The sequence below is a fragment of the Sulfurospirillum sp. genome (assembly GCF_036802865.1).
In the GTDB taxonomy this organism is placed as follows: Bacteria; Campylobacterota; Campylobacteria; order Campylobacterales; family Sulfurospirillaceae; genus Sulfurospirillum.
The window spans coordinates 1-115,343 of record NZ_DAIRVK010000003.1; the positions used below are offsets into that span (position 1 = coordinate 1).

Sequence of the window (115,343 nt, forward strand, 5' to 3'; positions counted from 1 at the left end):
TGCGATAGGATTTCTCTTATCAGAATTATTTTGACACGAAATATTTAACGGTCTCTTTTTATACTTTTGAGTATTTTTTAAAACAATTTTGCCTAATAATTAACTATACGAGCCAGTAACCACGTCATTGCTAAAAGATCAGCACTACCTCCAGGTGAGAGCTTTTTAGACGTCATATCTGTATCAAAATCATTTAAAAGGTCATTTATTTTTTCTATTTCACTTTTTATATGTAACAGATCATGTGCTTTTATTTTAGCGTAGTTTAGTCCTTCCACGCCACCTCTCGACCACAGTGTGCTATCATCTATAAGTGATATGAGTAACAGTAATGTTTTTTTAAGGGCTATATCTTCGCCCTCATTTTGCTTGAGAGCTTCAAAAAATGGCAAACTTTTTTCAAAAATGATCGCAAAGCCACTCTGTGCCACAGCTCGTATACCCGCACTTCCAGTCTCGTGAAAAAAGCGTGCCCCTGCACTGTTAGGCTTTGCATGCAAAAGATCATCTTCGACAAGATTGTGGCAAAGCGCTTGCATTTGCACTTGCAATGCTTTACAGGTAAAGGCTTCATTGTTTGCGTTCAATCGACCTATAGCGCCACATAATACCGCTAAACAAAAGATCATCCCTTTATGCGTATTAACGCCCCTTGTGGCTTTAAACATTGCTTTTTCACAAGCTATGCCAATTTCGCGAAGTCTTTTAAAGCTCTTTTTTGCCTCTTCATGGGCATACATATGTGCCGTTTGAATAAAGCGAATCGTAAAAGGCTGAATAGCATCAATGCTCACATAAAACGTATGAATGTCCATATCGTCATGTGCGCCACTGTTGGCACAATCTACTAAACCCGGTTTTGGGGTGAGTTCGACTTCGGTTTTCATGGCACGTTTGCACCAAAGAGCCATACTCTCAGCAAAAGCATGTTGTTTAACCAGTGATTTAATGTGCGAAGTTAACGCTGCATAGGTGTGTTTTTGCGCTCTTGCACAGGTATGCGCTTCATCATTACACATAAAACATTGACGTTTAGGAAGCCCCAGTTCACTCCGTGAAAGAATCTTGCCCGTCGTATCCAATACATCGATGTCCATCAAACGCCCGAGTGGATGGTTGTTTTCAATTTTGCAGGCAATGACTTTAAGCACCTTGGCTTTTGCTGTACAGGTAAAAAGAGACTCAGCTCCTGTGAGAGCGACTTTCGATTCATGAAAGAGAAGTTCAATGCCCTCATTTTCCAGCATCGTCAAAACTGTTTTATGTGCACACTCATGTACCACAACCGCTTCATGGGAGAGTTTGATAGGACCAGGGATATTCAATGAAAGGGAAATGAGAGAAGCTTCAGGGAAGCGGTTTAAAAGCTCTTTTTGCTTAAAAACTCGCTCCTCTTTAGCCCTCAAAATTGCTTCAAGCGTGATAGAAATGCCAATCATTTAGGCGAGTTGTCTTACCACATCAATGACAGAACCATCACGGTAACGAATAACCGCAACGACTTTGTCTGTATATTTGATTTCGGCTGGTACTCCGCATAGTGCAATTGCTCTGTCATACAGCTCTTGCATTTCAACAATTTGAAGTCCTGCTTTTTTAAGGCGCTCTTTGAGCTCTACGTTTTTAGGATTGACCGCGATGCCTTGATCGGTGACAACAACATCAACGGATGAGCCTGGTGTTACGATGGTATTGACTCTTTTTGTTATAGTAGGAATACGTCCACGAGTGAGTGGCGCTACGATAATGGAAAGTTTTGCATCTGCTGCTGTGTCACTGTGACCACCCGAAGCACCACGCAATAAGCCTTTTGAACCTGTGATGACGTTAACGTTGAAATCAACATCCACCTCAAGTGCACTGAGGACAACGATGTCAAGCTGCCTTGTCGCGGCACCTTTTGAGCTTGGATTAGCATATTCGTTCGCACTGATCTCGATGTGATTTTTATTTTCACCCAGAGATTTTGCAGCAAATTCATCAAAACTTTGAACATCTAAAAGCGTTTTAATCAGACCGCGTTTGAGCATATAGACCATTGTCCCCGTAATACCACCGAGTCCAAAGCTTGCATGGATACCCTTCTCTTCCATTTTTTCACTTAAAAAGACAGTCGTTGCCAAAGAGGCACCACCCGTTCCCGTTTGAATACTAAAACCCTCTTTGAAAAAACCTGAATGTTCAATGAGCTTTGCAGTATGACTGGCAAGTAAAAGCTCTTTAGGATTGGTTGTCATACGGGTTTCACCTGCGCCAATTTTAGAAGGATCGCCCACTTCGTCCACTAAAACAACCGCGTCCACTTGGTCTTGGTGAAGGCTTGCTGGGACATTAGGATACTCTTCTAACGATTCGGTCAAAACAACCACGTAGTCTGCATACTGTGCATCTATCATTGCGTAACCTAAAGAGCCGCATTTTGAGCGACCTGAGTAGCCATTGGCATTACCAAATGCATCACACACGGGCACACCTAGAAATGCCACATCGATTTTGAGTTCGCCTGTTTGAAGCAGATGAACACGACCACCGTGTGAGTGAATTTGCACGGGTTTTTCCATAAGCCCTTTGGAAATCGCCTCGCCCAGTTTACTTCTAAGTCCTGAAGTGTATATCTCTGTTACGACACCACTTTTGATATGATCGATAATAGGGTCGTGTACAGAAGCGAGTGAGCTCGATGCCAATGTTAGGTTTTTAAAGCCCATTTTCGCGATGATATTCATCACGTTATTGATCAAAAGATCACCCCCACGAAACGAATGGTGAAACGAGATAGTCATGCCATCTTTTAGACCTGATCGTTTGATAGCTTCTTCGATACTTTCACAAAGCTTAGCTCTACGATCTTCTCCTTTGATTTTTTCTTTACATGCAAAAAAAGGTGCATTCACAGAAGTGAGTTCTTTTGTGTTAAATTTTTTCTCCAAATCTTTCATTGATCTTCTCCTAAAACACCTGAGGCTTTGGCTAAATCTATAATCCACTCTGCTCGCAGAATGACGGGGGCATCAACCATTTTTCCATCCAATGAAATAACCCCAAGACCTCTTGCTTTCGCATCTTTGGCCGCTTCAATTACCTCTATTGCCCAATTAATATTCTTCTGACTTGGCGCAAAAGCACTGTGAAGCCATGGGATTTGATTGGGGTTGATGAGTGACTTGCCATCAAAGCCAAGCCCTTTAATTAAATCAACTTCGTGCATAAACCCTTCTTTGTCTTTCACATCGGAAAAGACGGAGTCAAATGCGCCGATTTTAGCCGCACGTGCCGCCAAAAGGATTTGATTGCGCGCTGCCATCAGCTCATGACCCTCTTTTGTGCGTTGGGTACGAAGGTCACGTACAAAATCTTCAGCACCCAACGCAATGCCCATTAAACGCTTTGAACATCTGGCAATATCCACCGCATTGACCACGCCAAGTGCGCTTTCAATAGCAGCCAAAAGCATCGTCTTTTTCCCTTTGCCTATACGATTTTCAATGGCAGAGATCTCTTGTTCCATCTCTAAAACATCATCTACCGTGTCTGTTTTTGGAAGACGAATAATATCGACACCCGCCCTTATAGCCGCTTCTAAATCCAATAGACCAAAAGGAGAATTAAGAGGATTGACACGAACAGCGGTTTCAATGTCTTTGTACGTAAAATGTTGCAAAGCATGAAACACCATCATACGTGCGGAGTCTTTTTCGCTCAGCGCCACAGAATCTTCAAGGTCAAACATAACGGTGTCTGGTTTGTAAATGAAAGCGTTACACACCATGCCTGTGTTAGAACCAGGGACAAACAGCATACTTCTTCGTAATTTTTGCTTCATAATAACACACTCCAATCAGGCTCAGGTTCACCCAAAGCTCTTAGAATAGCCGTTTGAACACGCGCTTTAATGACATAATCCAGCGCACCTTTGTCTTGAACAATGAGTTTAACGCCATCCACTTTCATAGCAGTTGCCGCCTCTAAAATAAGTGATCGAATTGCATCTCCGTAAATCTCTTCAACACTACTCTCTAACTCTATCACGATTCCTTTTTCATCAATAGGAATCACACGAACAAATGCATCACTTGATTCCAGTGTTCCAGCATGTGCAGTTTCTAGTTTTTGGCTCATTTTACTTCCTCTTTAGACATCATTTTTGCAATCAACGCATACGTTGTTGGAGGTACTAAAGGGAGTATCTCTTCCAAACGATGTTCATGCATCAATTTTCTGACTCTCGAAGCCGAAATTGGCTCACCACCGTACTCGATGCGTCCTAACTCCACCACATCAATGGGAGGAAACTCACTAGGTCGAACGAGTAGTTTTTTCATCTGTTGATTATACTCATTTGTCACGGTACATAAAGGCTCATTTCCCACATAACGGTGCGTAATGCCCAGTTGTGGGGCTAGATGATTTCTAAAGATGTTCAAATCCAACTCAGTATAGAGCGAATCAATCTGACGTTTGTCCTTAATAAAATAAGTCGGAAACGTCGCTTTAGAAATAATATAGTCCGAACCCTCATGTATCGTGAGGTTTTGTAAATCTTCCAAGCCTTCGCAAATCAAGCGATAACGATCTTTAAATGTAAAAAAGGAAGCATCTTCCTTCACCACAAACAGATGTACCCACTCAGAGCTCTCGCACGCTTGCTCCACCAAATAGCGATGCCCTAAGGTAAAAGGGTTCGCATTCATTACAATACTACCGACCACATCGCCTGTATGTTTATACTTACGTAATCTTTTTTTATACAGATCGATATTATAGCTGTTCTCCATTAAAATGACGTGATCATTCGCTTGTTCAATGTACTTAAAACCACACGACTCAAACACTTCTTGATACTCTGGTTTTGTAAATAAAAACAGATCATGCCTGCCTTCTCTAAATGCCACATTAAGAAGCTCACTCATAAGACTTAGCGCTAAGCCCTCACCTCTGATTGACTCATCCAGCGCAATGTTTTTAAGCACTTTACCACAGAGCCCTCCACAGGCGACAATGCGATCATCTTCTTTAGCGATCACAAATATCTCAACATCTTCGGACATTTCCAAATCAACACTATCCAAGAAATCCTTCACCTTTTGCCTTCGCACGGTGCTGGTGTGAGGAATCTCAGAAAAGATAAAACTCATTTAGGGTCTTTTTTACGCAGCACTCTCACAAAAACAGGTGCAACGCTCATAACCAACAACATCCTTACAATATGATGGAGTGCAACATAGGGCAAATTTGCGCCCACAATAATCGCGATTAAATTCATCTCCGATTGCCCACCCGGAGAAAAAGCAAGTAAAATGGAAAGAAGAGGAAACTCAGTCATCCACGATACAAGTAAAACAAAAGAGAGCGAAACAATCATCAAAATAACAAAATACCCCAATGTTTGCCCTAAAACTTTGAGAATTTCTTTAAAGCTAACGCCTACAAATACAAAACCAACAGTGGCACCAAGAATAAGCTGAATGAGTTTGAGAATTTCATTGGGTGGTCTAGAGTGCACAAGCCCAGAGCCATACACGATAGCCCCCAAGATCATAGGACCGATCATCGTTCCGCCTGGAATTTTAAGCTTCAAAGCTCCCCACCAGCCCACAACAGCGCACACAGCGAGGATTATCATATCGTGGGGGTCACTGCTCAAAAAAGGCTGTGTAACGCTCGCTCGCCCATCAAGGGGCACATGCGAGATAGCTTGAATGACAAAAGGAAGTGAAAAAACAATAAATAAAAGCCGAGAGGATTGTGCAAGAGTGACTTTATAGACGTTGGCTCCCATCGCTTCTGCGAGCATGACCATTTCTAAAAGTCCTCCCGGCATGGAGCTAAAATAGGCTGTCATTTTATCAAATCCAAGCCACTTCCAGTAGTAAAGCATCCCGCACAACGTAATAATAATGACAAATGGAAGGATCAATACAATACTCGAGATAAAATCTGTTAAATAGTGCAAGATAGTAGGATTAAAAGCACTCCCAATCGTGATGCCAAGCACAGCACGCGCTGGTGCAGAGAACATTTTAGGAGAACGAAGCGAAATTTTAGGAAAACGACTGGCAATAGCAATAGCTACAATAGAACCCAAAAGCCAAGGTAAAGGTGCTTTGATCAAAGAAAAAAGTATGGCTCCTAGAACTCCGACACCAAGCGATGTTACGACAGGTAAAAAGCTTTTAAGCCATTGCATTGAAATTCCATTCATAGGGTTTCATAAGTAGTAAAAATGGTATCTTCTTTTTCATTAAGAAGAGATAAGATAAAACGTTCTAAAAATGGCTTATATGGATGATTTGAGAGCATACTTTTTCCCCTAAATTTGCATGATATTGTTATACGAATCCCTCTAATTTTTATAACAGAATACGTCAAAGAATCAAGGTATATTTAAATGATATTAAAGAAGATATCGTTATACTAAATTCTTAATACAACGCTAAGGTTTAACCGATGATGCGAAGATGGGTCTTTTTTATAACGCTTTTTTCTCTACTCTTTTTACCAACCATAAGCTCAGCCACCCCTACTAAAGAGACAACACCACGTAAGCAAACACTGGTTTACAGCCAAAGTGATTGGAAACCTTTGGTTTCACTTAACAAACAAAATATTGGTGGCATAATCTCAAATTATTTACTTCTACTAGAGCCCAAAACAGGGATACGATTTGACTATACCTATTATGAGAGTTGGAATGAAGTTATCAATGCATACGAAAATAAGGATATTGATATTTTACCAGGCATCATTTCGGCAGATGTCCCTTCTACGGTAAACATTACGAAACCTTTTTTCACCTTTAATCTCGTATTGGCAGGTCTAAAATCAAACAACCTTATCACAGACCTTTTGGAAGTTCAAACACAAAATCTTCTTGTCGCGGTACGTGCCGGGTCGTCAGTACAACACTATTTAGAACGCAACTACCCTAATATTCAAATGCATATTGTCCAAACAACGCAAGAAGGTTTGCTTGCAGTTGAACATAAAAAAGCAGATCTTTTTTTGGAAATGGCACCCATAGTAGCGTATGCACTACAAAATAGCGGACTCTCAAATGTACAAGTTGTAGGTATTTTAAAAGATACATTTGAACTTGTGATTGCCGTGCAAGATGCTTCACTCTTAAAACGACTCAATCAAGGGATTGATGCCATTAGTGAAGAAGAAAAAGACAAACTTTACAAACGATATATCAAGATTGAGATCAAAGAAAAAGTAGATTATTCTTTGAGTATCAAAATTTTTATCATTGGTTTATTCATTTCGATTGGTTTTGGGATATGGCTTGCCATCCTAAAGCGAGAAATTCGCAAACGAAAACTGGCAGAAACCAAAGTTGGGTTTACAAACAAACGTTTACAACGCGCTGCAGAAGAACTTAAAATTGCTATGGAAAAAACAGCCTATGCGCATCAAGCTAAAAGTCAATTTTTAGCAAACATGAGCCATGAGATTCGCACGCCCATGAATACCATCATTGGTATCACTGAACTTATTTTACGCAAAGAATTACCAGACAAAGAGCGTCATTACCTCACGAAAGTTGCGGAGGCAGGACACCATCTTTTGGACATCATCAACGATATTTTAGATTTTTCTAAAATCGAAGCCAATAAAATTCAACTCGAAACTATCCCTTTTCAGCTGGAAGAACTTATCGTGTCTGCAACAGATATTGTCAGTATGAAAGCGCAACAAAAAGGCTTAGAACTTCTTATCGATATGGGCAATATCACCGCACATCGCTATCGTGGTGATCCATTACGTCTCAAGCAAGTCTTACTTAACCTTCTGTCAAATGCCGTAAAATTTACAGCTAAAGGCGAGGTTATTATTCGTCTTCGCGCTTTTGAAGAAAATCATGGTATTCAAAAAATACGCTTTGAGATTAAAGATACGGGCATAGGCATTACGCCTGAACAAAAAGAGTATCTCTTCAACGCTTTTTCACAAGCAGACATGTCCACCACGCGCAATTATGGAGGCACAGGGCTTGGCCTTACCATCGCACAAGGGCTTGTACTGATGATGGGGGGAGAAATTCAGTGTGAGAGTATTTTTGGAGAAGGGAGTACGTTTTGGTTTGAAATTCCTCTGCACATTGACGCATCCTTTATAGCACCCTTACAACCGGTGATGACCCAAGCACTGAATGTCTTAATCGTAGATGACAATGAAACTGCTCTCGAAATTTTCTCTGAAATTTTATTCCATTTTGGTATTGGCTGCATTACATGTAAAAGTGCCAAAGAAGCTTTAGAACTCTTAAATAACGGTCTTCGCGCTGACGTAGCTATTATTGACTGGAAAATGGAAGGAATGGATGGCGTCACACTCTTTCAACTGATTGAACAGCGTTATGATCATCAAATTGCTTCCATTATGATGGTGACAGCGTACGATAAAGGAGAGCTTGTAGCACAATTAGGGGTTGATCAGCCTTATGCTATCCTCGTAAAACCTATCACTGCTTCGACACTCTTTGACACACTTATTGGTATGTATGGGCATAAACGACTCATTGAGCCATTGCATCAAGCCCATGAAACGCAGATTCTCCAGTCTCTTGATGGCATAAAGGTCTTGCTTGTTGAAGACAATGAAAGCAATCAAGAAGTGGCACAAGAACTTCTCAATGAAGTCGGAATTATCGTTTATATCGTGAGCAATGGTCAAGAAGCGATTGAATGGCTCATTGAAAATCCACTACCTGATCTTATTTTAATGGATTGCCAAATGCCAGTTTTGGATGGTTTTGAAGCCACGCATAAAATCAGACATGAACTTAACCTCACACTTCCTATTGTCGCGATGACAGCCAATGTTATGAAAGGCGATGAAGATCGTTGTTACGCAGCTGGCATGAATGGATACGTTCCAAAACCTGTTGATGCACAAAAACTTTTTCAAGAGATCGCACGCTTTTGTCATAAAACAGCCCCCCAACCTCCGCAGAGCACTTCTGAAACATTCGCGTTGGAGGGTATTAACAGTATTCAAGCCATTACACGCCTCGGAGGCAATGCCAAACTGTACCGTCAACTTCTTAAAAGTTTTGCGAAAGACCAAGTGCATTTCGTTCAAACATATCGTAACTATGTTTTTGACAATGATCTTGATGGTGCTAAAAGGTTGTGTCACACGCTCAAAGGTATCGCTGGAACATTGGGGATGGAAGACCTCAGCTCTTTAGCAGGAGAAGCCGAGCGCTTTGTTCATCCTATAAAAAATGATGAACCTTTGCTGAACTCAATCGACATGAAAATCCGTTCTTTAAGTGCCATTATTCAAGCACTTGCCACACAAGTGGAACCCTTTAGCACAATCACGTCAATTGAAAAAGAGACACTGAAAAAGTTAGTTGAAAAGCTCAAAAGCTCCGATGCAACTGCGCTGGATGACGCTATGATCCTGACGCAATCAGTCAATGAAAAACTTCTTGAAGCTTTTGAGCAAATTAAAGCTTTTGAATTTGAAAATGCTATAGCTCTGATTGAGCCATTACTCCATGAAACTACACCCGAAAAGGCAGACTAAATCCTATGGAAACTATTCTTATCGTTGATGATACCGCTGAAAACTTGATTATTCTAAGTGAAATTCTTAAACCTTTTTACAAAGTGAAAGTGGCGAACAGTGGCACCAAAGCACTCAATCTTATCGCTTCAGGTGATATTCCAGATCTCATCTTGCTGGATATCCTGATGCCTGAAATGAGTGGTTACGATGTGTGCAAAAAGCTCAAAAATGACCCCCTCACACGCAATATTCCTATTATTTTTGTCACAGCCTTGAATGATTGTGAAGATGAAGCAGAAGGGTTGGGACTAGGAGCAATTGATTATATTACCAAACCTGTCCATGCTTCCATTGTCTTGGCGCGTATTAACACACAGATGACCCTGTTACAGTACCAACGTAATTTAGAGCAAAAACTTGAAGAACGCACTGAAGAGATAGTCCTTACTCGAATGGAAGTCATCCGCCAATTGGGGCGTGCTGCTGAGTATAAAGACAATGAAACGGGAACACACATCTTGCGTATGAGTGCGTATACCAAAATCATCGCACACAAAATAGGTTTGGACAATGTCAGAGCCGAGCTTATTTTTCTCTCCGCACCGATGCACGACATTGGCAAAATTGGCACACCCGATCATATTCTTAAAAAAGATGAAGCCCTGAGTCCTGAAGAGTGGGAAATTGTTAAGCAACATCCACTTCAAGGTGCAGAAATCATTGGCAACCACCAATCCGCCCTCCTTCAAACCGCACGGGTTGTGGCACTGACACACCATGAACGCTTTGATGGAACAGGTTATCCTTATGGTATTAAAGGTTTTGATATTCCTTTAGCAGGTCGCATTGTTGCTGTTGCAGATGTTTTTGACGCACTGACATCCAAACGTCCTTACAAAGAACCGTGGAGTTTGGAGCGCGCAGTGGAGTACCTTGTTTCCCAAAAAGGAAAGCATTTTGACCCCGAGCTGGTTGATGCCTTTTTTGCGTGTATGGATGAGATCAAAGAGGTCATGGCAAAGTTTCACGATGAGGAAGATACACTCAACTAACTTTTTAAAGATAGATGATTTAAGAATGCAGGGATTGTTGTAATTTAAGAGCAAAGAAAAGAGTTGCGATTACGGAAAATGAGAGTAACCCTAAAAAGACATGCCAGCCTAAATAGTGGTAAAAAACACCAGGAGCAAACGTTCCAATCGTTCCACCTGCATAGTAAAAAGAGAGGTAAAGCCCATTAGAAATAGCACGTTTTTCATGGGCAAGTTTACTGATAAGTCCAGAGGCTACCGAATGGATAATAAAAAAGCCTGCGCAAAAGACAAACATTCCACCAAACATCACCGTATAATCGTTAATATGAAAAATCTGCAAACCCACAAAATAGGTTAAGATGCCAAACACAATGGTCTTTGTTTCACTTCCAAAAAGGCGAATCATCCACAAAATACGAATCGAAATAATAAACCCAATAATATAACCCGCATACATCATGCCAACTTTTCCATACCCCATGGAAGAACTAAGATTTTTAAGTTGAAATGGTAAAAAATTAAGCAGTGCTTGAAAGACAAAAAAGATAAAAAACATCATGGCATAGATGTTAAAAAAAGTTTTATTTTTAAGTACATCCAACACTTGGGAGAGTTTAGGCTTTACAAAATCTACCTTAACCTCTTCGCTTAAAAAACTTAAAGCGCCAAACATTACAATGAGGGCAATACCCAAAAGCACAAAAAAGAGTCTCCATCCAAAAAAATCACTGAGTATTCCTGAAAACAACCGACCAATAAAACCGCCTAAGATGGTCGCCCCAATATAATAACCAATGGCCTGTTGTACCTTATCTTTCGGTGTGATAAAACTGATATAGCTCATCAAAGAGGTCAAAACGGCAGGAATTAAAATACCCTGCAACGCCCTTATCGCTAAAAGAACAGGATACGTATCGCTCCATGCAAAACAAAGCTCTAAAATACCTAGCATTAACACAGCATTTCTCAAAAAGAGTTTAGACGAAAATGTCTCTAAAATATAGCCATAAAAGATCGGGGCAAATCCTAAAGGAAGCATAATGACCGTTGTAAAGATGACCGCTTCAAAGCGGCTAAGGCTAAACTCTTTTTCAAAAAGCGGTTGGATGGGTTGTACCGCGTAGAGGGTACAAAGTGTCAAGATAGTGCAGGTATAAATAATAAGAAGTTGGTGGGTCGATAAAAAATGAGAAAGGGAGCTCATGCCCCCTTGTCTATTTGTTGGAATCAATCTGAAAATCCCAGAAAAACTCGATCCACTCAGTGGCTTCTCGAGGTGCAAAATCTGGGCGAAGCAATGCTTTTTCTTTATAGAAAATTGCCGCTATTTTAAAATCAATCTCAGGATATTTGGCAGTCAGCACTCGTTGAATCTCAATCATTGTCTCACCACTATCGATGATGTCATCGACGATGACCACACGTTTTGCTTTGCTCAAATCTGGGATATTAAAAATGTTGATGGTATCAAGTTTATGTGTCTCTTCATAGTGAATCGAATTGATCGAATAAAGAGCACGCATTTCTAATGCTTCTGCTAAAAAATGACCTAAAGTCATACCACCGCGGGCAACTGCTAAAATAACATCTGGGGCATAAGGTTTGATTTCTTTTGCCAAATGATTGACGTCAACTTTAAATTCTTCATAACTGTAATAACGCAAATTAATGTCCTTCCTGTACGATAAATACGATTAAACTGACAAACGTCAGAAACAAAATACCAAAATTAATATCTTTGAACTCTTTTTTAATGAGTTTGATCAACACATAAGAGATCAAACCAAACGCCAAACCATTCGTAATAGAAAAAGTCAAAGGCATCATAATAACGATCAAAAAGGTTGAAACCGCAATGGCTGTATCTTTAAAATTGATATGCGAAAGTTCGCCAAACATCAAAACACCCACCATCACCAAAACAGGATAGATCGCGTTTTCGGGGATCGCTTTAAACAAAGGCATCATAAACAGAGTAAGAATGAAACAAAGACCTGTCACAACTGCGGTTAAGCCTGTTCTTCCACCCTCTTCTACACCGGCTGCACTTTCGATAAATGCCGTCGTTGTCGAAACACCCACAACTGCACAAACAGTACTTGCAAGCGCATCAATCTCCAATGTTTTTTGAAGTTCTTTTCCATCGTCTTTAAACAATCCTGCTCGGAAACCCACCCCTGCAAGTGTACCTAATGAGTCGAACAAATCGGTAATCAAAAAGGTAATAATGACAGGAAAAAGAGAGAACGTCAGTGCACTTTTAATATCCAATTCAAAGGCGATGGGGCTTACCGAAGCGGGCATCGAGAAAAACTCCGTTGGATACGGAGCAATGCCTGCAACCCATGCAACAACCGCTGTTGTTACAACGGCTAAAATAAACGCACCTTTAAGTTTCCAAGAGTAAAAAGCAAACACTAAAACAAGTCCTAAAACACCCAGTAAAACCGTTGGATTTTTAAAGTTACCCACACCCACTAACACGGCAGGATTGGCAATAACCATACCCATACTTTTGAGACCAATAAATGCGATGAAAGAGCCAATACCCGCACTAATGGCACGTCTAAGATCGTGTGGCACACTCTTCATAATCCACACACGAAGTGGTGTTAACGAGAGCACAAGAAACAAAATACCGGAGAGAAAAACAACGCCAAGAGCCGTTTGCCAAGGCACTTTCATACCAAGTACCAAACCAAACGTAAAGTAGGCATTTAGTCCCATACCCACACTCATGGCAATCGGCGTGTTTGCCCAAAGGCCATTAAGAATGGACGAAAAAATCGTAATCAAAGCGGTTGCTGTGATAAGCGCCTCCATAGGCATACCTGTTTTGCTCATAATAATGGCATTCACAGGAACGATGTACATCATGGTCAAGAAAGTTGTAAAACCAGCCGTAAACTCGGTTTTAACCGTCGTCCCATTTTTTTCAAGTTTGAAAAAATCCAAGATTTATCCTTTGTAAAAAATTAAAGCACCAAGGGTGCGTGGGCCTTCTGCCGAAGAAAACCCAGTGTTAACGTAGAGTTTTTAAAGCTTTGCTTTGAAAGCGTATCAAGATGCATCAATATATTCTAAGTTCGTTGTATAAACTATCGCGTTCAACGGCATTAAAGCCACTGGTTTCGATCAGTTCTAAAATACTCTGCAACCCAAGCCCTTTAGCACTCTTTGCACCCGCTGCTGATTGGATGGCTTCGGCTTCAATGGTGCCATCAAGGTCATCCGCACCATACTCCATTGCCACAAGCGCAAGATTGATCGTGGACGTTGCCCAGTAGGCTTTGATGTGATTGATATTATCAAGCATCAAACGGCTGATCGCAAAGGTTTTCAAAATCTCTGTTGAGCTTAAAAAATCTTCTACTTTCAAATAGTTATTGTCACGTTGATAAACAAGAGGAATAAATGCATTAAAACCGTTCGTTCGGTCTTGGAGATCGCGAAGTCTGAGCATATGATCAATGCGGTGTTCACGATTTTCCACATGACCAAAAAGCATCGTTGCATTAGACTCACGACCACGTTTGTGCCACAGTTCATGGATATGCAACCATTCCTCTGAACTTACCTTACCTTTACAGACATATTCACGCACTTTTTCATCAAAGATTTCAGCTCCACCACCCGGCATTGAATCGACACCGTATTCGATCATTTTGTCAATGACCTCATCGAAACTTAGATTATATTCCGTTGCCAAAAAGTTAATTTCCGCCGCCGTTAAAGCTTTGACATGCAAATGAGGGAAACGCTCTTTGATTTTTGAAAAAATCTCCAAATACCAGTCAAGCCCTGTTGCAGGGTTGTGTGCAGAGACCACATGCACTTCGGTAATATGATTGTTATTCACCGAGTTATCTAAAATGGCTAAAATCTCTTCGTGGGTCATCGTGTAAGGATTGGGGTTTTTACGATTGGCAGAAAATGCACAAAATTTGCAGATATCTTTGCAGATATTGGTCGGATTAATATGTCGGTTGACATTGAAAAAGACTTTGTTGCCATGAAGATTTCTTCGTCTTTGATTAGCGTATTTGCCTAACGTAAAGAGATCAAGATCGTAGAGGGCGATGCCATCTTCAAGGCTCAGTCGTTCATTGTTTTCAAGTTTTTCTATAAGAGTCATGAATTACTTTCAGAAAGAAATAAGAGCAGATTTTAGCAACTTTTTTTATAAAGAGAGGTTAAAAGATTAAAAGTGCCATGAAAGGGAAGAAAAGTACAAACATAAATCCTTTTCTTCCCAATTTTATATTTAGAGATAATCCTCAGGCTTATAATTTGCCACGACAAAATCAATATCTTTATCACCTCGTCCGCTTAAGTTCACCAAAATAGACTCATACGGTTTTTCTTTCGCTAATTTCATTGCAAATGCCACAGCATGGGCACTCTCAAGGGCTGGAATGATGCCTTCATAATGGCTCAAATCGTAAAACGCTTGAATCGTTTCTGCATCATTAGCGATGCCAACTTTTGTGCGTGAAATAGAATTTAAATAGGCGTGTTCTGGACCAACGGATGGGTAATCCAATCCACTGGCTACTGAATGGACTGCCGCTGGCTCACCTTTATCATTTTTAAGCATAATGGAATTAAAACCATGAAGTATCCCTTCACTTCCATACGTTAGACTTGCAGCATGTTCGCCAAGTTTCGTACCCTTTCCACCCGGTTCAACCCCGTACATCTCACACGGGTCATTAATGAACGCCGAAAAAAGTCCCATAGCATTGCTTCCACCGCCAACACAAGCGACTAAATTATCAGGAAGATTTCCTGTCATCTCAAAAAACTGTTCGCGCGCTTCGATGCCTACAACACTTTGAAAGTCACGCACCATCATCGGAAAAGGGTGTGGTCCCACAACAGAGCCAATGCAGTAGATGCTATTTTCAGGGTCTTTCAGATACGCCTCAAAAGCAGAATCAACGGCCTCTTTCAGTGTTCGAGCTCCAAACCCAACAGGAACAACTTTGGCACCAAGGACACGCATACGCACAACATTGGGATGCTCTTTGGCGATGTCTACCTCTCCCATGTGAATCTCACACTCTAAGCCAAAGTATGCTGCCGCCGTAGCAAGTGCTACGCCATGTTGCCCTGCTCCCGTTTCGGCGATCAATTTTTTCTTACCCAAATATTTGGCTAACAGTGCTTCACCCATGCAGTGATTTAGTTTATGGGCACCCGTATGGTTCAAGTCTTCACGTTTAAGATAAATTCTTGCCCCTCCTACAAACTCGCTCAATCGTTTTGCATAATAAACAGGTGTCGGACGACCTTGGTAATGTTTGCGAATATCGCGCAATTCTCGGATAAAATTGTGCGAATTGCCGATGGTCAAGTACGCCTCTTCGATCTTCTTAAACTGCTCTACAAGTTCAGGTGGTAAAAACGCTCCACCAAATTTTCCAAAATAACCATTCGCGTCAGGGAAAGCTTTCAAATACGGTTTTTGTATCATTTTTTTCCTTTACATGTAAAGATTTTAGTCACACGGGTGTGTCTTTTCGGAAAGTATTATAGCTTAGATTTGTTAAGGCTTGAAAAGGAAAAAAAGAAGAAATTATGGTGGTCCGTGTAGGGTTCGAACCTACGACCCCATCATTAAGAGTGATATGCTCTACCAACTGAGCTAACGGACCAAATATCATTGTAAGATCGAAATCTTACTCCCATCTTGTTAAAACGAATGTTAACCCTTAAATTCCTTCATTATCAAACATTTGTCACAATTTTATTACATATTTTGGTAGATCCAAGCTCTTTTTTAGTATTATAAGATACAGCGATATGAAATTAGGAAGAACAATGGAAATCGAAGAAATTATTGAAGACCTTATTGACAAAAATGCCGATGATTTTGAAATATCAAAGCTGATTAAAGAGCATATAAAGAGCTATCTAGGCTCACTCAATGAAATATTTGTCGAAAATCAAGGCAAAGATTTTCTCGTTAAACATGCTAAAAAAATTGACCAATTTATTATCCTCATCTACAAATACACCTTGCGTAAATACTTTGGTAATTACATGCCTTTTGTCAACTCCATTCCCGTCGTTCTTGTGGGTATGGGAAGCTACGGCAGAGAAGAGTTGTGTGTTTACTCAGACATCGACCTCATGGTCGTTTACAAAGCCGTTCCTGGGTATAACATCGAGCCCATGATCCAGTCTATGCTCTATCTTGCGTGGGATGCGGGCATAAAACTGGGGCATCGTACGCATAAACTTGATGAGCTTGTAGGTGCAAGCAATCAAGACCTGACCATCAAGACAGCGATGCTAGAATCTCGCTTTTTATGCGGTTCCAAACTGTTGTGGATGGAGACAGAGAGAGAGCTTCTTAAAATCCAAAAATGGCAAAAAAAAGAGGTAATCGCTCAAATCGTGACCGCCAATGAAGAACGTCGAGCAAAACATCCTTTGAACATGGAACCCAACATCAAGGAAGGTGTGGGAGGACTAAGGGATGCCAATGCGCTTTCATGGATTTGTAAAATTCTCTTTGGAAGTATTCGTATTCGTGACCGTGTACCTGAGATTATCAATGAAGAAGAGTATAGAGAATTCAGAAGTTCTTTGGAGTTTTTATTTCGTGTTCGATCAGCGCTTCATCTGAGTGCTAAGAAAAAACAAGATGTGCTAAACCTTGAGTTTATCCCCGATGTGGCGCAAAAACTAGGCTTTCAAAATAAAATTCTTAAAAATGCACAGATGCAACTGGCTTCTCGCACTATGGCGTCCATGCATACAATTGATGTGACCTCTAAAATTTTTATGCGTAAACTCACCTCTTCTATTTTGAGCCAGCCAACACGTTTGAGTGCACTCAAACAAGGGCGTATTGAACGAGGGTTGTATGTTGTTGAGGACTGTGTCTTTGCCTCCCTGAAAAAGTCAAGCCCAAGCCTTAGTGTTGTGCTAGCACAGCTCCAACAATTTGACGACCCAAAACTCAGTTTTGACATCAGTTATGTAAGCTATATCAAAAATTGTCACTATACCTCGCATAATTCAAAGAAAATTTACAAACAATTTCGTGCCCTACTTTTCCAGCCAAATGTATACACACTTTTTAGCCTCTTGTACGAAGCATCACTCTTACAACAGCTTATCAAACCATTTCGTCAGATTTTGAACCTAGCGCAGTTCGATGGCTACCACAAACTTCCAGTCGATATTCACTCTTTACATACGCTCTATCACTTGGAAAATATTAAAGAGCCTTTCATCAAATCTCTTTTCGATGACCTCTGTCCTGAGGGAAGAGCACTGATGAAATTGGTTGCCTTTATCCATGATATCGGTAAAGGACGTAAGGGTGACCACAGCGAGCTTGGAGCAAAAATATTTAGAGCATATGCCCTAAAATTGGACTTTTCTGAACAAGCTATTGAAACAGGTATCGTGTTGATCAAATACCATACACTGATGAGCAACACAGCCAATCGTGAAGATATTTACGATGAAAAAGTGATTTTGGCATTTATTTCAAAACTTCAAAGCGCACAGATTTTAAAAATGCTCTACATCCTCACGTATGCTGATACCAACGCGGTGAATGACAACATCTACACAGGTTTTATTGCCAAACTTCTTCGCGAGTTTTACAACTATAGCCTTGAGATGTTTGATAAAGAAGAGCTTATCGATGAGACAACCAAACGTCTGCGTAAAGAAAATAGCCTTAAAAAAAGCCCTGAGTTTTTAGAGCTTTCAAAAACTCTTCAGAAAAAAACGCTCTCGGTGCAGTCCAACTTCTTCTTCCTTAAACTTAAACCAAATGCGATTGTTCAGATTGTCAAAGAGGCGGATGAAACAAGGGAAGATCACTACAGTTACAAAATCTGTAACGATTCGCATCTAAGCATCACTGTGATTCGTGGCAAAAACTTTAACATCGGCTATCTTTTGGGTAAACTCTCTTATCTTGATCTCGTTCAGATGGATATTTACAAACTTTTTGATGGTAAAAAATATTTTCAAATTGACTTTAATGAAAAAGTAACCGAAAATGATATTGAAATTATTCGTGAACTTATTGATAACTCATTTGATATGAGCAAGAAAGTAACCCTTAAAAAACCGACCATCCTAAAAGGGGAACTTGACATCAACTGCGAACACTCAAAGTCTTATGCACTCATGCATGTCAATACCAAGAACCAACATGGTCTTATGGCATACTTAATGAGCGTCTTTGATGAACATGGCATTGACATTGCGATGGCGAAGATTCAGACCATTAAGAATCGAACGAGAAACCTACTTTTAATCGAAAAGACAGTAGGTTTATGCGACAATGGAGAGAATATTTTAGATTATTTTTACTAAGAAGGTAACGTATATGTGTGGAATTGTTGGCTATATTGGAACCAAAGAAAAACGCAATTTTTTAATCAGTGGACTCAAAGAACTTGAATACAGAGGGTATGATTCAGCAGGTATTGCCGTACTCAAAGATGGCGATATTACCTCATTTAAAGCGACAGGAAAACTCTCCAATCTAGACCATAAAGTGGAAAACTTTAACTCGTCTGGCTTTGGTGTGGGCATCGGACATACCAGATGGGCAACGCACGGTAAACCCACTGAAGCCAATGCACACCCTCATTGGGGCGAATTTTCGTACATTATCCACAATGGTATTATCGAAAATTATAAAGAGATCAAAGATGAGCTTTTAAAAGATGGCGTGAAGTTTTTGAGCCAAACCGATACCGAAGTTGCCGTTCACCTTTTTGAAAAAAATGTAAAAGAATTGGGCGATTGCTTTAAAGCATTTGAAAAGACCATTGCTTCATTGCATGGGGCTTATGCCATTTTACTTATCACGAAAAAAGAGCCTGATGTCATCTTCTTTGCCAAAAATGCTGTACCACTTCTCCTTGGGAAAAGCAGTGAGGGTGAAGTCTTCTTTAGCTCTTCTGATGCACCATTGATTGGCATTGTCAAAGAAGTAGTTTACCTCGAAGATGGAGAGTACGGCTGGGCAAAAAACAAAGAGATTACACTGCTTAAAAACCATCTTCCACAGCATCTTGATTTTAAAACACTCACGTCCGACAAACTCTCTGCACAAAAAGATGGCTTCCGCTACTTTATGGAAAAAGAGATTTACGAGCAATCCCTCGTTGTCGGGGAAACACTGATGGGGCGCATCAAAGACAATTCTGTTGTGTTAGATGAACTTTCGACATTAGATTTAACACAGATTGATGCTATCAAAATTTGTGCATGTGGTACAAGTTACCATGCCGCTTTAAGTGCATGCTATATGTTTGAACGTTTGGCAAAAATTCGCACAGATGTGGTCATCGCCAGTGAGTTTCGCTACAAAGAGCCTTTATTAGATGCGAGAACACTGTTCATAGTCATCTCTCAAAGCGGTGAAACAGCTGACACACTAGAAGCCCTAAAAATGGCAAAACGAGGCGGTATGCAAACCCTTGCTATCTGTAATGTGGATAACTCTTCCATCGTGAGAACAGCAGATATGAGCATCCTAACACGAGCTGGCATTGAAAAAGGTGTGGCGAGTACCAAAGCTTTTGCAACCCAAGTCATCACGCTCTGGCTTTTAACACTGTTTATAGGTGAGCAAAAAGGAAGTATGGACGCCAAAACACTGCAAAGTGAAATTACCGCACTTTTGCATATTCCGCTTGTGCTAAAAGTCAATGAAACAACACATGAAAAAATCCGCCGTCTCTCCAAACGCTATTTACATGGACATGGATTCTTCTTCATCGGTCGCGATCTTTTCTATCCACTCGCCCTTGAAGGTGCTTTAAAACTTAAAGAAATCAGTTATCTTCATGCAGAAGGCTACCCAGCAGGAGAGATGAAACATGGACCAATCGCTCTAGCAGACAGTGAACTGTTCACCATTGCACTCATGCCAAAAAATCTTTTGTATGATAAGATGAAAAGTAACGTTGAAGAGCTAGGTGCTAGGGATTCTACTCTGCTCATCATCAGCCCTGAGCCATTTGAATTAGCCGATGATTTCATCAAAACAACCCCACATGAGCACATGATGAGTGAGTTTTTCGAGATGATGCTCATCACACAACTGTTGGCTTTAGAAATCTCAATACGCCTTGGAAATGATGTCGATATGCCACGAAATCTAGCAAAAAGTGTCACCGTAGAATAATTACATGTAAGGACATGCGATGCAAAAAAAACTCTCTTGGGTCATTGTAGGAACAATTTTTATCTCTTTTATGCTTCTTATGGTGATTTTAGCATTTTCCATTCGAGGTCTTGGAATCAAAAATGCCGAAGAGAAGGCACAAATCATTGCTGACTTGGTACAAGATGGACTAAGCGCTCATATGCTCAGCGGTACAATGGACCAAAGAGAGTTTTTTCTCAAAAAAATTAGCACCGCCAAAGGTGTCGAAGCCCTTTGGGTTGTTCGTAGCGAATCGGTTATCAAACAGTTTGGCAAAGGCTTCAACAATGAAATCGCTCGCGATAAGATTGATGAAGTAACCCTTAATACAGGTGTTGTGCACAAACAAAATGAAGAAAGCTCCCATAGTGCAAAACTGCGGATTACCACGCCTTATGTTGCGAAAGAACACGGCTCGCCCAATTGTATGCAGTGTCACCATGCCAAAGAAGGCGAAGTTTTAGGCGCTATCAGTATTGTTTTTGATATAGGAGAAGTCCGAACCAATGGTATTTTAACCTCTTTGGGCATTTTGCTTCTCTCTATCTTTATCATGCTTTTTGTTTTTATCATCATTAACCGCTCAATGCAGCCGTTAATGGAGCTTTTTAACTCCATTACTTTCGTAATGAATAAGGCTCAAGAGGGAGATTACAGTAGGCGTGTACGTTTCAGCGGGCATGATAAAGAGTGCCATAATGTTATGTTTTGGATCAATTCACTTCTTGATAAACTTGAAAACACACTCAATGACATCGAAGTCACCGTTAAAAAATTCTTAGCACTCTCACCCAACCATCAACCTGATCTTCTGTTGGATGCGCAAGCCATCGTGCATGAACTCTCCGATATCTATCAATTCAAACGCACCATCGAATTTGATGAAGACAAGGAGCAGGTGTACAGACGTATTGGGTCTATCTTACAACACGACTTAGGGCTTAAAGACTTTGTATTAATCGAATCAGGAAAAGAGGCAATCAATCCTACCATTGTCTTTGATGCAGCAACACACAAGCGCACCGTCGACCCAACGTGCAGAGCCCTTCGCACCAAGCAAGCAGTCTATTCGGATCAGTTTAAAAATATCTGTGAATCATGTGATTCGTGTGCGCATCATCTCTGTATTCCATATCTAATCAGCAGTGATTTTGAGCTATTACTGAGCATTTGGACACAAACGCCTGAAGAGCTTGAACACACCAAAGAGCAACTCCCTAAAATTCAAAATTACATCGATGCAGCACGTCCAGAGTTAGTGAGTAAAAATTTGACGGAAATTCTCAAAGTTTCATCGACTACCGATGCACTCACAGGGCTTTACAACCGCAAATACTTGGATGAGTACATTGAAAAAGCACTTTCACAAGCGAAACGTAATGGTATAAAGTATGGTATTTTAATGATTGATATTGATTTTTTCAAAATGGTCAATGACACTTACGGGCATGATGTAGGTGATAAAGCGATCAAAGTCCTTGCACGCATTCTGAAAGACAATATCCGAGAAGCCGATACCGCTTTTCGTTTTGGTGGAGAAGAATTTTTAGTGCTTTTATACGAATGCGAAGAAGAGATGGTGACGCATATTGCTGAAAAAATACGCCTAGCCTTTGAAAAAGCAGCAATACAATCAAACAATGGCGCGACTTTTTACAAAACACTCAGCGTTGGTGCATCTATTTTCCCTATAGATTCTGATTCGCTCTGGAAGTGTATTAAATTTGCAGATATTGCACTTTATAATGCAAAAGACAATGGTCGTAATTGTGTTAAACGCTTTGATGGATCGATGGTTGAGTCCCAAGAACTCAAGAACGACTTTTAAAGGCAATGATGAAATTTTACCGCGTGTATGTCGAGCTTACAAACATTTGTGGGCTCGAATGCAGTTTTTGTCCACCCAAGATGCTTGCAAACAAAAGCATGTCACTTCCTTTTTTTGAACATGTCTTAGACGAGCTACGTCCCTATACTAAAGAAGTTGCGTACCATATGGGGGGAGATCCTTTAACGCTTTCAAACCTTCAAGCCTATTTAGATATCACAGCCAAAAAACACTTTAAAGTTATGCTCACTACCAGTGGCTATTACTTAGCAAAACACAACCTTCAAACACTGTTGCACCCTGCCATCAAACAGGTTAATATTTCGCTTAACAGCTACAATAAAAACAGTATGCCAATCTCTTTTGAAGCCTATATGGAGCCTATCATTAAGCTCTGTAACCTAAAACTTACGCAAAATAGAGAGTTGTTTATTAACCTCAGGTTATGGAATATGGATGAAGCTCAGAGTGAAAAAATCTTCAATGAACAACTTTTTGATTACCTAAAAAAAGCATTTAACACCCCCTTAGATGTCAAAACAATTTATGAAGAAAAACCTCGTTCCATCAGGCTAGCAGAAAAAGTACTCCTGCATTTTGACAGTTACTTTGAATGGCCTTCCCTAACCTCTTCACATCACAGTGAAGGAAAATGTTTGGGGCTTTCTTCTCATTTTGGAATTCTTTCCAATGGATTTGTTGTTCCTTGTTGTTTGGATAAAGATGGTGTCATAGAGCTTGGAAATTTACAGGTAAGTTCTCTGAAAAGCATTTTGGATGCGCCAAGAACACTCGGCATAATCGAAGGATTTAAACACCACAAAGCCATCGAAACGCTCTGCCAAAAATGTACGTATAAATCCCGTTTTAAGGAAGAATAATGTCAGAAAAACTCTATGAAAATGAGTACTTTTATATCGAAAAAGAAAATGCTATCATCCCTTGGGTTAAGATATTTACACAACACCCCTACAAAGAGCTCAGTGATTGTGATGCACTTACCCAATCGTCCATCTTAAAAGCGATGCTGGTTGTTGAAGAAACAATGCGTTTGTATTACAATCCAAAAAAGATCAATATTGCGATGTTTGGTAACTATGTTCCGCATGTACACATCCATATCATGGCACGATTTGAGGAAGATTCACACTTTCCTGAGTCCATGTGGGGTGTCAAACAACGTGATGCAGACCTTCATCTTCCAAATTTTGAGAATTTTGTTACCATTCTACAAGGCAAATTAGCCATAGTATGACGTTTTTGGGCGAATTTTAATCTCCCTTTTGCTAAGCTTTTTTGAAAAATTTAAAAAAATAACAATTAAAGATAATGAATGAAAAAAGTGTTTTTGGGTCTTGGTCTTTTACTTTCAACGTATGCGTTTAGCGCTAATTTACACTATTCCCTTATCAAAAAAGAGAGTGGTAAAGAGGGTAGTACTCTTTTAATTGTCGGAGGAATTCATGGCGATGAGCCTGGAGGCTATTTTGCACCGATGCTTTTGGCACGCTATTATAAAATCGAAAGTGGTAATTTATGGGTTGTTCCAAACCTAAACTTTGACAGTATTGTTAAAAATTCCCGTGGCGTCAACGGTGACATGAACCGAAAATTTGCAAAAATAGAGACAAAAGACAAAGATTTTGATACGGTAGCTGAAGTTAAAAAGCTCATTTTAAATCCAAAAGTTGACTTAACACTCAATCTTCACGATGGTCAAGGTTTTTATCGAGACAAACAAATCGATAAAAATTTCAACCCAAGAGCATGGGGGCAAGCGACGATCATCGACCAACAACAAATCCCCAATGCAAAGTATGGAAATTTAGGTGAAATTGCCACCAAAGTCAATCAAGAAACCAATGTTGGACTCATTGAAGATGTGCATGAGTTTAATGTTAAAAATACCAATACAAAATCACAAGATAAGGCAATGCAACAAAGTCTTACCTATTTTTCGATTACCAATAACAAACCAGCTTTTGCCATTGAAACCAGTAAAAATATTACAGATCTTTCCCAAAAAGTTTTTTACCAACTTAAAACCATTGAAAAATTCATGAATGTCATGAACATCAAATATTCACGCTCATTTGAGCTTTCGCAAGAAAATATCAAAAAATTACTGACAGATGATGGGATGTTAGAGATTCCTCCTACAAAAATCACCATGGATCTTTCAACGCTTAAAACGCATATAAAGTTCTTTCCAATGAGCAAAGATAAATTGGTCTATAGCAGCAATAATCCCTTAGTAGCCGTCATCAAAGATAAAGATGACTATAAAATCATGAATGGGAACACCGTGGTTTCCACATTGAAGCCCGATTATATTGAGTTTGAACACTCTCTTAATGATGTTAGCTTCATCATCGATGGGAAGAAAACAACCGCTAAAATTGGCTCGTTAATGAGTGCTAAAAATAGTTTCCAAGTGGATCCAATCAATGGATACCGTATTAACATCATCGGTTTTTCAAAACCAGGTGTTGTGAGTGAAGGCGGCATTAGGGTTGAACCAAAAGATTTCATTAAAAGCTATGCCATTGATAAAGATGAGACCACCTATATGGTACACTTTTACAAAGATAAAAAGTTTTGTGGTATGGTCAATATTAAATTTGAAGATGAAAAAAAGAGTAAAAAATAGCCCAAAATATGTTTAAGAATCGTGTTCATTTAACTACATGTCATTGATGAAATGACCCAATGAAAACAAAGGAGCGCCTTGTGAGTACCTATGTGGGTAGACAACCAATTTTCGACAAAGACGGTGCATGTTTTGGCTATGAGCTCCTTTACCGTTCATGCGACGTTAACAACAATGCAACATTTCAAGATAATGCGAAAGCAACTGCACGTGTCATTGTCAATCTCATCCATAATATTGGTCTTGAATCCATCATTGGGCAGAAGATGGGCTATATCAATGTCGATGAAACAATGATTTTTAGCGACGTTATTTTATTGTTACCTAAAGAGAATTTTGGCTTCGAAATTTTAGAGCATACCAAAGTTTCATTGGCACTGTATGAGCGTATAAAACACTTACATTCTTTAGGCTATCGTTTTACTTTAGACGATTTTGACTGCAGTGATCTTATGATTCAACATTATGAACCACTCTTTCCTTATGTTGAGATTATTAAAGTCGATATTCAAGCCATTGGGCTCGCCAATCTTCAAGCATCCATTGCCAAACTTAAAAAATATGCCATTCCTCTTTTAGCTGAAAAAATCGAAACTATGGAAGAATACGAAGTGTGTTCACACCTTGATTTTCTCTTTTTTCAAGGTTACTTTTTTGAAAAACCTATTATTTTAAGTGGTAAAAAAGTTGAACCTAACACCATCCATGCACTCCAACTCATTCACTGCATACATAAAAATAATGATGTGACCCATATCTCCCATAAATTTGCAACGTGCCCTGATCTTGTCTATAATCTTTTGCGCCATGTGAACTCAGGTGCCTATCATTTTCGGCAAAAAATCACCTCTATCAAACAAATGGTAGCGCTTTTAGGTCCTCAAAAAATTATTTCATGGCTTGGACTTTTTCTTTACGGTACACCCGAAAATAGGCCTTTTGGTACAGAAATTTTCAACAATGCGAAATTTCGTGCTAAGGTGATGGAGGAGTTAGCCATTGCCTGTAATAAACAAGACCTTGCAAATAAAGCCTTTCTCACAGGTAGCCTCTCCTTAATTGATGTCTATCTTGGAATTCCTATGCTTGAATTTTTAAACAATGCACAACTGGATGACGAGATTAAAACAGCATTACTCTTCCATGAAGGCTTTTTGGGAAACCTCCTTAATATTGCAACAGAGATGAATCACTCTGCTGATATAGATGCAACCATAAAAGCACTGGAAGATTCGCCTTGCTTTAGCACAGAACAGCTCTTTGATGCGTGTACAAAAGCAACTATTTTTGTAGAAGAAACCGAACACCATTCTAAATCTTAAAAAGGAATTTTAATGAACGTTGATATTTATTATTGTACACGTTGAGGATATATGCCACGAGCTTTCCGTGTGAAAGATGAGATTTTAATTGCATATCCAAATGCAAAAGTAGCACTCAATCCAAAAACAGGTGGATTTTTTGATGTTGTTGTTGAAGAAGTAACTCTTTTTTCTAAAACAGAAAAAATTGGTACAGACATTGAACGTTTTCCTGAAGCAGGTGAAATCGTCGCACTGCTACAAAAAGCAGGTTATTAGTCTTTATAAATAAAGGCTTTCATACTTTTTTAAAAGGTTTCCAGTGGGCTACATTACAACCCTTTTTGTTCGATTTGCCTATTTTTTAGATGCTTCACCCTCCTACCATCGTGCCAAAGAATTTTGCAGAACACTCTTAGAACATCAGCACTCAAGGCTTAAATTTTACTTCGATATTTTCATGGTTATTCTTGTTGTCATCAGTGTCTTATTTTTACTGTATGAAGTTAAAAATCCTGATGGGCACCCTTACTTAGATACTTTTGTGCAAATTTCTTTGATTATTTTTGTGATTGAATACCTTTTACGATTTTGGATCTACTCCGATAGCCATAAAATTTTTTTAGAACGTTATGACTATGCGATCAATAATAATCTCCCATTTTCATTGGGACGTACACTCCTTGCTATTGTCAAGAAAAAAATAGAATATGTTATATCTCCACTCGCTATTATCGATCTTTTAGCAATTTTACCAAGCTACCGACCACTTCGTTTCTTACGTATTTTCTTACTTTTTAGGATTTTTAAGCTTTTTCGTTATGCCAGAAGTATGAAAACATTTACGGCAATCATCACAGAGAAAAAATTCGAGCTCTTCACCTTAGCTATTTTTGCTAGTTTTGTTATTTTTACAGGAAGCTCTGCCATTTATATCTTTGAAACAAACCAAAATCCAAAGATCAATACTCTTTTTGATGCTGTTTATTGGGCTATCGTTACGATGGGAACGGTTGGTTATGGCGACATCGTACCTGTAACAACTGAGGGCATGGTCGTTTCCATGATTCTCATCATTTTAGGCGTTGCAACCCTTTCATTCTTAACCTCTATCATCGTCTCTTCTTTTCAAAATAAACTGATCGAACTTAAAGAGAGTCGTCTCTTTGCAGAAGTAGATAAACTCGAAGATTTTATTGTCATTTGTGGCTATGGACGTGTCGGAGAAGTGGTTGCCAAGATGCTACATGAAGATGGTTATAAATTGGTTATCATTGATAATGACGCACAAAAGATCAAGCTAGCACAACAGCGTGGACTCATTGGCATTGTTGCGGATGCCTCAAAAAGCCGTATTTTAGGCGAACTAGGTGTTGACAAACGCGCATCACAAATTATTTGTGCAACAAACAGCGATGAACTGAATGTTTTTATTACATTAACAGCGCGAAGTCTCAGTAAACAAATTATCATCATTGCACGTGTCATTAAAAATACGCACAAAAAGAAATATTTTTTAGCAGGTGCAAACTATGCGTTTAGTGCTGATGAGACAATAGGACTTATGGGCGCTCAGTACATTACGCAACCTATCTCTTATGCCGCACTCGATGAAATGCTAACGGAGAATACCGGTGTCATTTTTGATATTCTCCCCATTCATGAACACTCTTGCTTTGTCAATCAAACCGTTTCAGCGCTTGACTTAAAAGAGAAGCGATTGCTTCTTTTTGGTATTTTACGCAAAGATGAGTTGTTGCCATTTCATTTCAATCCAACGCCAAATTTTGAACTTAAAAGTTATGATATGCTCATTATCATGGGACGAAAACACCACATCAATGTACTGCGCAAAATTAACGACAAAGGAAGCTCTCGATGAGAGAAAGCAAAATTCTCCTTTTCGGCTTTAGCCGATCTGCCATTGAAATTGGAACAAGACTTCAAGCGCAAGGATTTGATTTTACCTGTATTGATAATGATGCCAGTTTATTACCTAAAGCAAAGAAACTTGGATTTAATTTGATTATCACGGATTACAGCGATGATGAAACACTGATAGGTCTTGGTATTGGTGAAGATATTAAATTTGTCTTTACACTCTTTGACGAAGATGTACACAATGTTTTTTTAACCCTCTCCATAAGGGCACTTGATCCCAAAGTACAAATTGTCTCAACAACGCATACCAAAGATGCCATTCATAAGCTCGAAATTGCAGGAGCAAGTACTATTTTAGACCCGTATCAAATTTGCGGTAAAAGAATCTATAAGCTCATCACCCAACCAGAGATTATGCAGGTGATCGATGCAACAATTTTTGGCGAAGAAGATATTAATATGGAACAAATCACCATTACTGCGCACTCGCCACTCAATGGCTTACTGTTAAATGAGTGTTACCCTACGGATCATTACAATATGCTTTTGATTGGATTGCACGATAAGGAGCTCAAAAAAGAGTTTATCTTTATTACCGAAGGACACAACCATCAACTAGACTATGGCGACATTTTAGTTGTTATTGGGAAAAGTGCTGAGATTGACCGTTTTAAAATGGATTATAGTCTATAAAAGCGGAACGATTAAAAAAAGTGTTCCAACACACGCCAAGGTTTCAAGCGTTGTAATCGATGCCATCAATGAAACATCCCCTCCCAGTTCTCGTGCCAATATATGCGATGAAGTTGCTGTTGGCATTGAAGCAAATATAATAGCAATGCTTAAACTCATTCCTGCAAGTCCAAATACATGCGACAACCCATAAGCAACCAGAGGAAATAAAACAAGTTTAGCAACTGTTGAGACAACCAACTCTTTTTTCGCATCTCGTAAGTATTTAAGTTCCAAGCCTACGCCTACAGATAAAAGCCCCATAGGAAGGGCTGCATGGCTTAGAATAGAGACACTTTTTAGAATAAATATAGGCATATCAATACCACTGTAGTTTATCAATCCACCAATAGCACATGCACCAATCAAGGGATTTTTAATGATTGTTATAAAAAATGAACGTAAGGAAAATTTACCATCGCGCGTGTAAATCGCAAAAATAGCGATACATAAAATGTTAATAAAAGGAATGGCAAACGCAATAACAATAGCAGCTAAAACCAAGCCTTTATCGCCATAAACAGCATTGACAAGGGCTAAGAGAACATAGGTATTAAAACGAATACCCCCTTGAACGATGGACGTAAATGCCTTATTTTCAAAATGAAGAATCATGTTGAGTAAAATTAAAATCACTAAAATAATAAAAATACCACCAAGAGATGTCAGTACCAAATTGACCGTATAGGTCAAATCAATTTTAGCAACCGCTAACTCATAGACTAAAAGAGACGGCATCAAAACATAATACGTAAACTTGTCCATTTTTGGCCAGAAGTCAGTAGAGGGAAACTTAGCGTGTTTAAATGCATAACCTGCAAAGATAATCAAACAAATAGGCAAAAGTGCATTCAATACATAATTCATTCTTATCCCTTAAATCGAAATTCCTCAGCCATTAAAATCGTTTTGAGTTTTTCACGACATTCGCCTTGAAACTCCATCCACTCATCTTTACAAGTACCACCACTGCCTAGCTTCTTTTTCACCAAAGAGCAGAGTTTAGTCAATGCCTCTTTTTCAAGATAAAAAGGACCTACGATAGAAACCGGTTTGCCTTGGCGTTTTTCCATCTTTAAAACCAAAAAATGCTTGGAGGGAAGTTTTATTTCAGAAGGCTTGGAGGAAGATAGTTCTTCCTCTAACTGCCATCCCTTGCCACCATCAAGAGCAGACCCAAGTATAAATGGGGCTTTATTAACGGCCATACGTCTCTCTAAAGGCTTCATAATCCCCTTTAAAATCAATCACAGTACCATCAGGGTGCAACTCAATAATACGGGTTGCAAACGCGTCAATAAGCTCTCTATCGTGTGTTACACAGATGACATTACCAGGGAATTTAAAGAGCCCTTCTCCAAGTGCAATAATCGCTTCAAGGTCAAGGTGGTTATCTGGCTCATCAAGCACCAAAAAGTTACCGCGTTGGAGCATCATCTTAGAAAGCATCATACGATGTTTTTCACCACCACTGAGTTGAGAAACACTTTTCTTTTGCTCTTCACCTGAGAAAAGCATACGACCTAAACACTTTCTAATTTCGTCCAAATCTTTTTTCTCATCGTATTGCTGTAACCACTCAAAGAGTTGAGAATCACCCGTAATCATGTCGGTTGCATTTTGAGGAAAATAACTTGGAATGATCGTAGCACCCCATCTAATGACACCTGTATCGGAAGCAAGCTGTTCCATGAGTATGTTACACAGCGTTGTTTTACCTACACCATTGTGTCCAATAAGAGCGATTTTTTCACCTTTTTCAATTTTAAAGCTGATGTTATGAAGCACTTTCTGATCACCATAACTTTTTTCAATACCTTCAACTTCTAAAACTTCATTACCGATATCGCGTCCCATGCGAAAGACAATACTTGGATCACGACGTGAAGAGGTTTGAATATCAGCAATATCAAGTTTCTCTAGCTTTTTTTGACGAGAAGTTGCTTGTTTTGCTTTGGACGCATTCGCAGAAAAGCGACGCACAAAGGCTTCAAGTTCTTCTTTCTCTTTAAGCTTTTTATCTCTGTCCACTTCTTGTTGTTTCGCAATTAAGTTCGCAGCCATGTACCACTCATCGTAGTTACCTGTAAATTCACGAATTTTCTTAAAATCAACGTCCAAAATGTTTGTTACAACAGAGTTAAGAAAGTGTCTATCGTGCGAGATGACGACCATGGTTCCCTCATGGCGAATAAGCTGCTCTTCAAGCCAAGAGATCGCTTCAAGATCTAGGTTGTTGGTAGGCTCATCGAGGAAGAGAACGTCTGGTTTAGGATAAAGAACTTGGGCTAATAGAATCTTAAATTTATCGCCACCGGTTAATTCACTCATTAAGGTCTCTTGTTCAGAGACAGCAAACCCAAGAGAAGCCAAAATTTTCTCAATATTAACTTCAACTTCATACGTCGGGTCTTCTTCCGCACAAATAATTTCAAGCTCTGCTAAACGGTCATTGACTTTCTCATCCGAAAAATCGCCCGTAACATACAACTCTTCTTTCTCTTTAATGGCATCATAAAGTCTTTTATTGCCGTACATTACAGCATCTTTAAGCGTAAAATCTTCAAAAGCGTATTGATTTTGATTTAAAACACCGACACGCAAACCATTTTCAATCGAAATATTGCCGCTGGTTGCCTCAATTTGTTTTGACAAAATTTTCAAGAATGTTGTCTTACCCGCACCATTGGCACCGATAAGTCCGTAACGCTTACCTTTATCAAGTTTAAGATTGATATTTTCAAATAAAAGTTGATGCGCAAAACGCATCGTTAGATTGTTGACTTCGACCATTATGTTCTCTTTCCATGTTTTTCGCGAATTATACCATTATGTATCTTGTTTCAAAATTTACCCTCAACGCTATGGCATCTCACCTTGTAAAGGAAACTTGCTATTTTTTGTTCAAAAAATGTTACAATTGAAGCGCACAGAACATTTCTCAAAGGATATGGAGTGACAATCTTAAAGAAAAACATTTGGCTTATTTTCTATGTTTTATCTTTATGTGCTACCGTTTTGTTTCTTACTGCTTCGTATCTCAAGTGGCAAAGTACCTATCTCAAATACCAAACATCTCAAGAGAACATTGTTGAATTGATGGCGAATGCTACCCACTCTTTATTTGATACACAAGAGAGATTAATGGACATATTAGGCGTTGGCATTCTTGAGGATAATCACTATCTGAACAATCCACAAAACATTGAAAAACATTCCCATACCTTAATGCAAAATCCTGATGTCATAGCCTTTGGGGTGACAACTCCCAAAGGTGATTTTATCTATGGAAGTTCCCATAAAGATCCAACAAAAATACCAAGCCTTATGAAACAGCCCGAAAGCCATGACTCTTTTATGGAAGCCCTTTCCAATCAAGGAATGGTATTTGGACGTACTTATTTTTCACAGCCCCTTCAAAAGTGGGCAATGCCTATTCGTAAGACCATACGCAATGAACAAGGCGAACCTCTTTTTGTCATAACAACATTGTTAAAACTCACCAGCACTTTCGATATCCTGATGAATACGATCCATCACCGTCACAATCTGGTTGTCTCTGTCATTCGCGATACCGACTTATACCAACAATACAATTCGCAAGGTAAAGATCATTATGAAACAACCTATCAAAAGCCCTTTCCCAAAGAGATCTTTGAACGCGTTTACACGATTATTTTTGACAGGTACGCACTGACACCACAAGAGTTGAAACGCGATGAACCTTTGGTCTCTTTTGTCTATCAACACAACGATGGCGTACGTTACCTAGCGTCTCTTAAGTACAATAAAACGTATAAACTTTGGATTATTGTCCATACGTATCTTGATACTGTCATTCAAGATTTTCTACAAACCCTGATGATCTATTTTGCTGCTTTTATTGGATCAGGAGGACTTTTTTTCTTTCTTTTCCGTTTAATTGCCACAGCAGAAGAAAAACGTCGCAATGATCTCATCGTCCAAGCAACCCACGATCAGCTGACAGGACTGCCAAATCGTAGTTATTTGCATCAAAATATTTTCAACTGGGCTTATAAAAATGCCCCTTCTTTTAGCCTTTTTTATATTGATATGGACCATTTTAAAAATATTAACGATAGTTTTGGTCATCAATTTGGTGATTATGTTTTAAAAGAAATTACCCAAAGATTGCACGTCATGTCACCACCTGATTCACTTATTATTCGCTATGGAGGTGATGAGTTTGTTATCATTACACGCTTTTGTGAACGTAAAGAACTCCTCTCCTTTGCCTCACGACTGATCGATGCACTCTCTCGTCCTTATAATGTTCAAGAGTTGCACTTTAATATTGGTGCTAGTATTGGCATTGCGCTTTATCCTGAACATGGAGAAAGCCTAGATATGTTGCTTCGCGCTTCCGATATTGCTCTTTATGAGTCCAAAAAAATAAAAAATAGCGCATCTATCTTTGTCAATACGATGCAAGAAGGATTTCTAAAAAATGTCAAAATAGAACAAGAGCTTCGCAAAGCCATCAATCAACATGAACTCTCAATGGCGTATCAGCCCCAAATTGACAATCATGGCTGTATGTATGGTGTTGAAGCATTGGTAAGATGGAACAGCTCTACCTTAGGCTATGTTCCGCCCAACCACTTCATTCCTTTAGCGGAAGCTTCTGGGCTGATGCCTAAAATTGGGCGTTTCATCATTGAAACCACATGTAAAGAGATGAAAGAACTTCATACAAAGCTCAATCACGCTTTTCAAATTTCTATTAATATCTCTGTTCGTCAATTTATGGACCCTGGTTTTTTGGAGCATCTGCTTGAAAATCTTGAAAAAACACAAATGCACCGTCTTGCGATAACACTTGAAGTCACAGAAAACCTTTTTATTGAAGATATACACTACATTTTACCGCTCTTGCAACAGATTAGAGAGATGGGCATCCAAATTTCAATGGATGATTTTGGAACAGGCTATTCTTCGTTAAGTATGCTCCGTAAACTTCCTATTGATGAGCTCAAAATTGATAAAAGTTTTGTTGACGAAATTTTTGAAGATGAAGCTTCTGCGAAAATGGTACAAAATATTATTGCGATTGGTAAAAATTTTGGTATGCATATTTTGGCAGAAGGTGTTGAAACCAAAGAGCAAAAAGAGATATTAACAACCTTTGGATGCGATCGTTTTCAGGGCTATTACTTCGCCAAACCACTCGCAAAAGAAGAACTTTTTGCTTTTCTAAAGAAACAAACATTTACATGTAAAATGTAGTGCTTCATTTTTTTAAACAAAGTTGTTGTAAAATCGTTAAACTTTTTAGCTGAGTATTTGGATTGCAAAAGCAGCTTTAAAGAAGTTTATCAATTTTTTTCGGAGCATACGGTTGAAATACTTCAAATATATTCTACTTTCCCTCGTTATTACCTCCCTTGTACAAATATTTATATGGACAAGATCAGGTGATCAAATCGTCTTATCACCACAAATTGGTGAAAAACTAGAGTCTCTCTCTTATACGCCATTTAAAGGCTTTGAAAAAGCTCAAAAAAGCGATCAAGAGATTGCTGAAGACATGAAAACCGTTGAACTTATTGCACGAAAAGTCAGAACTTATGCTATTTCTGATGCAAAACATGTTTTGGAAAATGTCAAAGATACAAAGCTCAAAGTCGATGTAGGTCTTTGGCTCTCAACGGATAAGAATGCGAATGAACTCGAAATCGAAACACTCTTTGAACTTCTAAAACTCTACTCTCCTCGAATTTCTTCAATTATCGTAGGAAACGAGGTCCTTCTACGTGCTGATATGACGCCTGATGAGTTGTTTGAGTATATTGATCGTGTTTCAAAACGTACACGTATCCCCGTAACAACAGCAGAAGTTCAACACGTTTGGCTAACCAATACAGAACTAGCACGCCATGTTGATTTTATTTGTGTGCATATCTTGCCTTATTGGGAGAAAGTGCCTATTGAGCGAACCCTTGCATTTGCTAAAGAGAAGTATGATGCTATTGCTGCAATGTATCCTAAAAAACCGATTACCATCGGCGAGTTTGGCTGGCCAAGTAGCGGTTATAACAACGAAAAAGCTGAGGCAACACTGACCAATCAAATTGCCGCTATTACAGGCTTTTTGGAGATGGCAAAAGATCAAAAATGGACGTATAACATTGTTGAAGCCTTTGATCAACCGTGGAAAGGTGTTCACGAGGGAAGCGTTGGACCATACTGGGGACTTTTTGACATCAACAAACAACCAAAATTTCACTTTATCAAACAAACGATTATTAACCCACTTTGGCGCTACCAAATGGCAGCATCTGTCTTTTTTGGCGTTCTGCTTACCTTCTTTGGTCTGAGAAACCAACGTGTGAACTTTGCCCATGCGTTAACGTTTGCAGCAGCAGCCCAAGCAATGGGCTTTGGTATTGCTATGGCAGCTACATATCCATTTATTTACTACATGAACTTTGGTATGTGGGTTATGTGGATTATGGGTATTATCTTGATGATTCCTTTAGTCATCATCACACTTGCTAAGATTAACGAACTCTTTAAATGTACTCTAGGTATTGCTCCTGAGCGCTTAGCGCCACTTAATCTCAAGTCTGATCATGTACCATTTGTCTCTATTCATGTGCCTGCATACAAAGAACAACCGCATGTTCTCATTGAAACACTCGACTCATTAGCAAAATTAAAATACACCAATTACGAAGTATTGGTTGTCATCAACAACACAAGTGAAGAGTTTTATTGGAAACCAATTGAAGAGCATTGTCAAAAATTAGGCGAAAAATTTGTCTTTTTAAACATTGTGTGTAAAGGTTTTAAAGCGGGAGCTTTAAATGAAGCGCTGAAATACACCAATGAGAAAGCAGAAATCCTAGCCGTCATAGATGCCGATTATGTGGTCGGTGAAAACTGGCTTGTCGATCTCGTCCCTCTGTTTGATGACCCTAAAGTTGCGTTGGTTCAAGCACCTCAAGACCACCGCGATGGTAAAGACTCACTCATCAAACAAGCGATGAATGCCGAATATGCGGGCTTCTTTGACATTGGTATGGTTGAGCGAAACGAAGAAAATGCCATCGTTGCGCATGGAACCATGTTGATGGCTAGGCTGTCAGCGATGCATGAAGTAGGAGACTGGACAACCTATACCATCGTAGAAGATTCTGAACTTGGACTTCGTCTTTTTGAAGCTGGTTATACAGCACACTATACCAACAGACGTTATGGTTGGGGACTATTACCAGACACTGTCGAAGCGTTTCGTACACAACGCCATAGGTGGGCGTATGGTGCGATTCAGATTTTGAAAAAGCACTGGCGTCATTTTATGCCATCATCCAAGACATTAACACCGTACCAAAAATACCACTTTGTCGCAGGTTGGTTCTTCTGGCTTTCTGATGCCTTTGGTGCATTGACTGCCTTCTTAAATATTTTCTGGGTACCATTTATCATCTTTGTGGGCGTTACCATTCCAACGTTACCATTAACGCTCCCTATTTTAGTGGCATTCTTGGTCAATATTTTACACGCATTTATTTTGTACCATACGCGTGTTAAAATGGGTATTAAAGAAACTATCCTAAGCGCTATTGCTTCAATGAGTCTTCAACTGGTTATCTTTAAAGCCGTATACGATGGTTTTGTCAAAGATGGTCTTCCTTTTAAACGTACTGAAAAAGGTGGCAATACCAAAAAAGTGAACAAGAGTCCTATTCGTCACGAGATGATTTTAGCAACCTTGCTTACCATCTCTTTCTTTGCACTCTACTTTACAAACTATACACGTATTACAGAAATTTACGTTTTTGCCTTCACACTTTTAATCCAAAGTATTCCTTATTACTCTGCGATTATCCTTCGTATCATCGAACTTCAATCTCTTAAACCAAATAAGTAGTGGCGTAATGCCACTGCTTATTTAAGCAAATGTGTAAAAAAAGATATGCCAAAAAAGCATGTTTTTGTTTTAATATTATTCGTTGACTTTGCTATTTTCATGCTATACACTTCTTATATCATGGTTTCATAACCATACTATAAGGAGTCATCATGTCAGATCTAATTTACCGTATCAACATGTCAAATCTTAGTTTTAAAATAGAAGAAGTTCCTAGTCATTGGATGGGACTAGGCGGTCGTGGGCTTACTTCAACCATCGTAGCTGAAGAGGTCGATCCAGAATGTCATCCTCTTGGACCAAACAATAAACTCGTCTTTGCACCAGGTCTTCTCTCAGGTACAAGTGCTTCTAACAGTGGCCGTAATTCCTGTGGCGCGAAAAGTCCTTTAACAGGTGGCATCAAAGAGTCCAACGTTGGTGGTACCAGTGCAGGTATATTTTCAAAACTAGGGATCAAAGCGCTTATCATCGAAGGAATTCCTGCCGATGTAAATTCAACATTTTATCAATTACATATCACCAAAAATACGGTTGAATTTATTCCCGTCCCCGAACTTGTTGGCAAAGACAATTACGCTGTTTTAGATGCCATGATGGAAAAATATGACAAAAAAGTCGCTGTTATGAGTATTGGGCGTATTGGAGAGATGCGTATGAATATTGCCAATATTTCGGTAAAAGACCCTAGCGGAAAACTCAGAAGTCACGGACGTGGAGGGCTTGGTGCTGTTATGGGCTCTAAAAAAATCAAATGTATCACGGTTGATGCAGAGAGTTACAAAGAAGTGACCATCGCTGATCCTGAAAAGTTTAAAGAAGCAAGTAAAATCTTTACCAAAGCGCTTCAAGAAAACCCTATTAGTGGTCAAGGTTTACCAGCATTTGGAACAAATGTTTTGGTTAATATTCTCAATGAAGCAGGTGGTCTTCCAACCCGTAACTTTAGAGAAGGTTCTTGGGAACATGCTGAAAATATCTGCGGTGAAACGATGGCAGAAAACATTAAAGCCAGAGGTGGGAAAACCACACATGGTTGTCATGCGGGCTGTGTTATCCAATGTTCACAAGTCTATAATGACAAAGAAGGCAAGTACCTTACCTCAGGCTTTGAATACGAAACCATTTGGGCACTTGGAGCACACTTAGGTATTCAGGACTTAGATTTGATCGCTAAGATGGATGGTCTCATGGACGACTTGGGTGTTGATTCTATCGAAACATCTGTTGTGCTTGGTCTTGCAGTCGATGCAGGCATTCTTGCATACGGCGATGGTAAAAAAGCGTATGAATTGCTTTCCCATGATATACCGAATGGAACGCCGATGGGAAGAATTCTTGGATCTGGAACACATATCTTAGGTAAAACATTCGGCTTAGTGCGTGTTCCTACCGTGAAAGGGCAAGGTATACCTGCGTATGAACCAAGAGCAGTTAAAGGACAAGGTATTACGTATGCGACAACACCTATGGGTGCAGATCATACAGCAGGCTACGCGGTTGCTACCAACATTCTTAACAGCGGTGGACATGTCGATCCACTCAAAAAAGAAGGACAAGTCGAACTCGCACGTAACTTACAAATTGCTACTGCAGCAGTTGATAGTACCGGTATGTGTATCTTTGTTGCGTTCGCAGCGCTGGATGATGCAAAATGTTTACCTTCCCTGATTGATATGATCAATGCACGTTTTGGTTGTGCACTTACAATCGATGACGTGTTGAACCTTGGAAAAACTATTCTAAGAACAGAACATGAATTTAACATCAAAGCAGGACTTGGTAAAGCAGATGATCGTCTTCCCGAGTTTATGAAGTACGAAATGCTTCCTCCTCACAATGTCACTTGGGATTTTACAGGTGAAGAAATTGATGAGTTCTGGAATTTTTAATGATCAAGATAACCGTTAAACTCTTTGCCCAATACCGTGAAGGTCGTTTTAAAGTAGAACAACGAGAGTACCAAGATGGTATAAGTGCGCAAGAGATCATCGATGAATTAGGGGTAGCGCAAGCTTTACCCTTAGGTGTTTTAATGGTTAATTCACGGCATGAAAAAGAAACGTATATCTTAAAAGAGGGTGATATTATCGCCCTCTTTCCTAAAGTTGGCGGAGGTTAATGCTTACGTAGACATTTAGTCTTGAAATAATTATCGTCTAAAAAGTGATCTCTTCAAAGAGATTACTTCTACTTTCAATGCAAAAACCCCTTTTAATCGTCTATTCCGCTGTCTCAATTCAAAGTCTAAACATGGTAAAATTCTTTTTAGGAAAAACTCATCTCAAACAGCCTATGATGGGCAATTAATGGGAGTATGAGTTAATTTTGCTATAATCGCAAAAAACAGGGATGCTAATGCAACACATCAAGGACGCTCTTTCTACTTTTCATGCACTTTGCTTAGGCATGATCCTCTTTGCTCTTGTAACCGTTGTATTTAAACTTATCCCTACATATGCTTACTATTTCATAGTGCAAAGTACTTTTATTTCGTTTGTGATTGCGATTTTTCTTAGTATCTATTTCAATAAAAGTAAATTGTTTGTTTTACTTCTTTTCCCACTTTTTTTTACACTTTGTTTAGCTTTTCCCAACACACTTTTTACAAAATTGAGCGTTCCTGCGTTCTGGCACATTGCACCGCTTATTACAGCACTCGGCTATTTGTTGGTCTATGCACTGCAAGAGAGAGGACTTTTTAGCTCTTTTGGCATCTTTCGTACCAGCATTGGTCTGGTTATACTCGGCATTGGCTATGCAGGGCTCAAATATTTTTCACCCGCTCTTCAAAAAGCTCTTGATACCCCTATTTTACATGTAACACTTCAAGGACTCTCTAAGGCGAGTGATTTTATTCTGATTATTAGCATTATTGCCTTAGGCTTTATCTTTTTGATTTCAATGCTCTTTGAAGCACAAAGTCAAAAGGCACCTTTTTGGATGCTTTTAGCACAAATAATTCCACTGCTTTTTTTACAAGAGAGTAACCATTTTATACTGTTTTCCTTCGTCGCATCCATCATTGCAATTAGTGCACTTGTGCATGATGCCTATCGTATGGCCTATGCAGATACGCTCACAGGAATTCCTTCACGTAGAGCACTCGAAGAACGCTTTTTACACTTAGGTTCTCACTATATGATCGCTATGGTTGACATTGATTTTTTTAAAAAATTCAATGATAAATTCGGTCATGATATTGGTGATGATGTTTTAAAACTTGTTGCAAAAGAACTTACCTATGTTAAAAATGGCGGCAAAGCATACCGTTACGGTGGTGAAGAATTTACCATTCTTTTTAGTGGCAAGAAAAAAGAAGATTGTATTATGGCTTTAGAAGAGGTTCGAGAGCATATTTTTAGACGTGGCTTCATTATACGTGATAAAAATCGTCCCGAAAAAGCCCCTAAAGAGATGCAAAAATCAACCGATGTAAAAAAAGAGAGACTCTCTGTTAGCATTGGGGTAGCGATGTCTGCTAAAGGAAAGACACCTCAAGAGATTATAAAACTTGCAGATGATGCGTTGTACAAAGCCAAGGAGAGTGGACGTAACTGTCTTATTTGCTTATAATTAACATATAATTACTTTTTTTAATATGATAGAATGGATCCAACTTAATCCTAAGGAAATCCACTATGAGTAGCACGCCACTTAAATGCTCACTTGCAGAGTGCAAAGCAAGACTCAAAGCCGTCGAAGAGATGAGTTTACTAGAACTTGAAGAGTATGCAACACGTTGTTCAACATGTGGTAATTGGGTCTTAAAAGATGATCCTATCGCCAATGAAACATATATGAAAATCTCTACTAAATGGGCAGAATCATTTAATCAATCTCTGTTACAGAATCCTTAAATATTAATCGACTTCTTTCAAGCGTTAGGAAAGAAGTTTATTATTTAATATTTTAAAATTAATCGTTTTTTCACTTTTTTATACTCTTTTTAACTACAATCGCCTTCGTTATTGCCTTTTATAATATCTTCTATTTTCTCATCATTAATATTTTTATACGCTCACAATAAGGAATCGTATGCCATATATGCAGTGAAAAAGTATGTAAAAATATGAAATCATGGTGTTTTCAAAAAAAATCTTACCGCGAGAAATACCTATCGAATACTCTCTATTTTATGGGCTGAGGGATACAATCAAAAGATAGGAAAATTTGGATAATCCCAAATTTTCCTTCTTTTAAAAAAATTAATGAAGTTCGCTGTTAAGCTTTATCTCGCGTTTACTACGTGTTGCTACGATCATACCATTGACACTATTTTGTCGGAAATGAATACCATCAAGCCCAGCTAACTCTAAGCCTTTAAAGAACACGATCTCTTCTTTGCCTGCTTTTTTGAGTTTTGCTTTTGGATTAGCTTCAATAATCTTAGCAAGCTCTACGCCACTAACTCCAATTTTTGTGCCTTCTAAAATTGCAATGCCCGCATCAACAATACACCCATTACCAACAGGAATACCTGTAACGGAGTTAGCCCCAAGCAATGTGTTTTCACCAATGCTTACAGGATTGCCGTTCGTTCCACTCAGAACGCCTAAGATACTGGCACCCCCTCCTACATCACTGCCTTTGCCAACAACAACTGAAGAACTTATACGTCCTTCGACCATAACAGCGCCTGTGGTACCTGCATTAAAGTTTACATAGCTTGCACCTGGCATAATGGTTGTTCCAGCATGAAGCTGTGCGCCCATTCTAACTTTACTGCTATCTAAAATACGTGTGTTGTTTGCAGGAATAATGTGAGCTAGGAAACGTGGGAATTTATCAACCGATTCGATAAGTGGATACTCACCCAAAAGTTTCATCTCTACTTCATGCATTCTTAGCCAATCAAGCTCAATCGGTTGACCTAGTGACCATGCTACGTTTTCGAGAACACCAAACGCGCCTGAAAGATTCAAAGAACGAATGGGAGCTTTACCCGTAGAAAGCGCATAAAGCTTCAAATAAACCGCTTCGGGGCTAAGAGGTGCATCATCTTCAAATAAAAACACAATACGATAATCTTTTTTGAGTTTTTCCGTTTGAGCGATCCAGTCAAGTGTTTTAATCACTTGGACATTTTTATGCGCTTCACCAATGGCTTGGTTAAGGTATGGCGTATAAGCATTCATTGCATTTTTAACAAATTTCTTTTTAACATCATAGACAAATTCACTGCTTGAAAAATCTACATCAACACCACTTTCTTGCAATGCTGCAATCATAATAGCAGCACTCCCAAAGTTCTCATTCCAGTTTATGACAGGAAACGTTGCTTGTAAAATCTTTTCAGGGCTGAGTTGACCACGATCTACTCTTGCGATACCAAAACCAATTGGCTTTTTATACCCCTCTTGTGATTCAATCTCTTTGACTAATGCTTTAAAATCTGCCTCATCAATCGTGACACGTAACGCCATATCTTCTCCTTTAATTCTTACTTTTTAGCACTTGAACACGCACTTGGTGCACCGTTAACACCCATTGTTGGTTGGATGGCTTCGTTACTCACCCCACCCTCTTCGTTTACTTTTTCAATAGCTTCCCAAAGTTTACGCGCAGATTCTTGGTAACGTTTAGCGGTTTCACTGGTTGGATGGAAGAAGGTTACTGGTTTTCCAGCATCGCCACCTTCTCTTACAGCAGGCTCAATAGGAATCTCGCCAATTACGATGGTTTCAAATTTTTCTGCCAACGGTTTGGTCGTTCCTTTTCCAAAGATATCATACTCTTTATTTGTCTCAGGGCAGATAAAACCACTCATGTTTTCCATAATTCCAGCAATAGGAATGTGGAGTTTTTGGAACATATCAAGACTTCGCTCGGTATCATCAAGGGCAACTTGTTGAGGCGTTGTGACACAGATACCTGCGGTTACTGGAACACTTTGAGCCAGTGTTAATTGCGCATCACCTGTTCCTGGAGGCATGTCAATGAAAAGAACATCCAAATCACTCCATAAAATATCACGTAAGAGTTGCTCAATGGCTTTCATAACCATGGCACCTCTCCAAATGAGCGATTGACCATTTTCCATTAAAGAACCCATGCTCATCATCTCAACACCATACGCTACAATTGGTTTTACTTTTTGTCCAACAATTTCAGGGTGCGTATCGACCACGCCCATCATACGAGGCACATTTGGACCATAAATGTCCGCATCGAGTAACCCTACTTTTTTGCCTTGACTAGCAAGAGCAATAGCTAAGTTAACGGTTGTCGTTGTTTTACCAACACCGCCTTTTCCTGAGCTTACCATGACAAAATTTTTGATGTGTGGAGCCATATTTTTGCCAGATTGTGAGTTACTTTTCTCTGCTGGAGCCTTCGGTTGCTTTACAACAACATCTACACGACCTGCACCAATAGCTTTAATAGCTTTTTCAATAGAACCTTTTAATTCGTCAGCGACCTCTTTACTTGAAGAGACGATTTCTGCTTCTATATAAACATTATTATCTGAAATATCGATATTTTTGACAAAACCAAATGTCACAATATCTTTCTCAAAACCTGGGTATTTTACGCCACCTAATGCGCTTAAAACTGCGTCTTTATTTAACATTTTTTCGACCTTTATGCTTAAGTGATGGCGGAATTTAACACAAAAAAGATAAAAAAAAGCTTTCAAAATGTATAATATTGTAACACTTCAGAAAAAAGGACAAAGTTTGCCCGATTTAGCACTTGTGATGTTAGGCGCAGGTAGTTCTTCAAGGTTTAACCAACGTGTTAAAAAGCAGTGGTTGCGTATTGATGAGACTCCCTTATGGCTTTTGGCTACCCAAAATCTTCAACAGCTTTTTCCTTTTAAGCAAATCATTGTGACGACAACACCTGATGAACATTTTTATGCGAGCAAGTTTAGCGATACAATAACCTTTGTAGAAGGCGGTTCGACCAGACAAGAGTCTTTAGCCAATGCGCTTATGCATGTAAAGACACCTTACGTCTTAGTCAGTGACATCGCACGTCCTTGTATCGATCAAGCAATGCTTGTGCGCATCGTCTCTGAGATGGAAAATGCGGATATTGTTGTGCCCTATCTACCAGTCGTGGACACCGTTGTTTATGAAGAAAACACCATCAACCGTGATCATGTCAAATTGATTCAAACACCACAACTTTCATGTACCGAAATGTTAAGAGGCGCACTGCAAACCCAAACGCTTTATACGGACGATAGCAGTGCCATTAAAGCCATGGGTGGAAAAGTCGCTTACGTGCTTGGAAACCCAGAGGCTAAAAAGCTTACCTGTAAAGAAGATATTGCAACTATTCCATGCCTTAAAGCACCTTCTTCTACCACATTTGTAGGGCAAGGCTTTGACGTACATGCATTCGAAGAGGGTAAAGTCATGATGCTAGGAGGTGTGGAAGTTCACCCCACAACAGGCTTTAAAGCCCACTCCGATGGCGATGTGGCGATTCACGCTCTCATCGACGCTCTTTTAGGCGCTTCTGGAGCGGGAGACATTGGAGAACTTTTCCCTGACAATGACATGCGTTATAAAAATATTGATTCAAAACAACTGCTCAAGGAGGTATGTTCTTTTTTAGCGAAGGTAGGATTTGAGATCGTTCATTGCGATCTTACAGTTATGGCAGAGTTTCCGCGCCTAAGCGCATTTAAGGACAAGATGAGATTCGCCCTTGCCGATATTATGGCACTTTCTCCGATCCATGTGAATGTAAAAGCAACCACAACGGAAAAACTGGGATTTGTTGGGCGAAGCGAAGGTGTTGCAGTCAGTGCAACGGCCACATTAAAATATTATGATTGGACGAATGTATGAAGATTTTAATCGTTGAAAACGAGATTTATCTCGCTCAAAGTATCGCCTCTAAGTTAATGGAAATTGGACATTTATGTGAGATTGCTACCAGTATTAAAGATGCACTTAAAGATGAAAAATACGATGCCATCTTGCTCTCAACCAATATCTCAGGACAAAATTTCTACCCCGTCATCGAAAAACACCGCTCTTCAATCATTATTTTAATGATCTCATATATTAGTAACGATACCGTCACCAACCCAATTAAAGCAGGAGCAAGTGATTATATTCAAAAACCCTTCATGATTGAAGAATTGATACGTAAACTTCAACATTTAAGCGACTTTAGAAACCTTAAAAAAGAGAATGAAACCTATAAAGAGTATGTTAAAAATCTTTTTAGTAGTGCAAACTTAGAACCCCTTGATAAAAAAATAAAATTTCCTATTGTCATTAAAACCAATTTTCAAAAACATGCTGATGCACTTGTTTTTAACTATGCTAGCTCACTCAATGAAACATTTACCTTTATCTCCCTCACCCAAACCAATGCCTTTGAAAAAATTGCACGTGCAGGAAGTGAGGAATTACTCTACATTATTGACCTTCAAAACCTTAAAAAAAGCGAAAAACTTAAAGTCTACAACATCATAGAAGGCAAACGTGCTATTATTTGTAGCACTGACCCTAATGAAGAGAGTGACTTTACAAAAATAGAAATTAACACCGACAGTAAGATTTTAGACCAAGGTGATATTTTGTGTATTGATGATTATGTTAAATATGTCATCTTCAATTTTCAAAATAAATTCCCAGATACAGAACTCTCAAAAAAATTAGGCATATCGCGCAAAAGTCTATGGGAAAAAAGGAAGAAATATGGAATCAACAAGAAAAAATAACCGTCAACTTTTTTTAGATAAAGAATTCTTAGCAACACTTGGACTTGCCAAAGAGGGCATTTTGTATCCTGTCGACAAGCTGATGACCCGAGCTGAGGCTAAAGAGGTTGAAGAGAGTGGCTACTACAAAGGTAAACCTTTTCCATTCCCTTTCATTATTGCTCCAGCAGGCGAAAAGAACAAAGAAGTCTTGACGACTGCTTATCAAGGTGAACCTCTTGATTTTGTCGTTGATAGTAAAATACGAGGAACCATCATCGTTGATGAAGTCTTTGAAGTGGATAAGAAAAAGCGTATTGAACAAATTTTTGGAACGTATGATATCTCCAATCCTGAAACACAGACATTTCTTAAACGGCTTGGTGATATCGCAGTATGTGGTGAATATGAACTCCATTTTGATGACATCAAAAATGTGAAAAACAAAATTGCTGATGCCAAAATACAACTGGGTGCCAAAAATGTCGCTGCTATGATGATGAATGCAAAACCTTTTCACAGAGCGCATGAAAGAGTCATTCGTATTACACTTGAAAAGTGCGATATGCTCGTTATCTTCTTACTGAAGCCTTACAAACAAGACTTGCTTTCGTATGAGCTTCGTTTAAAAGCTTTGCAGTATTTTGTCGATAACTACCTCCCTAAAAACCGTGTCGTTATTGTTCCTTTTGAAAATACCTATCTTTTTTCCAGCTACAAAAACGCTATCCTTGATGCCATTTGTGCGTCTAACTTTGGATGCAATAAGCTTGTTTTAGGACAGCATCACAGTGGTATCGGTGCATACTACGATCAAAATGAGATGAAATCTATTTTGGATCATTATGAAGATTTGGACATCGATATTGAGATTATTACGGAATTTGTCTACTGCAACGAATGTAAAACGCTTGTGAGTACCAATACCTGCCCACATGGTGGGCATCATCATATCAAGTACCACGCAGAATCATTGCTGGAAATTTTAAAAGCAGGTATGTTGCCACCTGCTATCTTTATGCGTAAAGATATTTCAGCACTGCTTTTAAGTGAGCTTTTTAAACATCGATTTGACAATATCGGGAAAATTTATGACGCGATGTTCCCCAACAGTGGCTTGTTAGAAAGTCACGATGAACGCGATTTTTACCTTGAACTGATGCGTTTACATCAGACAACTTCACTTACTTAGGATATTTATGCCAAATGCTTTTTTAACTTTTTTATATTCAGGACTCGCACCAAAAGCTCCAGGAACAGCAGGTTCACTGCTTGCTGTTATCCTTGGTGCTTTGATTATTCAATACATTTCTATGGAAACATTGGTACTTTTAACCATTCTGTTTACATTGATGGGCGTTAAACAGATCAACGCATATGAAGCAAGCAGTGGTAACCATGATGACAGCCGTATTGTCATTGACGAAGTAGTTGGTGTGTGGATTGCGCTTATTTTAAGCTCAGGAACACTGCAACAGATTTTCTTTAGTTTTGTATTTTTCCGTATTTTTGACATATGGAAACCTTCATTGATTGGAAAAATTGACCGAAATGTTAAGGGCGGTTGGGGTGTGATGGGTGATGATATGCTAGCAGGACTCCTTGCAGGCATCTGCAGCGCAGGAACTTTTCAGCTTTTTGAATACGTCAAAAGTACTCTCTTAAACTAAAATATTACTTTTCCGTAATACCATAGCCATAAGCGTGATGCAACTATACTTTGAACAGATTTTCTAGGATAAGGATAAACTATGCAACACCTCTTCAAACTGCTTATGGCTATGACTCTTCTTTTCTCCTTTGCAGAAGCAAAAGAGTTTGTTATCGACAACACGCACTCCAATGTAGGCTTTTCTGTCAAACACATGATGATTTCTAATGTTAAAGGTAATTTTAATGCCTATAATGCAGAGATTGATTATGATGCGGCGAAAAAAACATTCAATAAATTGAGTGCAAAAATTGAAGCATCTTCCGTAGATACGGGTATTGCTAAGCGTGATGAGCATTTACGTAGCGGTGATTTTTTTGATGTGGAAAAATTCAAAACCATTGACTTTGTTATGACTTCGATGAAAGATGATAAAGTGTATGGCAAACTAACCATTCATGGCATTACCAAAGATGTTATTTTGGAAAGTACCATTCATGGTGTTGTTAAAGATTTTCAAGGACATCAACGTGTAGGCTTTACCCTAGAAGGTAAACTAAACCGTAAAGATTTTGGACTAACATGGAATAAAATCTTAGAAGGTGGCGGACTAACGGTAGGCGATACCATCAACATTGCGATCGAAGTCGAAGCAATCGAATTATAAGTTATAAGCGTTTAAATCCGTCGCGTTCAAAAGGCTGGGAGAAGAGTAGAAAATGCTCTTTTTCCCCTTCACTCACCTCTATCATCCACATCACTCCATCACTTTCAAATTCTCTTTTGACCACCGTTACCACATGTGTTGTTGTGTAATGCTCAAAACGTGGTACGAGAGAATATTCTGTTTTAAATGTAAGCATTTCTTTAAAGACAAAAGGGATGAGTTTTGCATGGGCAATAACCTCTTTGGCACTGCTACCATACGCCCGAACCAGTCCACCCGTCCCTAATTTAATACCTCCAAAATACCGTACGATGAGAAGTCCTGTATTTACCAGTTCCACACCCCGCATGACATTAAGCACGGGCGGACCAGAAGTACCTTTTGGCTCACCATCGTCGCTGTTGTTTTCTACCACTTGACGGTATTCGTTAAAAAAACGTTTTGCCCAAACAATATGCGCCGCTTTAGGATGTTCATTTTTGAGTTTTATATGTAACGATTCAAAATCACTTATCGGGCAAAGGTACGCCAAAAATGTCGATTTTTTTTCTTCAACCTCTGCGGTATAAATCTGCTCAATCGTCTGCATTAAACGCGTTCTATGACCACACGAATATCAGAAGGTTTTGCATGGTATGGCGAAGATGTGACAATAAAATCGACCCCTGTTTTAGCATACGCAACGATGTTATGCTCCCCAATGCCTCCTGTTGCGGAAAGAAGCAAATGAGGAAACTCCTCTTTAAGTGCCACACAACGCTCTAGTGTTTCAAAGTTCATTTTTTCACATTGCAGTATTTGTGTGCCAAGTCTTGCAAAATAATGTGCCTCTTTAAAACTATCCACTTCTACAACAATCTTTTTTTCCAAATACTTCTGTTTCATTTTGGCAAATTGTACTTCAAATGCCGCGTCACTCTCAAAAAATACACGGTGTTGTTTAAAGACTAAAACAGAGTCATAAAGCCCTAAACGATGATGTGCGCCTCCCCCTGCATAAACTGCTTTAAGCGCTAGCTCTTTGGTTCGAGGAAAAATTTTACGTGTGGTTAAAAGCTCTATTTTAGGATTAATCTCGCGTGCAAGGGTTAGCATCGTATTCGTTTTGGTAGCAATACCACTTAAAAATTCAAGAATATTTTGGCTTACTTTCCATGCTTTATGGGCTGCGTCAGCTCTACCATAAGCCTCTAAGATAAGCTCACCTGCTTCAAGTCGATCGCCACACTCTTTATAAGCATGTGTTTCAAGTCCTAGCTTTTGACACATCTCTTTGACAAACTCTACACCGCAAAGAACAATAGGCTCTTTGGTAGCAAATGAAATCTTGGCTTTTTTAGACCCAATATCCAATCCCACCGTGGTCATGTCGATTAAACCGACATCCTCACGTATCATATCCATCATATGAACACCTTTTTATTTTAAAATATTGTAACAAAAATAAACTAAAGTAAATTTTTCTCTTTTTGAAAAAAATGCAATGCCATAAAAACAGCCAAAGAGATGACAATCAAAATAGCACATAAAAGTAGAGCCAAACGGTACTCGCCATCAAAAACGGCATTGTAGATGGCAAGAGAAATGGTATCTGTTTTACCAACAATATTTCCGCCCAGCATCAGGCTAATGCCCACTTCACCTAAAGCTCGTGCTGATGCAATGAGTAAAGCAGCAACCACACTTTTTTTAATACAAGGCAAAACAATAAATAGAAATGTATAAAACCTACTTCTGCCACTCATATACGCCGCCTCTTTAATGGCTTTTGGGAAAAGCTCAATGGCAGACTGTAAAGGCTTTACCATCAAAGGAAGAGCGGCTACAAAACCCGCTAGCACAAGCCCTTTAAAATCAAAGATAAACCGTATGCCCATCGCATTAAAATAACTCCCAATCCAACCATGTTTGCCTAACAGAAGCAAAAGTAAAAAACCAATGGCAATAGGAGGGAAAATAAGAGGTAGTGTCACCAGCGTTTCCAAAAGCCACTTAAAACGAAGTTTTTCGAAGGAGAGAAGGTACGCCAAGGGGATGCCCAATAAGACTAAAAGCAGTGCTACCACACTTATGGTTTTCAGGCTTAGCACCAGCGGATGCCAAACCTGAACCATCTCAAAGCCCATATTTGACAAATATTTCCTTAGCTTTGGGGGTATTCAAAAAAGTAATAAATTCTTGACATGCTTTGTCTGCTTCACATGTTGCTAAACTTCCCGCTACAATCTCGATTTTAGTATAGTATTCTTGTGGAATTTCAATGTATCCACCTATCTTTTCACCGCTATCGAGTGCTGAAGTGAGATTCATAATGCCAACATCAACCTCATGCGTGCTCACATAAGAATTTACTTGGGGTACCGTAGCGACGAACATCAATTTTTCTTTGACACTGTCGTAAAGCTTAGCATTGTGTAAAAATTCTATGCCCGCATCGCCGTATATGGCTTTTTTAGCTTCAGGCATTGCAATGGATTTAATTGTGTCATTTTTTAAATCTTCCACGCTATGCAAAGTCACACCTTTAGCATAGGCAATCACAGCTTTTCCAAGCCCTAGTGTCTGATAATGACGAAAGGAAAGCTCATTTTGCTTTTCTAAGAATTTTTGATCGGCAATCACTAAAGAAATTTCCATTTGCTTAGCATGCGCAAAAATTTGCGCCATATTGCCATACATTGCATCCACATTGGCATGATTTTCGGCATACGCTTTGAGTACCTCTTGCATGGGTTTTTTATACCCTGCGCCTACAGCAATTTTAAGATCGTCTGCAAAAGTGTTGCTTAAAAGAACAAAAATAACGAACAAAAATACGTTTTTCACCTTCTCTCCTTACGTTAGCCTTTGAATCATAGGTGCAAAAGCTTTTGTTCCTATACTCACCACATCGCCTACCTGCAAATCTTTTGCTTCGCTCTCATCCAGAACTACTTCTACAATTTGTTGTCCAATAGCGACAATAGCAATAAAAATAACATCCACTTTAACAATGTCTAAAAGTTCACCCTCAAAAGAAAATTTTTGGCTTCCTTGTGTGCGAAGAAGCACACTTTTGGCATCACCATCTTGCAGCACTTTTCCTTGGGAAAGCACTACTACACGGGAACTGAGACGGTAAATTTCACTGGGATCATGACTCACCATCATTGTTGTCGTGCCAAATTTTTTGTGCAAAGTTAATATTTCATGTTGCAGTTTATTGCGCATAAGCGGATCAAGCGCAGAGAGTGGTTCATCCATCAAAAGAAGTTTGGGGCGATTCATCATTGCTCGGCACAAACTCACTCTTTGTTTTTGACCACCCGACAACGTAGCAGGTTTACGACTTGATAACTCAAGAAGTTCCGTCAAATCCAAAAGTTGCTTGGCAAGCTCTTTGTCTTTGCGGACAAACAGTAGATTATCTAAAACACTCATGTTAGGGAAAAGTGCGTAGTCTTGAAAAACAAAGCCGATGCCTCGTTGTTGCGGTGCAAGAGAATGCGTTTCATCTAACCACACCTCATCATCAACTTTTATCGCTCCTTTGGCACTCTCAAGTCCTGCAAGAATGCGAAGCAGTGTCGTTTTACCACTGCCGCTTTGCCCCGAAAGTGCCACAAAGCTTTGAGAACTTATGTCAAGATTAATGGACAAATCCATTTTGCCCAGTGACCCTAAAAGCTCTTTAGAGACGTCGATTTTTATCATGAAAGTCCTCCCAAATGGTGATTCTGTTTACGATTAAAAATATACACCAAAAGAAGAACCAAAAAACTAATCAAAACCATAATGCCACTGTAAATATGAGCGCTGGTATAATCCATAATTTCAACCAATTCATACACAGCAATAGAAGCGGTTTTCGTTTGACTCGGAATACTTCCACCCACCATCAAAACAACACCAAATTCGCCCACTGTATGAGCAAATGTAATCACAATTGCGGTCATTAAAGAAGGCTTTATATTTGGAAGCGCTACGCACAAAAGTGTTTTAAGCTTACTTTTACCCGCAATATAAGAAGCCTCCAGCATATTCTTAGGCAATGCCTCAAAACCACCTTGCAAGGGCTGAACCATAAAAGGAAGGGAATAAAAACAACTCGCTATAACAAGACCTGTGAAGTTAAAAACCAATTTTATCCCAAAAACATCTTGAAAAAAACGTCCGAGGGGAGAGTGAAATGAGAGGGAATAAAGAATGTAAAAACCTAAAACAGAAGGAGGCAAAACAATCGGCAGTGCTGTAATGGCTTCAAAAATAGGTTTAAACCGAGACTTACTTTGCGATAAATTCCATGCTAAAAATAAAGAAACAATGAAGAGAATCGCGGTGGTAATGGATGCCAATTTAAACGAGATCAAAAAAGGAGTGAATTCCAATGCCATCAACTTTTCAAGCATCATTGACCTCCAAGACAAAAAGCTCACTTGCTTTCATCAGTAAGGTCACATCATCACCGCTTTGTAGATTCATCCGTTCGCAAGAAGAGCGTGTAATAAAGCTTTGCATCTCATTTTCGTTGACGTGTAAGAGAATACTGCTGAGTAATTTTCCGTTTTCAATACTTTTAATAGTCGCTTGAAGCTGATTAGAATAGCTCAATTCTCCGCTCATATTTTTTGCAATTGCTACATGGGAAGGCTTGATGCCAAGAGTTACATGAGCGTTTATATGTAACCCTTTGGGTAAATCAAGTCCCATCATTTTAAGCTTACTTCCTGCACACTCAAAAGAGATGATGTGCAGGTTCTGCTCGCCTTCAATCTGTGTCACAATGGCACTGAGTCTATTCATTGACTAAATATCCATAGTTTTTAAAGACCGCTTTGGCTTTAGCACTTAAGACAAAATCATAAAACGCTTTGGCTTCAGCATTGTTCTCTGCTTGTTTTAAAAGAACGATACCTTGAGCAATGGGTGTATACAATTTTGGATCAACATCTACCCATTGAACACCTTTTTTATACTCTTTCATTTTGTCACTGTAAAAAGCAGATGCATTTACAAAACCAACATCAGCCGCCGTAAGAGAAAACTGTAACGCTTGACCAATACTGTCACCTTGAACCAATTTTGGCTCCACTTTTTCAAAGAGTTTTGCATTTTTAAATGCCTCAATACTCGCAGTTCCATACGGCGCTGTTTTAGGATTTGCGATCGCTACTTTTTCTACTTTTGGATCATCCAGTACCGCAATACCTTTGCTTAAATCAAGACCTTTAACACTGACCATTGCTAAAGCGCCACTTGCGTATACAACGGGTTTTGTTATTGCAATTTTTTCAGCATAAAGATTCTCAGGAAAGCCCATATCAGCACTTAAAAAAAGATCGAAGGGTGCGCCACTTTTGATTTGTGTCGTAAATTTACCACTGGCACCTAAAACGGTGTTGACTTTAGTATTAGGGTTTGTTTTGGCAAACTCAGTTTTAAAGACTTCGATGACATCGCTAAGATTTGCGGCAACCGCAACACTGATCTCTCCTGCAACTAAAGATACTGATAACACCGCACTCACTAATAATAATTTTAACATAACGACTCCTTTAGATTATTTTCCGATTAAGATACTACTGGATTTAATGATGGCACAAACACGCGAACCAATTCCAAGCCCTAAAGCTCTTACCGATTCAGCGGTAATAGTAGAAACCACAACGTCATTTTGTCCGATATCAACACTGACCTGAGCATTGACTTCGCCAAGTTTAATGTCCGTTACCATGCCTACGAGTTTATTGCGTGCACTGGTTGCAATACTGAGCTCATTTGAGATAAGAACAGAAGACGCTTTGATGATACCCACCACTTCATCGCCAATTTCAAGACCCAATTCTTCAACCGCACTGTTCGTGATCGTAGAGACTAAAATAACACCACTTTTAAGCACAATATGCACTTCTGCATTGACTTTTGCCTGTTTGATCTCGCCGACTTTTCCCATCAGCTGATTACGTGCACTGATTTGCATAGCAATCCTTTGTATGTGTTTTAAACTGTTCATTTCAAAATCACCCATTGTCGAAAGACGATTTAAAAACCTCTCATACTCTTTTTTTAAAACGCTATAGTTGGCAACAACTTCACATCCAAGAAGCGTAAGCGTTGTCCCCCCTCCTCCACTACCACCTGTAACACGCACAACCAGAGGGTTATGGGAGAGATTATTCATCGTGTCAACCGCTTCCCATGCCGCTTTGTAACTAAGGCCTACGCGCTTAGCCGCACTGCTAATTGAGCCTGTTTCAGCAATCGCTTCGAGAAGTCTAATGCGCTTTTCCAAAAGAGCGGGCTTGTCAAAACTCATTACCCCAGAGGCAATCCCTTCCATATAAGTTCCTTATGTATAAAAAGTATATAACGGTAGACCTGCATTAAATATTTTGAGCATTATAACGTTATTACCTTAACTGTTATAACGCTTTATGTTTAATTTTTCATCTTTTGAACCAAAGTGGCTATTTTAGCCATTTTCAAAGGGAGTTTTTAAGAAACTTTTACTAAAATGAAAAAAACAAATTCTTAAAAAAGAGCAGCATGACACAAAAAATTTTATCGCTTATCTGCGGCGCATGTATTATTTCAACTTCACTTAGCGCAGCTTATCTTGACAAAGAGACTGCGGATCGTATTAAACGTAACACCGATTCTATCATTGCAAAAGACTTAACAACCAAACAACTGATATTTGCCAAAGATGAGCAAAAAATCAACCAACCTGCAAGTTTAACAAAGATTATGACAGCAATGTTGGCGATTGAGAGTGGCCGAATGAATGAGGTAGTAACGATTACCCGTGAAATGATCCAAGTCGAACCTACCAAAGCGGGTCTTAGAGTAGGTGAAAAATTTTACTTACGTGATCTTGTCAAAGCAGCGATGGTCATGTCAGCGAACGATGCGGCTATGAGTATAGGTGTATTTTTGGGTGATGGCGATGTCGATAAATTTGTAGGAATGATGAACAGAAAAGCAAAAGCAATTGGGATGAGAAATACAAACTTTACCAATCCGTGTGGCTTTGACAGTAGCAATTTTGGCAATCATTACTCTACAGCACTTGATCTTTTAAACCTCAGTGAATATGCTATCAAAAACAGTGCTTTCAACGATATGGCAAAACTAAAACGTCATGATTTTAAAGCTATCAATACCAAAAGAGGCTATGCCGCTTACACACACAATAAACTTCTTAACAACTATAAATACGCAGTAGGAATTAAAACAGGTTACACGCAAAAAGCGGGTCCATGTCTGATTGCGAGAGCCAAAAAAGACGATAAAGATATCCTTGTAGTAATGCTCAACTCTGAACACAGATGGAACGACATTAAAACCATTTTTGAAGATGTTTTGCCGGATATAACAGAAACAAGAACGGCTAAAAAAGTCATTGCCCCTTCTAAAAACAGCAAGAAAACAGCCTCTACCAAGAAAAAAGCACATAAAATAGCTTAAGGCTTGTCTTTTGACAAGCCTTTTAGTCTTCTTCTATTTTGAAAAACCCTTTGCCCTCTCATACGATGCTTCCATCGCTTTGATGAAACTGTCTCGCACGCCACCTTCTTCAAGTTTTGCATAGCCTGCAGCAGTTGTGCCAGCAGGAGACATCACTTTGTCTTTTAAAATAGCAGGATGCTCACTTTTAAGCACTTCACCAACCCCTTCAAACAGTGTCGCTATGTATTGATAGGTGATGTCACGTTTCATACCAAGATTGACGGCACCATCACTGAGGGCTTCAGCCACAAGCGCTATCCACGCAGGAGCAGAGCCTGAAAGTCCTGTTGCTATGTCAAGTTCTTTTTCACTCTCTAACCAAAAACAACGTCCTATTGAGCTTAATATATCTATTGCTTCATCTTTAAGCGCAACATCTCCGCACAATGAAGTTGCAGATTTGCGTACAAGCGCTGCCATATTCGGCATGGAGCGAATGTAATGTTTTGCCATGATACCCGATTTTAGTTTTTCTAAATTGACACCTGCCATGATGGAAATAACACCCTCTGCAATACCTTTGGTGTGAAGGGTTCCAAAGGATTGAGGTTTAATCGCAAGGATAACAATATACCCTTCCAACGAAGGAATCTCCCCCACAATATTAATGCTTGGATAGAGATCTTGTAACTCTTTTGCTCTTGGAGGATACGCTTCGACAACCGTAATATCTTTTTCATGTAAACCTTGAAGCATCGCTCCACCCATATTGCCAGCACCAATTAAAAGTAATTTCATTGATATTCCTATGCTAATTTTGAAGAATTATAGCGCATTATTTAGACGCTACTGATAGCGCAGTGCTTCAATAGGCTCTAAATTTGCCGCTTTTCGTGCTGGGTAAAACCCAAAGAAGACACCCACCCCTGTTGCGACCAAGAAAGAGATGATGATGGAATTTTGCGTAATGACCACATTAATAGGAAAGAAATGCGCTACCACATAAGCTCCTCCAACACCTACACACACACCAATAAAACAGCCAATGATGGAAATCATCAATGCTTCAAGTAGAAATTGCAACAAAATGTTATTTTGTTTCGCCCCTATGGCAATGCGAATACCAATCTCACGTGTACGCTCTGTGACTGAAACCAGCATTATGTTCATAATACCAATACCTCCAACCAACAAAGAGATAGAAGCAATGGCGGCAAGCATGAGCGACATCGCTTTGGTTGTCTCTTCGGCTGTATTGGCAAGGGCTGTAAGGTTACGAATCGTAAAGTCATCTTCGACACTATCGCGTAGTTTATGGCGCTGTCTTAAAAGTTGTGTCATCTCTTTTTCTGCTTTATCCATGGTTGATTCAGAGACACCTTGCACCATAATGAAACGTACAGAGCCTTTAAATTGGCTTCCAAAAAGTTTTGTTTGTGCCGTGGTAATCGGAACCATTGCCGTGTCATCCTGATCTCTACCATCTAAACTTTGCCCTTTTTTAACAAGAACACCCACGACGATGTAAGGACTGTTTTTAATCCGAATGGTCTTACCCACGGGGTCTTCATCACCAAAAAGGTTTTGAGCAACCGTTTTACCCAACACAACGACGCGGGTTGCACCTCTCACATCTGAGTCCATAAAAGGGTAACCACTCTCAAGGTTCCAATCACGTACCTGAAAAAAAGAAGGTGTCGTACCAGTCACTTGTGTGTTCCAGTTGGCAGACTGATAGACCATTTGAGCAGTGCCAGAAGAGACAGGCGCTGTGGCGGCAATGCTATCGATCTCTTCCATAGCATTCGCATCACCAATCGTCAACGTCTGCACTGCACCACTACCAATACGCACACCACCCGATGTCATTGAACCTGCTAAAACAATGAAAAGGTTACTCCCCATCGAGGCAATCGACTCTTTGACTTTGGCTTGTGTACCTGCGCCAATAGAGGACATCAAGATAACAGCGCCAACACCAATCACCATGCCAAGCATCGTTAAAAACGTACGAAGCCTATTAGCTCCCATCGCACTCCACGCTTCCGCAAGCATTATAAATGTCATTGTACCCTCTCCATCATACGCTCTGTGGGTCCATCGTGTTGAATTTTGCCATCCACAAAATTTACCAACCGCTTTGCATACGCTGCAATGTCAGGCTCATGCGTAACCAAAACAATCGTAATACCCTCTTTTTCATTGAGTTCACTGAACAGCTGCATGATCTCTTGACTTGTTTTGGTATCAAGATTACCCGTTGGTTCATCGGCTAAAATAAGCTTAGGCTTATTGACAAGAGCTCTTGCAATTGCAACACGTTGTTGTTGACCTCCCGAAATATGAGTAGGAAGATACGTTCCAAACGCTTCAAGTCCAACACTTTTAAGAATTTGTTTTGCTCTTTCTTTGCGCTCATGTGAATCCACACCTGCATACACCAAAGGCAACGCAACATTATCTATCAAGCTTTTACGTGGTAATAAATTGAAGCCTTGAAACACAAAACCAATAATGTTATTACGAAGTGTTGCGAGATCATTTTTACTTAAAGCCGTTGTATTGTTGCTGTTGAGAAGATACTCTCCCGAAGTCGCTTTATCCAAACAGCCAAGAATATTCATAAAGGTCGATTTTCCTGAGCCAGAGGGTCCCATAATTGCGACAAACTCACCACTTGTAATCGTAATATCAACACCTTTAAGCACACACACTTCACCTGCAGCGGTGTAATAATTTTTTGTTAAGTGTGAGATTTTAATGACTTCGTTCATTAAAATGGTCTTCCCATTGGTGCTCCTGCACTGGCTTTTGCACTGGCTTTCGTCTCTTCAAGAATGACTTTATCGCCAGCTTTGAGTGTATCGCTTGTAATCTCCGTTAAACGGTTATCGGTAATGCCTGTCGTAACTTTAATCGCTTTGGGAATTCCATTTTCAAACACATAGACTACACCTGAGTTAGGATCTTTTTTCTCTTTTCGAGCTTTCATGCCCCCTTGCTTTTGAACATCTACGGCTTCTTTGGGAGTGGTGTCAGTTGGTTTATAACGCAGTGCCGCATTGGGGACAACCAAAATATTTTTCTTCTCAGCAATAATCACATTGACATACGCTGTCATTCCTGGTGCTAAAATTTCATCGGGGTTTTGAAGGGTAACAACGACATCGTAAGTAACGACATTAGAAACGGTGGTCGCATTGAGTCTGACTTGCTTCACAACGCCCGTAAATGTAACGCTAGGAAATGCATCAACCGCAAACGTGACATTTTGCCCTACTTTGATGCGACCGATATCTGCTTCTGCAAAGTTTGAGTCAATTTGCATTTCACGAAGGTCTTGTGCAATTTTAAAAAGAATAGGTGCTTGTAAACTCGCCGCTACTGTTTGACCTACATCGATTTGTCTATCGACCACAACACCCGATACGGGGGAACGAATAATGGTATAGCCCTGATTGGTGCGATCTTTTTGAGACTGTGCACGCGCAAGATCTAATGCTGCACGAGCAGATTTGAGCGCTTGTACTGTTGCATCTAAGTCTTGTTTGGAAATGTACTCTTTTGAAAAAAGCTCACGCGATCTTTTTTCATTTGCAATAGCAAGCTCCAAAGAAGCCTCAGCACTCTTGACACTCGCGGCACTTTGCGCGGCTTGTGCATCTAAAAGAGCGGGGTCAAGTTCGGCTAGTATTTGCCCTTCTTTGACTCTATCGTTAAAATCAACATAAAGCTTGATAACCTTACCCGAAACTTGTGTACCCACCGTGACTAAGACCAAAGGGTTGAGTGTACCATTGGCAGCGACACTTTGAGTGATATCACCATTTTCAAGTGTGTGAAATTTGTATTTTGCTTCAAGCGGTGGTTTAGTGTAGAGTTCCCATGCTTTGTATCCACCAAAACCTACGGCTATGAGAATGAGAAGAATTGTAAATTTATGAAGCAGTATGTTTTTTAAAAAGCTCATGGTTGTCCTTTTATCGTTGAAAAATCAAGCGTTCCCATTGCTTTTGCAAGGCTCGCTTTGGTTATGTACCAAGTATAGAGTGACTGAATGTGTTGTTGTTTTGCACTGGCAAGCGCACTTTGAGCACTTAAAAGATCAAGTATGGTTCCCACACCTGCTTTATACCTGCCAAGGGAGAGATCGTACGAAGCTTGTGCACTTGCAACCAAATCTGCGCTGGCTCGTGTCGCTTGTGTTTCGCTTATCAAAGATTGATAGGTTTTATAAACTTCTAAACTTGCATCTTGAGAGAGTTTTTCATACTCTGCTTCATTGATTTTGAGCTGTTGCTCTGCGGCTTGAACTTTGTACTTGGTATTGAACCCTGTAAAAATCGGTATGCTTACATAAAGCCCAATACTGGATGTTCGCTGTGCAGTGTTATAAACCGTCTCAGTATGTCCAGACGTTGCGGAGAGCGAAAATGTAGGCATGTTATCTGCCTTAGCTGCCTTCACACCTGCTTCAGCTGCTTTGATCTTCGCACTTGCCGCCATCAAATCAGGTCGAAGCCTTTGTGCCTCTTCCATCAGTGCTCTTATGTTTTTTTCAAATATATCGCTGGGGATCTCTAGGTGTGGTGTTTGTAACTGCATCGTTGTATCAGGAATGAGCCCAAGGACATTGGCAAGTTCACCTTGCGCACTTTTAACACTACCTTCTGCTTGAATACGGTTGAGCATCGCTTGCGAGTACGCCGTTTGGGCTTGCAACGTGTCCGCAGGTGTCGCCGTTCCAACAGAGTAGCGTGTCTTAGCCGCATTGAGGCTTGCTAGTGCTGAGCGTTCTGCTTCCCTGCTTGCTTCCAGCGAAGCATTTGAGCCAAAAAGTGTGTAGTAGGCTTGAATAGCAGAGAGAAAAACACTTTGAATCGTCCCATTTTCAGAAAAAAGAGCGACATCCAAAAGTGCCTTTGCATTGTCATATGTTGCATCACGTTTACCAAAATCATACAGCAAATAGGAGAGTGTTACCCCGATATTTTCTTGATTTCCTGTTTTGATTTCGCTGCTTTCACTTTTGAGAACTGAACCTGTTGCGCTAAGCGTTGGAAGGTATGCCGACTGGCTCACCCCTACTTGTGCAGCTTGATAAAGCGATGTTTGCCATGCTATTTTGGTTTGGGGGTTATTACAAAGTGCCGCCATTACGACATCGGAAAGCCCCAATGCCTTAGTAATATCCGTTTTTGTGCATGTTACAAATGTCGCTTGCTGTTTTGGCAAAAGTGACTTTGTACCCAAAGGATCAAAATCTTCTGCCAAAAGCATACTTGCCATGCTAAAGAGCATATAACTTATAAGCCTCAAATGCATTGGAATCCTTACTCAGTAGTCTGATTGTTCTATTATTCTGCGTTAATATTAGCATTAATTTGTTAACACTTCTTTACATGTAACGTTTTGGTTTTCATTTGAGTGTATACTTATAATTGTAAAAAGAATTTTGCACAAGGAGTTCTTATGTCTTCTTTATTTTCTTTAGTTTCCATTTCGCTTCCCACCCCTTTTGTGAAACATGAAATAGAAACACTGCTGGATTGTTCACTCAAAAAAGGAATCGAGAAAGCATTTTATTACCAGTATCGCGATACATTTCTTGTCTATACCCAATTCAATGTCCTCACTTTCATCAATTGGGAAAAAGAAGCCATGCACCAAGCACTCATCAAACTGGGCATAAAAGATGCTTCGTTTTTAGAGCAGCGCTACATTTTTCAAGACTATCCCATTCTTATTGACCCACAGTTAGAGATTACGTGTAAAGTTAGCAATGAGCAGATTATTCTCAAAGAGCCTTTGCCACTTTATCTTATTATCATCGCTCTTGTCATTTCGCAAAGTGTTGGGTTAGAGAAATACGAGCAAGACTTGGATGTGCATTTTGAAAAAAGCCAACAACTGCTTGATTTGACGCAGAGTTACGCGCTACTCAAACGCTCCAAACTCATTGAATTTGCACGTAATTTAACGGCCATTCAACATGGCATGGTAAGTGATCTTTTTTTGTTAGATAAGCCAAATATTTTGTGGGACAATGAAGAAGCTGAGAAGCTTTACAATCACCTCTCTTCCATACTTGAACTCAAAGATCGCTTCGAGATTGTCGAGCATAAACTCACCAATCTCAAAGATGACATCAGCATGGCGCTGGATATGTTCAACCACAAACACAGCGAATTTTTAGAGTGGATCATCATAGGACTCATTGGATTTGAGATCGTGATGGGACTCATGAAGTTTTTTCAAAATTAAGATGAAGAAACTAACTTTTTAACAAGCTTTCGCACAAGAGGAGCGACAAATAAAATAGCAGGAAATGCAATGATGTACGCTCTCCAAAATGCTTGAAACCAACGGTGGAAAAACCCGTCTATCAATCCAACATTAATAAACGTAATAACAAAGGACATCAACATTGTCATAAACAATGACATAAAAAAGGCAAATACTATCAATTCATATTTCTTGGGAATCAAATTTTTTCTCCTAAAATTCTTATTTCACGTTGCGGGTATGGAATACTAATATTATTGACATGAAAAGCCGTGTAAAGGGCTAGATTAATCTCATACTGTGTCTTAAAAAAACTCTTTGTTGGAACCCAGTAGCGAAGTCCGATCTCAATAGAACTGTCACCAAACTTTGCAATGCCAACAACGGGTTTGTGCGTTTTTGAGACATCCTTACAACCAGACAATACCTCTTTAATCAGTGCGATTGCTTTAGCAGGTTCTTCCTCATACGCCACCCCAATACTAGACTCCACGACACGTACATCAAAAGAGTTGACTAAAACATCGCCAATCATCTTTTTATTGGGAATGGTGATAAGCTCTTCATCTTCATTGCGAAGCACCGTGTAGGAGAGTTTTATCTCTTCTACCACGCCGTAAAAACCGCTAATGGAAAGCGTATCACCGACTTTAAACGGACGAGAGATGATGAGAAGAACACCTGCGGCATAGTTGGAAACACTGCCTTGAAGCGCCAAACCAGCCGTCAAGGAAACCGCACCGATGGCGGCGACAAACGGAGCAATGGAAATGCCCACTTTACCAAGCGCTATCACAATCATAGCGGTAAACACAAGCATTTTTACGACACTTGCAACAAATTTAGAAAGTGTAATGTCAAAATGGTTGCGTTCAAATATACGCATTAATAGCGCATACGCATACTTTGCGGCAAACCACCCGATAATAACGATAATAAGCGCACCCAAAAGCTGAAAACTATAGTGGGTTAAAAACTCAATGGCAATGTTGTAAAACTTCTGAAGCGTTTGCAATTCTTTGTCCATCTTACACTCCTCATCTTATGAGAGTTCTTACAAAACTCTTTGATCACATTTTTTAGGCAAAGCCTAAAAACCTACGCTATGCCGCTGTGGCGCTAAAGCTTGCCTCTAACGAGGCAGAAATCTATAGGTATCATTATAACAAAGCTTCCGAATAAACACGCATTGATACTTATCATGTTTTTTTCAGCCCTACTTTACTACAATCTCATCTTGGGCTTTTTTGACGATTTAATGCGTTCAGATTCCACGCCCTAGGTATCTTATTCCCCAGGATTTTTATGCAATACAGAATGATTGTTGACACAAACCAGTGTGTCGGCTGCCACGCCTGTGAGGTGTCGTGCAAACAAGAATTTGGTGCCCCACTCGGGCTTTTTAGAACGATGACACTCTACTTAGATACAGGGTCATTTCCTAAGGTAAAAAGAGAATTTCTCCCTATTATGTGTACACAATGCGAAGATGCTAGCTGTCAAAAAGTCTGCATTCAGGGTGCAATTTATGAAGAAAATGGCATCGTTAAAATTGACGAAAAAAAATGCAATGGTTGTGGTGACTGTGTCAAAGCTTGTTCTCTTGGTGCTATCTACGTTAACCCCCTTTCAAAACTTGCAGAAAAGTGCAATCTCTGCGCTCACCGTTTAGAACTAGGTCAAAAAGCTGCGTGTGAAGCAACCTGTGTGAGCGAAGCCATTCGCATCATTGACCTCTCCAAAGAGTCACTCCCTGCTAACGGTGTTGGCTTTACCATGCGCTCAAGTGACAAACCTCGCACCCTGCATATCGGGGCAAACCCTCTTATGCGTGAAAAGTTGACAACAGGAAACCCCTTTTCACCCTACAACTATGAGATTTCAAACTGGGCAAGGAGAGGTTCATGAAACGTCGCGAATTTATTAAAAGTGGTGCCATCTCGCTCGCTGCACTCGAAATGGGTGGCATCATCTCTTTAAATCCCAATACACTCAATGCAGGTTCCTACGAACTGCGTGAGCCTAAAACCAACATCGCACTGAGCATTAAAAACATTACCAAAATACCGAGTGTATGCCTTAACTGCTCAACGGTTTGTGGTATGACGGTTCTTGTCAAAGATGGTAAAGTTTTAGGTGTTGAAGGCAATCCACTTGACCCAAATTCCAGAGGAAAACTCTGTGCTAAAGCGCATGGTGGTGTCTGCGCGATTGACTACTCTGAGCGTCTTGTTTATCCGATGAAACGTATGGGCAAGCGTGGTGAAGGGTTGTGGCAACGCATCAGCATGGATGAAGCGTATGCGATGATCGCTTCACGCATTCAAAAAAATATCGATGCAGGTCATCCTGAAAGGGTTGTCTTTCATGCTGGTCGTAACCGCATCGATGATATAACCAATCGCTTTATGGACGCCATCGGCTCACCGGTTGTGCTCAACCACCGTGCCCTTTGCTCTTCCAACAAACGTGCTGCCAACTACGCAAGTATCGGCGATACCGACTGGGAAACCGTCGATGCGGAACACTGTAAGTACTTCCTCAATTTTGGCGCAAACTTCTTTGAAGCCCATCAAGGCGGGTTCCCCATGCTCACACGCTATGCCCAAGCAAAGCGCAATGGTGCAAAACTCGTCACCTTTGATGTAAGACTCTCCAATACAGCTGGTCGCAGCGATGAATGGTTAGCACCGTTTCCTTCCTCAGAAGGGGCTATTGCCCTTGCGATGGCACATGTCATTGTTGCACACAACCTTCATGATAAAGCGTTTATCCAAACATGGACAAACCTCAGCCTTGAAGCACTAGAGACTTTCTTAAAGCCATATACGCCCGAATTTGCCGCCAAAGAGAGCGGACTTGAGGCTTCTGACATCACCCGACTTGCGTTAGAATTTGCCAAAGCAGCTCCTCATTGTGCTGCTTTTACCAACCGTGGTTCGCAAGCGCATCAAAATGGTTTCAATAACGATCGCGCTGTAATCTTGCTAAACGCCGTTGTTGGCAGTGTCGGTAAAAAAGGTGGCTATGCCTTTGGTGGCTCCAAAAATCTAGGAGAAGCCTCTTTCCCTATGCCAAAACCACTGCCGCCAAAAGTGAAATTTAGCACTGACTTAGAAGACCCAAAAGAGTACCCACTTGCCAATCGCTGGCAAAAGATGAAAGTCAGCCAACTGGTCTTTGAGAAGATTAAAAACAAAACACAGCCTGTGGATGTGTACCTCTCTTACACCATTTCAGCGCCTCAAACATGGCCAGAGGGTCCAAAAGTAACCGTTGAAGCACTCAAAGATGAGAGCGTTATACCGTTTCACGCGTGTTCGGATGTCGTTTACTCTGAGATGGCACACTATGCCGACCTTCTCTTGCCCGATGCAACTTACTTTGAACGCTACACCATCGAAGGGCGTAATGCTAATGAGTTAATTCCGTACTTTGTCTTCCGTCAACCTGCAGCGCGTCCTCCGTATGCATGCGAAAACTTTGCAGACACACTCATCAAAATAGCACAACGTCTCCATGAGCCCGTTGCTAAATATTTTGCGTTTGAAAGTTACGAAGCGTTTATGAAACTTCGTCTCTCAGAATTGCCTGAAAAAGAGGGATTAAACGGTTTTGAGTACATGAAAAAATACGGTGCATGGGTTGATGATAAACCTAAAGCCTATGAGAGTTATGCTAAAAAATTGAATGCCAAAGAGTTAGAAAATAGCTTTGTGGAAGATGGCATTGTCTATCAAAAGAAAGGGGAGAAAAAAGAGGCGATTGGTCTTATGCAAAACGATGTCGCCGTGAAAGGGTTTAAAACACCATCACGTAAATTTGAGATTTACTCCTCCATCGTTCAAGAAGCAGCTAAAAAAATCAACCTTGTCGATGATGGCTTGCCTCACTACATCATGCCTGCTTCGCTTAAAGAAATTGGTGAACATCAATTAGTACTGACTACATTCAAATGGAATGTTCACACCCAAGCCCGAACTGCGCCACAGCAGTACCTTACCGAAATCGTCCACGATAACCCGATGTGGATTAACACTCAAACCGCGAAAAAGCTGGGCATTAAAAATGGCGATATGGTCGAACTCACGACCTTTAGACCGCGTTCTGGCTTTAAAGCCTCTCTTAGCGGTGAGAAAGTAGCGAGTATGAAAGTGAAAGCTTTTGTAACCGAGGGGGTTCATCCACGTGTTGTATGTTTGAGTACGTCACTCGGTATGAATTTTGGAGGGCGCATTCCTCAAGCCAAAAATGGCAAACGGGAAAAAAATCCTTCTTACCGACCTGTTGATGACCAAGCCCGTCATGGCATCATTTGGTGGGACAAAAAAGCAGGAGGAACAGGGAATGGATTTAATCCAAACCACGTCATCCCGATCAACCCTGCACCAATTGTGGGTATGCAGGCATGGAATGACACGATCTGTGTCGTTAAAAAAGCATAACACGCAAAGAGCCAAGATTTCTTGGCTCTTACTTCTTCACAGAATAAACACTCTCTTTTGTACCCGCATAAAAGACAACAATCTCCACAGGCTCATCACCCTCATTCACACCATAATGCCACTTATCCACCACTTCGATAAGCGCCTCACCTGCTTTCAGGTGTAATGTTTTGTTCTCATCGGTAACCACTTTAAGTGAGCCTTTCACCATATACCCCGCATTGATGATGGGATGCTTGTGAAGCGGAAGCTCTGTATGAGCGGGAATGGTAATCTTCAAAACCGAAATTTCAGGTGCTTCTTTAGGATAAGCGGGCATTGCTGAGCCATCCCAACTTTGAGAAGACTTTGCAAGGGTTACGGATTCTACGTTTCCAGCCGCAAAACCGTAAGATATAAAAAGTACTAAAAAAAACACGAGCTTTTGCATAATCAACCTTTTGTTAAAATTATTTCATGTTACGTATAAAATCCTGAAAAGATGAAAAACTCTTTTTAAACCATTATCTCTTTTTCTTTTAAGACAGTGTTTTCATCTTCATTCGAATAAGCTTTTTCTGATTTGTTTTGTATTTGTAACTGATCTAACGTATCAGAAATAGTTTTATCTTTTTGGAGAGCAAACGTTAAGAAGTCTGAAGTACTTATTTGTAATGCATCTAAAGAGACTGATGGAAGCGGAGGAATTTGTTTTACTTCATCTTCAGAAAGGATTTTAGAAAGCCCATAATCATGATTTTGTAGTTGAGTACTATCATTGAAAGTAGGATTCATATTAAGGAATTTTTGGTGCGATTCGTCCATCTCTGAAATAACTTTTTGCTGGTAATCTTTTCCAAATTCATCGCTTAATCCCTCTTTTAAAGTAACCGTCCCATTCATATCTACATCCGTTTGAATGGTGTGGTCAAGCTCTTTTTCAACACTATTTTCAAACTGGATATAGTTAGCATTTGTAGCTGAACGTTTAACTTGAAAATCTAATTTTGCTTCTTTACCTTTAAAAAGGTCAGGAGCAGCACGACCAAGTTCTTTATAATTGGCGCCTGTATCAAGGTTTATTTTCACCACTTTTTTACCAATATAATCATAGTTATTATGGCGTTCAAACCCAATAGTCAATGTTTTTGCTTCATCTCCCTCAATAAAGCCATTTCCATCGGCATCTGATTTGGTGTAGCTGCGGTCTGTTGTTATATTTTGCAACCATCCTGCAACAAAGGCTTCTGCTTCACCATTGAGGCGCAAGGTACCATCACCGCGTTCAAAAAAGTCATTAACTCCACCGAATTTTTGTTTGAGCTGATCAATACTTGCTTTTGAAAGTTGCATCGTCACATATTTGTTATTTGCAGGATCACGTACGGTAACAATACGATCTGGCTCATTTTTTGGACCATCAGTATGGCTAACATACGTATATTTAGATTTATCGACATCAATCTTTTCGTATTTGAGTTCTTCCAGTGTGAGTTCTTTAAAATGAACTGCAGTAGAGGTATAAATATCACCCTTTGTTATGACCTTGGTTGGCTCTTTTTTAAGCCTAGCAAACTCTTCCGCATCTGGTTGTTTGACTCTTGGGGTTATGGCATTTGATGATGAAGGAATACTGGAAATATTCATAACGACCCTCTTGAAGTATAATGACTACAATATCGACTTTATCGCAAAATAATAAAATAGGTTAACAAACGGTTTAGGGAAGCGATTTATAATGGTGTTATATAGATTTCTAATATTTTAGTTATCAAGGATTGAACGATGTTCAACATACTTCCATCAAAAACATCTTTAGCACTTGCTACTCTTTTTGTACTTTCATCTTCACTGTTTGCTGCTGGGTATATTTTGCCAAACGGTACGATTGTGTATGATGATTCTTCGGATCGTTCTATGTACAGAGTAGATCATATCACCCCCGTACAAGCCCCAACGCCTACGCAAACCTACACTCCGATACAAACGACCCGCGTTATTATAGAAGATCGGGTTGTAACGTATGATCGTCCTGTGATTGTACGAGAGCGTATTATAGACAGAGGACCCGTGTATGATATTGTCGATGCAACGGGAACTGTCATCGTTTACGGACTTTTGTACGATTCATTTTTACATGGATTCTATCCTTACCGTACACATGGAGGCCCTCGTTATCACTACGATCATTACAGACGATAGTTAAATCACTCAATGACATTTTGAGTGTGTATTTTAGGACTATTGTAAGTTAGAAAAAAGCTCTTAAAAGCATTAAAATATTTCCATGGAAAATTTTTTCCTAATTCTTTGCTACAATAATTGAAAACTTGGAAAAGGGAGCCTCATGCAAAAGTTTATGCTACTTTGCCTTTCAGCTTTTTATCTCTATGGAGCATCTTCGGGTGAAACACTTTTTAACGGTAACTGTGTTTCATGCCATACGACGGGCGATGCAACAGCGGCTCCCACTTCAATCGAAGTGCAAAAAAACTATAAAAAAGTTTACGCTTCCAAAGAAAAATTTGTAGAGTTTATGGCGACATGGGTTGGCAAACCCGATGCCAAAACAGCGCTTATGCCTGAAGCCATCGCTAAGTACGGTTTGATGCCAGAGCTTGGTTATGATGCAAGTGCGCTTAAAGACATTGCTTCGTATCTGTACGATGCGCCCCTAAAATGAGGCACTATACCCTCTTCTACAGCTGTAACATCGACGCTTCAGTAGAAGAGGTGTATGATTTTCACACTGACACACATAACCTTCCGCTGATTACGCCACCTTCGATTAAAGTGAAAATTGTGAGCATGGAGCAAAACATCGTTGTTCTTGACATCAAAAAATTTGGAGTAACCACGCGTTGGGAAATAGAGATTGAAAAACAGTACCCTCAAAGCATTGTTGATGTAATGCGCAAAGGTCCTTTTTCTTACTTTCGGCATGAGCGAAACTTCATCTCCGAGGGCAAACATCGCACACGCATGGAAGAGACAATTACCCTAGCACTCCCCATACCTTTGATTGGAAACCTCTTTTTTTGGTTCGTAAAAAAAGATATGGACGCGATGTTTGCATACCGCCACAAGATGACAAAAGCACATTTTAGGTTTGAAAAAGAAGCCAAAAAACTTTAATTACAAAGCCTTACTTCGTTTGACATGTAAAGATTTTTCAACCTCAATCACGACGTAAACGATAAGGCTAGAACCTAATGTGATCGCCCACTCCACTACCCCTAAAGGTGCGCTTTTAAAGAGCTGATTCATCAATGGTGCATAGACGAAAAGAAGTTGCAAAGCACTGATCAGTGCAACACCGCCAAGCAGTAAAGGATTGCTAAAAAAGCCTATTTGAAACATCGAGTAGTGTAAAGAACGGCAGTTAAAAAGATAAAACATCTCACCAAAAACAAAGATGTTAACCACCACTGTCCGTGCTACCTCTTCGCTCATCCCTAAGAATTGAACATAGAAGAATGCGCTAAAGGCACTCAGTGCCAACAAAATGCCAACCAGTGCCACTTTAAATAAAAGTCGCCCCGTTAAGATAGGCTCTGCGGAGTTTCGAGGAGCGCGATCCATGATATTTTTCTCTTTAGGCTCGTAAGCAAGCATAATGCCTAGGACACTGTCAGTCGCCATGTTGATCCAAAGTATCTGTAGTGGAAGTATCGGCAGTGTAATGCCTGCAAGAATGGCGAAGATAACCACAAGACCTTCACCCATATTGGAAGGAAGTATCCACGTGATGAACTTGATGATGTTGTCATACACCACACGCCCTTTTTCAATGGCATCTTCAAGCGTGATAAAGTTATCATCGGTAAGAATCATATCGGCGGACTCTTTGGCAACTTCGGTTCCGGCAATGCCCATCGCTATGCCAATGTTAGCCTGACGAAGCGCTGGCGCATCATTGACCCCATCGCCCGTCATGGCAACAACATGAGAGAGCGACTGAAGCGCTTTAACAAGACGTAGTTTTTGTTCAGGCGCAATGCGCGCAAAAACACTCACGCGCTCTATCAACGAGGTAAGCTCGTCATCGCTCAGTGCTTCAAGCTCCTTACCTGTCAAAACAGCGGTTTTTTCATCTGTTTTTAGCCCAATAGAATGCGCGATGAAGAGTGCCGTCATGCGGTGATCCCCCGTAATCATCTTAACCGCAATACCCGCATGGTAACAGCTTTTAATCGCCTTGATAACACCGATTCGTGGAGGGTCTATCATTCCTTGTAAGCCTAAAAAGATCAGCCCCTTTTGAAAATGATGATGCCCTAATGGGTCTATTTTTTCTTGGAGATACACTTTGGCAAAGGCTAAAACACGGAGTCCTTGGCTTGCCATTTTTTCGGCATACGCTTCTATTTTAGCTCTATCTATGGGCAATAAAGAACCTTGTTCATCTATAAAAAGGTCGCATCGCTCAACAATTCTTTCCACCGAACCTTTAAGATAAACGAGGTACGATTCAATCCCAACTACACGGTAGCCTGACGCCATATACTGATGTTCTGACTCAAAAGAAAGGGTATCAACATGTGTAAACTCTTGAAGCAAAAGCTTTTCTCTAATGCCCGCTTTCTTAGCCGAAACGATGAGTGCGCCTTCCGTTGGGTCGCCTTCAATAGCATAAACACCCTCCACTTTGACATGGCGCGAGGTATTACACAACACACCAGCAACCAAAGTCTCATAAAGCGCACTTCCTTTTGTGGGAGCCATAGGCACTTTTGCCTCAAATATCTCCCCTTTAGGATCATACCCAGTGCCACTGAGTAGGTACGTTTTACCTGCTGCCATCATTTCGGTAACGGTCATAGCATTTTGCGTGAGTGTACCTGTTTTGTCGGTACAGATGACGGTGGTACTTCCTAGTGTTTCAACCGCAGGGAGCTTTCGGATGATGGCATTTTTGCTCGCCATTTTCACAACGCCAATCGCTAAGATAATGGTCATTGCCGCAGGTAATCCCTCGGGAATGACACCTACCGCCATAGCGACCGAAGCCATAAAGGTTATGACAAGCTCTTCGCCACGCATCACACCGATGATAAACGTCACTCCAGCCATGCCTAAAATGCCGTATAAAAGGCGTTTTGAGAAAAAAGCCAATTTTTGCGTTAACGGCGTTTGAAGCACATCGGCATTGGAGATCATCGTATTGATTTTGCCAAGCTCACTCTCATCGCCCACGCTTACCACCACACCAATCCCTTGTCCGTAGGTCACAAGTGTGGAAGAAAAAAGCATATTGGTCTGATCTGCCAAAGCGGTATCTGCACTCTGCACTCCCACAAGCTTCTCCACTGAAATGGACTCACCTGTGAGCAAAGACTCATCAATTTTAAGCTCTTTGGCGTGTAAAAGTTTTATGTCAGCGGGGATTTTATCGCCCGAGTAAAGCAGTACGATGTCCCCAACAACGATGTGTGAAGACTCAAGCAGAAGCTTCTCTCCGCCTCGCAGTACCATCACACTACTGTGACTCAGTTTTGAAAGTGCTTCGATGGCTTTGATGGCTTTATTTTCTTGCCAAAAACCGATGATGGCGTTGACGATGACGACGGCTAAGATAACACCCGTATCCATCCACTCTTCCATAAGCGCCATAATGAGACAGGCTAAAAGAAGGATGTAAACAAGGGGTTGATGAAACTGAAGTAAGAAGAGTTTTAAGAGCGATTCTTCATCTTTTTGACTTAGAGTATTCGCGCCATATTGTGTACGTCTAGTGCCTATTTCATGGGCATTTAAGCCTTTATGTTCGTTTACATGTAAAGCATCTAAAACCTCTTGCGATGTTTTAGTATGCCAGTTTACATGTTCATGACGCATCTATTTTGGCTTATTCGATGTAGTAACTGTTTTTGATGAGTTCGTAGTTTTTACATCCTACCTCTTCACCAAGCTCACATGCTTTCTTAAAGAGTTTGACGGCTCGCTCTTCTCTTTGTGCAACACCTTGCCCCGTGTAATACATGCTTCCTAAACGCACGCAGTCCTGCGCACCGCCTGCATCACAACTGTTTTGGTAGTACACGACCGCATATTCATAATTGCCATCGAGTTCATACAAAAGACCCAAATGCGAACAACTACTTGAAAGTCCCCCACTACAGGCACGGTCATAATAATCAACGGCTTTTTGCATATTTTCACTGCCACCTTTGCCATTTTCATAAAAGGTTGCTAAACTCTCACAACTCGCGGCATCACCGTTAACGCAAGCTCGCTCATACAACTCAGCCGCTTTGGCATAGTTCGTTCCTGCATGTCCATTTTCGTACATATACCCAAGACTGGAACAGCCCTTCGCAACGCCCAATGTACAGGCTTGGTTGTAAAGCTCTTTGGCTTTGCTAAAACTTTGTTTCACACCATCGCCCACATGATACATAGCACCTAATTGTAAGCATGCTACACCGTTATTGTGATCGCACTCATTTTGAAGCTCACTCTCGCGTGCAAAATCTAAGGCAAACAGCGCTGAAGTTGCAAATAGTAATACGATTAAAAAGAGTTTTTTCATCCTCTTCTCCTTGCTATCATTTGAATTATTATATTACAATACTGATATGAACGAGACAAAAACAACGATGACAGGTTATAGGGAAGTACCTTTTTTACAGATACGCCGAACTTTGCAGAGTGAACGAGCCTATGAGTCGCATGCACACCCTACCCTTTCCATCGGCTTTATGATGGAGGGGAAGACCTGTTTTCAAACGCCTCATGGTTCATTTTTATTAGAACAAGGTGCTCTTGCCATCATCCCACCACACACGCAACATTCGTGCAATCCTATCAAAGAGAGTAAACGCAGTTACGTTATGGTTTACCTTGATGCTGAGTTTTGCGCACGCATTCAAGCACGACACTTTAAAGAAGCGAGTACGCTTTTACCACTCACATCACCTCTCATTTTCCACAAAGCGTTATTTGAAGAGTTTACACGGATTATTAAAGCACTGATTGAGGGGTATTCACCTTTACATGTAAAAGCATTGGAAGCGTTGTTGGAGACATTTTTTTGGCTTTATACAAAACGTTGTGTCATCCAAGAAACAGAAAAAACACTTCACGATGTGGTGCGCTTTTTGGAGAGTCGTATCGATGAACCACTCAGCCTGAACGATCTTGCCAAACGCTTTGGTCTCAACCCTTTTGTACTTACACGCCATTTCAAACAAGCGTATGGTTGCACACCCAAACACTATTCGCTGGATGTGCGCATCGACCATGCAAAGAAATTGCTTCAAGGAGGTACCCCGCTTGCGCTGTGTGCTCAATACTGCGGTTTCGTAGACCAAAGCCACTTCCACCACTTTTTTAAGCGCCACACCGCTCTCACACCCAAAGAGTACCAAGTCAATTTTATACAATAATTTTTTTTGCGTCTGCTCTATACTTTCACGCAAAAAAGGAACGACATGTTTGAGCCCCAGTTTTTTACCCTCACCTCCATCTACTTTCTAGCCCTTCTCAGCCCGGGTCAAGACTTTTTTCTTATCATCAAGCATGCCTTAACGCATGGGTATCAAAAAGCGTGGTGGAGTTGTGTGGGCATTGCCAGTGGAAACGCACTTTACATCGTTTTAGCATATGTAGGACATGCGTTTTTAAGCCGTTATGCTCTGCTTGTTTCACTCATCGAAATAGGTGGTGCACTTTTTTTACTTTACCTTGGTTTTTTACTGCTTTTGGCACCCAAACCTAGCCTTGAAAATGCTTTACATGTAAAAAGCAAAATGGCGTTTAAACTCTTTGTTCAAGGGCTTTTGTCGGCTCTGCTCAATCCTAAAAATATTCTCTTTTATTTCTCACTTCTTTTTACGATCATCAAGCCAGAAACCGTTTTACATGTAAAGATTTTTTATGCCCTATGGATGATAGGAATGCTGCTAGCATGGGATATGTTTGTGGCACTTATTTTTGGTAACAAAAAAGCGTTAAAGCTTTTTCCTTACCTTTTTGTTGTGCAAAAAGTTGTCGGAGTTGGGCTTATTGGATTTAGCCTCAAACTTGCCCTAGACTGGTTTTATTAACGCCAAATAAGTTTTGAAGTGTCAAAGCCAAGTTGCGTCGCATAAGCCAAGATATGTTCAAGATCAGTTGCAGTCATTTCAGGCGTACGAGAAAGGATCCAAAAATACTCTTGACTCGGCTCACTCACAACAGCATAACGATAATCTTCTGCCAAATCCACAATCCAATAGTTACCATAAAAAGGCCAAAAGAAGGTTACTTTGAGTTTGGCATTGCTCTTTTCATCAACAATGTATGCTCGACCATTTGCCTCTTTTATGCGATTTTCAGTTGTGAGATAACAGCTGTTTTTTACACCAATCATCCCATCTTCGCGCACAGTATAAAATGCTTCCACCGCACCGCATCCACGCTCAAAACGGTGGTCAAAGCGTGCTATCTCATACCAGCGCCCCAGATAACGCTCTACATCTACTGATGCAACCGTAGGAAGCTCATTCGCATACCCAAAAAGTACCATCATACAAAACCCAAGCCATTTTTTCATGCTATTCCTCACATCTGCTTTTTACGCTCATTGTAATCAAAAAGAGTTAAAAAACTTACAAGAGAAGAGATTAGGCTTTACTTTTTAGAAACATCGCCAACTGTGAATCGATGTTTCGAATATGGATGTCAAAACGCTCACCAACACCATTTTTAATGTAATTTTTGGCAAACAGCGTATTACCTTGCATCGCCATAGCCAAAAACTGGCTCATCTCTCCCAGAATTTTTTGATGCTCTTCAAAATGCTCCATAAACCCTTGAAAATTCAGCTCTTTCATGATACGTTCTTCATTGGCAAAATGCTCTTTGGTGTGGTGGATGAGTGCGCTAAAGGAGTCTGTGAAATGAGTGTAGTCAAAAGAGTTGAGTAGCTCGTCACACTCGGTATGGTATGCGTCAAGTTCGGGGCAGTTAAGGCTCAACATTTTCACTCCTTTTTAAAACAGTATAACCTGTTTGATGCAAAAGGAGTGAAGCTTTGATGCTTATTTTTTGGGCTTTTCACCTTTTCCAAAAGGTTTGAAAAAAACAACCAAAAAAGGTGAAAAGAGAAGATCAGAAGCAATCGCAGTAATAAGAACTATCACCGTTAAAAGTCCAAAAATCAACGTTGGTATAAAGTTAGATGTCACCATAACCAAGAAGCCAATGATCGTTGCAAGGGAGTAGTAAAACATCCCAAAGGCTATGGTGCCATGCGCTCTGTGCATCGAAGCAATGTAGTCACCATCAACTTTGAGCTCTTCACGAAAACGGTAATAATAATGGATCGTGTTGTCCACCGTAATACCAAGAGCAATGGAAGCAATGGTAATGCTCATCATATCGAGTGGAATGTTCGCAAAACCCATAATTCCAAAAATTACACTGATAGGAACCATATTCACGGTCATCGCAAGTATGGCAATTTTCAAAGAGCGGAACAGAAATAAGAACATCGCACCTAAAGAGAGTACGGCAAGCCCTAATGTCGATATTTGCGATGAAAAAAGTGACTGTAACATGTTGTTGTAAAGTACCATCATGCCCACAAGACTATAATTTTTTGGATCAAGTCCAACCTCTTTTTCTAAGCCTTGCTGAATCGTTTGAAGCAGTTCATTACGCCTAAGATCTTTGTGGGAATCAACCACACGAATGACAAAACGTGCCTCATCGTGTTCAATATTTACATAAGGTGAAATAAGAATTTTTTTATACTCAGGGGAAAGTTCTTTGTACATGAGTGCCAATTCAAAATTGTCAAAATCCTGCCCCTCCTTAATAATACGCCCAACTTTTGAGAGTGTGCCTAAAGAAGAGACATTGCCAATTTCAGGTAAAGAGAGAAGATAATCGTGTACTTTCAGAATGGTTTCCATCTTCTGCGCCGTAAACCAGTACTTTGCATCATTACGCATAGCATCAAATTCATTTTCAAAACTATCGGTAGTGGTATTGGTATCTGCTTTTGGACTCACTTCAGCTTTGGGAAATTTTACAACGATCTCAAATGGTGTTGTACCCCCTAAATAGTTATCGATCTTTTCCATGCCTTTATAGATCTCAGTATTTTGTTTAAAATAGTTGATAAAACTGTTCTCAACCACCAAACGTGATGCCCCTACAATACTAAATACTGCAAGAAACAAAACCACACCAACAATAATTTTACTATGGTGTTCTACGGTTTGAGCAAAGCTTTCATTGAGTGTAAAAGCTTTATCAAAGGCCATAATAGGGGGTTCTTTTTTGAATAGCATCATCATCGCAGGGAAAAGAGTATAGGTAACAAGTAATGAGAGGGTTACACCTATGTTCATCATATTACCAAGGTCGATAATCGGTAAAATATCGCATGTCATCAACGAGCTAAATCCAGCGACAGAAGTTAAAATAATAAACACAGAAGGAACACTCATGCGCTCAAAGACAACACCCAAAAGCTCTTTTTGCGACAAATCTGGATACATCAAATACTCTTCGCGGTAATTCACAATAAGATGAATCACCAACGAAAGAGTGGTAATCAGTTGCATCGCTACATAATTAGAGGAGATGACAGTTATCTCTAAACCAATGAGAGCATTAACCCCCGTTGTCATCACAAGCGCACTGATGGAAACAACAATAGGAATCACCACAAAACGTATTTGTCGAAAAATGATCCATAAAATTACAACCATAATCACCAAAATAGCACACCCGTAGATAATGATGTCATTTTTAACAAAGCTGATCATATCATCTGCGATCATCATCACTCCACCTAAAAAGAGGTCACCTTCACTTTTGTATGGTTGTAAAACGGCTCTGACATTTTCAATGAGTTGATGTGTTTCATCTCTTGTGGCATCACGATAAGATTTGAACGCCTCTTTGGCTGCTTCAAATTGAAGTTTTTCTTCCTTACTTAAGGCTCGCTCTTGTTCCAAAAGTATAAATTTATTGCGTTTGGTTAAAAGTTCTGTGTATTTAAAATCATCTTTAAGATTGACCATAATTGCTGTGGTTTTAAAATCCAAACTGACAAGATTTTGGGCATATAAAGGGCTGGTTGTCAGCTCTTTTTTTACTAAAGATTTATCAACATTGGGTGATTCCAGTGTTTGTATATTGCCAATGACTTCTTGAATCGGTTTAGCAGGACTCTCCAATAAAGGGACATCCAAAATAGATGTAATGCTTTCAACGCCATCTACTTTAAGTAACGATGCTTGAAGGTTTCTAATCGTCGAAAGTGTTTTCTCTGAAAGAAGATCCTCTTTGGGACTAAAAGAGATGACTAAATAATCAGGACTAACGTAACGACCATGCACTTCACGCGTCATCTTTAAGGCTTGGTCACTTTCAAGTAAAAGCGTTTCAGCAGAAGCATCAATACTTAAATATTTCGTGTAATACCCAAAAACTGCCGAAATAATAGCGACAACCAACAAAACGGCTTTAAAATGAGTGGTAATAAAATGCGTATAGAGTTTTAACATAATGACTCAACTTTCCATTTTAAAATTTAGTGTACTGTTAAGAACAACTCATTTTATAATAATTTGGAGAAATCAGGTGAACGGTTAAGCGAGCGTAGGTTACACAACACACATTAATTGATACTTTTTTTCCACATCTATTTCAAAAGTATTCTCGTAATGCTGATCTTTGTCCTAAGTTATTTTTGTTCTTTTTTAGCATTTTGGAAAGCTTTATCTGCTGATTTTTGCATATCTAAGATTTCTTGTGTTACTTTACTTGTTCCATCTGAAACAGCTTTTGTAATTGTTGAGAGGGTATCAGGTGTCGTGTTGGTTTGATTTAAAGAAGAGAGCTCTTTTACCAAATAAATAAACAGACAAAGCATAACGATATACCAAAGAAAATTAGGAATCCCCAGCGTAGAGTTTTTTTCTTTAGTATTGCCGTTCATCATAAAGAGTCCTAAATCGCTATAGACATTGTTCTCTTTATCGTTTTGATTGTTTTTAGATTGGCTACTGTTTTGAGTAAATTGCGCAAGCAAATCGAGAGTATGATTTTCTTTATGAAACATGGGGAACACTTTTATTTTGAAACGCTCTATTGTTGTGACAGACTACATTATAATTCATATTTTGTTATTTCATGATAGATTTGGCTTACATTTAAAACCATATGCGAATTATAGCACTTTAGCCATAATCTTCTTGCATGAAAATCAACATTTATGAAGAACATCATCGTAATGCGAAAAGTTTAAAAGGATTTATATTTTTTGAAAGAAGAGTGAGATAAACCATAGTGGCGGACAGAGAGAGATTTGAACTCTCGGTCAGGTTACCCCGACGCATCCTTAGCAGGGATGTGGTTTCAGCCGCTCACCCATCTGTCCATTAAAAAGTAGAGTGCAAGTATAGCAAAAGTATCTAATAAATGGCTTAAGAGAAAGCTCTTAAGCCATTTATTGATTAAATATAAGCGGAATCTTGCGATTTTAAAAGTCTATCAAGCAGTTTTTGAAGCTTTTGCACGCTTGCTTGATCTGTTTTTTTCGCCTCTTCAATCTTATCTTTAAGCATTACGACGAGCTTAACACCTTCTATAAAATGCATTGGGTACTCCTTTAGATCAGATTATGATCTAAAAAAGCAAAACTTATTCCCCAGAAGGAGGTATTTCACTCACAGGATCAAACTGCGGATGTTTAATGACACCTTCATAAAAAACTGTGCAATTTTCATCACTCTTTTTTAGAATATTTTGTACGATTTTTGGTTTAGTTGAAAAAGAGAGCACAACGTTACTCAAAGCCGTAATGGTGGAATCGTCCACTTTAAGTGAAGGTTTTGCTAATGTCCCGTTAAATTTTTGCTCAACGAGAGCACATCCTTTTGAATCCAAAAGAGCGGTTTTAAAATCAATCAGCTTTTCATCCACAATATTCACAGTGCCTTTCATTGCGGCTCTATTATGTGTTGTACTCAGTGCAACATCCGTAAAATGGACTTCAGAATAGCCTATGTCAATTTTTGTGTTCGCTTCTTTAATCGAAGTCATACCACCCTTAAAAGCATTGAAACCTGACATCAAACTACCAAAATTAAAAGCATGCGCATTTTGTTGTCTAGGATCAAGCAAGGAAGCAATTTTATCGAGGTCATACCCTTTCAGTATTATCTCTTCACCAAAAAGCTGTACAAACCCGTGGAGTGTGCTTTTCAGGGTATAAGAATCTCCTACAAAAAAGGAGAGTTTAAACTCACCATTTGCAGTACCTTCAAGAAGATCTTTATTCCAAAGCTCTTTTGAAAGACTCGCTAATTTTAAGCCAACAAGTTTGCTTTTGAGCGATATTTTGGGCTGTTTGCCACTCAGATCAAACTTACCGCTTCCCGTAATAGGCGTATCAAAAAGAGTGTATTGGAGATTCTCACTGATGGCAATACCATCTTTCATTTCAAAAGGCATTGAAATGTTTCGAAGCGTGTACTCGCCATAGGCGATCTTATCAATATGAACATCTGCACTAAAAGAGAGACTTTGAAGTTTCTGTTTTATAGGATCACGGTTGATTTTATACGTATCAAGGTTAATCGCATCAAAAACTATTTTAGTTGTATTGTTGTTTTCGCTATACGTTACATTCGCATTGCTAAATTTGACTTTTTTAATATCGCCAAAGACCGTTGTATTACAGTCTCCTTTTTCAAGTGTGACATTGTTTTCTTTGTTCTTTTTATCTGTTGTTTTGGGGGCTAGAGGTGTTAATTCATAATTGTATTTGCCCTCTTTTGATTTTTCAATCATCAATGTAAGGCTATCAATTGCCACATCTTTGACTTTAATCTCTTTTTTGAGCAGTGATGAAACATCAAGTGCTACATCAAAGCTTCCAATTTTAGCAAAAGGAGTTTCAGTGCGATACGCTGGATTCATAATTTCAACATCAGAAATGCTCACGCCGACAGGGGACAGAGTAAGTGTTATATCACCACGAATGATAATTTCATAACCTATACTCTCTTTAAGTGCTTTATGAATGCGTGGTTTGTATTCATTAAAATCAATGACTTTGATAAGAAAGAAAAATGCAGCGATGATAAAAGCAAAAAACAACACTATACTGAGCACTATCTTCTGAAACATTTTTCCCTCTTAGTAACTAAATATTTTCAATAATTTTTTTAACGACGCCCAAAGGATCGCTACTGTGATAAATCGGTCTTCCCACAACAATAAAATCAGATTTTTCTGCTTGTGCTGTGGCTAAATCCGCTACTCTTTCTTGATCATTACTGCTCTCTCCAAAAGGACGAATCCCTGGCGTGAGGGTTAAAAATGAAGTAGCAGTATGTTCTTTTATGCTCAAGCTTTCATACACCGAACAAACCACACCATGAAGCCCACTCACATGCGCATCTTTAGCAAAATCAACTGCTTTTTGTGCGATGGGAGCATGATAGACTGCTTCAAAAGAGGCGTTATCAAAACTGGTAAGTGCTGTTACTGCTAAGACTATCGGCGGATTAGCAAATGCATTGACCCGATCCATAACCATTTTCATGGCTTTTATGCCACTTGAAGCGTGAACATTAAACATATCCACCCCCAAGCCTACCATCGATTCTGCGGCATCAGCCATTGTGTTAGGAATGTCATAGATCTTAAGATCCAAAAATATTTTGAAATTGGGGTTAATCGCTTTCATCTCTCTAAGCAACGCTTCACCATCTCGGATATAAGAGCGAAGCCCAACTTTAAGCCAGACATCTTCACTTTTAAGTTTTCGAATCAGTGCTAGATTTTCTTCTTTACTCGGTAAATCAAGCGCAACGCAAAGCTTCATTATTTACCCTCTGTATCTTTACAAATAGCGTCAAGAACACCATTGATAAATTTAGGGCTTGTCTCGTTGCACAATTTTTTTGCAAGCTCAATTGCTTCATTGATAACAACAGCATTATCAAGCTCGGAATATAAAATCTCATAACCACCCAGTCTTAATATCGCACGCTCTAACATACCAATTTCACTGAGGTTCCACTCTTTAAGATGAAGATTGATCGCTTCATCAATAACACTCAAATGCTCTTTTACACCACGGTATAACTCAAGTGCAAACTCTTTTTGTTGATTACGAATTTTTTTCTCTTCAAAAAGCTCGTCAATAAATTTTTCAATACCTGCATTTCCAATATCTTCTGCGTATAGAAGGGTAATAATACTCTCTCGTACTTGATGTCGTGTTGCCAAAACAGTTCCTTATAGGTTTTTATAAAGGCTAATCAGTTCGATAAGTCCAGTCATTGCTTCAAAGCCTTTATTGCCTGCTTTACTTCCTGCACGCTCAATCGCTTGCTCAATGTTATCGGTCGTTAAAACACCGTACGTTACTGGTTTTTGGTATTTAAGTGCTGTGCTTGCAACCCCTTTGGTTGCTTCGGCTGCTACATAGTCAAAATGAGGTGTACTACCACGAATAACTGCGCCAACACAACATACAGCATCATACTTTCCAGCACTTAAAATTTTGTCTAAGGCTAAAGGGATTTCATACGCGCCTGGAACTAAAATAAGATCTAAATTTTTCTCATCGCCACCATGACGAATAAATGCATCTTTTGCACCTTCTACCAAACGATCTGTAATAATGTGGTTAAAACGACTGTTAATAATCGCTACTTTTTCTTTACCAGTAAGGGAGAGTTTTCCTTCAATAATATTCATAATTTTCCTTTTTACTTTTTCTTATAATACACTATTTTTCGTTACAGTTTAATTAGAGGAGTTATGTTGGCTACTTAAAGATACCTAGAGGCTTGCCAATTGGTAAAAATAGCTTTCCAAAATGTTTATTAAGAAGCATGGCTCCTGAGCCGTAAAAAGAGAGAAATGCAATGCCAAGTTCCGCATATGCAGCGAGCGTATGCGCACTATGAAACCAACCAAAAACATCCCCAATAAGTCCAAAGAAAAGAAGATCAATCAATAAAAAGATAATAAGTAAAACTTTGTTCGTTTCAACGGCACCAAGCGTCATAAAAAGGCTAAAAATCAGATAACCAACAAATGCAAATCCTAGTTGCTTTGTATCGGCTTGTGACGAAAGAACTTCACCAAAAATCCCCATTTTTATCAGCCAAGACAATGCTATGCCAAACCAAAAAAAAGCATAAGCCCCAAAAGCAGTTGCCCCAAAAGTATTATTGTGTTTAAAGTCAAAGAAGCAAGCAATAAGCTGAACAAAGGCTCCCAAAAAAATAGCCCAAGGCAAAACAAGCGATAAACCTGATGTTATCCCTAATTTTTGCGATGAAGCGACAAGTGTTACCATCGCCAACCCAAACAGCCCTAGTGGCGTTGGGTCAGCAACAATAGTTTTAATCTGTTGAATTTCTTGGCTCACAATACACTCTCCCTTATTTAAAAATAAAGAAAGAATTGTAATCTAACCTTCTAATAATCGTGTGACAATTTACTTTTTCTTCCACACACTGACATGTAAAGATTTAACAACTTCTTTTCGCGCACTTTCATGGATATTTAAATGCATTTCCACAGGTGCGCTATGTAAATCAAAGAAAGCCGATAAATGGTCATTTAACGCATCAAATGTGCTGTACTTTTCACCATTTTTCTTAAAACCTCCGAGCCATTTTGTACGCGGCGTTTTAACTTCATCCCAGTCATAGCTACTTGCGATGATTAAAAAACCATTTTGATTTAACCGCTCTTTAATATTTTTCAAAAAAAGTGCAGGATCGTACAACGTATCAAGGACATCATTGGCTAAAATGAGGTCATATCCATTAAAATAAGGCTTCATATTGTGCGGATCGGCTTGCCAAAATTCGACTTTTTGACGCGTTGGGTCAATGCCAAAATCACTTAGATTTTTTTCATTAAAGGAAGCAAGTTCCCCCTCTTCTTTAAGAGCATATTTGAGCTTGCCACTCTCTTTAAAGTTTGTTGCAAGTCTAACCACACGCGCTGTAAATTCGATGCCATGAACCATTGCAAACTCTTTGGCAAGGACATACGTTCCTCGTCCCGCACCACAACCTATTTCAAGGGCTCTGCTTTTTGAACCACCCAGTTCAAGACAAAAATCCGCCATTGCTTCATAGTAATTATTCTCTTTTTCGCCAAAGTGCGCATCACAGATTTTGGAGAGTGCAAAGTCAGTCTCGTAAAAAACCGAGTGTGTCTCCACTGGCTCAGTAGATTCGACGTAGCGAAAACCTGCATGTTGGTAAAAATGACGACGAAACGCATAGCGAGACGCTCTGATTATCTCATTGCCTGTGCTAATCCACGAACCGCCTTTTAAAATGTTATGTCTATCATCAAACGTGGGCACTGAAAAATCATCGTAAAGCGGATGAACAGCAAAGCCATCAAAACCATTCATTGGCGTTTCAGTCCACTGCCATACATTGCCGATGATATCGTAAAAATCGCCAAAGGCAAACGTGTCAACAGGCACAGAAGACGCAAAATACTCTAGATTAACATTGGCAGGTGCTTTGTCCCAAAAGGGCTCTTCAACCTCTACATGCCTATCTCGTAAAACATACCACTCTTCTTCACTTGGTAGGCGAATGGATTTGCCAGTTTTTGCACTTTTCCAATTACAAAATGCCTTCGCTTCGAGGTAGTTAATCTCTACAGGCCAACTTAGAGGCATTGAAATTTCTTCTGCTACTAAACGAAGTGCGTAACCTTCATTAGTCTTACGCCAAAAAAGAGGCATGGTAGCATTTTTATAGCTTTTCCACTTCCACCCTTCTTCATTCCAAAAGGTTTCATTTTCATAACCTCCATCTTCGATAAAGCCCAAGAATTCGGCATTACTCACAAGGTATTTGGAAGCTTTGAAGTCTTTGACATCTTTGACATGTAAACCATATTCGTTATCCCAACCGTAAAGTGCATCGTCTTTTTTCTTCTCTAAACGAAGGATTGAACCTTTGACACTTAGCAATGAATTTTCCACAACGGGTGTGTCGAATGGGCAAACTTTCCAAAAATCGCTGGACTTTACTTTTTCTAAGGGAAGCTGGCGAATCAGTACAGAAGAGGTTTCAAGATGAATACGCTCATGCTCAATTCCCATCATAATAGCCCAAAATGGGCTTTCCCATGAAATAGGCATCACCAGAGGCAAGGTATCAATCAGCTCTAAAATTTTCGTTTTGACCTGCTCTCGATAAGTCTTAATCTCAGAGATTTGAGGCCATTTGTAGTTTGATTGGTTCAGATCATCCCAACTCATTTCATCCACACCAATCGCAAATATCGACTCGAATGTCGGGTTGATACGCTTGTCAATTAACTTAGCAAGAACGAGTTTATTGATAAAAAACGTCGCTGTATGTCCAAAATAAAAAACAAGCGGATGACGTAGAGGATCGGCCGTGAGGTAGTAACTCTCCTCATCCTTCATCAGCTCAAAGAGCTTCTCATACACCGTATAGGTTTTGAGAAAATACTCTTTGATCTCCGCTCTTTTTTGCTCTGCTGTTCCCACATTGAGAAGAATGTTACGCGTTGGGATAAGTTGCATGTTATGCCTTTAAGCTGTCTTGAATCGCTTTAATATCTTTAAGTGCCAAAGCTAAATCATCAAGATCAAGCATATTCGGACCATCACAGAGTGCCTCACATGGATTGAAGTGTGTTTCAAAGAAGAAACCATCCACACCAACAGCGGCAGCTGAACGTGAAAGTGGGCGCACAAACTCACGTTTTCCACCGCTTTTTCCACCTTCCGTTCCTGGCATTTGTACGGAGTGAGTCGCATCAAAAACAACAGGAGCAAACTCACGCATAATGACAAAACTTCTGGCATCAACAACTAAATTACCATAACCAAAGGTACTACCACGCTCCGTGAGCCACACACCTGCTTTCTTAGCCGCCTCATACCCCTCTTCTTTTACACCTCTGGTATCCAAAACTTTTTTAACCGAATAGCGCATATCCGCAGGGTTTAAAAATTGCCCTTTTTTGATGTTCACCACACATTTTGTTTGTGCTGCTGCAACCAAAAGGTCGGTCTGACGACATAAAAATGCTGGGATTTGAAGCACATCAACGACTTCCCCTACAGGCTTTGCTTGGGTGTAGTCATGAATATCGGTTAAAAGTTTGTAGCCAAACTGAGATCTTACCTCATCCAAAAGTTTCAAGCCTGCATCCATTCCAGGGCCACGAAAGCTGTCGATACTGGTACGGTTTGCTTTATCAAAACTCGATTTAAAATAAAAATCTATACTGGGGTCTTCGTGATAACTCATTAATTTTTCTGCAACCCTAAAAAGGTTGTCTCTGCTTTCAATGACACAAGGTCCTGCGATTAAAATCACTCTTTCTCCTTTGCTACGATAATTCCGCTTAAAACGACTAAGAGTATACCAAATAGTCCAATAATATCTGGTAAACCATCTCCTAATATCACTCCGATAATGAGTGAGAAAAAGATAATCGAATACCCAGCCGCCCCAACAACGCCTGCACGAGTGGTTGCAAATGCTTTGGTCATATAGACTTGCCCAATTGCGCCAGAAATCCCCATAAGCAAGATATAAAGCCACTGCATACCAACAGGAGCGATAAAATGCCCAAGCATAAAATCAAACATAGGCGTATGAAAAAATTCACTCAAAAGCATAAAAAGTGCGGGAAAAATGGTACCAGTAGAGACAAACGCTAAAACGATAACCCGCGTATCATACACTCGGTTAAGCTCTCGCACGCTGGTATAGGCAAGTGCCGCACCAAGGCCACTAAACAGACCAAAAAGATCGGTCTTTGAAAGCATCAAACCGTTGGGTTTCATCACAAGAACAATGCCTAAAAAACCTATAAAAACAGCCAACCACGCTTTCCAGCCCATGCGCTCTTTCAAAAAGAAAAAAGCAAGAATAGCCGTAAAAATGGGTGCTGTTCGAGAAAATGTAATGGCATCAGCCAGAGGAATATGTGCTATATTGTAGAAAAACACCAACATGGAAGCAAAGCCAATGAGCGCACGGAAAAGAAGAAGCCAAGGCTTTCCACCCACTTGTTTAATCGGAAGTTTAAAAATACTAAGTGCGACAATAGTCATCGTAATACCATTACGAAAAAAGACCACTTCTACCGAATCCATATTTTGACTCAGAACCTTAGCAAATGCCCCATCGAACGCAAAACTAAACGAGGAGATCAGCATAAACAAGACTCCCTTGTTAATACTGCCTATAAACTGTCTCAAAATGACTCCGATCAACACTATATTGTACGGCATCTTAATCAATTCCGTGTTAAAATCCGTTGATATTTCCATCGTAAACACGAGTAAAAAGTACGGATCTTCAACATCTTTTAAAATATCACCTTTTAGAGATGCACGATTACGTTTAATGTCATCGCAATAAATACTCTTCTAGCAAATTTTTTACTTAAAATCTTATGGAATATAAATTGTGGTTCACTGTTTGCTTTCCCATCCCAAACGCTCTATGCAGAGGGTTTACCAAAATAACAGCAAACACAGAGTATAATCAACCTAATTATGCAATAAAGGTTACTATGAAAAAAATAGCAATTATCGGGCTACCCAATGTGGGTAAAAGCTCCCTTTTTAATCGTATCGCTAAACAGCGCATTGCGATTACTTCTGATTTCAGCGGAACAACTCGTGACATTAAAAGCCATCAAGTTTATATCACTGAAAAACCATGTCTTCTTTTAGACACTGGAGGACTTGACAAATCAACAGAACTTTTTGAAAATGTTCACAACATGTCGATGGAAGCTGCCAAAATAGCAGACATCATCGTTATGGTGGTTGATGGGAAAATGCTTCCAAGTGATGAAGAGAAAAAAATATTTTATGCACTTCAAGCACGTAAAAAGCCTATCGCTTTGGTTATCAACAAGATTGATAACGACAAAGAAATGGAACGCGCTTGGGAATTTGATGAATTTGGCGCAGACAATGTTTTTCCTATCTCCGTGTCACACAACCGTGGCGTAAGTGCTCTTTTAGAATGGATTGGCGATTTACTCCCTGCTGTTGAAGGTGCCACTCCTCCGCCAAGTGAAGAAGAATCTGAAGAAAATGACGCATTTGAAGATGATTGGGAAGATGATGATGAATTTGCAGAAGAAGACGAAGAGATCATCCCTGACGTTATAGAGCAAGTCGAAACCAATCAGATCAATGTTGCCATCATAGGACGTGTTAATGTGGGTAAAAGCTCTCTTTTAAACGCTCTGGTGGGGAAACAACGTGCCGTCGTCAGTAGTGTGGCTGGAACAACCATCGACCCTGTGGATGAATCAATCGAATATCAAGATAAAGTCATTAACTTTGTTGACACTGCGGGACTTCGTCGTCGTGGTAAAATTGAAGGCATTGAGAAGTTTGCACTGATGCGAACCAAAGAGATGTTGGAGCGTGCCAACATCGCCTTACTTGTTTTAGATACCAGCGAGCCTTTTTTGGAACTCGATGAGCGTATTGCAGGGCTTGTGGAAGAAAACCACCTTGCGTGTATTATTGTTCTGAACAAATGGGACAATCCACTTGCCGATTTTGAAAAAATCACCGCAGAAGTACGAGACCGATTTAAATTTCTCTCTTATGCACCACTCATTACCGTCTCAGCAAAGAGTAAACAACGCGTCTTTAAAATCAAAGATATGATTTTAGATGTCTATGCAAACTATTCGCAGCATCTTCCGACCCGTCAACTGAATGAAATTATTAAGCAAGCGACAATCAGGCATCAGATTCCAAGTGATCACTCTAAAATTGTCAAAATTTATTTTGCAACGCAGTACCTCACAAAGCCACCACGTATTGCGCTTGTTATGAATAAACCTCGATCACTACACTTTAGTTACAAACGCTACCTTGCCAATAAATTGCGTGAAAACTTTAACTTAGAAGGCTCACCAATTCTTCTTTATCCACGTGCAAAAGGCGAGAGAGATAACGAACAGGAAGACAACGGTGCTGAATCTTAAAAACAAGAATATCGTTTTTATCGGTTTTATGGGCGTTGGTAAAGGTACCATCGCTAGGGCACTTATCAAAAGAACCAAGCGCTTCGGTCTTGATACCGATGATCTCATCGAAAGTATGGAAAACCGTAAAATCAAAGCTATTTTTGAAACTGATGGTGAAGCTTACTTTCGCAAGTTAGAGAAAAAAACAGCCAAATGGCTTGAAAAAAATGTAAAAAATGCCATTATCTCAACAGGTGGTGGCTTTTTTAAAGTCGAAAACCTCGATCGAATTGGCACAATTATTTATTTGAAATCAAGCTTTGAAGGTATTTTAAAAAGATTGAAAGAGCATGAAAATGCTGATCTTAAACTTGCTAAACGCCCTCTTCTTACCGATGAAGCTAAAGCAAAAGCTTTATTTGAAGAACGTTCTTCTTTGTATGAAGCCAAGGCAGATATTATCATTGATGTTGAAGAGCGCAGCGTAAACGAAATCGTACAAGATTTAATCACACTGCTTCATTTAAAAGAGAAAAAAGATAAAGAGTAGGACAGATTTATGAGAGTATTAACAGGAATTCAACCCTCTGGTGCGCTTCACATAGGTAACTATTTTGGCGCGATCAAACAGATGATCGACCTTCAAGAAAAGAGCGATTTGTTTATTTTTATCCCCAACTACCATGCACTCACCTCCTTAAAAGACGGCATAGCCCTTAAAAATAACACCCTTGATGCCGCCATTAACTTTTTAAGTCTTGGTATTGACCCTACAAAAGCCACATTGTGGGCACAGTCTGATGTCAAAGAGGTATTAGAACTCTACTGGATACTCTCAGGCTACACACCTATGGGGCTTTTAGAGCGAGCCCACAGTTACAAAGACAAAGTGGCGAAAGGCATTGCAGCGAACCATTCACTTTTTTCTTACCCTGTTTTGATGGCAGCCGATATTTTGCTCTACGATGCTGAAATTATTCCTGTAGGAAAAGATCAAATCCAACATGTTGAAATCACGCGTGACATTGCGATTAAATTTAACAATGATTTTGGCGAAATTTTCAAAGTGCCTGAATTTAAAGTAGATGAAAACGTCGCTACTGTTCCAGGCCTTGATGGCGCGAAGATGAGCAAAAGCTATGGCAACACCATTGATATTTTCTGCACCGAAAAAGAGCTCAAGAAAGCAACGTCGCGCATCGTGACTGACTCAACCCCTATGGAAGAGCCAAAAGACTATGCTACCTGCAATGTTTACGCTCTGGCTAAACTCTTTTTAGAAAATGACGAAGTAGTTGCATTGCAAGCGCGCTATCTTAAAGGTGGCGAAGGCTATGGTCACTTTAAAGCTTATCTCAATGACCTTATTTGGGGTTATTTTGCATCTGCTCGGGAGAAAAGAGCGTATTATTTAGACCATAAAGAAGAAGTATTGGCTATTTTGGATGAAGGTGCGAGTAAAGCTCGTAAAATTGCCACTGAAAAGATGCGCGTCATTCGTGATCTTGTTGGAATTTATCGCTAAGGGATAGTATGTTAGATATTAAATTAATTCAGAATGATTTTGAAAACGTAGCACAAAGCCTACGAAAGAAAAAAGTGGATGAAACGCTTCTTGAAGAGCTTCGCACCATTTCATTGGAACTTAAAAGTGCTCGCCTTGTACTAGAGCCACTTCAAGCAGAACAAAATGCTAAAAGTAAACTCTTTGGCGCTTATGCAAAAGAAGGCAAAGATGTTAATGCTCTCAAAGCCGAACTTTCTCTAAACAAAGAAAAAATAGCAGAAGCTACTGAAATTGTAAGAGCCTTAGAAGAAAAATTAGAATCTCTTGCAACAATCATCCCCAATATGCCCTCTCCTCTTGTACCTGATGGCGAAGATGAAAATGACAATGTGGAACTCAAACGTGTCCTTGAACCTCGCACATTCTCATTTACACCCAAAGAGCACTGGGATATCGATATTAAACAAAATTGGATCGACTTTGAGCGTGGTGTAAAACTTGCTAAAAGCCGTTTTAGTGTTTTGAAAAACGAAGCTGCAAAACTAGAGCGTGCACTTATAAATTACATGCTTGATTTTAATACCAAACGAGGATTTCAAGAGGTTGCAGTTCCTTACATCGTTAACCGCGAAACCCTTATGGGCACAGGTCAGCTTCCTAAATTTGAAGATGATCTTTTCAAAATCGATGGCGAAGATCTCTTCTTAATTCCTACTGCTGAAGTGCCTGTTACCAATCTTTTCAGAGATGAAATTTTAAGCGTTGAAGAGCTGCCTTTAAAAATGACTGCGTATTCTGCATGTTTCAGAAAAGAGGCAGGCAGTGCGGGTAGAGATACCAGAGGCATGATTCGCCAACATCAATTTGACAAAGTCGAACTTGTCTGTATCACCACACCAGAGCAAAGTGAAGCCGTCTTTGAAGAGATGCTCTCTTGTGCATCAGACCTTTTAACTTCACTGGGACTTCCACACCGCCACTTGATGCTTTGTGGAGGCGATCTTGGATTTAGTGCGGCAAAGACGGTTGACCTTGAAGTATGGCTCCCTGGGCAAAATCGCTACCGTGAAATTAGCTCTGTTTCCAATACATTTGATTTTCAAGCACGTCGTGCCAAAATTCGTTTCAAAGAAGATGGTAAAAACCGCTTAGTACACACACTTAATGGCTCTTCTTTGGCGGTGGGTCGAACACTCATTGCTATTATGGAGAATTATCAACAAGAAGATGGCAGCATTGCTATCCCTGAAGTTTTGAAAAAGTATATGTAAGATGGCAGAAGAAGCAGTAGTCATACTTGAAGCTGATCCTTCATCCGCGATTACGGTCGTAGCAGAAGAAGGGTTCGCCCCGATAGAGGAAGAAAATGCGGCAGAAACAGCAGCCGCTGATTCTGCCGCTCAAACCGAAGAAGATGAACAAAAAAGTAAATCTAAAAAGAAATTGCTTATTTTGATTATTCTTGGAGCGGTACTGCTTCTTGGTATTATTATCTCGCTTATAGTCATTATTAAAAATAAAAATAAAGCTCCCGCACCTGTCGTTGTTGAAAAAGTTGTCGAAAAACCTTTTATTAAAGAACAATTTTCACCTTCTAAGATTGACGGTATGATTAAAAAAGCACATCTTTTGTATGAACAAGGCAATAAAGATGATGCCCTAAAAATCTATGAAAGAATTGCTACATTTAATGAAGCAATTTCATACTATAACATTGGTGTAGCAAAACTCAAAGAACAAAATTTCCCCGATGCCCTTGAATCTTTTAAAAAAGCAATCCAAAACAAAGAACATCGCACAATCAGTGCTATTAATGCAGCGGTATGCGCACTTGAAATGAAAGATGATAAACTCTTTACCTACTATATTGACTTAGCTTTTGCCTACCTACCCGAAGAGACTAATGCGCCTTTATACTCTTACTATGTAGGCTTGGTGCATTACTATAAAGACTTTTATCAAGAAGCACTTAGCGCTATATCGCATCCTGTTACTGACTACTATAAAGAAGATCAAGAGTATCTCTCTTCAAAAATATTGGCATCATTAAATTATAACTCTTATGCACTCTCGACACTTGAGAAAATCGAAAAAGAGAGCGATCATTTTACGGTTGGACTGCTCCATGCCAAATTGGGAGAATTTCAAAAAGCTAAAGCGTCACTGCTTAAAGCACTGCAAAATGACCGTGAAAATGCAAAAATAAAAATGGCACTCGCTATGGTGGAAAATAAACTTGGCAATCTTGGCAACACAGCTTCGCTGATGGGTGAAGTCTATAAAGTGCGAGACACGGATGCAAAGCCTATCTATAAAATGCGTGCTATCTTAAAACCTTCACTGTTCGATGTTGACCAAGCACAAGTCGAATTTGAAAAAGAGCTCTTTTTTGACAATGAAAATATCTACAGTCTTATTTTTTACTATGCCCCATACAAGGTGTTTGATGCCAAACAGACGATTGATTATATTCGTAAAGGCAGTATGAATATTTTTATTGATGAAATAGGTCCTGCACTTTCTTATTTGAAAGCAAGTTCTACCATTTCTAAAGTCAATATTTCTATTAGTAAAGGTATCAAAAAGGCACTTGACTTTCATGTCTACGAGGCCAATGATATCTTTTTAAAAATGGTCGAAGAGTATAAAAACCACTCTATATTGCACTATAATCTTGCTCTAACCTATGCCCAAATGGGCGATTATGCTGCCGCTTATAAGAATTTTTCCAAAAGCTACCATCTTGACAGCAATAACTATCTTGCAGGTGTATTTGCACTCATGACGGGTAATTTGATCGGAAAAGACATCACAAAACTCTCAGAAGATGTCAGAGAAAGTATTAACAAAAATACAACTTTAGAAAAAGACAATCTTTACGCTTCCCTTATTCACCTTACCGATGGAAATCACTTTTCGCTGACACGTTGGATAGAAAAAGATAAAGAAGATAGCCCTCTCAATCTTATGCTGAACATTATTGCCGCACAAAAATTGAATAATGAGCGCCTTTACCGTTTAAATACCCAAAAGCTTCAAGCATTGCTTCCAAAAGATATTATCGCCAATCTTATTGCCTTTAATGTCAAACATCAAAAACAGAACATCAAAGCGTATGCTAAAGCTATTCAAATGGAATTTAATAGACTTGCACTTGATTATGATGCCTTTTATTTTGGACCAAAAATTGTTAAAGAACAATACATTAAACTACTTCAAGTGGGAGGGCTCCTCCACCAAAAACGTGATGGTGTTCGTAAAAAAATGGAAGAAGAGCGTGTCGATATTCCTTCCATTATGCAAACACTCGCTTACATGGAAATCTATACCAACAATTTTGAAGAAGCTTTTACGCTGTACAATAAACTGATCGATGACTACGGTAAAAAAGATACCCACACCATCTTTTTAGCCTCTGTAGCAGCCATCGGTGCTGGGCACAGTGAAAATGCTATTGCACTGTTAGAACTTTCAAAACTCACTGATCCTAGCAATGTTGAAAGTAAATATGCTCTTGGATTGTTGTATCAAGAAATAGGAAATTTTGAAGCGGCAAATGCACAGTATCGAACGATTGGAAACATTGGTTTTGTCTCACAATATTTTAGCTTTGCACTTGTAAAATAAGTTACATGTAAAGGTCATCGAGCCTTTACATGTAAAAGTAAAAAGGGTTAAATGCCCTCTTCTTCGTTTGTTTTAATATTTCTAAGATTTTCTCTCATAGACATATAACTATTAAGCGCCCCAATATAGGCTTTAGCTGTTGCAAGCATGGTATCAACGCTTAAACCATGCCCCATAATCGCAGGTTTGCTCTCATCAAATACAACTTTAACAAGCACTCTAGCCATTGCATCTTTACCTTGAGAAACGGCATCCACTTTATAATCTTTAAGCTCACCACTGACACCACAAACACGGTCAATGACTTTGAAAATAGCATCCATGGTTCCATTACCAATCGCAGCATCGGTAATCTCTTTACCATCATGAAGAATCGTAACAGCGGCACTTGGAACGCCTCCAGGTGCACAATCAGAGAGCTGTAAACGTACAAGGTCAAATATTTGAGGGATCTTTGTAATTTCTTCGGCAACGAGTGCTCGTAAGTCATCATCAAAAATCTCTTTTTTCTGATCTGCCAAGATTTTGAAACGATCAAATGCTTCATTAATCTCTTCATCTTTGAGTTCATACCCTAAAGTGCTCAATTTGTCCTTAAAGGCATGGCGACCTGAGTGTTTACCAAGAACAATGGAGTTTTTATCAAGACCAATATCTTTGGCACTCATAATCTCATAGGTTTCCGTATGTTTTAAAACACCATCTTGGTGAATGCCACTCTCGTGTGAGAAAGCATTTTTACCCACAATTGCTTTGTTTGGCTGAGGCTCAATACCTGTAATGGAAGAGACTAACTTGCTTGTTGGGTAAATTTCTTTAATATTAATATTTGTATCATACCCATTGAAATGATCTTTCCGTGTACGAAGTGCCATGACAATCTCTTCTAAGGCTGCATTACCTGCACGCTCACCCAACCCATTAATGGTACATTCAACTTGGCGCGCACCATTTTCAATACACGCAAGAGAATTAGCAACAGCAAGTCCTAAATCGTTATGGTTGTGTACAGAGATAATAGCACGTTCACCAACAAACTCAGAAAGAGACTTGATGATGGCTCCCATCTCCGTTGGCAAACGATACCCTACTGTATCAGGAATATTCAATGTTGTTGCACCTGCATTAATGACAGCGTCCAAAACCTCTTTCATGAAGCTAACATCACTACGACCAGCATCTTCACAGCTAAATTCAACATCATCACAAAATGTTTTAGCATACTGTACTGCTTCGACTGCTTTTTTGATGACTTGATCAGGTGTCATTTTGAGTTTATACTGCATATGAATAGGACTGGTAGCAATAAATGTATGAATTCTGTTTAATTGTGCTTTGGATACGGCTTCACCTGCGGCTTTAATATCGCGATCAAGTGCACGCGCGAGTGAACAGATTCGGCTTTTTGTGACTGCCTCTGCGATACGAGCGATTGCATCAAAATCTCCAGGGCTTGCCGCTGCAAATCCCGCTTCGATGACATCAACACCTAATTTTTGTAACTGTAATGCAATCTGAATCTTCTCTTCAGTATTCATCGAAGCACCAGGGCTCTGTTCTCCATCACGTAATGTGGTATCAAAAATTATAATTTTATTGCTACTCATAGGTTATTCCTTAGTATGGTTGTTGAAAAATTAAAAATAAAAATTGAAAATAAAAAAAATTAGAGGGAAAGAAGGTTTTGCAGGAGAGCGTTTTTGATCTCTATCTTGGGTAAAATTTTGATTGATTTCATAATGCCAATGTTTACGCTATTCATCGCTACTCCTTTAGTAAAATTAAGAGAGGCAAAGTATATCTTTACCTCGAAGTGCGCGTATTATACTAAATTTTTGTGGAATTTGGCAACGACGAAATTATAAATACCACGAATAAGGCCATACCCTAAATAAGCTGTCACTAAAAATGTACCTGCTTCAACAGGATAGATATACAAGAAAGAAAAAACAATAACTAAGTAAACCAGTATTTTAATCAAATACCCTTTTTTCATATCGATCTTTTTAAAACTCGGATAACGAATATTACTGACCATTAAAAACGAAAGCAAGGCAATACCTACGAGCATAACCCATTCAAAACCTTGAAAAAATGGATGTTCTCGATAAAATAAAATCCACATAGAAACAACCACTGCAGCTGTAGGAATAGGAACACCGATAAAAACTGAAGGCTCTGAGACACCAATCATAATGTTAAAACGAGCTAAACGAATGGCTCCAAAGACAACATACATCGCACATAAAAGAGAACCCAGTTTCCCATACATATGCCCTACGCTAAAGTAGAAAAGCATCGCAGGTGCTACCCCAAAAGCAACAATGTCTGCTAATGAGTCAAATTCTGCACCAAACTTACTTGTGGCATTTGTCATTCTAGCAACCCTGCCATCCAATCCATCAAAAATCAAAGAAAGCAAAATATAAACAGCTGCTTTTTCAAATTGCCCATTAGCCGAAGCTATAATGCTAATTACCCCTAAAAAAGCGCTTGCTGCTGTAAAAAGATTGGGGAAAACATAGATCAATTGAAGTTTATTGCTACCATTATTTAACATCATTATCCTTATATGCAAGATAGCCTAAAATGCTCATGCCTGCTTTGACTTCATCATTTAATGAAACTTTAACACGTGTATCCAAAGGAAGGAGCAATGCAACTTCACCATCGCGTAAAAATCCTAATCGTTCTCCTGATTTAAAAGATCCTAATTTAGAAAAAAGTGTAATCTTTTGACTCCAGAGCCCTGCACTAATCACCATTTTAATGGAAGCAAATGCACTTTTACATGTAAGGGTTTTGCGATCTGATAACTGTGAAAAAAGAGGTGAAGAAGATGCTAAAAAAAGACCAAAACGTTTTTTAATATCTACAACTTCCATTGCAAGAGGTGATCTTAAAACACCTACATCCCAAAATGATTTGCGAATAACAATACGTAACGCTTCACTGCCATCACGTAACCCAATCTTGGAAATATCAGTAATAATCCCATCTATTGGTGCAACGATACAATGCGCATCATCTTCTTCTTGAAGACGCTCAGGGTTACGGTAACTGTAAAGCGTTCCACCAAAAATCAGAAAAAAAATCCATGGTAAAAAAGAAAGCGCATAGGAGAAAAGGAAAACCATAAATACAAAAACGATCTGGTTCCAGCCCTCCTTAGCAATAATCTGTGTCGAAGTATAAGAAGTATTACGCATCACTGTTAGATTCTGCTTCAGTAATTTTTGACTCATGCTTCACAAGAGGCGCTTTGAGTTTTGAAGGAATACTAAACTCCACTTCAAATGATTCAATAACTTCACGCAATTGAACACCATCAATTGTTTCATATTCACTGAGTTTTGTCACAATACGTTCAATACATTCACGATACTCTTCCAAACGCGCTTTGACAATGACATAACGTACTTGCAACGTATCTTTAATGTGCTCATCTAGTTTTTCAGCCATTTTTTCACTGTAATCTTTGGTTGTGCCACCATTTAAGAATGTATTACGTTGTTTTTCAAGCACCATTAAACCTGCAACATCACTCATACCATAAATACTCACCATTGCTTTAATAATATCTGTTGCACGCTCTAAATCATTACCCGCACCAGTTGAAATTTCGCCAAGAAACACTTCTTCTGCAGCACGTCCACCAAGAAGTACATCAACTTCAGCGATAAGCTCATGCTTTTGCATTAAAAACTTATTTTCTTCTGGCGTATTCAGAGTATAACCAAGTGCAGCAAGTCCTCTTGGAATAATAGAAACTTTAGAGACTCTCTTCGCTCCCATTGTTGTCTCAGCAATTAAGGCATGACCACTCTCATGATATGCAACAATACGCTTCTCTTCAGGATTGATACGACGGCTCTTTTTTTCTAAACCTGCGATAGCTCGTTCAACAGCATCTACAAGATCAATTTGCTCTACATACTCTTTATTTTTACGTCCGCCTAAAAGTGCCGCTTCATTAATAATATTCGCAAGATCTGCACCTGCAAGACCAGCAGTTAAACGGGCAATCTCTTCAAGGTCAATATTTTTTCCTAGCTTAATGTCAGCACTATGAACTTTTAAAATGTCTTTTCTTCCTTGGAAGTCTGGTTTATCCACCAATACCTGTCTGTCAAAACGACCAGGACGTAAAAGAGCAGCATCTAAAACTTCGGGTCTATTTGTTGCTGCAAGGACAATAACAGGTGATTTATCAGAGCTAAAGCCATCCATTTCAGCAAGAAGTTGGTTCAGAGTTTGTTCTCTCTCGTCATTACCACCCATCATCCCATTGGCTGCTCTACTTTTACCAATAGCATCAATCTCATCGATAAATACAATGGCAGGAGCTTCTTTTTTAGCATTTTCAAACAAATCTCTTACACGACTTGCCCCCACACCCACAAACATTTCAATAAAGCTTGAACCTGATACTGAGAAGAAAGGAACGCTTGCCTCGCCTGCGACTGCTTTTGCAAGCAATGTTTTACCTGTACCTGGAGGGCCTACTAAAAGAACACCTTTAGGAATTTTAGCGCCTAAGTTCATATAACGATCGGGAAACTTGAGAAAATCAACAATCTCTTTAACTTCTTCTTTTGCCTCTTCAACACCAGCAACATCTTCAAATTTGACATTTGGTTTTTCTGAATTAACAAGCTTTTTACTGCTTCCCATTCCAAGAATACCACCACCCATATTTTTTTGCATTTTGTTTGCCAAGAACATCCAAATACCAAAGAAAACAAAAACAGGGAGTACCCATGAAAAAAGAATTTCAGTTAAGATATTGGATTCATTGTATCCACCATACCCTACTTTTTTCTCATCCATTAAAGGAATTAAAGTACTGTCTTCGCCTACTTTTTTAACAACATAAGATGTTTTTTGTGCGCCTTCAGGAGAAAATGCCTTTATCGTTGTCTGTCCAATTGCAACATAACTAATTTGGTTATTACGAATTAACTCTTTTAGTTCATAATAGCTAATATTTTTAGTTGCACTATTTTGAGAACCAAAGCCAGCACCAACGCCGACATCAGAAACTGATGTGAAATTTTTAAATAATACGATAATAACAATGGAAAAAATAGCAAACATTAAAAGTGGATTTTGATTGAAAAAATTTTTCTTGTCGTTTTTATTATCTTTATCTTGATTATTTTGACTCATTTAATTCCTTTGTAACACGAGTGTAAACCACTCCTCTTTTTGATACTTCTCAACCAACTTCATCGAAGAAAATTTGCTTTCTACTTTATCAACATACTTATCCAAAATACCAGAAAGGATCAATAATCCACCTGATTTAACAGCTTTTTGCAAATCAGTAGCTAACATAATAAGTACATCTGCAATGATATTGGCAACAACAACGTCATATTCCTCTTCACGTTTTTGAACAGATCCCGTCCAAATGCGATTAAAACTTTCATTATTAAGTTTAAAGTTTTCTATCGCACTGTCCGTAGCTTGCTGATCAGTATCGCACAAATCAACAATAGCGCCACATTTGCGCGCAGCAATACTTAATATACCGCTACCACATCCAACATCTAGGAGTTTGGTTCCATCATTAACATATTTTTGCAACAACAATAAACAGCCATACGTTGTTTCATGATGTCCAGAGCCAAAAGCAAGAGCAGGATCTATAATAATATTTTTTTTACCTGCATCACCTTCTACCCAACTTGGGTGAATGTAAAAATTATTGACATATAATGGTTGTACAGAGTTTCGATACTGTGCAATCCAGTCTTCATTCTCTTTTACGAGAAGTTTGGTTTCAAGCGTAATATCATAACCAAGAGCTACCGTAAGCTCTTTGGTAAATGCTTCTACACCAAAAAGAAGCATTTCTAAATCTTCTTCACTACGTAAAATGATGCTGCCATTATTTTCTTCAATAGCCTCATCGCTGAGGCTCATGATAAAATCAAGGAAAAGTGGGTATACGCTACTACTAGGGGTTATATGAAGTTCATTATAGGTTTTTTCCATTCAAATTAACCTAAAACATCCTCGAGTTTTTCTTTGAGAACTTGTGGCGTAAAAGGCTTAACGATATAGTTATTAACACCAGCTTTAAGCGCAGTGATAACCTCTGCCTTACCACCTTCTGTTGTAACCATAATAATAGGCATAGTCTCATATTTCTTTTCGGCACGTACTTTTCTGACTAATTCCAAACCATTCATCTCAGGCATGTTCCAATCGGTAATAAGTACATTAATATCAGGTGTTTTTTCCATAATTTGCCAAGCCTCAACACCATGTTCAGCCTCTAAAATATCATTAAACCCTAATCTCTGTAATGTATTTTTAATAATACGGCGCATTGTCGAGCTATCATCTACTACAAGCAGCTTCAATGTCACTCCTTTTATCGTTTAAGTTATTGCTATTGGTTAAATTCTAACCAAGTTTAGTTTGAACTTAGTTTAAAGCGTTTCTTTAGCAACAAATGCAAACGCCTCGCGTAAATCTAAGCTCCCCTCATAAAATGCTTTTCCCACAATAACGCCAGCAACCTTTTGGCTGTGTGTCAATGCTATAATATCGTCTAAATTCTTTAAACCTCCACTGGCTATCGTGGCAATTCCTGAAGCTTCAGCGATAGAGAGTGTAAAATCAATATTCACGCCACTCAGCATACCATCTCTTCCAACATCGGTACAAATGATTGCTTCTACGCCGGCGTCGGCAAAAGCACAAGCAAGCTCTGTCGCTTTCATAGTTGATTTTTCAGCCCAACCTTCTACAGCAACATACCCATCAATCGCATCAATACCAACTACCACGCGATATTTTTGAGACATCTCTTTTACAAAGGCCGGATTTTTCAAAGCGATGGAACCTAAAATAACACGATCAATCCCTAAATCGACATAACGACGAATCGTCTCTTCATCTCGAATTCCACCACCAAGCTCTAACTTTAAGTGACAATTTTTTCGGATTTTTTCAATTTGCTCAAGATTTTTAGGTTCTCCGGCAAAGGCACCGTTTAAATCAACCAAATGAACCCACGAGGAGCCCATCTCTTCAAAAACTTTTGCTACTTCCCAAGGCTCATTCGAATAAATTTTAGCACTTTCCATAAGCCCCTTGGTAAGACGTACGGCTTTTCCATCTTTTAGATCAATCGCTGGTAAAATTTCCATTATAACTCCACAAAATTCTTTAAAATTGCCAATCCATTAGCATGTGACTTTTCAGGGTGTGGTTGAAAACCAAATACATTATTTTTTTGTACTGCACTGGGGAATTCATATCCATAGAGTGTTTTTCCTATGGTGTATTGATCATCACACTGTGCATGAAAGCTATGCACAAAATAGAGATAAAACGATTTTGGCATACCTTGAAATAACGGTGATTCCTTGACTACAAAAAGCTCATTCCAACCCATATGAGGTACTTTGAGACGGGTTTGAAAACGAGAAGTATCAAACTTCACAATCTCTCCTTCGATAAGCCCAAGTCCTGCGCATTTACCAAATTCAACACTACTATCAAACAAAAGTTGCATACCAAGGCAAATGCCTAAAAGTGGTTTTCCTGAATATGCAAAAGCTTTGACTGCTTCATCCATACCACGCTCTTTAAGACAGTCCATCGCATCTTTATAGGCACCAACACCGGGTAAAATGATTTTATCAAATTTTGACACATCATCAGCATTCTTAACAATTTCAACCGCAACACCAAGCTTTTTAAAAGCATTGGTGACACTTCTGAGATTCCCCATATTGTAGTCAATCAAACCTATCATGAATCTCTCTTTTGAGGTATAGATTTAAGATAAAACGCTAATCCAAAAAGTAACATTGTCACACCGCCAATAAGATAAACTGCGTACAAAATATGTGCGGCATCAATAATGGCAAATTTAAAGACAAGCATCAATGCTTCAATGGCAAGGGCGATGATAATAGACCCCAAAAAACGTACCATCGTTTTATGCATACCACCACTGTCATCTCGTTCATTACGACCTAAAACTTCTTCTTCAAAGATCGTTTTCACCAGATCAAAAATGGCGAGTGAGAGGGTGATTAAAATAGTCGATTCAAACATCGCTTTAATATCTAAAAGATCGAACTGCAACCCATGCGTAAAAAGACTTTTCATTCCATTGAAAAGAAGCAACATAGCAATAGCAAGTAAAGAGAGTGAAAAAATTGAATAAATAATTTGTGAACTTTTCCCAAAAACAGACTGTAAAGATGAGGGATGAGCAATTTTTAAAATATGTTCCAACGAGACATCGATACAGGCAATAAATCTTAATATTCCTTGATCATCATAGATCGGATACGAAGCAGTTACGGTAAGATCATTGGTGAGCGTGGAAGGATAAGGATCACTTAAAACACACCGTTTTTCGCGCACCGCACGGTAATAATAAGACTTCCCACTACGATTTTGACCGAGTCCTCCTTTTTTATGAGGATCATCTGTGATGTTGTTAATAAGCTGTTCACCTTTGTGATCAAGCAGATACAGTGCTTCAAACTCTTCCACTTCATGAACAATTTTATCGAGACTTGCAGTAATGACATCTACATTGGGTTCAGGCATACGGTTAGGTATATTACGCGTAAAAAGATAGCACAAATACGCCCTTGCCCTTGTCCTAACCTCAGCAAACTGCTGAATTTCACGAATAATCATATCGTCCCTTTTCTTTTTTCCGTATTGTAACTAAATTTTGAGCTTATAGACTTTAGCATATGCCTCTAAACTAACCGGCTCAAAAAATCGCTCATCATAATTTTCTAATACAAAAAGCTGAATATAAGTCGAATTAAACATATCTTCATCAAGAATTAGAAATGTATTATACGCTTGCATATAGATGATAGAAAAAAGACCATTTGAATGTAGTGTATTTTGTTCTTTAACCAATTTCAAATCAGGCGTATAGGCTGTTTGAATAAAATACTTCACCGGCACTTCTTGTGTTCCAAGTTTAAGCATGCCTCTTGCTTTATCAAGCACGATGCCACTACTTAAATCCAATGTCGCACCAGTATCTCTAAATTGATTTGACTGAAAGAGAAATGGCTGACGCACTGTTTTCCCTGTCATAATATCGATATTGCTAAACTGTGCAACTGTTGGAAAAATACTGAGCATTCGGTAAGGTAAATAAAAATAAATATCGCGTGTTTTAGCAGGTAACACTAAAGGTGTTTGAAGTGCCTCTAAAAAATCATTGGCATCGCTAAAGCCATAATCTAATGTCATTTGAGCTGTATTATTAATAATTTTTTGCTGTTCAATTTTTGTCTTTGTTTCGTTTTGCTCTGCTTCAATAAATGCTTTTTCAGTATATTCGACATCAAGACGAGCAAAGCGTGCAGCACTTTCTTGATTATTGGTTAACATATAACTTACAGGGAAATTAACATCACCACTGTGTTTACCGCCATCAATCAATGTTTTTACATCAGTATAATAACGAAGAGGATAACCATAATCCCACCATGTAACGATATAATCTTCTCGATCTGTTATCTTTCTAAGAGAATCAAGTTGTATGACTTCGGATTGATTCATAACCGTTGGAACACGATATGCAATGACATGCAAAAGGTTTGGATACAAAATTCCGATACTTGAGAGAATTACAAAACTTGATTTCAGAAAACCACCAAGCCGTGCATTAATAAATAAACCCTCGATATATAAACTCCATCTAAACAGTAAATATGCCATCCCTAAAGCACATACAGGAACCGCATAAATTGTAAAGCGAAGTCCTCCCCAAAGTGCTAAAAAACCAAGCCCTAAAAGAGGTAATCCTAATAACATCGCTGGATAGCGTTGTACCATTAAAACATAGCCAAGAAGAGAAAGTAAAAAAGTAATTGTATGCCCACTAATACGCTCTGCAAAAGTGATAAAATCAATTTGCCCCGCTTCGCGCACAGTTTGCATTACAGAGAAAAAGTGCAATGATAAATTATCAGAACTAACTTCAATTATATCTTTAAAAACATAACCCTTAAGTTGTACCCATATGGGACTCAATCCTCCAGTAGCAACAAACAATATAATAGCTGTCCCTAAAAAATTCCAAACATATTTATTCCACGGTGACTTCTTAAAGCTGAAATAAATACAAACAACAAACAATAAACGTATAATACTTGGTAATCCCATCATAGCAAAAAGCATAATAGTTAAAAGTTTGAAATTAAATAAATTTTTACGATCAAAAATTAAAGCATATGCTAAAATTAATCCGAAATAAGAAAACTCAAGTGAATAACTTTGAGGATACCACCAGCGATAAGCAATAATTTCCAAAGCAGTAATTAAAAGATATTTTTCTTCCTTTGTTCTTAGCGATAAAATCAACGACCAAAGTAATAATGTGGGAAATACAATATTGAGCATATCGGTATCGTAATAGCCTACCATCGTACGATTATAGTAGCTCACGGCAATAGATGCTAAAAGTGCAGCCAAAAAACCAACTTCAAGCATTTGAAAATTATATGCAATTAAAATAATAGGAATAACAATTAAAGATCCAAGCACTGCGGGCATATAAAATATAATTGTTTCAAGTGACACAGGAAACACTTTAGCTACAATGTAAGTAAACCACGAAGCTGCTTCTGAAATAGGAGAAAGATCATGCTGTTTGGTAATACCACGCAAAAGATCCCTAGCCCCTTCTGCCCAATAATAACCATCGTTGGTATTGATCATAAATTGATCTGCAAATTTAAAGCTTTCAAAATCATTAAATTGATAAACCCAAATAAGTCTTATTGCAAAGCTAAATGCGAACGCTACAAAAATATATAAAATACTATTTTTAAAAATATTAGATTTGTTCACTGGATACCTTATGATTTATTGTGTTTAAATTCGGGAACAATCTCTCTCAATTTACTTATTTTATCGTTAGATGCAAAAAGTTCTTCAATATCTTTTTCAAGTTTTTCGATTGCATAGTCTGTTTTATGAGCAACCATAATTGACTCATATGCTGTTTTTTTATCACTGTCATTAATTAGAAGTTCTTCATATAATTTTTCACCTGGCCTCAAACCTGTAAATTCAATTGCAATATCTTTTTTCCCAGAAAGATCAATCATCTTCTGTGCAAGATCAGCAATTTTAACGGGTTCACCCATATCTAAAATAAAAAGTTCTCCACTATGCCCAATAGCTCCTGTTTGCAAAACAAGCTCACATGCTTCAGGAATAAGCATAAAATAACGAGTAATTTCAGGATGTGTGACCGTAATAGGACCACCTTGTTCAATTTGTGCTTTGAATTTTGGTATTACAGAGCCACTGCTGCCAAGAACATTGCCAAATCGCACAGAAACAATCTGTGTCTCTTTTGCGTTCACATTTTGAGCATACAACTCACAAATTCTTTTAGTCGCGCCCATAACATTGGTTGGACGAACAGCCTTATCCGTTGAAATTAAAATAAACTTTTCAACACCATGTTTAATGGCAAAATCAATAGAATTTTTTGTTCCTAAAACATTATTTAAAATGCCTTCTTCCACATTTGATTCTACCAGAGGAACATGTTTGTAAGCAGCAGCATGAACAAAAATCTCTGGTTTATAGGTCTCTAAAGCTTTGTCTAAAAGTGTTTTATTTAACACACTTTGCATGATAGGCACAATCTTATCACTTTTAAGCTCTTCCATTAATTGATATAGATTAAATTCACTATGATCAATTAAAATAATTTTTTTAGCATGATATTTGAGGCATTGTCGAACGATTTCGCTACCAATACTTCCTCCAGCACCTGTAATCATGATTGTTTTATTTTGAATAAACTGCGAAATTTTGACTTTATCAAGATCTTTAGGATATCTTGCTAAAAGATCCTCTACGGTAATTTCTTTGAGCTGATTTGATAAAAAAGTATCCGATAAAATTGTATCTAGAGAAGGTAAAATTTTTATTTCATTAAAATAAGGTCTAAATTCTTCATAAATTGCATTAATATTTTTAGGTAATGCAGAGGGAATAGCAATCAAAAGAAGATCATATCTGTTTTCACTCAGTTTCTCTTTTAACTCATCTTTTGAGATAATGCGAACACTATCAATGCTACGTTTTTGAAGTCTTTTGTCATCGTCCACAAAATAGCGAATTTTATACGCGCTATTACGGTACTCTTCTTCCAATTTTAACCCAGACTTTCCAGCGCCATAAATCACCAACGTTTTATCTTTATGCATGCGACTATGATTGACCCAAAAATAGTAAAGATACATGACAAATGTGATCGAAAAAAGGTATAAAAAAAGTTCTGAGAGCATTAATGCTAAACGTACTTGCGTATAAAAAAGAGGTGCATATACACAAAAAGCAACAATATATACAAGGCTTTTAAGTAAAAAAGTCTTTTGGGTTACTTTGGACCACGAGAGCGAATAATCTTTAAAAAGGAAGATGGATGCAAACACGCGAACACTTATTACAACAGCCATAACATCAAATTGAATCGGATTATGGAATATCCAAAATGTCCATGTAAAAGTCACACTCGTTAAGGTGATAATGACTAAAATATTTAAAATACGTTTATCGAGAGCTAATAACATTATTCAAAGTTCTTTCGTTGATCTACAATTTTAATAGCGCCATAAAGCACTAGAACAGTTATCATAAAATACACTATTGTATAACTTGATTGAATGAACGCACTATACCCTAAAATCAATAAAATGAGATTAATTCCCAGTGAAAAGAATACGACACGATCATGTGAAACACCACTTTGAACTAGTCGTTGATACGCATGTTTTCGATGTGCCTGAGAGAGCTTTTCATGATTTTGGTACCGCCTAAGCAGTGTTAAGGTTGCATCAAACCAAAAGAGCCCAAAAAGAATAATCCAAACAAAGATAGAGACTTCATGGTTCTGATAATAAAGGGAAAAAATAGCAATCGTATACCCTAAAAGCGTACTGCCCACATCACCCATGAAAATTTTAGCGCTATGCCAGTTCCAGACTAAAAACCCAGCAACGGAAGATGCTAATACTAAGAAATGATCACCGCCTAGAATAAGCCATCCCGCAACGGCTAAAAAGATCGCTTCGCTTCCAGCATACCCATCGATTCCATCTAAAAAATTATAAAGGTTGATAAACCACACGATGCCTAAAAACGCCAACGCATTAGTAACCAATGAATTTTCAAGTACCCAAAATCCAAAATCAATTTTGCCCAATCCACCTAAAGCATAAAGCCCCGCTATGCTCACCAACGCTTGAACAAATAACCTTAATTTAGGTGACAATTCATAAAGATCATCGAAATAACTGACAATGGAGAGCAAACTTCCGCACATCAAGGCATAAAATAAAGAAGGCTCAAGTTCTTTACATGTAAAAAGATAAATGAGCCCCAAAAACCATGTCAAGGCGATAGCAATACCACCTCCATGTGGTATTGGCACAGTGTGAGAACTTCGCTCATCGGGTATTGCTAAAAGTGATTTTTTAAGAGCAACTCTACGAATACTAAATGTTGCCAATAAAGATGCTAAAAATAAAAATCCATAAATCATGAAAAATCACCATCACATATTTTTTTTATTTTTTTGTCATAAATTGCTATGATTTTTTTTTCATCAAATTGTTCTTTCATAAAATTACAAGCATTTTGACCCAACTGTTGAAGAGAAAATGGATCTAACGTAATTACCTTTTCCATAGCCTCTGCTAAACTTGCAATATTTTTTACTTCACATAAAAAACCATTGTAACCATTTTTGACAATATCTTTGCAACCAGGGACATTTGTAGCAATTAAAGGTTTTTCCATTGCCCCTGATTCAATCAAAGTCATACCTTTCCCCTCACGATACGAAGGCAGTACGACACATGTAGCCTCAGCAATATATTCTCGCACGTCCTTTGCATAACCTAAATAGTTAATAACACCTTCTTGATGCCATTGTTTAAGTACATCTGCACCAATACCTTGAGGATTACCATCGTCAATGTTTCCTAAAAGCTGAAATTCGACATATGGATATTTTTCTTTAAGTATTTTTGCCGCTTGATAATATTCACCGACGCCTTTGTCCCATAACATTCTTGCTATCAACAAAAATACTTTATTTGTATTGTGATTTTGACGAGGCGAAAAGTAGTGAACATCAACGCCTTCACTTGGTAAAACAAATGTTTTTTCATTTGCAACTAAAGAACGATTTACAAATTCAGTCCTATCATCTTCATTAATAAACCAGACTTCCTTAGGAAAATATAAAGCTATTTTATAGAGGAAATGCGATATTTTAGAAATAAAATTAGTATGAATAAATGTGTATCCTAGCCCTATATTCACAGCTATAGACTTAATGTTAGCCAACCTTGCAGCAAATGAGCCGTAAATAATAGGTTTAATTGAATAATTAAAAATGACATCCGGTCGAATTTCTTTATAAACCTTATAAAGTGTCCACATGAGTTTTATATCTTCGAGAGGATTAACACCTTTTCTACTTAATTCAATATCAATACAATGGCATCCCATCTCTTCCAATTTTTGAACAAACTCGTCATCTGGTGCAACAATATAGATATGATGCCCTTGCTGAATTAAATGCTTTAAAAGGCCATGTCTAAACTTTATCATTGCCCATGTAACATTTGAGGTAAAAAGAATTTTCTGAACCTTCATGACTTTTTGTGTTCTCCAAAACGATAAAAGTATATTTTTTTTCTTAACCATTCCGACAAACAAATATTACGCAATACTTTAACAATGACGCCTGCGACAAAAATTTTAAAATTTATTTTTGAATGAAATGCAACTTGAATAAGATTCCAATCAAAAATTCGCAAAGGGAGTTTATCCACGCTTTTAGAAATAATCTGATTGATAGTTCTGTTAACATTATCTTTAAAAATTAAAAAAGTATAATGATTCATATCTTTTTTGCTTAAAAGCTTTTTATATTGACTATTATTGATATAGCTGTTGAGAACTAAAAACATGTCATTCTCATGCACTCGAACTCTCATGTTATTGTATGAGTAACTTATTTTAGAGAGTCGATACTTCATAAGTGGCTTAGTAAGAAAGCCAAATGGTCCAAAATGTGCGAGCCTTAGCCAGACATCAAGATCAGCAGACGTTTTAAAATCCACTCCATTCCATTTTATTATCTTATTTTTTAAAAGTTCAGTTCTTGCCATAACACTAGGACATGTAATAATATTACCATACATTAATGTCATTTTTAGAAGATCCATCTCATTATTGAAGACATATATAACTTTGTTTTGCATTTCAGGTACCAAAAAACGCTCTCCAGTAATATCAGAGTCTTCATCAACAGTATAAGCATGCACAGCTACAGCACTACTGGAAGAATGTTCTTCTAAAAACTTAACCTGCTCTTCTATCATCGTAGGTAAATAAAGGTCATCTGCATGAAAAACAGCGGTGTACTCTCCTTCTGCATTTTGAAGGCACTGGGTAAAATTAGCCTCACCACCGATATTAACTTCATTTTGAAAAACATGAATATTAGAATATCGCGCTTCATATCGCTTTAAAATCGCAATACTATTATCCGTTGAAGCGTTATCAAATATTTTGATGAGAACATTTTTATATGTCTGATTAAGAAGAGAATCTAAAGTTTCTACAATAGTTTTTTCATTATTGTAGTGCGGAATACAAATGCACACTTGTGCTTGCTTATTCAAATTATGCCCTTCTTTTTAATATACCAAAAATAATATCTTTATCTTTTTCATGTAAAAATCGCCAAGTAACATAAAGATATAAGCCGAATAAGACAAAATATAATATAAATTTTATAAAAAAAACATCAATAGAAATCGTAAAAATCGCTAGTAATAGAGATGGAATAATGAGAAAAATAAAATGTCGTATAAAAAAACTAGATTCAAAATAAACTCTTCCATTAGTAAGTTTTTTAATAGCTTGTGGTAAAAATAAAAATCCTGTGAAAAATGAAGCAAGAGCTGTTGATAACGCGACACCTCCAATACCAAAATATTTTATGAGAATAATTGATAGAACTAAGTTTAAGATAGCTTCGCTCCAAGCAATCCATAAAGTCTTATTTGCATAATTTAAACTTAAAGTAATGGTTGCATACGTATTGACAAACGACAAAATAAATCCATAAAAACCCAATGAAAAAATCAATAAATATCCCCCAAATGCATGTTCATCTCCTGTCCATAGTTCAATGACATCTTTTGCAAAAAAAAGTAGAGAAACCCAAACAAATCCACCAATAACAGATAAAAATTTCAAAATTGAAGAAGCATAAATTCTTATTTTTTCAAAATTATTTTCAGCATAGGCATTTCCGTATATAGGGCTCATCACACCATTGATGATAGCCGAAAAGATGAAAATATACGTAAAGATTTTAAAAGCTATAGTATAAGGCGTTACAAACTCTGGAGATAGAAAATGGTTGATAACTAAATTGTCGGTACTCCAAACTAAGCTTGCAGCAAGTCCAACTTGAAAGAATGCAAAACCACTTTGCAAAATCTCTTTTGTTGAGACAACATTTGAACCATGAATATTAGCATTTAAATATCGAAATTTAAGAATAACATGTATTGCAGCGGCAACGCCTAAAAACCCTTGACAAAATAATGTCAAAATTGAAAATACAAAAAAATCAAGTTTCATATAATAGCTTAAAAATAAAACTAAGAAACAAAGTATCATATTGAGAATTTGATAAACTTCCGATACATAAACAAGGTTCATCCCAACAAAGAACTGTATATACGTATTTAAAGGTATTTTAATCAACGTAATGATGACAAACAATATAAAAACTTTTTTTGTGATTTCTTCATATTCTTCGCTAATATTACCCAATAACGCAATAATCCAAGCATCATTCGTGCTAATTGATAAAAGAAAAATTATAATCAGCAAAGTAACAATACCACTTAAAAGAATAATTGATTTCTGAAGTATCTGGTATTTTTGATCTGATCCTACTGTTTTAGCAACTAAAGTACTCATAGCTGAAGGGATACCAAATGAAACACTATTTAAGTAACCTGCAAGCCCTAAAATAAGCACCCATATGCCAAATAAATTAGCTCCAAAATACTCTAACATTAAAGGAACTGAGATAATACCTGTTACCAAAGTCACTATTTGCCGCAAGTAACTAATTGAGACGCTTTTAAGAAATATAATTTTTGACATAATTTTTAAAATACTTACAAATTTTTAAAATATTAAATCCACCACGGGGTAACCACATTAACTGTCTTGGCATTAATAACAATGGTAATGCAATTAACCAAAAAAAATAATCGTATTTGAACACGTCAAACATATCTCTCATAATCTTTTTATTTAATCTCATCCCAAACTCTTTTGACTGAACTATAGCAATTAATAACGATATTCGGGATTGTCTTGTTTCAAGATATTTAACAATTTTTTTATCATATCCTTTATTTATCATTGATCTAATAACCTTGATATGTAAGAGTAAGAGTAAGACTAAGTAACTATTTGACTTTGTCCACCAACCATTGGCTTCACGATATAAGGTAAAATAGGGCTTTGGTAAAATCAATGTCTTACTTGCTTCATTTAAAGCAATCATACTAAGTATCCTTTCGATATGACACCAACCATCAACTACAAATTGCTCACCTGAGACTTGATTCCATAAATTCTTATTAACAATATTTGAAGAAACTGCTGGTCCATATTTATTGTATAGAAAATTATTTTTCCCTTCTAATATAATATCTTGATTAAAAATATAAATTTTATCATCGGTAATTTTATCTTTGCGTTCATCGTATATATCAAAATCAAGAAGAATATTTGTATATTCTATATCACCTATTAATTTTCCAATTAAGCGTTCTAAAGCATCTTCTTTCACTTGTTCCCCACACCCTAAAAACCAAACATACTTTCCTGCTGCTTTTTTGACAATACTATCAATATTGCCATCATAACCAATGTTTGTCTCATTTTTGAAATACTGTATTTTTATACCACTTTGCATAAAAGAACGAACAATGTCTTGTGTATTATCTGATGACGCATTATCGGAAACTAAAATCTCAATCAATGAATCATGGCAAGAAATTTTTTGTAATGCCTGTATTATACTTTTTATTGTGTTCCCAATACATTTATCACCATTATAAACAGGTAAACCTAGTGTTAAAAGCATTCTTTATCCAATGTTATTCACAATAGTTTTAGCAAAATATTCACTACTAAATACATATGCTTTATCGCTATTTAAGAATAATTTAATACTATTTAAATAGTTTATATAAGTTTTTTTATCCATATTTGATATGTAGAAATATAACTCTTCATAAGTTTCAAAATTTCTTTTATCGATAAAACACTCTTTTGGGATGTGTTCTGTTATATTGTTTGCTCCCCAGTAAATCGGCACGCATCCAGCAAAAAAACAATCAAAAATCTTTTCAGTAATATAACCAGGTATATCTCGTGCATTTTCATAACAAATAGCAAATTTATACTTTTCTAGAACTTCTTTTTTAGACTTTATTTTTCCTTTATAACTTGCATAATGAGGTTTAAATAATTTCAAAATTTTTAATTTTTTGAATAAAAATCTTATATACTTATTTTCATGTGTATAGTCGTCCCAACCTATCCCATAAAAATCAAAATCATCAAGATGATATTTTTCAAACCATTTAATAGCATCTAAGCGTTTAGTATAAAGTTCTAAAGGATGTTTAACTTTTTTATTCCCTGCAACTAAAGTACAAAGTTTTTGTTTTTGACTTAAATCTTTATGAATATTTTGTGAAATTTCTTGAGAAAAATTCATTTTAAAATACTTTTTGTTGTCAATAAAATCATCATGCCATGTAAAAATTTTATTAAAATGTTGATGTTTAGCTAAGTCCCAATTATTTTGTTTTATAAGTTCACTTTCGAAAAGTAATAAATACGATTTTTTATAATTATCCTCTAATGGCAATGTTAATGGCATTTCATTATACAGTACTATTTCAGAATCATCGATAGAATAAATGTCCTGAGTTGTCAAATCATACCCATTTTCCTTAAATTTCTGTTTTAAAAGATAAAATGGATACATGCAATTATCTCGATTGATCATATTGTCTTTTAAATCAAAAAGTTTATTATCTTGATAGGCCGTAGAGACTACTATACATGCTTTCTTCATTGTATTTGATCCAGAACCATGCGGAGTCTATGAATATATCCATGTTCTAAAACAGACCTATTATGAGAAGAATTTTTAATATTTTCTCGCTCCTCATTATTTTCTAAATAATAACGAATTAATAATTCAGCCTCATCAACATCTTTATAACAGACAATCTCTTTCCCAATATCAAAATAATCCTCGATACAAGGGACGTAGTCTGTTAATTGAAATCCATTAAAATAAGGAATTTCAAAATTTCTAGCTTTAATTTGACTTGCGCTTTTTTTACTTCTCATTAATAAAGGAAGCGCTTTCCAATGACTCAATAAATACCGCAAATCAAAACTATTACTGTTAGAAAGGTTTAAATTGATTTTAGAATTAGCAAAAACTCTATTCATGGCTTCCGCGCTTAATGAACCATTTTCCCATCCATTGCCAAATACTTTTACATGTAACCCTCGTTTTTGCAATGTCTCAATAAACCATTTTCGATAAGGATGAAACCCTCCAACAAATGATACATCGTAAAGATAACCAGAAAATTCTGGAATTTGATGGTTATTAATAGCTGCCCATTGGCTATAAATAATATTGTTCTGTCCTAAAGCTTTATATTTAGTTATAGAAAACTTATCAGTTGTAACGCAATATGTAAAATAAGGTGCATAATGCGATGTGAAACTATCGAATCGCCATTGATCATCACCAAACCAGTTTATAGTAGTAAATCTAGACTTTAAATAATTTAATGTTTCGATTTCAAACTGCTCTTGAAATAATGAAAAAAAGATTAAATCTGGCAATAATCTATCTGCTTTATTTTTCAAATCTTCTTGAAGCTTTTTTAAATCGCCAGATAAATAGTCATCGTAATAAAATGTCTCAACGATATGACCTAATATTTGCAGAGAATTTATAAATCCATCTTGTCCTATTATATTACGTCCACGCTCTTTAATGCCATAGTCATATTTTAAATCAACATATAGTATTTTCACAGGGCGATAAATTCTCTAATTTTAGTAATCATATAATGGATAGCCTCATCACCCATACCAGGGTATAATCCAATCCAGAAACTATCATTCATAATCTTATCAGTATGAGGTAACGTTCCAATCACTCTATACTCTTTATCTTTTTCAAGTGCGTCAAACATTGGATGTCTTAGCATATTACCTGCAAAAAGATTGCGTGTTTGTATATTGTTGTTCTCCAAATATTCAACCAATTCATTACGTGAAAATTTCACGCCTTCTTTTAAAGTCATCATAAAACCAAACCAGCTAGGATCACTAAGGGGTTGCAGCTCAACCAAGGTTAATTCTTGAACATCTTTAAGACCCTCATAGAGCTTTTTAAAATTCTCTTTTCGCTTTTCAACAAAACTGGGAAACTTCTCTAGTTGTGCACACCCAACAGCGGCTTGCATATCAGATACTTTGAGATTAAATCCAAAATGGCTATACACGTATTTATGGTCATATCCTGTTGGAAGAGTTCCAAATTGTTGCGTAAAACGGCATCCACAGGTATTATCAACACCACTTTCACACCAACAGTCTCTTCCCCAATCACGCATGGAAAGCATAATCTTTTTGAGAAGTAGATTGTCAGTATACGTCGCGCCACCTTCTCCCATCGTCATATGGTGTGGAGGATAAAAACTGCTTGTTCCTATGTCACCCCATGTACCTGTTGGTTTACCATCATAGGTTGAGCCAAGCGCATCACAGTTATCTTCGATGAGCCATAGATTGTGTTTATCACAAAATGCTTTCACAGCCTTAATATTAAAAGGATTTCCTAAAGTATGCGCTATCATCACTGCTTTTGTTTTTGGACTCAATGCTTGTTCTAACTGACTAACATCAATATTAAAATGTTTAAGTTCCATATCCACAAATACAGGTACTGCGCCGTATTGAACAATGGGTGCAACCGTTGTTGGGAAACCAGCAGCTACGGTGATGACTTCATCACCTCGTTTGACTTGTCGTTCTTTTAAAAGAGGTGATGTTAAAGTATAAAACGCCAATAAATTGGCAGAACTGCCACTATTGACCAAAAATGCCCATCTTACATGTAAAAACTTTGCCAACTCTTTTTCAAATTTTTTAGAGTAATCCCCATACGTTAACCAAAAATCAAGCGAACTATCCACAAGATTGACCATCTCTTTTTCATCAAAGACACGCCCTGCATAATTTACCCGACTTTGCCCTGCAACAAAGGGTTTAGTTTGGTTTTTTTTATGCACTAAGTCATAATACTCTTTGGTTTTTTCTAAAATTTCTTGTTTGAGTTGTTGCTCTTTTGTCATTATTTCCCTTTCCACATTGTATCTATTGCTTTTAGATACGGATCTTCTTTGATTGTTTGTATATCTAATTTATCCAAATTTTCTTGAAAATAAGATCTCATCTTGACTATCGCATTTTCATGAGATGTAAATTGAAAATCTCCGATCTCTTTTAAAAGACGCTCATTGCTAGACGTATACTCATGATTCAGTCCATCGTTGATAATTCTGATCTCCGATTTAAAATCACTGACTTCATTCACTAAATTTGCCAATGAAATAAGATCAATTTTATCTCCAGTCGTAACATTGTAAATCTTCTCTTTTAGATCCTTATGGATAACGAAGTCGATCATTCTAACTAAATCATCGACATAAATATAGTCAAAATAGACATTTTTATTAATGCTGATTGGTAAGCGCAAAAGATTTTTAACAATTGCATTTGAAATGAACTTATAACGATAGTTTTCATATTCACCATATGCACCAAAAATCCGTAATTGCACGATATTTTGAGATCTCTCAATATATCGTGATGCAATAGACT

The 115,343-nt window shown here is 38.6% G+C and carries 106 protein-coding genes and 2 tRNA genes (1 of these 108 running past the window's edge); 37 read left to right on the top strand and 71 right to left on the bottom strand.

Features of this window, described 5'->3' with window-relative positions; translation table 11 throughout:
* Positions 1-92: 92 nt before the first annotated feature.
* From citG to V7Q04_RS07840, 6 genes are read right to left on the bottom strand one after another with little or no spacing between them, the layout of a single operon-like run.
* Complete coding sequence (citG, locus tag V7Q04_RS07815; protein ID WP_333804440.1) at positions 93-1,439, bottom strand: triphosphoribosyl-dephospho-CoA synthase CitG; 1,347 nt, start codon at positions 1,437-1,439, stop codon at positions 93-95.
* On the bottom strand, positions 1,440-2,939 hold the full coding sequence (gene citF / locus V7Q04_RS07820) for a citrate lyase subunit alpha (RefSeq protein WP_333804441.1): 1,500 nt from the start codon (positions 2,937-2,939) through the stop codon (positions 1,440-1,442).
* Positions 2,936-3,823, bottom strand: coding sequence for an aldolase/citrate lyase family protein (locus V7Q04_RS07825; RefSeq protein ID WP_333804442.1), 888 nt, complete (start codon positions 3,821-3,823; stop codon positions 2,936-2,938). Before V7Q04_RS07825 ends, citF begins: the two co-directional genes overlap by 4 nt.
* Entirely contained in the window at positions 3,820-4,119 is a 300-nt protein-coding gene (gene citD, locus V7Q04_RS07830; protein WP_333804443.1) for a citrate lyase acyl carrier protein, read from the bottom strand. Before citD ends, V7Q04_RS07825 begins: the two co-directional genes overlap by 4 nt.
* Entirely contained in the window at positions 4,116-5,135 is a 1,020-nt protein-coding gene (gene citC, locus V7Q04_RS07835) for a [citrate (pro-3S)-lyase] ligase (RefSeq protein WP_333804444.1), read from the bottom strand. Before citC ends, citD begins: the two co-directional genes overlap by 4 nt.
* Positions 5,132-6,187: an AbrB family transcriptional regulator gene (locus V7Q04_RS07840; protein WP_333804445.1), complete on the bottom strand. Its 1,056-nt coding sequence runs from the start codon at positions 6,185-6,187 to the stop codon at positions 5,132-5,134. The genes citC and V7Q04_RS07840 overlap by 4 nt, the downstream gene beginning before the upstream one ends.
* Before the next feature lie 260 nt (positions 6,188-6,447).
* On the opposite strand from V7Q04_RS07840, the gene V7Q04_RS07845 reads away from it, so the two are divergent.
* A complete protein-coding gene (locus V7Q04_RS07845; protein ID WP_333804446.1) occupies positions 6,448-9,537 on the top strand; it encodes a response regulator in 3,090 nt (1,029 codons plus the stop codon).
* Between the two features lie 5 nt (positions 9,538-9,542).
* Positions 9,543-10,571 (top strand): HD domain-containing phosphohydrolase, encoded by a 1,029-nt coding sequence (locus V7Q04_RS07850; protein WP_333804447.1) that lies wholly within the window; start codon positions 9,543-9,545, stop codon positions 10,569-10,571.
* A 19-nt stretch (positions 10,572-10,590) separates the two neighbouring features.
* Here V7Q04_RS07850 and V7Q04_RS07855 read toward each other — a convergent pair whose 3' ends face one another.
* The 6 genes from V7Q04_RS07855 to V7Q04_RS07880 form a co-directional block, all read right to left on the bottom strand.
* Complete coding sequence (locus V7Q04_RS07855; RefSeq protein WP_333804448.1) at positions 10,591-11,757, bottom strand: MFS transporter; 1,167 nt, start codon at positions 11,755-11,757, stop codon at positions 10,591-10,593.
* Positions 11,758-11,767: 10 nt separating this feature from the next.
* On the bottom strand, positions 11,768-12,217 hold the full coding sequence (locus V7Q04_RS07860) for a phosphoribosyltransferase (RefSeq protein ID WP_333804449.1): 450 nt from the start codon (positions 12,215-12,217) through the stop codon (positions 11,768-11,770).
* Between the two features lies 1 nt (position 12,218).
* Positions 12,219-13,508 carry an NCS2 family permease gene (locus V7Q04_RS07865; RefSeq protein WP_333804450.1) on the bottom strand — a complete coding sequence of 430 codons (1,290 nt, stop codon included), beginning with the start codon at positions 13,506-13,508 and terminating at the stop codon, positions 12,219-12,221.
* A gap of 115 nt (positions 13,509-13,623) precedes the next feature.
* Complete coding sequence (mqnE, locus tag V7Q04_RS07870; protein ID WP_333804451.1) at positions 13,624-14,688, bottom strand: aminofutalosine synthase MqnE; 1,065 nt, start codon at positions 14,686-14,688, stop codon at positions 13,624-13,626.
* A gap of 129 nt (positions 14,689-14,817) precedes the next feature.
* Complete coding sequence (trpB, locus tag V7Q04_RS07875) at positions 14,818-16,029, bottom strand: tryptophan synthase subunit beta (RefSeq protein WP_333804452.1); 1,212 nt, start codon at positions 16,027-16,029, stop codon at positions 14,818-14,820.
* 105 nt (positions 16,030-16,134) lie between these two features.
* Positions 16,135-16,210, bottom strand: a tRNA-Lys gene (locus V7Q04_RS07880).
* A 166-nt stretch (positions 16,211-16,376) separates the two neighbouring features.
* On the opposite strand from V7Q04_RS07880, the gene V7Q04_RS07885 reads away from it, so the two are divergent.
* The 10 genes from V7Q04_RS07885 to V7Q04_RS07930 all read left to right on the top strand — a co-directional run bounded on the left by V7Q04_RS07885 (position 16,377) and on the right by V7Q04_RS07930 (position 29,101).
* Positions 16,377-18,902: an HD domain-containing protein gene (locus V7Q04_RS07885; protein ID WP_333804453.1), complete on the top strand. Its 2,526-nt coding sequence runs from the start codon at positions 16,377-16,379 to the stop codon at positions 18,900-18,902.
* 13 nt (positions 18,903-18,915) lie between these two features.
* Entirely contained in the window at positions 18,916-20,727 is a 1,812-nt protein-coding gene (glmS, locus tag V7Q04_RS07890) for a glutamine--fructose-6-phosphate transaminase (isomerizing) (RefSeq protein WP_333804454.1), read from the top strand.
* Positions 20,728-20,746: 19 nt separating this feature from the next.
* Positions 20,747-22,576, top strand: coding sequence for a GGDEF domain-containing protein (locus V7Q04_RS07895; RefSeq protein ID WP_333804455.1), 1,830 nt, complete (start codon positions 20,747-20,749; stop codon positions 22,574-22,576).
* 8 nt (positions 22,577-22,584) lie between these two features.
* Positions 22,585-23,457: a radical SAM/SPASM domain-containing protein gene (locus tag V7Q04_RS07900; RefSeq protein ID WP_333804456.1), complete on the top strand. Its 873-nt coding sequence runs from the start codon at positions 22,585-22,587 to the stop codon at positions 23,455-23,457.
* A complete protein-coding gene (locus V7Q04_RS07905) occupies positions 23,457-23,831 on the top strand; it encodes an HIT family protein (RefSeq protein ID WP_333804457.1) in 375 nt (124 codons plus the stop codon). The genes V7Q04_RS07900 and V7Q04_RS07905 overlap by 1 nt, the downstream gene beginning before the upstream one ends.
* Before the next feature lie 78 nt (positions 23,832-23,909).
* Positions 23,910-25,226, top strand: coding sequence for a M99 family carboxypeptidase catalytic domain-containing protein (locus V7Q04_RS07910; RefSeq protein ID WP_333804458.1), 1,317 nt, complete (start codon positions 23,910-23,912; stop codon positions 25,224-25,226).
* Between the two features lie 80 nt (positions 25,227-25,306).
* Positions 25,307-26,548, top strand: coding sequence for an EAL and HDOD domain-containing protein (locus V7Q04_RS07915; protein WP_333804459.1), 1,242 nt, complete (start codon positions 25,307-25,309; stop codon positions 26,546-26,548).
* Between the two features lie 51 nt (positions 26,549-26,599).
* The gene (locus V7Q04_RS07920) at positions 26,600-26,806 is read left to right on the top strand and encodes an Rdx family protein (RefSeq protein WP_333804460.1); all 207 of its coding nucleotides are present in this window, start codon (positions 26,600-26,602) and stop codon (positions 26,804-26,806) included.
* A gap of 43 nt (positions 26,807-26,849) precedes the next feature.
* The gene (locus tag V7Q04_RS07925; RefSeq protein WP_333804461.1) at positions 26,850-28,409 is read left to right on the top strand and encodes an NAD-binding protein; all 1,560 of its coding nucleotides are present in this window, start codon (positions 26,850-26,852) and stop codon (positions 28,407-28,409) included.
* Entirely contained in the window at positions 28,406-29,101 is a 696-nt protein-coding gene (locus tag V7Q04_RS07930) for a potassium channel family protein (protein WP_333804462.1), read from the top strand. Before V7Q04_RS07925 ends, V7Q04_RS07930 begins: the two co-directional genes overlap by 4 nt.
* Here the strand turns inward: V7Q04_RS07930 and V7Q04_RS07935 are convergent.
* Genes V7Q04_RS07935 through V7Q04_RS07945 form a run of 3 tightly spaced genes read right to left on the bottom strand, consistent with a single transcriptional unit; the run spans position 29,096 to position 31,933 of the window.
* Positions 29,096-30,007 carry an AEC family transporter gene (locus V7Q04_RS07935; RefSeq protein ID WP_333804463.1) on the bottom strand — a complete coding sequence of 304 codons (912 nt, stop codon included), beginning with the start codon at positions 30,005-30,007 and terminating at the stop codon, positions 29,096-29,098. The genes V7Q04_RS07930 and V7Q04_RS07935 overlap by 6 nt on opposite strands.
* 2 nt (positions 30,008-30,009) lie before the next feature.
* Positions 30,010-30,369, bottom strand: a complete 360-nt coding sequence (locus tag V7Q04_RS07940) for a translation initiation factor (RefSeq protein WP_333804464.1) — start codon at positions 30,367-30,369, stop codon at positions 30,010-30,012.
* Complete coding sequence (locus V7Q04_RS07945) at positions 30,338-31,933, bottom strand: ABC-F family ATP-binding cassette domain-containing protein (protein ID WP_333804465.1); 1,596 nt, start codon at positions 31,931-31,933, stop codon at positions 30,338-30,340. The genes V7Q04_RS07940 and V7Q04_RS07945 overlap by 32 nt, the downstream gene beginning before the upstream one ends.
* Before the next feature lie 162 nt (positions 31,934-32,095).
* On the opposite strand from V7Q04_RS07945, the gene V7Q04_RS07950 reads away from it, so the two are divergent.
* The 6 genes from V7Q04_RS07950 (at position 32,096) to V7Q04_RS07975 (ending at position 40,894) form a co-directional block, all read left to right on the top strand.
* Entirely contained in the window at positions 32,096-34,387 is a 2,292-nt protein-coding gene (locus V7Q04_RS07950) for a bifunctional diguanylate cyclase/phosphodiesterase (protein WP_333804466.1), read from the top strand.
* A 112-nt stretch (positions 34,388-34,499) separates the two neighbouring features.
* On the top strand, positions 34,500-37,034 hold the full coding sequence (locus tag V7Q04_RS07955; RefSeq protein WP_333804467.1) for a glycosyltransferase family 2 protein: 2,535 nt from the start codon (positions 34,500-34,502) through the stop codon (positions 37,032-37,034).
* A gap of 152 nt (positions 37,035-37,186) precedes the next feature.
* Positions 37,187-38,926: an aldehyde ferredoxin oxidoreductase family protein gene (locus V7Q04_RS07960; RefSeq protein ID WP_333804468.1), complete on the top strand. Its 1,740-nt coding sequence runs from the start codon at positions 37,187-37,189 to the stop codon at positions 38,924-38,926.
* A complete protein-coding gene (locus tag V7Q04_RS07965; protein ID WP_333804469.1) occupies positions 38,926-39,156 on the top strand; it encodes a MoaD/ThiS family protein in 231 nt (76 codons plus the stop codon). Before V7Q04_RS07960 ends, V7Q04_RS07965 begins: the two co-directional genes overlap by 1 nt.
* Before the next feature lie 236 nt (positions 39,157-39,392).
* Positions 39,393-40,610: a GGDEF domain-containing protein gene (locus tag V7Q04_RS07970; RefSeq protein ID WP_333804470.1), complete on the top strand. Its 1,218-nt coding sequence runs from the start codon at positions 39,393-39,395 to the stop codon at positions 40,608-40,610.
* Positions 40,611-40,675: 65 nt separating this feature from the next.
* The gene (locus tag V7Q04_RS07975) at positions 40,676-40,894 is read left to right on the top strand and encodes a hypothetical protein (protein WP_333804471.1); all 219 of its coding nucleotides are present in this window, start codon (positions 40,676-40,678) and stop codon (positions 40,892-40,894) included.
* 348 nt (positions 40,895-41,242) lie between these two features.
* Here V7Q04_RS07975 and V7Q04_RS07980 read toward each other — a convergent pair whose 3' ends face one another.
* Together V7Q04_RS07980 and V7Q04_RS07985 are read right to left on the bottom strand one after the other, a co-directional pair.
* Complete coding sequence (locus V7Q04_RS07980) at positions 41,243-42,460, bottom strand: 2,3,4,5-tetrahydropyridine-2,6-carboxylate N-succinyltransferase (RefSeq protein WP_333804472.1); 1,218 nt, start codon at positions 42,458-42,460, stop codon at positions 41,243-41,245.
* Between the two features lie 17 nt (positions 42,461-42,477).
* The gene (locus V7Q04_RS07985; protein WP_333804473.1) at positions 42,478-43,608 is read right to left on the bottom strand and encodes an Mrp/NBP35 family ATP-binding protein; all 1,131 of its coding nucleotides are present in this window, start codon (positions 43,606-43,608) and stop codon (positions 42,478-42,480) included.
* Between the two features lie 106 nt (positions 43,609-43,714).
* On the opposite strand from V7Q04_RS07985, the gene V7Q04_RS07990 reads away from it, so the two are divergent.
* From V7Q04_RS07990 to V7Q04_RS08010, 5 genes are all read left to right on the top strand, one after another.
* Positions 43,715-44,839 carry a bifunctional 2-C-methyl-D-erythritol 4-phosphate cytidylyltransferase/2-C-methyl-D-erythritol 2,4-cyclodiphosphate synthase gene (locus tag V7Q04_RS07990; RefSeq protein ID WP_333804474.1) on the top strand — a complete coding sequence of 375 codons (1,125 nt, stop codon included), beginning with the start codon at positions 43,715-43,717 and terminating at the stop codon, positions 44,837-44,839.
* A complete protein-coding gene (locus V7Q04_RS07995; RefSeq protein WP_333804475.1) occupies positions 44,836-45,723 on the top strand; it encodes a response regulator in 888 nt (295 codons plus the stop codon). The genes V7Q04_RS07990 and V7Q04_RS07995 overlap by 4 nt, the downstream gene beginning before the upstream one ends.
* The gene (locus V7Q04_RS08000; protein WP_333804476.1) at positions 45,701-46,894 is read left to right on the top strand and encodes a sulfate adenylyltransferase; all 1,194 of its coding nucleotides are present in this window, start codon (positions 45,701-45,703) and stop codon (positions 46,892-46,894) included. The genes V7Q04_RS07995 and V7Q04_RS08000 overlap by 23 nt, the downstream gene beginning before the upstream one ends.
* A 7-nt stretch (positions 46,895-46,901) precedes the next feature.
* Positions 46,902-47,372, top strand: coding sequence for a phosphatidylglycerophosphatase A family protein (locus tag V7Q04_RS08005; RefSeq protein ID WP_333804477.1), 471 nt, complete (start codon positions 46,902-46,904; stop codon positions 47,370-47,372).
* Between the two features lie 81 nt (positions 47,373-47,453).
* A complete protein-coding gene (locus tag V7Q04_RS08010) occupies positions 47,454-48,020 on the top strand; it encodes a YceI family protein (protein WP_333804478.1) in 567 nt (188 codons plus the stop codon).
* Between the two features lies 1 nt (position 48,021).
* Here V7Q04_RS08010 and V7Q04_RS08015 read toward each other — a convergent pair whose 3' ends face one another.
* The 9 genes from V7Q04_RS08015 to V7Q04_RS08055 are packed head-to-tail and all read right to left on the bottom strand — an operon-like array spanning position 48,022 to position 54,339.
* A complete protein-coding gene (locus V7Q04_RS08015; RefSeq protein WP_333804479.1) occupies positions 48,022-48,609 on the bottom strand; it encodes an IMPACT family protein in 588 nt (195 codons plus the stop codon).
* Positions 48,609-49,427, bottom strand: coding sequence for a ModD protein (gene modD, locus V7Q04_RS08020; protein ID WP_333804480.1), 819 nt, complete (start codon positions 49,425-49,427; stop codon positions 48,609-48,611). The genes V7Q04_RS08015 and modD overlap by 1 nt, the downstream gene beginning before the upstream one ends.
* Positions 49,428-49,468: 41 nt before the next feature.
* Positions 49,469-50,146, bottom strand: a complete 678-nt coding sequence (modB, locus tag V7Q04_RS08025; RefSeq protein WP_333804705.1) for a molybdate ABC transporter permease subunit — start codon at positions 50,144-50,146, stop codon at positions 49,469-49,471.
* Complete coding sequence (gene modA, locus V7Q04_RS08030) at positions 50,136-50,846, bottom strand: molybdate ABC transporter substrate-binding protein (protein WP_333804481.1); 711 nt, start codon at positions 50,844-50,846, stop codon at positions 50,136-50,138. Before modA (V7Q04_RS08030) ends, modB (V7Q04_RS08025) begins: the two co-directional genes overlap by 11 nt.
* A 9-nt stretch (positions 50,847-50,855) precedes the next feature.
* Positions 50,856-51,713 (bottom strand): ABC transporter ATP-binding protein, encoded by an 858-nt coding sequence (locus tag V7Q04_RS08035; RefSeq protein ID WP_333804482.1) that lies wholly within the window; start codon positions 51,711-51,713, stop codon positions 50,856-50,858.
* Entirely contained in the window at positions 51,710-52,408 is a 699-nt protein-coding gene (gene modB, locus V7Q04_RS08040; RefSeq protein WP_333804707.1) for a molybdate ABC transporter permease subunit, read from the bottom strand. The genes V7Q04_RS08035 and modB (V7Q04_RS08040) overlap by 4 nt, the downstream gene beginning before the upstream one ends.
* Positions 52,401-52,802, bottom strand: a complete 402-nt coding sequence (locus V7Q04_RS08045; protein ID WP_333804483.1) for a TOBE domain-containing protein — start codon at positions 52,800-52,802, stop codon at positions 52,401-52,403. Before V7Q04_RS08045 ends, modB (V7Q04_RS08040) begins: the two co-directional genes overlap by 8 nt.
* The gene (modA, locus tag V7Q04_RS08050) at positions 52,795-53,544 is read right to left on the bottom strand and encodes a molybdate ABC transporter substrate-binding protein (protein WP_333804484.1); all 750 of its coding nucleotides are present in this window, start codon (positions 53,542-53,544) and stop codon (positions 52,795-52,797) included. Before modA (V7Q04_RS08050) ends, V7Q04_RS08045 begins: the two co-directional genes overlap by 8 nt.
* A gap of 15 nt (positions 53,545-53,559) precedes the next feature.
* Entirely contained in the window at positions 53,560-54,339 is a 780-nt protein-coding gene (locus V7Q04_RS08055) for a TOBE domain-containing protein (protein ID WP_333804485.1), read from the bottom strand.
* Between the two features lie 206 nt (positions 54,340-54,545).
* Between V7Q04_RS08055 and V7Q04_RS08060 the strand changes: the two genes are divergently transcribed.
* Positions 54,546-55,466, top strand: a complete 921-nt coding sequence (locus V7Q04_RS08060; protein ID WP_333804486.1) for a D-alanyl-D-alanine carboxypeptidase family protein — start codon at positions 54,546-54,548, stop codon at positions 55,464-55,466.
* A 33-nt stretch (positions 55,467-55,499) separates the two neighbouring features.
* On the opposite strand, the gene proC is transcribed toward V7Q04_RS08060, so the two are convergent.
* Genes proC through V7Q04_RS08085 form a run of 5 tightly spaced genes read right to left on the bottom strand, consistent with a single transcriptional unit; the run spans position 55,500 to position 60,773 of the window.
* Complete coding sequence (gene proC, locus V7Q04_RS08065) at positions 55,500-56,246, bottom strand: pyrroline-5-carboxylate reductase (protein ID WP_333804487.1); 747 nt, start codon at positions 56,244-56,246, stop codon at positions 55,500-55,502.
* Positions 56,247-56,294: 48 nt separating this feature from the next.
* A complete protein-coding gene (locus V7Q04_RS08070; protein WP_333804488.1) occupies positions 56,295-57,515 on the bottom strand; it encodes an ABC transporter permease in 1,221 nt (406 codons plus the stop codon).
* A complete protein-coding gene (locus V7Q04_RS08075; protein WP_333804489.1) occupies positions 57,512-58,222 on the bottom strand; it encodes an ABC transporter ATP-binding protein in 711 nt (236 codons plus the stop codon). Before V7Q04_RS08075 ends, V7Q04_RS08070 begins: the two co-directional genes overlap by 4 nt.
* Complete coding sequence (locus V7Q04_RS08080; RefSeq protein ID WP_333804490.1) at positions 58,222-59,418, bottom strand: efflux RND transporter periplasmic adaptor subunit; 1,197 nt, start codon at positions 59,416-59,418, stop codon at positions 58,222-58,224. The genes V7Q04_RS08075 and V7Q04_RS08080 overlap by 1 nt, the downstream gene beginning before the upstream one ends.
* Positions 59,415-60,773: a TolC family protein gene (locus V7Q04_RS08085; protein WP_333804491.1), complete on the bottom strand. Its 1,359-nt coding sequence runs from the start codon at positions 60,771-60,773 to the stop codon at positions 59,415-59,417. The genes V7Q04_RS08080 and V7Q04_RS08085 overlap by 4 nt, the downstream gene beginning before the upstream one ends.
* A gap of 147 nt (positions 60,774-60,920) precedes the next feature.
* On the opposite strand from V7Q04_RS08085, the gene V7Q04_RS08090 reads away from it, so the two are divergent.
* Positions 60,921-61,712: an RMD1 family protein gene (locus tag V7Q04_RS08090; protein ID WP_333804492.1), complete on the top strand. Its 792-nt coding sequence runs from the start codon at positions 60,921-60,923 to the stop codon at positions 61,710-61,712.
* Here V7Q04_RS08090 and V7Q04_RS08095 read toward each other — a convergent pair.
* Together V7Q04_RS08095 and V7Q04_RS08100 are read right to left on the bottom strand one after the other, a co-directional pair.
* On the bottom strand, positions 61,709-61,936 hold the full coding sequence (locus V7Q04_RS08095; protein WP_333804493.1) for a DUF2798 domain-containing protein: 228 nt from the start codon (positions 61,934-61,936) through the stop codon (positions 61,709-61,711). The genes V7Q04_RS08090 and V7Q04_RS08095 overlap by 4 nt on opposite strands.
* Positions 61,933-62,760 carry a mechanosensitive ion channel family protein gene (locus V7Q04_RS08100; RefSeq protein WP_333804494.1) on the bottom strand — a complete coding sequence of 276 codons (828 nt, stop codon included), beginning with the start codon at positions 62,758-62,760 and terminating at the stop codon, positions 61,933-61,935. The genes V7Q04_RS08095 and V7Q04_RS08100 overlap by 4 nt, the downstream gene beginning before the upstream one ends.
* Before the next feature lie 278 nt (positions 62,761-63,038).
* On the opposite strand from V7Q04_RS08100, the gene V7Q04_RS08105 reads away from it, so the two are divergent.
* Both V7Q04_RS08105 and V7Q04_RS08110 read left to right on the top strand, forming a co-directional pair.
* The gene (locus V7Q04_RS08105) at positions 63,039-63,641 is read left to right on the top strand and encodes a 4Fe-4S dicluster domain-containing protein (RefSeq protein WP_333804495.1); all 603 of its coding nucleotides are present in this window, start codon (positions 63,039-63,041) and stop codon (positions 63,639-63,641) included.
* Positions 63,638-66,178 carry a molybdopterin-containing oxidoreductase family protein gene (locus V7Q04_RS08110; protein WP_333804496.1) on the top strand — a complete coding sequence of 847 codons (2,541 nt, stop codon included), beginning with the start codon at positions 63,638-63,640 and terminating at the stop codon, positions 66,176-66,178. Before V7Q04_RS08105 ends, V7Q04_RS08110 begins: the two co-directional genes overlap by 4 nt.
* A gap of 28 nt (positions 66,179-66,206) precedes the next feature.
* Here the strand turns inward: V7Q04_RS08110 and V7Q04_RS08115 are convergent, their stop codons facing one another.
* Both V7Q04_RS08115 and V7Q04_RS08120 read right to left on the bottom strand, forming a co-directional pair.
* Entirely contained in the window at positions 66,207-66,608 is a 402-nt protein-coding gene (locus tag V7Q04_RS08115) for a cupin domain-containing protein (protein WP_333804497.1), read from the bottom strand.
* A gap of 65 nt (positions 66,609-66,673) precedes the next feature.
* Positions 66,674-67,804 (bottom strand): hypothetical protein, encoded by a 1,131-nt coding sequence (locus V7Q04_RS08120; RefSeq protein WP_333804498.1) that lies wholly within the window; start codon positions 67,802-67,804, stop codon positions 66,674-66,676.
* Positions 67,805-67,942: 138 nt separating this feature from the next.
* Between V7Q04_RS08120 and V7Q04_RS08125 the strand changes: the two genes are divergently transcribed.
* The 3 genes from V7Q04_RS08125 (at position 67,943) to V7Q04_RS08135 (ending at position 69,292) form a co-directional block, all read left to right on the top strand.
* Positions 67,943-68,359, top strand: a complete 417-nt coding sequence (locus tag V7Q04_RS08125; protein WP_333804499.1) for a hypothetical protein — start codon at positions 67,943-67,945, stop codon at positions 68,357-68,359.
* Between the two features lie 145 nt (positions 68,360-68,504).
* The gene (locus V7Q04_RS08130) at positions 68,505-68,840 is read left to right on the top strand and encodes a c-type cytochrome (protein ID WP_333804500.1); all 336 of its coding nucleotides are present in this window, start codon (positions 68,505-68,507) and stop codon (positions 68,838-68,840) included.
* Entirely contained in the window at positions 68,837-69,292 is a 456-nt protein-coding gene (locus tag V7Q04_RS08135; RefSeq protein WP_333804501.1) for an SRPBCC family protein, read from the top strand. The genes V7Q04_RS08130 and V7Q04_RS08135 overlap by 4 nt, the downstream gene beginning before the upstream one ends.
* On the opposite strand, the gene V7Q04_RS08140 is transcribed toward V7Q04_RS08135, so the two are convergent.
* Entirely contained in the window at positions 69,293-71,995 is a 2,703-nt protein-coding gene (locus V7Q04_RS08140) for a cation-translocating P-type ATPase (protein WP_333804502.1), read from the bottom strand.
* 10 nt (positions 71,996-72,005) lie between these two features.
* The gene (locus tag V7Q04_RS08145; protein ID WP_333804503.1) at positions 72,006-72,689 is read right to left on the bottom strand and encodes a tetratricopeptide repeat protein; all 684 of its coding nucleotides are present in this window, start codon (positions 72,687-72,689) and stop codon (positions 72,006-72,008) included.
* Positions 72,690-72,735: 46 nt separating this feature from the next.
* Between V7Q04_RS08145 and V7Q04_RS08150 the strand changes: the two genes are divergently transcribed.
* A complete protein-coding gene (locus V7Q04_RS08150) occupies positions 72,736-73,545 on the top strand; it encodes an AraC family transcriptional regulator (protein ID WP_333804504.1) in 810 nt (269 codons plus the stop codon).
* Positions 73,546-73,590: 45 nt separating this feature from the next.
* Entirely contained in the window at positions 73,591-74,205 is a 615-nt protein-coding gene (locus V7Q04_RS08155) for a LysE family translocator (protein ID WP_333804505.1), read from the top strand.
* Here the strand turns inward: V7Q04_RS08155 and V7Q04_RS08160 are convergent.
* The 14 genes from V7Q04_RS08160 to V7Q04_RS08225 form a co-directional block, all read right to left on the bottom strand.
* Positions 74,202-74,693, bottom strand: a complete 492-nt coding sequence (locus V7Q04_RS08160; RefSeq protein WP_333804506.1) for a lipocalin family protein — start codon at positions 74,691-74,693, stop codon at positions 74,202-74,204. The genes V7Q04_RS08155 and V7Q04_RS08160 overlap by 4 nt on opposite strands.
* 70 nt (positions 74,694-74,763) lie before the next feature.
* Positions 74,764-75,120 carry a bacteriohemerythrin gene (locus V7Q04_RS08165; RefSeq protein ID WP_333804507.1) on the bottom strand — a complete coding sequence of 119 codons (357 nt, stop codon included), beginning with the start codon at positions 75,118-75,120 and terminating at the stop codon, positions 74,764-74,766.
* A gap of 60 nt (positions 75,121-75,180) precedes the next feature.
* A complete protein-coding gene (locus V7Q04_RS08170; RefSeq protein ID WP_333804508.1) occupies positions 75,181-77,661 on the bottom strand; it encodes an efflux RND transporter permease subunit in 2,481 nt (826 codons plus the stop codon).
* A 179-nt stretch (positions 77,662-77,840) separates the two neighbouring features.
* Positions 77,841-78,218 carry a hypothetical protein gene (locus tag V7Q04_RS08175; RefSeq protein WP_333804509.1) on the bottom strand — a complete coding sequence of 126 codons (378 nt, stop codon included), beginning with the start codon at positions 78,216-78,218 and terminating at the stop codon, positions 77,841-77,843.
* Positions 78,219-78,446: 228 nt separating this feature from the next.
* A tRNA-Ser gene (locus V7Q04_RS08180) sits at positions 78,447-78,536 on the bottom strand.
* A gap of 76 nt (positions 78,537-78,612) precedes the next feature.
* Positions 78,613-78,756, bottom strand: coding sequence for a hypothetical protein (locus V7Q04_RS08185; RefSeq protein ID WP_333804510.1), 144 nt, complete (start codon positions 78,754-78,756; stop codon positions 78,613-78,615).
* 43 nt (positions 78,757-78,799) lie between these two features.
* A complete protein-coding gene (locus V7Q04_RS08190; RefSeq protein WP_333804511.1) occupies positions 78,800-80,290 on the bottom strand; it encodes an AsmA family protein in 1,491 nt (496 codons plus the stop codon).
* Positions 80,291-80,306: 16 nt separating this feature from the next.
* On the bottom strand, positions 80,307-80,990 hold the full coding sequence (gene pyrF / locus V7Q04_RS08195) for an orotidine-5'-phosphate decarboxylase (protein WP_333804512.1): 684 nt from the start codon (positions 80,988-80,990) through the stop codon (positions 80,307-80,309).
* Positions 80,990-81,397, bottom strand: coding sequence for a transcription antitermination factor NusB (gene nusB / locus V7Q04_RS08200; RefSeq protein WP_333804513.1), 408 nt, complete (start codon positions 81,395-81,397; stop codon positions 80,990-80,992). Before nusB ends, pyrF begins: the two co-directional genes overlap by 1 nt.
* 9 nt (positions 81,398-81,406) lie before the next feature.
* The gene (gene ribH, locus V7Q04_RS08205; RefSeq protein WP_333804514.1) at positions 81,407-81,871 is read right to left on the bottom strand and encodes a 6,7-dimethyl-8-ribityllumazine synthase; all 465 of its coding nucleotides are present in this window, start codon (positions 81,869-81,871) and stop codon (positions 81,407-81,409) included.
* A 70-nt stretch (positions 81,872-81,941) separates the two neighbouring features.
* On the bottom strand, positions 81,942-82,550 hold the full coding sequence (locus V7Q04_RS08210; RefSeq protein ID WP_333804515.1) for an acetate uptake transporter: 609 nt from the start codon (positions 82,548-82,550) through the stop codon (positions 81,942-81,944).
* Positions 82,551-82,619: 69 nt separating this feature from the next.
* Positions 82,620-84,710, bottom strand: a complete 2,091-nt coding sequence (ovoA, locus tag V7Q04_RS08215; protein ID WP_333804516.1) for a 5-histidylcysteine sulfoxide synthase — start codon at positions 84,708-84,710, stop codon at positions 82,620-82,622.
* Between the two features lies 1 nt (position 84,711).
* Positions 84,712-85,512 (bottom strand): 3-deoxy-8-phosphooctulonate synthase, encoded by an 801-nt coding sequence (gene kdsA, locus V7Q04_RS08220; protein WP_333804517.1) that lies wholly within the window; start codon positions 85,510-85,512, stop codon positions 84,712-84,714.
* The gene (locus V7Q04_RS08225; RefSeq protein ID WP_333804518.1) at positions 85,509-86,435 is read right to left on the bottom strand and encodes a DMT family transporter; all 927 of its coding nucleotides are present in this window, start codon (positions 86,433-86,435) and stop codon (positions 85,509-85,511) included. The genes kdsA and V7Q04_RS08225 overlap by 4 nt, the downstream gene beginning before the upstream one ends.
* A 284-nt stretch (positions 86,436-86,719) precedes the next feature.
* Between V7Q04_RS08225 and der the strand changes: the two genes are divergently transcribed.
* The 5 genes from der to V7Q04_RS08250 are packed head-to-tail and all read left to right on the top strand — an operon-like array spanning position 86,720 to position 93,278.
* Positions 86,720-88,162: a ribosome biogenesis GTPase Der gene (gene der / locus V7Q04_RS08230; protein ID WP_333804519.1), complete on the top strand. Its 1,443-nt coding sequence runs from the start codon at positions 86,720-86,722 to the stop codon at positions 88,160-88,162.
* Positions 88,152-88,694: a shikimate kinase gene (locus V7Q04_RS08235; RefSeq protein WP_333804708.1), complete on the top strand. Its 543-nt coding sequence runs from the start codon at positions 88,152-88,154 to the stop codon at positions 88,692-88,694. Before der ends, V7Q04_RS08235 begins: the two co-directional genes overlap by 11 nt.
* Before the next feature lie 9 nt (positions 88,695-88,703).
* Positions 88,704-89,669 (top strand): tryptophan--tRNA ligase, encoded by a 966-nt coding sequence (gene trpS, locus V7Q04_RS08240; protein WP_333804520.1) that lies wholly within the window; start codon positions 88,704-88,706, stop codon positions 89,667-89,669.
* Positions 89,670-89,677: 8 nt separating this feature from the next.
* Positions 89,678-90,922, top strand: a complete 1,245-nt coding sequence (gene serS / locus V7Q04_RS08245) for a serine--tRNA ligase (protein WP_333804521.1) — start codon at positions 89,678-89,680, stop codon at positions 90,920-90,922.
* Between the two features lies 1 nt (position 90,923).
* On the top strand, positions 90,924-93,278 hold the full coding sequence (locus tag V7Q04_RS08250) for a tetratricopeptide repeat protein (protein ID WP_333804522.1): 2,355 nt from the start codon (positions 90,924-90,926) through the stop codon (positions 93,276-93,278).
* Between the two features lie 47 nt (positions 93,279-93,325).
* Here V7Q04_RS08250 and V7Q04_RS08255 read toward each other — a convergent pair whose 3' ends face one another.
* The 20 genes from V7Q04_RS08255 to V7Q04_RS08350 all read right to left on the bottom strand — a co-directional run.
* Complete coding sequence (locus tag V7Q04_RS08255; RefSeq protein WP_333804523.1) at positions 93,326-94,885, bottom strand: 2-isopropylmalate synthase; 1,560 nt, start codon at positions 94,883-94,885, stop codon at positions 93,326-93,328.
* Between the two features lie 215 nt (positions 94,886-95,100).
* Positions 95,101-95,838: a CDP-diacylglycerol--serine O-phosphatidyltransferase gene (gene pssA / locus V7Q04_RS08260; protein WP_333804524.1), complete on the bottom strand. Its 738-nt coding sequence runs from the start codon at positions 95,836-95,838 to the stop codon at positions 95,101-95,103.
* The gene (locus V7Q04_RS08265; RefSeq protein ID WP_333804709.1) at positions 95,828-96,487 is read right to left on the bottom strand and encodes a phosphatidylserine decarboxylase; all 660 of its coding nucleotides are present in this window, start codon (positions 96,485-96,487) and stop codon (positions 95,828-95,830) included. Before V7Q04_RS08265 ends, pssA begins: the two co-directional genes overlap by 11 nt.
* On the bottom strand, positions 96,480-98,447 hold the full coding sequence (ftsH, locus tag V7Q04_RS08270) for an ATP-dependent zinc metalloprotease FtsH (RefSeq protein WP_333804525.1): 1,968 nt from the start codon (positions 98,445-98,447) through the stop codon (positions 96,480-96,482). The genes V7Q04_RS08265 and ftsH overlap by 8 nt, the downstream gene beginning before the upstream one ends.
* Complete coding sequence (locus tag V7Q04_RS08275) at positions 98,448-99,278, bottom strand: 50S ribosomal protein L11 methyltransferase (RefSeq protein ID WP_333804526.1); 831 nt, start codon at positions 99,276-99,278, stop codon at positions 98,448-98,450.
* A 5-nt stretch (positions 99,279-99,283) separates the two neighbouring features.
* Complete coding sequence (locus V7Q04_RS08280) at positions 99,284-99,649, bottom strand: chemotaxis response regulator CheY (protein WP_333804527.1); 366 nt, start codon at positions 99,647-99,649, stop codon at positions 99,284-99,286.
* A 69-nt stretch (positions 99,650-99,718) separates the two neighbouring features.
* Entirely contained in the window at positions 99,719-100,441 is a 723-nt protein-coding gene (gene hisA / locus V7Q04_RS08285) for a 1-(5-phosphoribosyl)-5-[(5-phosphoribosylamino)methylideneamino]imidazole-4-carboxamide isomerase (protein WP_333804528.1), read from the bottom strand.
* On the bottom strand, positions 100,441-101,052 hold the full coding sequence (gene hisH / locus V7Q04_RS08290) for an imidazole glycerol phosphate synthase subunit HisH (RefSeq protein WP_333804529.1): 612 nt from the start codon (positions 101,050-101,052) through the stop codon (positions 100,441-100,443). Before hisH ends, hisA begins: the two co-directional genes overlap by 1 nt.
* Positions 101,049-101,954, bottom strand: a complete 906-nt coding sequence (locus V7Q04_RS08295; RefSeq protein WP_333804530.1) for a PDC sensor domain-containing protein — start codon at positions 101,952-101,954, stop codon at positions 101,049-101,051. Before V7Q04_RS08295 ends, hisH begins: the two co-directional genes overlap by 4 nt.
* Positions 101,955-101,984: 30 nt before the next feature.
* Positions 101,985-104,135, bottom strand: a complete 2,151-nt coding sequence (locus V7Q04_RS08300; protein ID WP_333804531.1) for an STT3 domain-containing protein — start codon at positions 104,133-104,135, stop codon at positions 101,985-101,987.
* 8 nt (positions 104,136-104,143) lie between these two features.
* A complete protein-coding gene (gene pglF / locus V7Q04_RS08305) occupies positions 104,144-105,877 on the bottom strand; it encodes a UDP-N-acetylglucosamine 4,6-dehydratase (configuration-retaining) (protein ID WP_333804532.1) in 1,734 nt (577 codons plus the stop codon).
* Positions 105,877-106,848 (bottom strand): MraY family glycosyltransferase, encoded by a 972-nt coding sequence (locus tag V7Q04_RS08310; RefSeq protein WP_333804533.1) that lies wholly within the window; start codon positions 106,846-106,848, stop codon positions 105,877-105,879. Before V7Q04_RS08310 ends, pglF begins: the two co-directional genes overlap by 1 nt.
* Positions 106,845-108,032, bottom strand: coding sequence for a glycosyltransferase family 4 protein (locus V7Q04_RS08315; RefSeq protein WP_333804534.1), 1,188 nt, complete (start codon positions 108,030-108,032; stop codon positions 106,845-106,847). Before V7Q04_RS08315 ends, V7Q04_RS08310 begins: the two co-directional genes overlap by 4 nt.
* The gene (locus tag V7Q04_RS08320; RefSeq protein WP_333804535.1) at positions 107,966-109,003 is read right to left on the bottom strand and encodes a glycosyltransferase family 2 protein; all 1,038 of its coding nucleotides are present in this window, start codon (positions 109,001-109,003) and stop codon (positions 107,966-107,968) included. Before V7Q04_RS08320 ends, V7Q04_RS08315 begins: the two co-directional genes overlap by 67 nt.
* A 1-nt stretch (position 109,004) precedes the next feature.
* Positions 109,005-110,447: an MATE family efflux transporter gene (locus tag V7Q04_RS08325; RefSeq protein ID WP_333804536.1), complete on the bottom strand. Its 1,443-nt coding sequence runs from the start codon at positions 110,445-110,447 to the stop codon at positions 109,005-109,007.
* A 37-nt stretch (positions 110,448-110,484) separates the two neighbouring features.
* On the bottom strand, positions 110,485-111,501 hold the full coding sequence (locus V7Q04_RS08330; protein ID WP_333804537.1) for a glycosyltransferase family 2 protein: 1,017 nt from the start codon (positions 111,499-111,501) through the stop codon (positions 110,485-110,487).
* Between the two features lie 3 nt (positions 111,502-111,504).
* A complete protein-coding gene (locus V7Q04_RS08335) occupies positions 111,505-112,503 on the bottom strand; it encodes a glycosyltransferase family 10 domain-containing protein (protein WP_333804538.1) in 999 nt (332 codons plus the stop codon).
* On the bottom strand, positions 112,500-113,489 hold the full coding sequence (locus V7Q04_RS08340) for a CgeB family protein (RefSeq protein ID WP_333804539.1): 990 nt from the start codon (positions 113,487-113,489) through the stop codon (positions 112,500-112,502). Before V7Q04_RS08340 ends, V7Q04_RS08335 begins: the two co-directional genes overlap by 4 nt.
* On the bottom strand, positions 113,486-114,814 hold the full coding sequence (gene rfbH, locus V7Q04_RS08345; RefSeq protein ID WP_333804540.1) for a lipopolysaccharide biosynthesis protein RfbH: 1,329 nt from the start codon (positions 114,812-114,814) through the stop codon (positions 113,486-113,488). The genes V7Q04_RS08340 and rfbH overlap by 4 nt, the downstream gene beginning before the upstream one ends.
* Positions 114,814-115,343, bottom strand: the 3' portion of a protein-coding gene (locus V7Q04_RS08350; protein ID WP_333804541.1) for an NAD-dependent epimerase/dehydratase family protein. 391 nt of this gene lie beyond the right edge of the window; only the last 530 of its 921 coding nucleotides appear in the window; its start codon lies beyond the right edge, outside the window — the gene reads right to left on this strand; its stop codon occupies positions 114,814-114,816. Before V7Q04_RS08350 ends, rfbH begins: the two co-directional genes overlap by 1 nt.

Excerpts from the sequence above, each read along its gene's own strand:
- V7Q04_RS07975 (WP_333804471.1), top strand. The coding sequence starts at position 40,676 with ATGAGTAGCACGCCACTTAAATGCTCACTTGCAGAGTGCAAAGCAAGA.
- V7Q04_RS08130 (WP_333804500.1), top strand. The coding sequence starts at position 68,505 with ATGCAAAAGTTTATGCTACTTTGCCTTTCAGCTTTTTATCTCTATGGA.
- ribH (WP_333804514.1), bottom strand. The coding sequence starts at position 81,871 with ATGAATATTATTGAAGGAAAACTCTCCCTTACTGGTAAAGAAAAAGTA.
- V7Q04_RS08310 (WP_333804533.1), bottom strand. The coding sequence starts at position 106,848 with ATGATTTATGGATTTTTATTTTTAGCATCTTTATTGGCAACATTTAGT.
- V7Q04_RS07855 (WP_333804448.1), bottom strand. The coding sequence starts at position 11,757 with ATGAGCTCCCTTTCTCATTTTTTATCGACCCACCAACTTCTTATTATT.
- V7Q04_RS07980 (WP_333804472.1), bottom strand. The coding sequence starts at position 42,460 with ATGGCGTTACGTGTCACGATTGATGAGGCAGATTTTAAAGCATTAGTC.
- modB (WP_333804705.1), bottom strand. The coding sequence starts at position 50,146 with ATGGGCTTTGAGATGGTTCAGGTTTGGCATCCGCTGGTGCTAAGCCTG.
- V7Q04_RS08155 (WP_333804505.1), top strand. The coding sequence starts at position 73,591 with ATGTTTGAGCCCCAGTTTTTTACCCTCACCTCCATCTACTTTCTAGCC.
- V7Q04_RS07940 (WP_333804464.1), bottom strand. The coding sequence starts at position 30,369 with ATGAAGCCTTTAGAGAGACGTATGGCCGTTAATAAAGCCCCATTTATA.
- citF (WP_333804441.1), bottom strand. The coding sequence starts at position 2,939 with ATGAAAGATTTGGAGAAAAAATTTAACACAAAAGAACTCACTTCTGTG.
- V7Q04_RS07970 (WP_333804470.1), top strand. The coding sequence starts at position 39,393 with ATGCAACACATCAAGGACGCTCTTTCTACTTTTCATGCACTTTGCTTA.
- V7Q04_RS08080 (WP_333804490.1), bottom strand. The coding sequence starts at position 59,418 with ATGAGCTTTTTAAAAAACATACTGCTTCATAAATTTACAATTCTTCTC.
- trpS (WP_333804520.1), top strand. The coding sequence starts at position 88,704 with ATGAGAGTATTAACAGGAATTCAACCCTCTGGTGCGCTTCACATAGGT.
- V7Q04_RS08150 (WP_333804504.1), top strand. The coding sequence starts at position 72,736 with ATGAACGAGACAAAAACAACGATGACAGGTTATAGGGAAGTACCTTTT.
- citD (WP_333804443.1), bottom strand. The coding sequence starts at position 4,119 with ATGAGCCAAAAACTAGAAACTGCACATGCTGGAACACTGGAATCAAGT.
- V7Q04_RS08035 (WP_333804482.1), bottom strand. The coding sequence starts at position 51,713 with ATGATAAAAATCGACGTCTCTAAAGAGCTTTTAGGGTCACTGGGCAAA.
- V7Q04_RS08145 (WP_333804503.1), bottom strand. The coding sequence starts at position 72,689 with ATGAAAAAACTCTTTTTAATCGTATTACTATTTGCAACTTCAGCGCTG.
- V7Q04_RS08250 (WP_333804522.1), top strand. The coding sequence starts at position 90,924 with ATGGCAGAAGAAGCAGTAGTCATACTTGAAGCTGATCCTTCATCCGCG.
- V7Q04_RS08165 (WP_333804507.1), bottom strand. The coding sequence starts at position 75,120 with ATGTTGAGCCTTAACTGCCCCGAACTTGACGCATACCATACCGAGTGT.
- V7Q04_RS08120 (WP_333804498.1), bottom strand. The coding sequence starts at position 67,804 with ATGAATATTTCCAGTATTCCTTCATCATCAAATGCCATAACCCCAAGA.
- V7Q04_RS08265 (WP_333804709.1), bottom strand. The coding sequence starts at position 96,487 with ATGCGTAATACTTCTTATACTTCGACACAGATTATTGCTAAGGAGGGC.
- V7Q04_RS07935 (WP_333804463.1), bottom strand. The coding sequence starts at position 30,007 with ATGAATTATGTATTGAATGCACTTTTGCCTATTTGTTTGATTATCTTT.
- V7Q04_RS07885 (WP_333804453.1), top strand. The coding sequence starts at position 16,377 with ATGGAAATCGAAGAAATTATTGAAGACCTTATTGACAAAAATGCCGAT.
- V7Q04_RS08060 (WP_333804486.1), top strand. The coding sequence starts at position 54,546 with ATGACACAAAAAATTTTATCGCTTATCTGCGGCGCATGTATTATTTCA.
- V7Q04_RS08255 (WP_333804523.1), bottom strand. The coding sequence starts at position 94,885 with ATGAGTAGCAATAAAATTATAATTTTTGATACCACATTACGTGATGGA.
- V7Q04_RS08085 (WP_333804491.1), bottom strand. The coding sequence starts at position 60,773 with ATGCATTTGAGGCTTATAAGTTATATGCTCTTTAGCATGGCAAGTATG.
- trpB (WP_333804452.1), bottom strand. The coding sequence starts at position 16,029 with ATGATACAAAAACCGTATTTGAAAGCTTTCCCTGACGCGAATGGTTAT.
- V7Q04_RS07965 (WP_333804469.1), top strand. The coding sequence starts at position 38,926 with ATGATCAAGATAACCGTTAAACTCTTTGCCCAATACCGTGAAGGTCGT.
- V7Q04_RS07945 (WP_333804465.1), bottom strand. The coding sequence starts at position 31,933 with ATGGTCGAAGTCAACAATCTAACGATGCGTTTTGCGCATCAACTTTTA.
- V7Q04_RS08055 (WP_333804485.1), bottom strand. The coding sequence starts at position 54,339 with ATGGAAGGGATTGCCTCTGGGGTAATGAGTTTTGACAAGCCCGCTCTT.
- mqnE (WP_333804451.1), bottom strand. The coding sequence starts at position 14,688 with ATGACTCTTATAGAAAAACTTGAAAACAATGAACGACTGAGCCTTGAA.
- serS (WP_333804521.1), top strand. The coding sequence starts at position 89,678 with ATGTTAGATATTAAATTAATTCAGAATGATTTTGAAAACGTAGCACAA.
- modD (WP_333804480.1), bottom strand. The coding sequence starts at position 49,427 with ATGATGGATATGATACGTGAGGATGTCGGTTTAATCGACATGACCACG.
- V7Q04_RS08160 (WP_333804506.1), bottom strand. The coding sequence starts at position 74,693 with ATGAAAAAATGGCTTGGGTTTTGTATGATGGTACTTTTTGGGTATGCG.
- V7Q04_RS07910 (WP_333804458.1), top strand. The coding sequence starts at position 23,910 with ATGAAAAAAGTGTTTTTGGGTCTTGGTCTTTTACTTTCAACGTATGCG.
- pssA (WP_333804524.1), bottom strand. The coding sequence starts at position 95,838 with ATGTTAAATAATGGTAGCAATAAACTTCAATTGATCTATGTTTTCCCC.
- V7Q04_RS08225 (WP_333804518.1), bottom strand. The coding sequence starts at position 86,435 with ATGCCGTACAATATAGTGTTGATCGGAGTCATTTTGAGACAGTTTATA.
- V7Q04_RS08100 (WP_333804494.1), bottom strand. The coding sequence starts at position 62,760 with ATGGACAAAGAATTGCAAACGCTTCAGAAGTTTTACAACATTGCCATT.
- V7Q04_RS07905 (WP_333804457.1), top strand. The coding sequence starts at position 23,457 with ATGTCAGAAAAACTCTATGAAAATGAGTACTTTTATATCGAAAAAGAA.
- V7Q04_RS07895 (WP_333804455.1), top strand. The coding sequence starts at position 20,747 with ATGCAAAAAAAACTCTCTTGGGTCATTGTAGGAACAATTTTTATCTCT.
- V7Q04_RS08105 (WP_333804495.1), top strand. The coding sequence starts at position 63,039 with ATGCAATACAGAATGATTGTTGACACAAACCAGTGTGTCGGCTGCCAC.
- V7Q04_RS08190 (WP_333804511.1), bottom strand. The coding sequence starts at position 80,290 with ATGTTTCAGAAGATAGTGCTCAGTATAGTGTTGTTTTTTGCTTTTATC.
- V7Q04_RS08295 (WP_333804530.1), bottom strand. The coding sequence starts at position 101,954 with ATGATTATTCGTGAAATTCAGCAGTTTGCTGAGGTTAGGACAAGGGCA.
- proC (WP_333804487.1), bottom strand. The coding sequence starts at position 56,246 with ATGAAATTACTTTTAATTGGTGCTGGCAATATGGGTGGAGCGATGCTT.
- V7Q04_RS08115 (WP_333804497.1), bottom strand. The coding sequence starts at position 66,608 with ATGCAAAAGCTCGTGTTTTTTTTAGTACTTTTTATATCTTACGGTTTT.
- hisH (WP_333804529.1), bottom strand. The coding sequence starts at position 101,052 with ATGATAGGTTTGATTGACTACAATATGGGGAATCTCAGAAGTGTCACC.
- V7Q04_RS08335 (WP_333804538.1), bottom strand. The coding sequence starts at position 112,503 with ATGAAGAAAGCATGTATAGTAGTCTCTACGGCCTATCAAGATAATAAA.
- V7Q04_RS08000 (WP_333804476.1), top strand. The coding sequence starts at position 45,701 with ATGGAATCAACAAGAAAAAATAACCGTCAACTTTTTTTAGATAAAGAA.
- hisA (WP_333804528.1), bottom strand. The coding sequence starts at position 100,441 with ATGGAAATTTTACCAGCGATTGATCTAAAAGATGGAAAAGCCGTACGT.
- V7Q04_RS07900 (WP_333804456.1), top strand. The coding sequence starts at position 22,585 with ATGAAATTTTACCGCGTGTATGTCGAGCTTACAAACATTTGTGGGCTC.
- V7Q04_RS07995 (WP_333804475.1), top strand. The coding sequence starts at position 44,836 with ATGAAGATTTTAATCGTTGAAAACGAGATTTATCTCGCTCAAAGTATC.
- modA (WP_333804484.1), bottom strand. The coding sequence starts at position 53,544 with ATGTTAAAATTATTATTAGTGAGTGCGGTGTTATCAGTATCTTTAGTT.
- V7Q04_RS07960 (WP_333804468.1), top strand. The coding sequence starts at position 37,187 with ATGTCAGATCTAATTTACCGTATCAACATGTCAAATCTTAGTTTTAAA.
- ovoA (WP_333804516.1), bottom strand. The coding sequence starts at position 84,710 with ATGCAACTTATCCCAACGCGTAACATTCTTCTCAATGTGGGAACAGCA.
- rfbH (WP_333804540.1), bottom strand. The coding sequence starts at position 114,814 with ATGACAAAAGAGCAACAACTCAAACAAGAAATTTTAGAAAAAACCAAA.
- V7Q04_RS08010 (WP_333804478.1), top strand. The coding sequence starts at position 47,454 with ATGCAACACCTCTTCAAACTGCTTATGGCTATGACTCTTCTTTTCTCC.
- V7Q04_RS07985 (WP_333804473.1), bottom strand. The coding sequence starts at position 43,608 with ATGTTAAATAAAGACGCAGTTTTAAGCGCATTAGGTGGCGTAAAATAC.
- V7Q04_RS08075 (WP_333804489.1), bottom strand. The coding sequence starts at position 58,222 with ATGAACGAAGTCATTAAAATCTCACACTTAACAAAAAATTATTACACC.
- V7Q04_RS07840 (WP_333804445.1), bottom strand. The coding sequence starts at position 6,187 with ATGCAATGGCTTAAAAGCTTTTTACCTGTCGTAACATCGCTTGGTGTC.
- modB (WP_333804707.1), bottom strand. The coding sequence starts at position 52,408 with ATGCTTGAAAAGTTGATGGCATTGGAATTCACTCCTTTTTTGATCTCG.
- V7Q04_RS08090 (WP_333804492.1), top strand. The coding sequence starts at position 60,921 with ATGTCTTCTTTATTTTCTTTAGTTTCCATTTCGCTTCCCACCCCTTTT.
- V7Q04_RS08135 (WP_333804501.1), top strand. The coding sequence starts at position 68,837 with ATGAGGCACTATACCCTCTTCTACAGCTGTAACATCGACGCTTCAGTA.
- V7Q04_RS08170 (WP_333804508.1), bottom strand. The coding sequence starts at position 77,661 with ATGTTAAAACTCTATACGCATTTTATTACCACTCATTTTAAAGCCGTT.
- V7Q04_RS08045 (WP_333804483.1), bottom strand. The coding sequence starts at position 52,802 with ATGAATAGACTCAGTGCCATTGTGACACAGATTGAAGGCGAGCAGAAC.
- V7Q04_RS08015 (WP_333804479.1), bottom strand. The coding sequence starts at position 48,609 with ATGCAGACGATTGAGCAGATTTATACCGCAGAGGTTGAAGAAAAAAAA.
- V7Q04_RS08275 (WP_333804526.1), bottom strand. The coding sequence starts at position 99,278 with ATGGAAAAAACCTATAATGAACTTCATATAACCCCTAGTAGTAGCGTA.
- pyrF (WP_333804512.1), bottom strand. The coding sequence starts at position 80,990 with ATGAAGCTTTGCGTTGCGCTTGATTTACCGAGTAAAGAAGAAAATCTA.
- V7Q04_RS07850 (WP_333804447.1), top strand. The coding sequence starts at position 9,543 with ATGGAAACTATTCTTATCGTTGATGATACCGCTGAAAACTTGATTATT.
- glmS (WP_333804454.1), top strand. The coding sequence starts at position 18,916 with ATGTGTGGAATTGTTGGCTATATTGGAACCAAAGAAAAACGCAATTTT.
- ftsH (WP_333804525.1), bottom strand. The coding sequence starts at position 98,447 with ATGAGTCAAAATAATCAAGATAAAGATAATAAAAACGACAAGAAAAAT.
- citC (WP_333804444.1), bottom strand. The coding sequence starts at position 5,135 with ATGAGTTTTATCTTTTCTGAGATTCCTCACACCAGCACCGTGCGAAGG.
- V7Q04_RS07920 (WP_333804460.1), top strand. The coding sequence starts at position 26,600 with ATGCCACGAGCTTTCCGTGTGAAAGATGAGATTTTAATTGCATATCCA.
- V7Q04_RS07845 (WP_333804446.1), top strand. The coding sequence starts at position 6,448 with ATGATGCGAAGATGGGTCTTTTTTATAACGCTTTTTTCTCTACTCTTT.
- V7Q04_RS08330 (WP_333804537.1), bottom strand. The coding sequence starts at position 111,501 with ATGCTTTTAACACTAGGTTTACCTGTTTATAATGGTGATAAATGTATT.
- V7Q04_RS08005 (WP_333804477.1), top strand. The coding sequence starts at position 46,902 with ATGCCAAATGCTTTTTTAACTTTTTTATATTCAGGACTCGCACCAAAA.
- citG (WP_333804440.1), bottom strand. The coding sequence starts at position 1,439 with ATGATTGGCATTTCTATCACGCTTGAAGCAATTTTGAGGGCTAAAGAG.
- V7Q04_RS08185 (WP_333804510.1), bottom strand. The coding sequence starts at position 78,756 with ATGCATTTTATAGAAGGTGTTAAGCTCGTCGTAATGCTTAAAGATAAG.
- V7Q04_RS08070 (WP_333804488.1), bottom strand. The coding sequence starts at position 57,515 with ATGACATTTATAATGCTTGCGGAAGCGTGGAGTGCGATGGGAGCTAAT.
- V7Q04_RS08140 (WP_333804502.1), bottom strand. The coding sequence starts at position 71,995 with ATGCGTCATGAACATGTAAACTGGCATACTAAAACATCGCAAGAGGTT.
- V7Q04_RS07825 (WP_333804442.1), bottom strand. The coding sequence starts at position 3,823 with ATGAAGCAAAAATTACGAAGAAGTATGCTGTTTGTCCCTGGTTCTAAC.
- der (WP_333804519.1), top strand. The coding sequence starts at position 86,720 with ATGAAAAAAATAGCAATTATCGGGCTACCCAATGTGGGTAAAAGCTCC.
- pglF (WP_333804532.1), bottom strand. The coding sequence starts at position 105,877 with ATGTTATTAGCTCTCGATAAACGTATTTTAAATATTTTAGTCATTATC.
- V7Q04_RS08175 (WP_333804509.1), bottom strand. The coding sequence starts at position 78,218 with ATGTTTCATAAAGAAAATCATACTCTCGATTTGCTTGCGCAATTTACT.
- V7Q04_RS08110 (WP_333804496.1), top strand. The coding sequence starts at position 63,638 with ATGAAACGTCGCGAATTTATTAAAAGTGGTGCCATCTCGCTCGCTGCA.
- V7Q04_RS08125 (WP_333804499.1), top strand. The coding sequence starts at position 67,943 with ATGTTCAACATACTTCCATCAAAAACATCTTTAGCACTTGCTACTCTT.
- V7Q04_RS07930 (WP_333804462.1), top strand. The coding sequence starts at position 28,406 with ATGAGAGAAAGCAAAATTCTCCTTTTCGGCTTTAGCCGATCTGCCATT.